Source organism: Cohnella cellulosilytica (genome assembly GCF_042431195.1).
GTDB classification, from domain to species: Bacteria; Bacillota; Bacilli; order Paenibacillales; family Paenibacillaceae; genus Cohnella; species Cohnella cellulosilytica.
In genome coordinates this window covers 1-109,451 of record NZ_JBHMDN010000031.1, presented here as the reverse complement: position 1 = coordinate 109,451, position 109,451 = coordinate 1, and the positions used below count along the sequence as shown (strand labels likewise).

Sequence of the window (109,451 nt, the reverse complement as noted above, 5' to 3'; positions counted from 1 at the left end):
CAGCAAGCACGTCAAAAAACGCCTCCTGTCCCACATGAACTCGCAAAATTACCGAGTGGGAGAGAAGGCGTTGTGTTTAGCCACAGTTAATCGACGGCTTCTGGCAGACCGCTACGCAAGCCAGTTCGGGCGGCCAACTGCCTTTAGCGGTCTCGCAGACCGCTACGCGAGCCGATTCGAGCGGCCGGCTGCTTTTAACGGTCTGGCAGACCGCTACGCAAGCCAGTTCGGGCGGCCGGCTGCCTTTAGTGGCCTCGCAGACCGTTACGCGAGCAATTCGAGCGGCCAACTGCCTTTAGCGGTCTGGCAGGCCGTTAATGGGCGGCTTAAAGCCAAACTTCCCGCAAGGAGGAGAATCGGTCCATCTCTGGACCGATGCCATCTCTATGCGGGAAGTCGATTCGTCCATCCTATCCTGCTCTGCTGCACGGAGCGCTAAATTTTCCGCGATTATCCCTTGACGCCCATGCTCGCAATGCCGCCGATCATGTTGCGCTGCGCGAAGTAGTAGATGACCAGCAGCGGAATAACGATGACGGTGGAAGCCGCCATTAATAGATTCCACTCGGAGCCGCGGCTGGAGAGAAAATTGGCCAAGCCGACGGCGATCGTAAACTTCTCCGCCGAATTCAAATAAATGAGCGGGCCCATAAAATCGTTGTACACGTTGGTGAACGTAAACACCACGATAATCGTCATCGACGGGCGCAGGATGGGAACCAGCACCTTCCACAAAATTTGCAATTCGTTCGCGCCGTCGATTTTGGCCGCCTCGTCCAAATCCTTCGGGATCGTCATGACATACTGCCTCATTAGAAATACGAAGAACGGACCGGCGAAATAGGCGGGCACGATCAACGGCAAATACGTGTCGATCCAATCGAGCTCGCTGTACAGCAGGAAAGTCGGAATCATCGTGACCTGCTCCGGAATGAGCATAGTCGCCAGCATCACCATGAACAGAACCTCCCTCCCGCGAAAGCGGAATCGCGAGAAGCCGTAGGCGACAAGCGTACAAGACACCACCTGGCCGACGATAACGAAGATCGCAATGGTCAGCGTATTCGTAATGTAGGTTCCGAACGGTGCGAAGGAAAAGGCGTCGATGTAGTTGCTCCATTTCGGCTGATCCGGAATCCATTGCGGCGGAATCTGGAAGGTGGTCGCCTTCGTCTTCAAGGAGGTAGAGATCATCCAGAAGAAGGGGATCAGGCATACGAACGCCAGCACGATCAGGAGAACGTACGTCATCGCCTTGGTCAGCGGGTTGTAATTCCTTGCGTTCATTTCTCCACCTTCTTCCTCTGCGCAGGCTGGTCCGCTTCGTAATAGACCCATCGGTTCTGCGTCGTATACACGATTAGTGCCAAGACGAGCGACAGCAGCCCGCCGATCCAGGCCATCGCCGAAGCATAGCCCATATCGAACTGCTTAAAAGCGTTCTGGTACAAATAAAGCATATAAAACAGTCCCGCATTGTCCGGTCCGCCCGCGCCTCTGCCGTTAATGACATAAGCCTGCGTAAATACCTGAAAAGAATCGATAATGCCCATCAGCAGCAGGAAAAACAACGTCGGCGTCAGCAGCGGCAGCGTAATTCTCCAGAAGCGGCGGAACGTCCCGGCTCCGTCGATCTTGGCCGCTTCGTAGAGATGCTCGGGAATGTTCTGCAGGCCGCCCAGAAACAGAATCGCGCTGCCTCCCACTCCCCACAGGCTCATCAGGACGTAGCTGGGAAGAATCCATTTCGGATCTTTAAGCCACTGCGGGCCTTCGATGCCGATCCAGCCCAGAAAGTTGTTGAGCAGCCCGTACTCCGAGTTCAGAATCCATAACCAGATCATGGACACGGCAACGCCCGTCAGCACGGACGGCAAATAGAAAAGCGTGCGAAAGAAGTTGATCCCTTTTAACTTAAGATTAAGCATCAGCGACAGCAATAGCCCCAGGATCAAGCTAAGCGGAATGGACATCGCGCTGTAGGTCAAGGTAACTTGCATCGATTTGTAAAACAATTTGTCCTGAAACAATCGGGTGAAGTTATCGAGTCCAACCCAGCTCGGCGGCTGATAAATATCCCAATGCATAAAGCTCAGAGCCAATGAGGCGATAATTGGGAATGCGGCGAAAGCCAGAAAGCCGACGATCCAGGGTGAAATGAAGACATATCCCAATCTCTGTTCTCGCCGGGCACTTTTCGAAAGATTCGCCATCGCTAGTCCGGCCTCCTAATTATTTGCGACCCTTGGTTTCGTCCAATATCTTCTGAATTTCATCGGCCGCCTTCGACAAAACTTCCTGCGGGTCCTTGAGCGGAGTGCCTTTAAGCGGAAGCAAGGTATCGGTTGAAATTCCCATTACGGAATTCTCGATCGCCTGCCAGCTGTTGCTCCTGACATAGGTCGGCGTCTTCGTCGGCCGCTTTCCTTGGTCGTAAAATACTTTAAGCACGTCGTCCTCGATCAGCTTCTGATCTACCCAGATGCTGGGAATCGGCGGCCCCCATGTCATCTCTTCTACGACTTCCTGCGCGATTTCCGTGCTGGACATAAACTTCATGAATTGCCAGGTTTCCAGTTGGTGTTTCGATTTGGCGTTCATAAACCAGCTGACCACGTCCGCCCAACCGTAATTTTCGCTTCCGGGAATTTGCGGGTACGACACGGCCCCGAATTCGAACGGCAAATCCTTAAGCGAGTTATACCCCCACATGGAGCCTATGGAGATGGCGACTTTACCGGAGCCGAAGGGGCCGTTATCCCCGGTCATCGTCTCGGCAATGGACGTGGGCAGGCTGCTGCCGTCATTGACAAGCTGCTGGCCGAGCTCGAACCACTTCACCGTCTGCGGCGAATCCAATATTCCCTTCACCGTCCAGCCGTCGTCGCTGATCATATCGCCGCCCAGACTCCACAGCAAGGGCGAATCGCCCCATCCGTCGCTGACGATATCCGTGCCGTACGTTTGGCTGTCCGCGTCGGTAAGCTGTTTCGCGATATTGCGGAACTCTTCGAAGGTCCAGTCGTCCGTCGGGTAAGGAATTTGGGCTTTATCGAACAGATCCTTGTTGTACAGGAAGACATAACTGGAATAGTCGCGCGGCAAGCCGTAGTGTTTGCCGTCCGCGCCCTTCAGCCTCAGATCGACGATTGGCTGGAAGTATTGGGACATGTCCCAATCGTCCGCTTCGATGAATTCGTCGATCGGAGCGATATAGCCGCGATCGAATTCATCGGTTGCGTACCAGCCCACCCAAATATCGGGACCCTTGCCGGCCGCGAACGCCGTATTCAGCTTTTCGAAATAACCGTCCTCCGGAATATTCGTCATTTTAACCTTGATCGTCGGATGGCTTTCCTCGAATTTCTTCACCAGTTTGTTATAGAGCGGCTGCCAGTTCGCCAAATCCGGCTGCCAGAATACGATTTCGGTTTGAGTGCCCGAATCGTTGGACGAACCGCTTGAATTCCCCTCGCTTTTCCCCTTCGTGCAGCCGGACAAGATTCCAAAAACCAACGTTAAAGCGACCAGCATTACAAGCCCCGTTCTCTTCTTCATGGCATGCATCCCCCTTATTTTACGAGATTAGATGATCGAAATCGCTTTCAATTGGAAACCGGGAGAAACTGTTCGGCCAGCTTCTCGGCCCAGCTATAGTTGGCCTCGATCGTCCGGCCGGCATTATGCGGCGTATGCACCACGTTGTGCCTTCCCAGCAGCGGATCGTCCAGCTCCAGCGGCTCCACATCGAATACGTCCGCCGCAAGGCTGATTTCATCGTTAAGCACCCTCCGACGAATGGCGTCCATATCGCAGATCCCCGCCCGGGTGACCAGCACGACCAGACAGCCTTTGGGCAGCGCGTTGATATGCTCCGCCGTTATGAGTCCTTCCGTCTTCTCGGTAAGCGGTACCATAGGAACGAAAATTTCCGCGTCCTTCATCAGTTGCTCGAGATAATGCTCTCTTCTGGTGCCGGCCCGATGGAAAGAAGGCTCGGTCGCATATGGGTCCCAGGCCGCCACGTCCGCTCCGAGCATGTTCACAAAGCTCGCGTATCGGGAGGCGATATTGCCGGCGCCGACAATGCGAATCCGTTTGCCCGCAACCGTCCCGTTCGTAAAATTCGCATCGTCCCCGAACTGCTCGCCCCTCGAATGGGGACGACCTACGCCGCCCTCCGGGTCGTAATCCCACGGCGCGAGGCTGCCGATCATCTCCCGATACGTCTGGGGAATTCTGCGCAAGCCGCACAGCGTTAACGCAAGGCCGAACTCGGAGACGGATTGCCCCCAGAAGCCTTCGCTAAGCTGGGTGTAGGCTTTCACTCCGGCTTCCTTCAATAATTGCGCCAATTCCTCGGGCATTCTCACCTGATAGGGCCCGGCAATAATAGCGGCCTCGCGCAGCTGGGCGAAGGATTGCAAGCATTCCGCCGTGACGGGTACGACCAGCGATACGAGCCGGGTAACCTCATCCGGCTTCGTCACGATTTCCCCCAGCGTTCTCTCGTCGCCGGGAGACAGTCTGATGAACTCTACCGGTCCTTGCGCTTGCCACAAAGCATGAAGATGGTCCGCGACCCATGGCCAAGTCGCTTCAAAATTCGGATGTACGACGATTACGCTGTTCATGTCGGATTCCCCCATTGGTGATTACTCTTGTTCATCGATGTTTACTCTTGCTCACTGCCGAAAGCTTGCCAGCTCTTATCTAACGCTTGCGGATCGGCGGCTCCGCAAAATACGACGATTCGATAACGATACGTCTCGGAATTGCCGCGCTTAAGCTCCCGCGGCCCTGCAATGCACGGGCTGGGCGCGATTCCCATCTGACCGTCAACGCGCCACGGTACGGGAAACTCGAGGTTGCCGGGGTGATCCAGGAAAGCAATGCCCGCCGGTCCGTCCCTGCCCTCGATCGGCATGCTGCAGGCCACCCAACGGGCGCGCTGCCCTTCGGCCTCGCCATTCTTCAGCCCTTCGCTGTTCAGCGCCTGCCCGCCCCATTCTTGCCGATAAGGCATGCGAAGGAACAATCCGCCATACTGATGTTGGCCAAAGACCAGATCGACCTCCGCCCGCAGCGTCCATTCAAGATCCAGCTCGCAGGTATCGCCGAGATCGTTCAGTCTCCAGCGCTGCAGCTCCGTCAGCATGGAGCCGCCTTGCGGATCCTGCCAATCCGTCTCGACCTCCCAGCTCGCCGTGCTGCCGTTCGCCGTCGCTTCCTTCAGAGCTTTCGGATGAAAGCTGCCGTCCGCCGGATTTCCTCGAAGTCCCTCCTCCCAGAAACCGACGCCGTTCACGTCGTTCAGTCCGACGTAAATGCCATGCTGCCACGGATGATGCGGCGGCGCGTTCTCGGTGAGCACCCCTTGCCCGTCCGGAGCGACTACCGGATGAATGTACGGGCGGCTGTGCGGCTGGGCCTGCTGGACAAGGAACGGCTCCTCCTGACCGGCGCGGTAAATCCGAATGCTGTTCTCCGAGCTTACGACTTGCAGTTCTGATTTGCTCATGCTTGTCACCTCCTTACTCGCGAATTATTGTTTGCTGTCCTGCCGAAAATCGGGAACCCTGATCTGCTTGCCTTCGTTCATCGCCGATTCATGCGCGCAGATGCCGGCGGAAGTCCAGTTGGCGGATGTATAGACATCCGGGAAGGGAGCCCTCCGCTCTATGATACTCATAACGAATTCATGAGCAAGATGCGGATGGGAACCGCCGTGTCCGCTTCCCTGAGCGAAGGAGAGATGCACATTTTCGGCGGCGTCGTAGACGCCTTCCGTCGTATACTTGCGGATGCCTTCCGGCAGCAAGCCCGCGTAATCGGGAACCTCGACCCGCTCGGCCTGCTCGCCGCGGAAGACGACGGGACGCTCGCCTTCCGTCTGCTGCCATTCGAAGCTCATCAGATCGCCGTATACGTCGAAGCTTTCCACATATTCCCGCGCCGTTTCGAACAAGGACCGGGAAACCTCCATCGCCAGGTTGGAGTCCCTCAGGCGGAAGGTGGCCGATTCTACCGCGAACGGAGAGCCGTACTTGGAGGCGAGCTGATCGGCAATCCGGCCCGAGCCCAGACACGATACGTATTCCGCTTCCTTGCCGGCGAGCGCAAGCAGCGGACTGACGGCATGCGTGGCGTAATGCATCGGCGGAAGCCCTTCCCAGTACCCCGGCCAGCCCTTCATTTCCTGATGGTGCGCGCCCCGCAGGAATTGAATTTTCCCCAGTTGACCGGAATCCCGCAGTTCCTTCACGAACAGGTACTCCCGGGTGTACACGCAGGTTTCCATCATCATATAGATTTTGCCGGACTCCCGCTGCGCTTCGACGATCCGCCAGCAATCCTCGATCGTAGTCGCCATTGGCACGGTGCAGGCGACGTGCTTGCCCGCCTTTAAGGCGGCGATGCTCTGTTCGGCATGGTTGGGAATCGGGGAATTAATATGGACGGCGTCCAGCTTGTCGTCCTTCAGCATCTCCTCGAAGCTGGTATATCTGGCCTGAATGCCGAAATGATCGCCGATTTGTTGTAATTTCTCCTCCGTCCTCTGACAGATGGCGTACATCTCGGTATGAGGATGATTTTGATAGATGGGGATAAATTCCGCTCCGAAGCCTAATCCGACGATGCCTACTCTTATTTTGGAACCCACGGTTGCTGCCTCCTCTTGTGATCGATAGGGTGAGAATAATTTGATTATATTTTCAGACCCGGCGATAGTCGATGCGAACTCTCGTCATTTAAATGAGAATTTTCACCGCGCCTTCCCACTCGAAAACAGGCATAAACCGTACTATAATGAGTGTAAAACGAAAAGCTGAGGGAGGGTACTATGGGATTATTTCCAGCGGAGTCGAGCAAGAGAAGAGCGAGGTCCAGCCTGCAGCGGAAGCAAGTCGCGCTGCTCATAGAAACCTCGAACGAGTACGCGCGGGGACTGCTTAACGGCATACGCGCCTTTACGCGCGAACGCCGCCTGTGGTCTATCTATCTTAACGAATACAGCAGGGACAATACGGATTTTACCTGGCTGAACGGCTGGCGGGGGGACGGAATTATCGCCCGGATCGAGAACGAACAGACCGCCAGGTATATTCTGGATGCCGGATTTCCGGCGGTCGATCTCAGCGCCTTCCGGATCATTCCGAGCTTGCCTTATGTGGAGACCGACGATCGGGCCATTGCGAGGCTGGCGGCCGAGCATTTCCTGGAGCGCGGATTTAAGAATTTCGGATTTTACGGGGATTCCCGGTTTCCGTGGTCCAAACAGCGGGGCGCCTATTTCGAGGATTACCTTGGCGCTCTTCCATATGACTGCCACACGTTCATCTCGCAGCAATCGCACGACCGGGCCTCGCGCGTGGCGGAACGCCATAAATTGATTCAGTGGCTGCACAGCCTGCCCAAGCCGATCGGCATTATGGCCTGCTACGACAGCCGCGGTCAGCAGCTGCTGGAGGCTTGCCGCTTTGCCGAAATCGCCGTGCCGGACGAAATCGCGGTCATCGGCGTCGATAACGACGAGGTGCTGTGCGAGCTCTCGGACCCCCCGCTCACCAGCATTCAGTCCAATGCCGTAAGAACGGGTTATCTCGCGGCGGAATTATTGGAGCGGATGATGGCCGGCGAGGACATCGGTGCGGAAGCCCATCTGATCGAGCCGCTTAGCATTCAAGTGCGGATGTCCACGGATGTCCTGGCCGTAGACGACAAGCTGGTGTCGGAGGCCGTGCGCTTTATTCGCGAGCACGCCCATGAAGACATCCAGGTTCAGGACATTTTGTCCGAATTATCCGTATCGCGCCGCATTTTGGACAGCCGGTTCAAAAAAGCGCTAGGCCGAACCCCGCACGAGGAGATTATTGCCGTTAAAGTGAAAGACATCAAAAAGCTGCTCGTGGAAACCAAGCTTCCGCTCTCGTCCATCGCCGAAATTACCGGCTTTAATCATACGGAATATATGAGCGTCGTCTTTACGAGAACGACCGGAATCAGACCCGGTCAGTACCGGGAGGAGAACCGGTTGTCTACTTGATCAGCTTGAGCGCTCGGGCGGCCAAAAACCTTTCCCCGCTTCTTTATGCTAGAATTGTACTAAACTCATGCTGCGCGGGGAATGCCAAATGTCAAAAACGATTCTGATTGTCGAAGATCAGCAGGTGCTGCGGGAAATCATGAAGGAATATTTGACGGACGAAGGCTATCGGGTGCTGGAAGCCGGCGACGGCCGTCAGGCTTTGAGCTTGTTCCGGGAGCATGAAGTCGGCCTGGTCATTCTGGACATTATGCTGCCGGAGCTGGACGGCTGGTCGGTCTGCCGCCGGATGCGCAAAACCTCCGACGTGCCGATTCTTATGCTTACCTCCCGTTCCGACGAGGACGATACTTTGCTCGGATTCGAACTGGGGGCGGACGATTACGTCGTTAAACCTTGCAGTCCTCCTATTCTGTTGGCGCGGGCGAAGCGGCTGCTGGAAGGCCGGCGGCCCCCTCGCTCGCGGGACACGCTGACCGGAGGCGCCATTGCGCTGCATCTGCCCTCGCGGAGCGTCACGGTGAACGACTCCGCTTGCAGCTTGACGCATACGGAGTTCGAGATTCTGGCCTGCCTGATGAACAACAAAGAGCAGGTTTTTACGCGGGAGCAGCTGATTATGAAAATTTGGGGCTACGACTACGCCGGCGACGAGCGCACGCTCAGCAGCCACATCCGCAACCTGCGAGCCAAGCTTGGAGCGCATGCGAATTACATCGTCACGGTCGTTCGTTCCGGCTATAAATTCGAGGAGAAGCCATGAGAAAAAGCATTGTCGCCAAGCTGTTCCTGATGACCGTCGGATTATGCTCGCTTGTCGTGGCCGTCCTCTATATCGGGCAAGTGCTGTTTTTCGAGCGGTTTTATGTCCAGCAGAAAGTCAGAAGCGTGCAGACCGCTCTGGAGACGTTCACTTCGGAGAGCCGGGAGGATGCCGCAGACGCTCGGAGCGCCTATCAGATCGAGCGGCAGTTTTATGACGACTACCATACCTGGATCGCTCGTCTGGACGCCTCCGGATATTTGAGCGATACGGACAATTTCGAAGCGGTGGTCCGGCTGGAGGACGTAACCGACGCCCCCGCTCTATCCGGCGCTTCGCTCACCGTTCCCTTGTACACGATCATGAATATAGAGGAGCTCGCGGAGGACAACCCGCTGCGGCCCGACTTCTTCGTTCGGCCCGGAGAATCCATCGCCATTGAAGGCCTTCTGATCGACGATCGGCTCGTTCCCCAGCGGGTCGGGCGAAGCCCCTCCAGCTTGCGGGACGAGAATCATCTGGAGAACAGTCCTCTTGTCCGTACGGAATACGAGATGGTCTCCCGATTCGACAACGCGGTTGAATATCGCGAGCATTATCCCAGTCTTCTCGTGAACGGCACCGTGACGCAAATCCGCATCCCCGAAGGAACGGAACAATCCCGTTATACCCATCATCTGTTTCTGGAGCGGATCAAATCTTTTCAAGCCAACCTGCTCTACGGTCAATTCGACGCCAAGGCTCATACCGTAATCGATTACGAGGAAAACAATATTCCCTACAAAATCTTCATCAAACGTCTGACGGACCGGTCCGAAGACGTCTCCTATCTGTTCGCGATGACTTCGCTGCAGCCCGTGAACGAAGCCGCGGGGGTCATGCGGCATTATTACGGCTATATCGCGCTGGGCGCGCTGCTGCTGGCGGCATGGATTTCCTTCTATTACGCGCGGCGGATTGCCCGCCCGCTGCTTCGCGTGAACGACGCCGCGCAGCGCATGGCCGAACTGGACTTCTCCGCCCGGATTCCGGCGGCGTCGGAAGACGAGATCGGCCAGCTCTCCCGCAGTATCAACGGGCTTGCGCACATGCTGCACGACCATATTCAACGGCTGGAGCGGGATATCGAACGGGAGCAGCGACTGGAGCGGACGAGGAAGGAATTCATCTCCGGCATTTCCCATGAATTGAAAACCCCGCTCAGCCTGATGGAAAGCTGTCTTTACATTATCGAGGACAAGCCGGACAGCCCGAAACGGGCGTATTACTTCGCCGCCATGAAAGACGAGGTTCAGAAAATGAGCCTGCTGATCGGCGATATGCTGGAGCTGGCGAAATACGAATCCGGCACCTATCGGATGGAGGTCTCCCCTTTCCGCATCGACGCTCTGCTGGAGCGCGTCTGTGCCAAGCACGCGGAGGAGCTTGCCGGCAAGCGGCTGCAGCTGCGCACGCGTTTCGTTCCCGTCGAGACGATCGGCAATCCGCGCCGCATCGAGCAGGTGGCCGTCAACCTGCTGACCAACGCCATCCGCTATACGCCGGAAGGCCAGGCTATTTGCGTCGAGACGGCCGAAGAAGCGGGGGCGGTCCGAATCGCGATCGAAAATCGCGGCGCCCATATCCCGGACGAGCAGTTGGACAAAATATGGGATCGCTTCTATCGGATCGAACCCTCGCGCCATCGCTCGACGGGAGGAACCGGACTGGGACTTGCGATCTGCAAACAAATTCTGGAGCTGCACGGGGCGAGTTACGGGGCGGTCAATACGGCCAACGGCGTGCAATTCTACTTTACGCTCACTCCAAAACAAGAAGCGTAGGACAGCTGTCCGCGCTTTTTTTATTGGATCTGCATCTCGTCTGCATACGATCTGCATTTTCGTCGCGTATGATTCGGTTTGAACCTACGGAGGGAGAATCTAGCGATGAAAAGTAAAAGATGGCTTGCAACGGGAATTGGACTCGCAGTGCTGCTCGGAATGCTGACGGGATGCGGAAACGAGAGACCGGCGGCTTCCCTGCCGGAAAAGACAGGAACGGACTCGATGCCGTCTTCCTCCTATATGGAGCAGTATGGGACAAGTCTCTTCCTTGGCGATTCGATTACGGAAGGGCTGATCTACCACGATGTCTTGAAGGAAGAGAACGTGCTGGCAGGCGCGGGAAAAACGGCCGAATTCGCCCTGATGACCGAAGACGTGCGGGAGCTGATCGACCGCAAGCCCGAACGTGTGTATATCCAACTGGGCTCCGACGATATTCTGTGGCCGACGGATCAACCGATCGCCTACTCGCTTGCCCATTACGGCGAATTGATCGACAAGATCCGCGACGGCCTTCCGAAAGCCCGGATTACGCTGTTATCGGTCGCCCCGGTGACGGACGAAGCGGAGAAGCAAGAGCCGTGCTATCGCACGATTGCGGCATACAATGCCGGACTGGAGGCGCTCGCCGACGAGAAACGGGTCGATTATCTCGACTTGACCCCTCTGGTTGCCGCGCATGAGGAGCTGTACGATACGGACGGCATTCATTTTCAGGCGGCGTTCTACCCGCTCCTGCTCGACTACTTGAGCCAAGCGCGGACGGACTAATCCTGCCTGGCGCTTAACCGGAGGGGATCGGCATTGGTATTCAGCAGTCTTGTTTTTCTTTTTCAATTTCTGCCCGCCGCGCTGGCCGTTTATTTTCTCTCGCCCAAGAAGCTGCGGAACGGCGTCCTGCTCGCCGCCAGCCTTGTCTTCTACGCTTGGGGCGAGCCGGTGTACATTTTGCTGATGATCTTCTCTACCGTGTTCGACTACGGCAACGGGCTTCTGATTGAGAGATTCCGGCACAGGAAAGCCGTTGCCCGAGCGGTCTTCATCGGCTCGCTCATCGGGAATTTGGCCGTTCTTTGCTTCTTCAAATACGCCGGTTTCGTTGCGGACAATCTGAACGCGCTGTTCGGGCTTGAACTGCGCGCGGCCGATCTTCCCCTGCCGATCGGGCTGTCCTTCTACACGTTCCAGACGATGTCCTATGCGGCGGATGTGTATTTCGGCAAGGTGAAGGCGCAAAGAAACCTCGTCGCCTTCGGCGCTTATGTGGCGATGTTCCCGCAGCTCGTAGCCGGCCCGATCGTCAAATACGGCGACATCGCCCGCCGGCTGGCCGCCCGCAATATGACGCCGGAGCGGTTCGGCAAAGGCGCGGAGCTGTTCATTCGGGGCTTGGGCAAAAAGGCGCTGCTCGCCAACCCTCTCGGCCTGCTGTGGACAAACGTCCAGGCGGCTCCCGCCGAAGAGACGACCGTACTGACCGCCTGGCTCGGCATCCTCGCGTTCACGCTCCAGATTTACTTCGATTTCAGCGGTTATTCGGACATGGCGCGCGGGCTGGCCAAGCTGCTCGGCTTCGACTTTAAAATCAATTTCAACTATCCGTACACCTCCCGCAGCGTAACGGAGTTCTGGCGCCGCTGGCATATTTCGTTGGGAAGCTGGTTCCGGGAGTACGTATATATTCCGCTTGGCGGCAACCGGGGAGGCCTCGCCAGGCAGCTGCGGAACGTGCTGATCGTATGGTTCCTGACCGGCTTGTGGCACGGGGCCAGCTGGAATTTTGTCGTCTGGGGGTTGTATTTCGGCCTGCTCGTAACGATCGAGAAGCTGTTTCTTCTGCAAGGGCTGCAGCGCCTGCCGCGTCCTCTCTCCCATCTCTACCTGCTGCTGGCGGTCGTTCTCGGCTGGGTATGGTTCGAGTTCGCCTCCATGCCCGCCGCCTGGCGGTTTGTCGGCCAGCTGTTCGGCTTCTCCGCGAGCGGGTGGGCGGACGGCCAGGCGCTGTACCATTTGTCGACGTACGGAATCGTGCTTGCAGCGGCAGCGCTCTGCGCTACGCCGTTTCCGCGGAAATGGCTTATCCGCCTGTCGCGCAAATGGCGCCCGGGAGGCGCGATTGCCGTCCCGCTCTTTTACTTGAGCCTGCTCGTGCTATCGACGGCTTATCTGGTCTCCGAGACGTACAATCCGTTCTTATATTTTCGTTTTTGAAGGGAGGGGAGCGCCGATGCGGCGCACTCTGGAACCGAGAATCCTTAACGGCCTGCTTCTGCTCCTGTATATGGGCGCAATCGCCGCCGCAAACCTTCTGACGCCCGACAAGCCCATCTCGGAGTCGGAGAACCGGGTTCTCGAGCAGCGGCCCCGTCTCTCGGGGCACGCCCTGCTGACAGGGCGGTTTATGTCCGATTACGAGCGCTACGCAACGGATCAATTCGCTTTCCGGGACGCCTGGGCGGGGCTGAAGACGGATGCGGAACGCGCACTGGGGAAAAAGGAAAGCAACGGCGTCTTCCTGGGCAAGGACGGTTATCTGCTGGAGCGGTATACGTCGCCGTCGGAGGCGGAGCTGTCGGCCAGAATCCGGGCTCTTCGGATGTGGGATCAGGCCGCCCCTCGCCTTAACAAGGTGGTCATGCTGGCGCCGACGGCCGCCTCGCTGATGGCGGATAAGCTGCCGGCGTTCGCTCCCGTCGACGACGAGCGGGCCGATCTGGAACGGATAAGGCGGCAGCTCCCGCGGGACATGCGGTTTGTCGACGTGTATGCCGCGCTGGACGCCAAGCGGGAGCAGTCCCTCTACTATAAAACCGATCATCACTGGACGACCCAAGGCGCTTATTACGCTTATCGGGCGCTTTGCGAGCAGTTGGAGCTCGTGCCGCTGGACGAGGCCGCTTACGATATCCGCCAGGCGACCGACGAATTTTACGGCTCGCTCTATTCCAAGAGCGGGTTTCGCCGCCTGCGGCCCGACAGGATCGACCTGTATTGGCCGAAGAAAAGCGGCAAGCTCCAAGTAACCTACGTTGACGAGGGCAGAATGACCGATTCGCTGTACGAGCCGGACCGGCTCGACGACAAGGACAAGTATGCGGTTTTCCTGAACGGCAATCATGCCTGGGTGCGGATTGCCGGGGACGGCCCCGCGGGGAAAAATCTGCTTGTGGTTAAAGATTCGTACGCCAACAGCCTGCTCCCCTTCTTGACGTCCCACTATGGCGAGATCGACGTCGTCGATCTTCGGTATTTCGATCAGTCCCTCCTGGAGCTTACCGAGAACCGAAACTTCCAGGACATGCTGATTCTGTACAATATCCGGACCTTTTTCGAAGATCCATCCATTCTGAACTTGGCGGAGGAATCGACATAATGCAGCGAATGCAACGAATCGTCGGATTGGCGCTTGTTCTGGTTATTGGAATTTTGGGCGGGTGCTCCGCTCGCTCCGGGGATCATGAAGATAGGACCGCCTCGGAGGTGGCCGCCCGCGTGGCGCAGGCGGTAAGTCTGAGCGGCATGCAGGCGAGAGATGCGGAGAAGCTGCGCAAGCTGTATGGCATTAAGGCGGACGATATTGCCGACTTCGCGCTATACACGGCCGAATCCAACGTTAAGGCGGACGAGCTGGCGATCGTCAAAGTCAAGGAGCCCGGCGAGGCGGATAACGTGATGAATCAAATCCGGCACAGAATCGAGGCGCAGACGGTCAAGTTCCGGGATTACCGTCCCGAGGAATTTTATTTGATCGACAAGCATGTCCTGAAATCGGCGGGAACGTTCGTTTTCTTCGCGGTTTCCAAGGAGGCGGACCGGATGGAGCAAGCGTTCGACGCGGCATTGAAGTAGAACACGCGTACAGGGATCCGATCCGCCGCCGTCTGGTTCCCTCCCCCCTTCCCTCTCCCAATGCCGCGTTCCAACATTTTTCAGAAATTAACCGCTGCTTGACAGGCAGTTGTTACTTTCGATCTATAATTTTCTAGGAGGAATGTTACAGGATTGAAACAGGAGGCCTAGACGCATGAAGAGAGCAAAAGCCCGGTTTTCCCTGAAAAGACTGCAAACGAAAATGATGGTGTTGGCTCTGCCGGTCCTGCTGCTCATTACCCTGTCCCTGTCGTGGATCAGCTACTCGTTCGCGCGTTCAATGCTTGTCGCTGAAATCGAAGGAAACCAGGATAGCCGCTTGATGGAAACGATGCAGGAAATTCGCAGCAAGCTCATTGCCCATATCCGCATTCCGCAGACGCTGGCCCGCATCGCCGAAGCGAACGGTGCAAACCTGACGGAGGCCGAGTATCGCGATATTTTGCTGAATCTGCCGAGTTTGAACGACGATACGCTCGGAGTCGGCGTCTGGTACGAGCCGTCCCGCTATCGGCCGGATCTGACCTATTTCGGCCCCTATGCTTACAAGGACGACGGCGGAATGGCCTATACGGAAGAATATATGAACGAGGAATACGATTATCCGAATTGGGATTGGTATAAAATCGGCGTCGACACGACGGAACCCGTCGTTTTTACAGACCCGTATTACGATGAGACGACCGACATTACAATGATTACCGCCACGGTTCCCTTCTATGACGAGGACGAGAATCTGACGGGCGTGACGACGGGCGATATTAACTTGAACAGCATGCAGGATTTGATCCGCGGCATTCGCGTAGGGAACAGCGGATGGGCCTTCCTGGTCGACAAGCAGGGACGGCTTATCGCGGGGCGCGAGCAGGACGCCCTGATGCAGTCCTCCATTGCCGACGATGCCAATCCTTCGTTGTCCGCGCTGGGACGGGAAATGATCGACCGGATGTCCGGCCAGGAGCTTGACGCGATATATCGCGGAACGTTCCGGGAGGACAAGGAAGCCGTTGTCGTCTCCTATGCGAAAGTGCCGGAGACGGGCTGGACGCTGGCTCTGGCGGCCCCCGAGCGAGAGATGTACGCGCCGCTGAACCGCTTGATGACCGGAATGCTGGCCGCAATCGTCGTCGCCATGCTGATCATGGCCGCTGCAGTCGCCTGGTTCAGCCGTTACCTGACGAAACAAATCGAACAAATGAACCTGCTGTCCGCCCGTCTGTCGGAAGGCGACTTTACTATGCAGCTGGATATTCGTACAGAGGACGAGTTGGGACAGATGGGACATCGCTTTAATCGGATGGCGGCGTCGCTCAAAGAGGCGATGCATCATATCGCGCGAAGCTCCGACGAAGTGGCCGTCCATGCCGAGCAATTAAGCGCGGGCGCGTCGGAGACGGTGAAGGCCACCTCCGAGATCTCCGGCTCGATTGTGAGCATTGCCGAAGGGACGGAAAAAGGCGCCGAAATTATATTCCAACTCAAGCGGTTATCCGATGAAATGGCGAATGGCATGAGAGGAATCTCCCAGAACGTAGAGCAGGTCCACACGTCGGCGGAAATCGCGCAGCAAGCGGCGGTCAAGGGGAACGACGAAGCCTTCGAGCTGATCCGGCACATGAAGAATATTCGCTCCTCGATTGACGTCTCGGCCGATAAGATGGCAGGACTGGAAAACAAATCGCGGCAAATCGAGGAGGTCGTTGCCGTGATTGCCTCCATCGCCTCCCAAACCAGCCTGCTGTCGCTGAATGCGGCGATCGAGGCGGCGCGGGCCGGCGAATCCGGACGAGGCTTCGCCGTAGTCGCGGGCGAGGTGCGCAAGCTGGCCGAGCAAGTCGTCATGGCCGCCGCCCGGATTGAAGCCGCCCTGGCGGAAATTCAATCCACCGTTGCCGAGACGACGGCCTCCATGCAGGAAAGCGTGAACGCGGTGAGCACGGGGCTGACCACCGCCGATTCCGCGGGGCAGTCGTTCACGCATATTACGGAAGCGGTAGAGGCCGTGAGCCGGCAAACGATAGAGGCCTTCTCCGCGGTCAAGCAGATCCACGCCTCGATGGATGGCATGGCCGCTTCGATGGACGAGATGAACGACAAGACCCAGGAGACCGCCGGCCAGTCCGGCAACGTCGCCGCGGCCGCGCAGCAGCAATTCGCCGCCATGGAGCAGGTGTCGGCGTCGGCCGACAGCATTTCGCTTCAGGCCCAGGAGCTCAAGGCGCTTGTCGCCCGATTCTCCTTCCGGTAAAATCCCGCGGCCCGGGTCGATCGGAGCCGAAACGCTTCCGCAAGCGGGAAACCCGGGCTTTCTCTTCCATCGATTCGCCGTACGACAAAAGGGACCGGTTCGCACCGGTCCCTTCTTGCGGTTTTTCTATGGCGGAGCGACACGGAAACTATTGTTCCGTCACCCGAAGCATCAGACTGCAGCTCGGCTCGGAATCGCCGCCGACCATCGCCTGGATCCGGCCGGGCTCCACGACGCGGGCCATTTCGACGTTCCAGACGCCAAGCTCCCTGGCCGTCAGCCGGAAGCTGAGCGTCCGCTTCTCGCCGGGCTCAAGCCAAATCTTCTCGAACCCTTTTAACTCCTTCACGCGCCGGGTCACACTCGCTTCCATATCCTTGATATACAGCTGCGCGACCTCTGCTCCGGCCATGGGCCCCGTGTTCTCCACATCGACCGCGATTTCGAAGCTCTCTCCGGCCGTCAGCTGCCCAAGCGTCCGTTCCGGCGCGGCAGCTCTGAGGTTGGAATACGCAAAGGACGTATAGCTGAGTCCGTATCCGAACGGATACAGAGCCAGCCGCGGACAATCCGCGTATCTCGGCTCGTAGCCCTGGTCCTTGCGATTGTAGTACGCCGGCAGACTCATGGAGGAATACGGAATCGTAACGGCCAGCTTCCCGCTCGGGTTCACGACGCCGAACAAAATTTCGCCGATCGCCCTGCCCCCCTCCGGACCGGGATACCAGCCCGTCAGGATCGCCCGGCAATGCGGGACAACGTCGGCAATGGCATGCGGTCTGCCCTGAATCAGAACGAGCACGACCGGCGTTCCGGTTGCGGCAATGGCGCGAATCAGCTCCGACTGCACGCCGCCCAGCCGCAAATCCGCCAGGTCGACGCCTTCGCCGCAGTCCATGTCGGAGGGCTTGCCATCCTCCACGATTGCCGCGCCGTTAATATCGAACTTCAGCTCGAAGTTGCGCGCGCTGCTGCCGCCCATCGCCAATACGGCCACCTCGGACTGCCGGGCCAGTTCTACCGCTTCGGCGAAGCCGTCGCGCGAATCGCCGCGAACGGAGCAGCCCTTGGCATAAACCACCTTCGCCCCCTCTGCCGCCTCCCGAATGCCTTGCAGCACCGTCGTGCCGGAGTTCGGACGCTGAATGGCGGTATAGTCGCCAAGCTGATGATACAGGGCATCCGCGTTCGGGCCGATCACGGCGATTTGCCGCAATCCGGCGCCAAGAGGGAGCAGCCGGTTATCGTTTTTCAGCAGTACGACGCTTTCTCTGGCCAGCTGCAAATTCAATTGACGCGCCGTCTCGCTGCCTACGATTTCCGCAGCCGTTCCTTCCTCCGCATACGGGTTCTCGAACAGGCCCAGTTGAAACTTCAACTGCAGCACACGCCTGACCGCCCGGTCGATGAAGGACATTTGCACCTTCCCCTGGAGCACGGCCTGCTCCAACGTGCTGAACGCCTTGTCCCACAGGCTGAGATCGACGCCGGCGGTTAATGCCAGCGAGGCCGCGGATTCATAGTCGCCCGTCAACGCCAGCAACCGATCGATCGCCGTGCCGTCGGCCATCACGATTCCGTCAAAGCCCCACTCGTCGCGCAAAATGCCGGTCAGCAGCTTGCCGTTCGCATGGCAAGGAATGCCGTCGATTTCGTTATAGGCCGCCATGCAGCCGAGCGCCCCCGCTTCCACGCCGGCTTCCATGCCCGGCAGATGGATTTCGCGCAGCTCGCGCTCGCCGATCGACGCCGGGTAAGCGTTCAGCCCGCCCTCGCCGGCTCCTTGCCCGCAGAAATGCTTCAGCACGGCAGCGACCTTGTTCGGCGCAAGCCGATCTTGCTCCTGTTTCGCTGCCTGCTCCCGCTGCTCGGCCTGCCCCTCCTGCTCTGACATTTCCCCGTCAGATCGCCGATACCCCTGCAGCCCATGAACGGCCGCTTGCGTAAACTGCGCCGCCAAGTGCGGGTCCTCGCTGAAGCATTCCTCGGAACGCCCCCAACGCGGATCGCGCAGCAGGTCAAGCGTGGACACCAGACCCAGATGAGCGCCTCTCGCCCGGATTTCGGCGGCAACCTGCGCATAGGCCTGCTCGGCCAGCTGCGGATTCCAAGTGGCTCCGATGCCGATATTGGTCGGCGTCAGCGTGCCGTCCAAAGCTTGATGCCCATGGGGACATTCCTCCGACAGCATCGCCGGAATGCCCAGCCGCGTCTGCTCGATGAGATACCGCTGAATCCGATTGGCAACCTTCGCGCTGTCCGCCGCCGTAATCCCGTTCTCATACGTCACCTTGGACCACGGGTCGGCGCGGAACAGACCGTACAGCGCCCCCATCCCGCCGCCCGCGGCGACTTCCTCCATGAACGCTTCAGTCAGCTCAAAGCCGTTCGCCGTTTTGCGATAGGCGTTCCAGCCGTACATCCGCTGATTCAGCTGGCCAACCTTCTCCTTCAGCGTCATTCTGCCCAGCAAATCCTCTACCCGCGCCTCAATGGGAGCCGCTTCGTCCCGATAAAGTTCCATCGCTATACTCCTCCGATTACTGCTTGGCCTGCAAGAAAGTCTGGAACTGCTCGTTATACTTCTCCACCACTTTATCCAGCCCGGCAGCCTTCATTTTCTTCAGTGCGGCAGGGAACGCCGTCTCGTAATCCAGCAAGCCCAACTTGATCGGCAAAATGCTGGTATTAAACTCCGCCAGCGTATTCGTATACTCCACGCTGACCTCGGACGCGTCGAAGTTAAAGCCGAGCGTTACGCTGTTGACGGCGTCCGTGCTCTGGCTCGCCCGATATTTCAGAATCGTCGGATGCGTATTGGCCGCCCAGCGGATCATTTCCACATGCCCGAGCATCCAGGAGGCGACTTGATAAGCGGGAGCGCCGTTGCTGTCCAGCTTCAAATCCTCTTTTAACCCGTCGCCGATATTTTTCCAATATACGCCTTCCGGTCCGTACAGAACCAGATCAAAGTTGTCCTGGCTGCTGAACACCCAATTCAGAAATTGAATCGCCGCTTCCGGATGCGGCGAAGTTGCGCTTACGCCGTTGGAATTGCGAACGCCGTACGATCTGAATTTGATCGACTCGTTCAAGAAATAGCCTTCCAGCTTCGCTCCCGGAACCTTCTCGCCCACCTTGTCCGTCACGCCGTCGCCTTCGCGGAACAGAAACCGTCCCATCTGCTCTTCGTTGTTCACAACCTCGGTCGGCGCCGTCAGCACGTCCGGGTTAACCAGACCTTTCTGGTACGCCTCGCGGAAGAAGGCAACGTCCTGCTTAAACTCCTCGCTCTCGATCCAGGAGGAAACCTGGCCCTGCTGATCGATCCGGATCAAGTTCTGAAATACGGTAAACGGATACGTCTCATACGTAGGGTGCAAGTAATAGGCCGGCTCGGTATTGAGCGTCCGAATGAACACATTTTTGTTCGCGTCCGGCCAGCTGCTCTTCAGCGTCTCCGCCAGCTTTAGCAGATCGTCGGCCGACTTCGGCGCCTGCAGCCCGTTCTGCTCCATTAAATCCTGGCGAACCGTAACCATGCCGTCGGCATAAGCGCTGTCCAGCCAGTAGTTCGGCACAGAGTAAATTTTACCCGATATTTTCACCGTATCCCATACCCAATCCGGCAGGCTCTTCTTTAATTCGGGGCCGTACTCGTCCAAATACTCGTCGATCGGAATGATGCCGCCGTTGCTGGCCAGCACGTTCGGCCCCTTGTTATCGTGCATAATGTGGATCAGCTCGAACTCTTCGCCCGTCGACATCATGAGGTTGGTCTTCTGATCCCATACGTCCCAAGGAATATAGATCGCCTCGTATTTGAGATTCAGCCCGTCCTCCTCCAGCTTCTTGTTAATCGCCGCTTCGCCAGCCGCCTGATCCTGCGGAGCCGTTCCCGGCATCACATATCGGACCAGCTTCTTCTCGGCGTTATTCTCTTTGGCCGCTCCCGCGCTTTCCGTGCTCCCGCCGGCGGCATTGCCGTCCTCCGACGTGCTGCAAGCGGAAGTTACGGCGGATAAAGCGATCAGCAAACCAACCAAAGGCAACCAGACTTTTTTCATTCGTATACGCTCCCTTTTTTATAATGATGGTCCTTCCGATGAAACCGTCCCCATCATAAGCAAGGCAGCAAGCGCGGGTAAACTTCAAAAATTGCGAATCCCTTTAATTCGACTGCAACCGCTGCTAGATTTAATTCGATTTCGTTCACTTTATGAGAATGGCTCCCTAATCCCCGGACTTCGGCTCCTGATTGCGCTGCAGGATGGCATCGCTGCGATACTGCACGGGCGACATGCCGTACTTCTTCCGGAACAGCGTAAAGAAATAAGTCGTGTTATGAATCCCCACCTTCTCGCTGATCGCCTGGACCGAGTCCGTCGATTCCAGCAGCAGCCGCTTTGCCAGCTCCAGCCGAACGTCCTTCAAATAATCGTTCACCGACTGCTGGTACTCCGCTTTGAACAGCTTGCCCAGATAACCCGGCGTCAGACCGACGTAATCGGCCAGAAAATCGACGGAGATGTCCGGCTTCCAATAATATTGATCGATATAATCTTTCAGTGCGCTCATCGTCTCCGCGTTGCGGTTTTTCGACTTGGCTTCCATCTGCTCGCAGATGGAACGGCACAAGGCGGTCAAATCCGCCGAGAACGCCTCGAGCGTCTCGTAGGATACGGCGTGAAACGCCATGCGCGCGAACAGCTCCCGCTGCTCGCCGACGGCCGAGCCCATCAGGTTGTACTGCTTGTTTAATGCCGTCAGCAGCTGCTGCAGCATATAGAGCACATGATGATAATCCGCTCCGCGCAGGGAGGCGACGAACTCGTCAATGGCGCGGACCGCAGCCTGCTCCTGATTCATCCGGACCGCTTCGATCAGCTTCTTCTCCAGATTTTCCGGATATTCCGTCTCCGTTGCTGCGGAGCCGTCCTCCGGCTCGTGCTTGTAAAGGTGTCCCGGTCCGTGGAAAAAACGCTGGTACGTCATTTCTCTCGCCTTCAGATATACGCTTCTGATCCGCTCCGGCCCATGCTGCGTCCGCCCGACCCCGATCGTCAGCGATATTTTGAAGTAGCTCTGGACCGTGCGCTGAATTTCCAGCAGCTTTAGCGTCATTTCGGGCGATTCGCCGGGCTGCTGCAACTGCAGCAAAATGCCGATTTCACGCTCGTCGATAATGACGACCTCGCACTCGCTGCACGCCTCGTCCCCGGCCAGCCATTCCTGGGCGATATTGCATATCCCGAAGCGGATCAGCGATTGCATATGCTCGGAATGCTCCTGCTTAAACTGCTGCAAGCGATCGATCACCAGTACGACGACGTTAAAATAAGGCCCGGCGAGCGGTTCGGAGAAGCGGTTGGTCAGATCGGTCTGGCCGCCGGTCAAATATTTGAACAGGCCGCTTTTGCGGGCGACCGCCACCGCCGGCTCCATCTCGCTCACCTTGCGGGCGATGCTGGAGTACGTCTCGTCGATCATGTAAAATTCGTTGATCCGCTTGCTTGCAGTCGCCGCCGATCGGCCGCCCGCCGCGGCTCCGGCAATTTTCTGATACAGCCGCTGAATCGGGTTGTACATCTGGTTGGTCAGCCAGATCGACAAGAAGATCCCGACTCCGAAAATAATAAAAGCGACCGTTAACGTAAGCACTTTCACATTGTTCAGATTAAAAAAAAGATCCTTAACCGGACTGACGCTGACGAAGTACCATTGAAGCTCGTCCGATTTGACGAAGCTGACCAGGCTTTTCTGCCCGTCGACCGCGGCGCTGAAGCTGCCCGAATCCGCATTCTCCCGCAAAATTCGTTTCACGTAATCTTGATCGCTGAAGTCTTCGAGAAAATACGCTTCGTTGGAATGGCTGAGCACAACGCCCTCCGTATTCATCGCGATCAGATTCCGGGAGCTTTTATTTTGCAGCCCGCCGATCAGCTGCCTCATGTAGTCCGCGTTGACGTTAATGACAATCGCGCCCTTCTTCGGCAAATACGAATTAAAGCCCGGCTTCAGCACAAACGTCAGCAGCCGCTTCTCTCCGCCGAGACCGGGGCCGCTCAGGAAACGGGGAAACAAAATTCCGTACTTCTTGTCCGCGGTTTCGAGCTGCTCCAGCAGCTCCCGCTCCGCTTGCGCCGTAATGCCTTTCGAATTGATATAGCGCTCGGTATAGCCGTTGTACAGGCCGATAAATTCGATAAACGGGTACGTCGCCTCGATGTTTTTCAGCTCGTTCACTGTATAAAACTCCTCGATATAATCGACCTCCTTCGAATAAATGGAGGTCACCATCGTCCGGTTGCTCAGCAGATGGTTGCCGATCTCGTACACCTGCTCTTCGATAATATTGGCGGCATAGCTTGTCTGACCCAGCATCGACTCCGATATTTTCCCGACATCGCGCGAGGAACTGTGGGCAAACAGCGTAAACAGCGCCGCACAGATCAGAGCAACCAAGAAGGAGGCCAGGAAAATAAAGCTTAAGAGCATGCTGCGATACGCCTGATACCGGAGCAGCTTCGATTTCATCTTCAATATCGTCGTCACCCGCCTAGAATGCTTGCTTGAATGGCTCGCCCGCCAAGTTCCTCCATTATATAAAAATTCTCTATTCCTGCATCCTCTTTCAATAAAATTGTAGGGATTTCAGAAATTCAAAGTCCGTTACTCGCGGAAAGTGGCGGCTTTGCAGGTAATCGAAGTTTACTTCCCCGGGCCCGCTCCTTAAAGTGTAAACAAACACCCCGACAGGAGATGATTACGTTTGAGAACAGGACGCAGCTTGCTTGCCGTTGTCCGGGAACTGGGCCGCAACCGTTCGGCTTACCTGCTTGCGCTGCCGGCGGCTTTGTACACGTTTATTTTCGGCTATCTGACGCTTCCTTATATGCTGATCGCCTTCCAGAAGTTTAATTACAAGCTGGGGATCTGGCGCTCGCAATGGGTAGGCTGGGAAAACTTCCACTTCTTCTTCGCTTCCGACCGCGCCTGGCAGGTTACCTTCAACACGGTGCGGCTCAACGTTCTATTTATCGTCTTCAGTACGCTGTGCGCGCTGGCGCTCGCGATTCTGTTCAACGAGCTGAAGAGCAGATGGTTTTCGAAAATCACGCAGTCGACGATTCTGTTTCCGAATTTTCTGTCCTGGGTCATCATCGGCTATGTGATCTACAGCTTGTTCGCCACCAACTTCGGATTGGTGAACCGGGCGCTGACCGTGCTCGGCATGGAGCCGGTAAATTGGTATTCTTCTCCGCAATATTGGGTGGCGATTCTGGTGGGGGCGAACATCTGGAAGGATGTCGGGATTTCGCTGGTCATTTATTTGGCGGCCATCACCGGCATCGACGGAACGCTGTACGAGGCTGCGCAAATCGACGGAGCCAACCGCTGGCAGCAAATCCGCCGCATTACGCTCCCGCTGCTTATGCCCACCGTATCGATTCTCTCCCTGCTGGCGCTGGGCAAGGTCATGTACGGCAGCTTCGATATGATCTACGCCATCATTAAAGACAACGGCCTGCTGTACCCGACCGTCGACGTCATCGACACGTATGTGTTCAGAGCCTTGCGCACGATCGGCAACCCGTCCCAGGCGATGGCCGTGGGGGTCTATCAATCCGTAGTCGGCTTCATTCTGGTCTTCGGCGTCAACTGGATCGTCCGCAAGAAAAATCCCGACAATTCCTTATTCTAGACAGGAGGAAAGCATCCGTATGCCAAAAAGATCGTGGTTCGATTATGTCAACGTCATCGTCATTTCGGGCGTTGCCCTCCTGTGCACGCTGCCGCTGCTGCTTGTGCTCGCCGTTTCCTTCACGGATGAAAGCGCCATTAGCGCCAACGGCTACAGCTTCTTCCCGGAGCAGTTCTCCACGGCGGCCTACAGGCTGCTCTTCTCGGGCAATTCGCCGCTGCTGCAGAGCTATACGGTGTCGATTGCCGTCACCGTCATCGGGACGCTGCTGGCCGTGCTGATCACTTCTCTGGCCGGATATACGTTGGCCGCCAAGCATGTCAAATATCGCAACCATCTGGCGATGTATTTCTTTATTACGATGGTATTCAACACCGGGCTTGTGCCGTGGTACATGATGAGCACGGGGCTGGGTTTGAAAAATACGCTGTGGGCGCTCATTATTCCTTCGCTCGTCTTCTCGCCCTTTAACCTGTTTCTGGTGCGCAATTATATGAAGCAAATTCCGGACGGGCTGATCGAGGCGGCCAAAATCGACGGAGCCGGCGACCTCTTCATCGCGTTCCGCATCTTCCTGCCGTTAAGCATGCCGGTCTTGGCGACCATCACGCTGTTTTACGGGATCAGTTACTGGAATAACTGGTTTAATGCCATCATGCTGGTCGACAAAACCGAGCTGTATCCTCTGCAGTATCTGCTGTTCAAGCTCAACTCCGAGATCAGCATGATCCAGCAAATGCAGGCCACGGTATCCGGCATGGGATCGGCGCAGCTGCCCAGCGAATCCGTCAAGATGGCGACGGCCATCATGACCATCGGCCCGATCGTGCTGTTCTACCCTTTCCTGCAGCGCTATTTTATTCGGGGACTGTTGATCGGATCGATCAAGGAATAGGAAGCAGGGGCTAACGTGGCTGAAGTGGCTAAAGTGGCTGAGGTGGCTGAATCATAAGGGCTTCGCTGCTGTGGGAGATAATCGATGATAAGGGGATGGTGAGTTCTGGGGGAGATCTAGAGAGGTTCCGGGATGATTTGGGATTTTGTAGGATTTTATTGTATTTTTTTGGGAGGTTTAAGGGTAAGGTGCTTGGAATCGACAGGGGTGCGAGTGTTAAGCTCGTCCGACGGGCTTATCGGCCCGGAATCGGCACGGGGAGGAGAGTTAAGCCCTCCCGGCGGGCTTATCGGCCCGGATCGGCACGGGGGCGAGTGTTAAGCTCGTCCGATGGGCTTATCGGCCACGAATCGGCGCAGGGACAAGTGTTAAGCTCGCGCGGCGGGCTTATCGGCCTCGAATCGGCACGGGGGCGAGTGTTAAGCCCTCCCGGCGGGCTTATCGGCCCGGAATCGGCACGGGTTCGAGAGTTAAGCTCGTCCGACGGGCTTATCGGCCCGGAATCGGCGCAGGGACAAGTGTTAAGCTCGTCCGACGGGCTTATAAGCCTGGAATCGGCACGGAGGCGAGTGTTAAGCCCTCCCGGCGGGCTTATCGGCCTCGAATCGGCACGCGGACCAGAGTTAAGCTCGTCCGGCGGGCTTTTACCTCTCTTCCCCGGCTCTCATGCCCCGCACAAAGCCAAAAGACTAAAAGAACTCATACAGCCCTTCTTCAAAATAGCCGTATTCTTCATCTGTTATTCTGAATCTGCCGTAAGACTCAAAAAAGATATCCCTGTCTCTTCTACTATCGAAGGCATTCGCATTCGGTCGGGTGGCCAGCGCTGCATCGTATCGCGGATCTCCATAGGCGGCTCCGGACCAGTCAATGATTCCCACGATGTTTCCGTTATTAATTAAGACGTTATCGATCGTGAAGTCTCCATGAATTAACGTATTTTCTATCGGCTCCGGTTTCTTTTTCTTTAAATGAACAAGCAGCTCTCGTGAACCGTCAACTTCAAAATGCGTTAGATTGTACTCGGCTTTCATAAGCATGGCATCCAACCACAAATGTTCGCTCTTGCGCAATTCGGCCGGACACGGGCATTCGTGGATCGTTTTCAAGCAAACTCCAAAGTGGGAGATCGCTTTTTCCTTAATCTTGAGTTCGGGACCTCCGGATAAAAATTCCCGCAGACTGATTCCGTTGATGTAGTCCATTAAAAGCCATCTGGACGTTCCAACGGTGCATAAAGCGTACACCTTGGGTACCGGCAGTCCGGTCTCGGACAGATATTGCAGCGCTTTATACTCTTCGGTCAACCATTCATTATATAAGCCATGCTCGGTTTTCTTGATCACATACCGATGATCTGCAGTTTCCAATACAGCCACCCGTGAAGTATGACCCTGACGGGGAAACGAAATGCCCTTAATCTTTCCAATTCGATCGATGATTTCAACAGGTATCTCTTGAATGTCCATGGTTACTCCTTTGCGCCGTTGTATCCCTTTAGACAGCGTACTTCGTTAGTCACCTGACGAGGAATCGCTCATCGTTTTTAATAGATTCGATAATCTCATTGATCTGTTCGGCTGTGTAAGAATCCGTTTCCTTAACCAACCAGTCCACTTCTTTGGGAAACGTCACATAGTCAACCCCATCATCGCCGGATATGTAGGCACTTCTCTTCAGCGATCGCACAAGTTCCTTAGAGGTTTTCCCGCGAATTCCGTTCTTCCACTCCACATGATCGTATCCAGCTCACCATAAATTAGACCGTATTCCCTTGATAACGCCTGCGCCAGACGAGTCTTCCCGCTTCCTGTTGATCCTATAATGTGAATGCGGTTAGGTATGGACATTGGATATCTCCTTACCCTCGACTTCCTGTTTGTCATTTTTATCGTTGGTTGCTCAGCAGCCTGCTTAATCGATCCGGTCTTACTTTGTTTTGGCGAAAATATGAGTATCTCTCAAACGGCTGCCGTCTGCAGAAAGATCATCGTTTCTTAAGGTGCCTTCCAATGTAAAGCCCAATCTTTCGGGGATTGCTTTGCTCTTGACGTTTAGGGTGTCGCACCGAATTTCAATCCTTCTTGCTTTCAGTTCAGAAAAGGCAAAGCGCGCTATTCCTTCCACCGCTTCTGTCATATAGCCTTTTCCGCTTAAACGCGTGTCTATCCAGTACCCGATTTCGAACTTTGGGATCTGCCAATTCGGATGATGCAGCCCCGACGATCCGATAAACCGGTTGGTTTCCTTATCGAAAATCAGGAGTCTAAGATCATCTCGCTGAATAAACTTGGAATGCGCCTCTCTTATATTGGCTTCCATACTCTGCTCCGTTTGCTCGTGCTGCGCGAATGGCAGCCATTGCTTCAACTCATTTATCGAAGCTGACACGCTCTCATAGACCATCTTGCCGTCGCCGGGAAAAGGCATTCTTATCCGTAATCTGTCGGTCGTAAACTCGTTTGGGAAATCGATCAGAATAGGGTTCATACGATGGCCTCCCTTCTTCGAGCTGCAAACGTGATCCAGTTGCTCTGGAACTCTATTTCTTTGCCATATTTCGTTTCCCTCATCGTTTGAGGCAAAGTTCTCTTATGCAGAATCTCCCAATCGCGATAAAGATCCTCGAGCAGCATAAACGTTTTTTCCGTCTCCAAATTGAGTTCTATTAGCCCCTCGGCCACTTGTTGCGTTTCAATATCCGTTTCCTTGATTTCGGTACTCATTAGAATTGTATTTATCCCGTTGTCTTTTGTGCCTGCAATCATCCGCTTGACTACCGTCTTGAATGCTTCCACGGATGATACATGCTCCAAACAGGAACAAGCCACTATGTAATCAAATTCGCAGGGAGGTATATTGTACCCCTCCGCATCCGCCACTTCCGCAACGATCTGATCCTGAACCTTAAACTTCTCGGCATTTGCGATCAATAAATCGATTGCGGTCGGAATTAAATCCACGCAAGTAATCGTTCCATGATGTTCCTTTATTTTCTGGGCCATTGGAATACTATTTCGCCCTACTCCGCAGCCGAGATCAAGTATTCGGAGATTCGGAGAGTTCAGTCTGTCCAGCATTTCCAATACGATCTTGACCGGCCTAGCTAACCACGTTCCGGGCTCAAAGAGCGTACTTTCCAGGTAAAAAGATTCGTGGTACTTGATCTCTTCTGCACGAGCGCGATTAAACTTATTCATAGATCATCAGGTTTTTCTATCTTCCCGAATTCAATTCTCTGCGGCAGATTCTCTACATCCAGGGTATGATAGATATCCAGAATATTGGGCACGTTAGTTAACGTCAGTCTAATTCCTTCTTGAATTCTTGGATCCAGCTCCTCTATTCCCGCCACCTTGCCAGCTTGAATAAGCTGGATTCCTTTATTTTTCTTTCTGAATTCTTTCAGTTCCTTGTGATCGATTTTTCCGTCTTTACTGGTGGAGATAATATCAAACTCGAATTCAATACTCCCGTTTCCATGCGTTCTCATCGAGAGCAGTTTACCGACAAACCATTCTTGCTCTCGGGTATTCACTTTTACGAACTGTCCCAAATATGGATCAAGATTCAAAATGTTCAGCTCCTTTACGAACAAACCCAGCCTGAGATAGCTCCTATCTTAAGCTGGGTCGTATGTTGTCTGTTCGGCTTCTTCCATGATTATACATCCGACAACCGAAGGGGGAAAGCCCCCAGCGCAACTATGGCGTTAGCCGATGCCCGCGATTGAACCCTCAACCCTGAACAGAAGTCCTTCCATTCCCCATACATGAAAATCCCCCCGACACCGAAGTGCCGGGGGCAGCCCGATCCCCTTTAATCCTTTAACGCTCCGATCATAACGCCTTGTACGAAATATTTTTGCAGGAACGGATAAATGAACAGAATCGGTAAAATGGTCACCATGATCGAGGAATATTTCAATTGCTCGACTTCCGCCGTCCGCACGATCCCCGCAGTCGTTGCGCCTGCAAATTGGTCCGACAGGGCGACGAGTATTTTCTGCAAATAGATCTGCAAAGGATGCAGCGAGGAGGATGACAGGTACAGCACGGCGTTAAAATAACTGTTCCAATGGCCTACCGCGTAGAACAGCGTCAATACCGCAATAATCGGCTTCGACAAGGGCAGAATGACGCGGGCCAATATGGTGAGATCGTTCGCGCCGTCGATCTTGGCCGCCTCGACGAGCTCTTCCGGGATCGACTGGAAGAACGTGCGCGCAATGATGATGTTGAACGCCCATACCGCACCCGGCAGCACCATGGCCCAGCGCGTATTGTATAACCCCAGATCGCTTACCACAATGAAGGTCGGAATCAGTCCGCCGCTGAAAAACATCGTAATCACAATAAACACCATAAGCGGATAGCGCAGCACGAACGTTCGTCTCGACAAGGGATAAGCGGCCAGAATGGTCATCACCACGTTAATCAGAGTTCCGACGCTCGTATACCAGATCGTGTTGGAATAGGCTTTCCAGACGAAAGGATTTTCCAGCACAAGCCGGTAGGCATCGAAGGTGAGCCCCTTGGGCAGCAGCCAGACGCTGCGGTCGATGACGTATTTCGGGTCGCTTAACGACATACTGAACACATACAGGAACGGATACAATGTGACTGCAATGCAAAGCGTTACCGCGATCGATATGAAAATTTGGGTCAGCCGACTGCCGTTTAACGAAGAGGACGATCGTCGACGCGTCGAGACGGCAGGCTGCGAATTTAAGCGATTCATCTTGTTCCTCCCGTCCGCGGTTACCATAGGCTGGCCTGGTTCATTTTGCGAGATGTTTGATTGACGGCGATTAACAAGATGAAATTAACCGCCGAGTTGAACAAGCCGACCGCGGCGCCATAGCTATAATCCGCAGCGAGTATGCCCCGCCGGTACACATAAGTCGAGATCACGTCGGAAACCTCATAGGTTCCCGGGTTGTACATGAGCAATATTTTCTCGAAGCCTACGTTCATCATATTGCCGACGCTCAGAATGAGCAGAATCATGATCGTCGGCCGGATCCCCGGCAAAGTAATATGCCATATCTGCCGCCAGCGATTGGCTCCGTCGCACTTGGCCGCCTCGTAGAGCTGGGTGTTGATGCCGGCAATGGCGGCCAAATAAATGATCGAATTCCAGCCGAACGACTGCCAAATATCCGAGCCGACATACAGCGTTCTAAACCAGGCCGAATCGTCGAAGAACGCAATGCTCGACAGGCCGAGACGGTTAAGCAGCAAATTCACGACTCCGTTCGTAGGAGACAGGAACATGACCATCATGCCGACTACCACGACAATCGAGACGAAATGCGGCAAGTAGCTGACCGTTTGAGCAAATCGCTTGAAATAACCGTTCTTCAGCTCGGACAGCAGCAGCGCGAAAGCGATCGGTACCCAGAAGCCGAATAGGAGTCCGTATACGCTGATAAGCAGCGTGTTGCGAAGCAGGCGCCAGAAGAAGATGGAATTGAAAAATTGCTCGAACCACTTAACCCCTACCCAGTCGCTGCCCCATATGCCCTTGGACACGGTAAAGTTCTTGAAAGCAATCACGATACCGGACATCGGCACGTAATGGAACACGATATAGTAAACGACGACAGGCAAGATCATAAGCAGTAAAAATTTATCCCGCGCCAAATTTTTAATCAACATGGGCATAGCTCCTTTCCGGAGAAGCGACGGGATGGCAGCGGCAGCTGCCTGCCTACCGCCATCCCCTCACCGGGTTTTATTTGCTGTATCGGTCGTACTGCGCTTGCACGACCTTGACTACGTTGTCGATCCCCATGCTTTCCACCTTCTGGACGAACTTGTCGAAGTTGTCGATCGGTTCTTTGCCGAAAATGAATTTGACGACCATTTCATCCACATAGGTATTGATATCCGGCATAATCTGGTTAATCACTTCGCTTTCCTCTTCCAGAGGAATCGGACTCGGGAACGGCTGCAGCAGGTCGTCGGCCAGGAACATGAACTGCTCGACCTTCGTACCGGCATATTTCTGCTTGAATACGTCCAGCGAATCTTTCACAAGGATGCTCGGAGCCGCTCCCAGGCTTCTGAGCGCGCTCATGGAATCCAGCTTTTCGGGATTGTTCGCGACCCAATCCGTATATTCCGGACCGTTCGCCCCCATCGTGAACGACTGGCCTTCAACGCCATAATCCTTGTACAGATTGCCTTCGTCGCTGATCCAGGCGTAATTGATCCATTGCATGGCGATTTCGGGATGTTTGCTCTTCGTCGGAATGCCGTAATGACTCCACAGCGGAGGCCGCATCATATAGTTGCCCGACTGCCCGCTCGCGCTTTGCGGCGCTTGGAGGGCGACGGTATTGGCGTCCGCCACGCCGGCGGATTTCAGAATGCTGTCCTGCTGCAGCAAGTAATCGAGCACCGTCGGGCTTGCGCCGACGACATTCGTGCTGACCAGCGCGTTAAAGTTCGATTCGTCCCGGTTCATCTCCTTGTCCAGCAGCCCCTTGGCGTAGAGGTCGTGCGTAAACGCGAGCAGCTCTTTGAATTTCGGGGACAAGAACTGATATTCCACCTTGCCGCTTTCGTCGGCCCAGAAAGGTTGAACCGGCGACTGCATGCCGAACGCGCTGCCGAAATACGTGTAGCCGCCAGGCCGGAGAACGAGCGGGATTTCATCCTGCTTGCCGTTATTGTTCGGGTCCTTGTCCTTAAACGCGGTCAGCACTTCGACCCATTGGTCGGGCGTGCTCGGCGCGCTTAAGCCCAGCTTGTCGAGCCAGTCCTGACGAATAAAGAACGGACTCGGAACCTGCTGCAGCGGCAGGTCGGCGATGGAATAAATTTTCCCGTCCGGAGCCGTAAGCAGCTTCTTGATATCCGGACGCGCTTCGAAGAACTGCTTGATGTCGGGCGCATATTGCTCGATCAGATCGTCGAGAGGCCGGATGACGTCTTGCTGCGCCAGACGGTACACGCCGGCGTTCGTCCAGGTCGGCGTCAGTTCCATAATGTCGGGCAGATCGCTGCCGGCCGCGATTTGCGTTTGCATTTTGGCATCGTACTGGTCCGCCGGCACGACCTGAAAATCAATTTTCACGCCGGTTTTCTTCTCTATTTCCTGCCACACCGGCAAATTCATCGTATAGCTTGCCGCCGGGTACCAGCTGTCGAACCCTCCCAACGTCAAGGTAACGCTTCCATCTCGAACGATCGGCAGCGAATAGCCCTGCTTCGTTCCGGCCGACGATGAACCGCTTGCCGCCTCGCCGCCTGGCTGGCCGCTCGACCCTGCGTTCTCCCCCGCTCCGTTCCCGCAGCCGGCGATCGCGATTAGCGCGACTAGACTGACAGCCGTAATGAATGCCCCCGTGCGATGTTTCATTTGACTTCATCTCCTTTGTTTAAGTACGCTGGCTGCCTGGCAGCCGCGCGTAAAAGCGCGTCATGTCGCTTTCAGGGCCATCATAGAGGATATCAGGTTGTTCAGACTAGCCGCTGTTTTTTGCAGCGGCAATCAATTTTTGATCTTGGGCGGGACGAAATTTTCGATCGGTGCGCTTGGGCGGCCGGTGTCAACAATTCTGTCCCGGTACAGACTTGGCGCGATGCCCGCATATTTCTTGAACAGTCTTCTGAAGGTGACCTCGCTGTCATATCCGACGATTCTGCAGATCGATTTGATGTCCTGTTTGTCGTCGGCCAGCAAAGCCTTCGCCAGCTCGTATCTTCTGTAGCTGACGTAATCGAGGAAGTTGCTGCCGATATGCTCTTTGAAATAACGGCTCAAATAAGAAGCCGATACCTGAAAGCGGTCGGCGACCCTCGTCAGCGACAATGACGGATCGGTGAGGCTGTCCTCGATGAACGCAAGGATGCGGTCCCTCTGCTCGCATCCTTTGCGCAGCAGGAGCGCCTCGTAATAATCGGATATTTGCTCGCAGAGCTCCCGAATATAGCTTTGGGATTCGCTTAGAGTCCGGAAATTCGTAACGGTCTGCAGCATGATCGGCACCGAGTCCGCAAGTCCCGCCTCCTGTGCCATACGATGCACCGTCCATTCCATATGAAGCAGCAGATTCCGGAATGCGGCGGGAGGAATGGCGTCCCGATCCATATTCCGGCTGAAGATTTCGTTCAATAAATCGGCGGCGCGGGCCCGGTCGCCCGCTCGGATCAGGTTCGAGAGGCGCTCCTCCGTCTCCCGAGGATAATAATAGGAGGCGGTCTCCGCGCCGAGCAGCTCGTACAGCAGCACATGCTGCTCCCGCTGCACGAACCGCATCCCCATCGTTTCCTTGGCCTGGGTATAGGAACGGGCCAGCGACGTCCAGCTATCGCCGCATCCGCCGGCGAAGAAGACCCGTTTGCCCGCGCGGTTTCCGTACACCTCCGGCGTGAGCAGCGCGAGATAAGCCACGAATGCTTCGGCCGAGAAATAGTTGCATAGCAGCACCGTGTTTCCGTCGTGGTCTACTTCATAAACGGTTATCCCAGCGTGCCGCCCCGCCTGAACGACACGCCGCCTCTCCGACGGAATAAGCGGCGATCCGTCCACAATGCAAACGGAGAACAGGGGACACGGGAATGCCAAACTCAGCATAGTAAGCGCTTTCTCGAATTCCGGGTTGGCCGCGAATCCCTCCTCCAGCATTCGTTTCAGATACGCGTCCCTGACAATGGGCTGCTGCTGGCGCAATTTTTCGGCAACCGCTTCCTCTTGCGCGAACAGATCGTGAAGGCTGCTCTGGAGCCAGTCGTACTCGTTCATCTTCGGCTTGCTCCCCGGCGCGCTGCTTAATCGATTCTGAATGAGCCCGATCAAGCGGTTTAACGGTTTGTAGCCTCTGTCGGTCAGACGCAGAGACACTGCCCACCCGATGAATCCTGACAAAACCGCCAGTCCCAACACCAATAGCCGCAGCTGCGTGATGGCCGCGCTGACGGACCGATGCGGCACGATGGCGGTATATTGCCATCCGTTCTGGGTCGAAACATATTCGTAGCGGTAAGAGGGCTGCTTCTCCCGCGAAGGTTCGTTGTTTTCGGTGTATTCGTTCATGAGCGGAACGCCTTGACTGTCGGCAACCAGAACGCTGCTATGCTCGCGCATCAACAGCGGGTTCAGCGCTTCCTGTATGGACTGCTTGCTGATAAAGCAGATCAGCAGGACCGGAGATCGGAGTCCGTAGATCGGCACGGTTTGAACGTACAGATACCCCGGGCGTTCGATGCCGTAGGTGTAAAGCCGAGCGGGCACGAACGTCTCGTTCGGATGTCCGCGGACCATCGTATCCAGATCCAGATCGTCGGTGTGGAGCATATGCCGTTTGAAATAAGCGATGTTCGTTTCACCCAACGAAGAGACCACCAGATCCTTCCCCTCGAAGTAAAGCGCGATATCGCCAATGATACGGTTAATGGCTTTATAGTTGATGAATTGTTGGGAATATTCCCTTAGCATGATCGGATCGACGCGCGTGTAATCGATAGTGGTTCCCTGCATGTGAGCGATTCGGGCCACCCAATCGGTGCTGGCCAGTTGCCTGTTGAACTGGTTCAGCTCTTCCAATTTACCGTCGATATCGTTGGCCACGTTGGACAGGAGACTGTTATACGTACGGTCCGCATCCGTGCGAATGCGGTCGTCCATAATCGAATAGAGCACGGTGCAGAAGACGAGCAGCGGGATGGTAAACAGCAGCATGTAAGACAGAAACATTTGCTTGCGGATCGATATTGCGCCGGCCGGAACAGCCATAGGATGCGCCTCCTCCTTTGCAAGGATAGTAAAGGGCGAAAGACAGGGCATTCGTCACCGAATCCCTGTCCAGCTTGCCGCCTTATTCAAAACCGAGGTCATAGCCTTGCTTAACCGCAAGCCCGATCTGCTCTACGGCAGCTCTTCTCCCGTTGTACCAGAGCAGCCATCGGTCGGAGCTTTCGTCGTAGAGGGCAAACGGCTTGTAATCGGCATCCTCGTCCCACATTCCCCGATCCGGCGAAAGGATCGGGTTGCCGGGATGACGCGTCCAATCGCCAATGCCGTCGCTGGACCAGGCCAGGCCGATCTGGGCGAAATGCTCGTCGTGAAACCCGACGTAAAACATCGCAAACCCGTCCTGGTAGGGCACAACCTGACAAGCCGTCGTTTTATGCTGCTCCCAGGGGTTGCCCGGATCGTTCGCGAATATCGGGTTATCCGGCCGCTTGTCCCAATGAATGCCGTCGGCGCTCGTGGCATACCCGATGGCATTCGGCTCGTACTGTTCCCCGCCGGAGTACCACATGCGGTAAAGGCGCAAGCTTTCATCCCACATGACATGCGGACACATCACGGCAACCTTCTCCCACGCAAGCTCAGGCGCCAATACGGGCCGGTCGCCGGATCTCGTCCAACGGACGCCGTCCTCGCTGGTCGCATATCCGATGCAGGAGCCCTCCGGGTCCTTGAACTGTCCGGTGTACCACATATGATAACCGTCGTCGCGCTTGACCACGACCGGTCGGTTCAGGTCGTCCTCCCAGCCGGTGTCGCCGTTTGGCTCAAGCACGATCACTGGCTCGCTCCAATGTACGCCGTCCTCGCTCTCGGTTAAGGCGATGCTTTTCTTCGGTCGCCAAGAAAACCACATCCTGATCTTGTCTCCGTCCTTCAACACGGCCAGATCGAAGCAAGTGCCATAGTCGCCGCCAATTAACGGATTGCGCGGGTGTTTCGTCCAGTCGGCAGTCGGTTTGATCGTCATTTTCTCGTCCTCCTCCTATTCAATACGCAAACTCGCGGATAATTTGCCGAGCCTCTCGGACCTTGCTTTACATCTGCCATCGACGAACAGCTGAAACCCCCGGCCTTCGCCGTACTTCTCGCCCGTCCGGTCGAAGCTGACGGTAATCAGATGCCCGCGATAAGGGACGTTCTCCAGTCGAAAATAATCCCACAAGTTGTCGGGCAGCAGCGGATCGACCACGCATACCGGCGCCGCTTGCGGGATAATCCCGCATAAGCCGCTAATGATCAAGTCGCAGAACGTGGAATGGTTGTAGTCGGCTCCGCGGTCTTTGTTCGGGTCGTTCCGTTCGTACAAGCGCTTGCGGGCAAGCCATTCTCCCGTGAACGGGTCCAGGTTCTCGTCGATCCAGAAGACGTCCCGGCCGTCGGCTTCCGTATGTCGGTGGGACCGGGCGTACTGCTGGAGCAGCAGCCAATAATCGTCCTTGGTGACGATTGTCTGCTTGTACTCCCGCAGCAAGTTGGCCATCGCGGTCAGCGTCTGCGACGTGGCGAAGGGCCAGACCGGACCGTTCCACAAGCATTCGTGCTTAAAGTCCATCATGAATTGGGGATGACGCCGCTCCGCTGTCGTCAGTCCATAGGGAGCGCGGAAAAAGGCCGGATCCATCAATTTCTCCCATGCCTTCTCATATCCGTCGCTTGGCAGATGAAAATACCAGGGAAGATACCCCTGCAGCTCGCACGCATTCACGAGTTCTCCCTCTGTAAGAAGCCCCCCGTCGAGCCTGTTCACCCACTCGCTCGGAAGTCTCTGCGTGTAGGCCAGGCCTTCAGCGTTGACCCGCGTCTTGAAGAACCGTTCCCGCTCGTCCCACAGGGTCGACAGAACCAGCCGCTTCAAGCGCAGCGCCTTGGCGCGAAACGCAGCGGCAATTTCCCGATTTCCGAGCGCTTCCGCCATATCGGCGATCGCTTGGGCGTCTCCGTACATGTAGCTGTTAATCGTCGGCCGCAGCCCCGACCCGCCAAGCGAATACTCCATGCCGTCCCGGTCGTCGAATTGCCAGAACAGGCCCGAAGGGTCCAGCCTGTCCGCTTCCCATTCCCCGTAATTGCGCACGAGCTCGGGCAGCAGATCCGCGATCAGCTTCAAGTCTCCATGAACCTTGTAGAACGCATAGATCGAATCGGCCGCCCAAAAGCTGTATTTCCGCGGTTCTCCCTCTCCCCCGAACCAGAATCTCGCGTAATCGTTCAAGTACGCGCTATCCCGAATCCATCTTCCTTCGTAAAAATGATGACCGGCCGGACAAGCGATCGTATTGCCGCTTCCTGCCCAGCTCACGGGCGGGAGAAACTCGGTGATAACGAAACCGGCCGCCGTCCGTTTAATATGTTTGCTGAAAGTTCGCCATCGGTTGTAATACGCGGCCAGCAGCATATCGTCCGGGCAATCCAGCAAGGGGACCCGGTCCATATACGCTGCTTGCTCCTCCGACAACGATAGCATGAAATGAGTTGACAGTCCGCTCCCTCCCCTTTGTTCAAGATACTTCTATTGTAGAGGTTGAAACCGGATCCCGTCAGAATCATAATGAACCTAGTTGGACACAAAATTGACTTCGAGCGAGGAGGAACGACATGGCCGACTTATGCTTCCGCTATCCCCCGATTCCTTGTTATATCGCGGGAGGAACGGATACGTATCATCCCGGGGACATCCATCCGTCCCGCTACCGCTTAGGCGTATTCGACCTTCTGCTGGTCACCAGAGGCGCGCTGTATATCGGCGAAAATGAAACTTCTTGGGAGGTAAGAGCCAATTGCGCGGTCATCCTGAAGCCGGATCGGCATCAATATCCGGTCCAAGGCTGCGAGGAGCAAACGGAGTTCTATTGGATACATTTCAACGTGTTCGGGGAATGGTCCGAATATGTGGAGGGAGAATGGATCGAGCATGCCGGAGAACAGGTGAAGCTGTTCGAAGATCCCGAGGACGACAGAAAAAACGTCAAATTCCATACGATTCGGCTTAATCAGTTTACGAGCCTGCCTCATCCTGAAGAGGTAATCCGCTGCTGCCGCGACCTGCTCGAGCTGGAGACGTCGCCTCGCGAGGAAGACCAGCTGCGCCAGCAATTAATTCTGCAGAGCATTCTGCTGGAGCTGCAAGCCGCCCAGTCCAACCGCCGCGATCCGTACAAGCAGCTGATTGCCGAGCGCGCGGCAACCTATATTCGCAAAAATTACCGAATGCCGATTACGCATTCGGTCATACGCAAGGAACTGAATTTTCATCCCTCTTATATCTCGCGCTGCATGAAGCAAATCTACGGCACGACCTTGAACGAATACGCGATTCGTTACCGAATCGAGCAGGCCTCGCGACTGCTGCTGACGACAAACGACAGCGTTAAGGAAATCGCCGATAAAGTCGGCTTCAACAACCTCTCTTACTTCGCCCGGGCGTTCGTGCGGCTTAAGAAACTATCGCCGGGCGCCTATCGCAAGCAGGTGGAGAAGCGCGAGGAATGATTCATCCTTGCGGATGGGTCGAAAATAGTTGTATCGGTCCATCCCAATCCGCCTGCCTCGTTTCTTGATAGTTCCCGTTCGTGTATTTGCCGATTGTTTTTCTCCAAAATTGTTGAGCAGGTTCATTCGTGTCGATCTGTCCGACTTGCCATACGCCGGGGAAGAGATTAAACAATTGATGGGATGCCGTCTGCCCTACCTTCAGGCGTCTGTATTTCTTCATGACGAAGAATTCGGCCATCCAGTATACGCTTCGATCCTGTTCATCGGTTCCGGTCTCCCTGACCAGGGCAAAACCGGCTAACCGGTCATCCACCCGTATGAAAAAGGGATGTCTGCCTTCTTCCGTCCAATAATGATCCAGATACCTGTATTCGTATAAGCCGTTTTCGTTAACGTCCTCCGGATCGAACTCGCTGAAATCGTACTTGTAGAGCTCAAGAAGATTGCGAAGCGCCGCTTTCTGTCCGTATTTGACTCTTTGTATCTCTACCATTTTGCGTTCACTCCCGACTGTTGCTCGCCTAAGCTCATGTGACGCGCTCCGGAGCCTTATATAATCCCCAACGCCGTGATCGTCGTCCAACCCCCGGATAGAACAATGAGCCATAAAGCGATTCTCTTGAACAGCTTATCGTTTAACCTTTTCACCGCGTATATGCCGACGAATACTCCGACGAACATGCCGGGTACAAACCACGAGGTGTATCGAATGACTTCGGACGTAATCAATCCGCCATAGAAATAAGTGCAAACCGTTATCAGATTCAGCAGGATGGCGTAGGCGGAGATGTTGGCCCTGAACGTTTCCTTGCCTACCCCTTGATTGGACAAAAATAAAGCTACCGGCGGGCCGCTCATCGATATGCTGCCATTTAAGATTCCGCTCGTTATTCCGACCGGAACGTAGGCGAGTCTCTCGTTTTGCACGGGAACAGACTTTCCTGACAGGAGGATAAATGCGAATAGAGTAATCAATACGCCTGTGCAAAGCTTGAGAAGACTGGAGTCCAGATAGAGCAATAAATAGGTTCCAAAGGGAGCCGCCGCCAAACTCGAAAAAATCAATATCCAGATTTTTCGAAGCTCTGCGTCTCGCCGGGAATGAATGAAGATAAAAATATTCGTGCACAAACTCAAAATCACGACAATCGGCACAACCTCCTGCAGCGGAATAAACTGGGTCAACAAGGGCAAGGACAGCAAAGCAAACCCAAAGCTGGTTAATCCCTGAATAAATCCCGCCGCCAAAACAACGATTAATCCTGATGCTACAAGTGTGTAAAATTCCATAGCTGCTCCTGTTCCAGTCGTTGTCGCTTCTCGGTCATTGAGTCGTTTCAGTCGAATCTTTTGGTACACTTAATGATAAACGTTGCAGGGAACAATTCGGCTTTAATACTCGAGTACCAGGAATTCTCGTTTTTAGTGTCTCTATCGATGCTTATTTCCTCGAAAACCTTATCAATCACAAAACCGGCTTCAATAAGTCCGTTAATATATGTGCTGAGCTTACGATGGAAGAAAACAGCTGGTAGAGGCTTCCATGCCTCGTGTAACGACGGCTTCTCTTCATGGTACGAAGCATGAAATTTTACGATCCCGTTATCCTGAATGACTCGACTATGTATAGGATGTTCCCAACTAAAAATGAACGTTCCTCCTGGTTTCAAATACGAATGGATATGGTAAAACGTCTTTTGAAGCTCCAATGTCCATCCCAAAGCATAGATGGAATAAACAACATCGAAATAATTGAGCGGGATTCCGGGATTCTGTTCCATTGCAGACTCTATCAGCTTCACTTTTTCGTTAAGCCCGCAAACTCTTTGCGCCGTCTGAATCTGTACGGACGACAGATCGATCCCCCAAATCTCCTCTATTCCGCGATTAAGCATATACAAAATAGAATGGCCGCTTCCGCAGCCCACTTCCAGAGCCTTCTTGCCAGCGATTTCTCCGAAAAGTTTTAATTGTTCTTCGGAAGGTGCGTGCGGGCCATAATCAGGCAAAGCCGTTCTGCCAAAAAAACGTTCAGCCGCAGCATCCCAGCTCCCCTTATTTATCGTTAAACCTTCCTCAAGCGCAATGTCCATTGTTTTCCTCCCCGCTCATCCCTTTAATTCCAAGCTGCAAAGTATGATGGCTTGATGAACATAAATCAAATTCTTCTTAATGTAACTCTCGTTCTGATGCTGGTTTCGGGGAAAAATAAAACAAATGTTTTCCCCTTGAGAAGCTCTCTGCAGGGCTTCGTTTTCAGTTGCTCCGCCCATTTAAATATTTCAAAGATATGCGATTCCGATAAAGCGCTTAGCTCCAAGAAATGCATTTTTCTCTTCCTTTTTCCTTTATTACTTGCGCCGATTCCCCGTATCGCTCTGGCCTTCGCGTCATCCAATCCCCCTGAATCCTGAGGCGGACGAGCAAGATCAGTCCAGCATCTCTTTCTTTAGATATATCTATCACCCTCTATAGTCCCTCTGCTTTAATTCGACTAATACATTTCTTTCCCTCTTTCTCTATCTTCATTTGACTGGTTTGCGCGAATGCCAACGCAAACTTGAGCAATAGAAAACAGACCAAGCATAGGAATTAACCTCTAATCTTGGTCTGTTTTGGTTTTGAATTTCTATTCACCCATTACCGGCTCCGGTGGACCGCCTAAGCCCGTCGCACATACTTATTCGCCCATTACCGGCTCCGGTGGGCCGCCTAAGCCCGTCGCACATACTTATTCATCCATTACCGGCTTCGGCAGATCGTTTAAGCCCGTCGCACGTACCTATTCGCGCATCATCGACCACGGAGAACCGGATAAGGTTGTCTCGAGCCCCGATTGAGCCACCGATTAACGGGGGGACGTGTGTCATTTTGGCTCCTGCAAAGCAACCGGAATAAACTTCGCAGCTTAACGTCACTTTGCGGAGGGGACTTGCAGCAGAAGGAAGTACCTCCCCTAGCCCCTTGTCAATCGGTTATCTTACAGAGAAGACTGATTAAAACGGCTCCAGCATGAAACGGCCAATGATGACAAAGAGAGCGATAATGAGCAGCACGACCGTCAAGACGACGCCTTGCGTTTCTTTGCGTCTTGAATGGAAGATCGCGGCGAACAGCATAATGAAGGCGATTCCGATTGCCGCAATTCCGGTAAGTATCGGCGCAATGTTGAGGGCGCCCGGCAAGATCAAGCCGACGGCTCCGAGCAGCTCCGCAAAGCCGATCAACCTCATTCCGGAGGAATTGGGCTCATCTTCCTTCGGCTTCTTGAAGACCTTCTGCCCTCCGGCCATCAGAAACATCGCAGCGAGCAAAATTTGCACGATCCACAAAAACACGTTCATTTCAACATCCCCCTTTCCCAGACTGATAGACGCATAACCGCTTCTTTGTTTTCCGTAATTTTGCAATTGTTCATGTATATCCCCTCCATCTCAATAACATTTAGTAAGTTACTTCAAATAGTAACTTTACTTGATTTACTTCCTCCTGAGTACCTATAATATACTCAAGGGACTGAGCTCGGAAGTAGGCACTTAAAATATACCTGGTATCAAATTCTATACCTTGGTGTCGCTCATAAAAGGAGGGGTTCTTGTGACAGATGAATGCAACCGGAGTACCGAGTCCGCGCTTGAAATATTAGTGGGAAAATGGAAACCCGTCATTTTATTTCAACTCTTCAATAACGGGACGATGCGTTTCAGCGAGCTGCAAAGAGCGATGCCGCAAATCACCAAAAAGATGCTGACCGCCCAATTGAGAGAGCTGGAGTACCACGATATTGTGCATCGGAAAATCTATATGGAGGTTCCGCCCAAAGTGGAGTATTCCATTACGGAATACGGTTTACAAATGGCGCCGGTCATGATGGCATTGGCGGATTGGGGAGATTCTCATATCAAGCACTTGGATGAAATTTACGGGGAAGAACGAACAGGGAAACTGAATTAGGGGTTGAATGGCGCCTTTAATCGCACCGAGAACCCGCCGATAAGCGGGTTCTCCAAGCGACGACGGTCCTGCCCTGCTTCGTCAAAATACCTTTCGGTCGGAATATTCGTTGCGAATTTGCACCATACCGTCCATGTCGGCGAGGAAAATATCGACGAGCACGGGATCGAAATGCTTGCCCCGTTCTTCCTTGAACAGGGCTATAATGTCCGGCAACTCCCACGCTTTCTTGTATACCCGTTCGCTGCAGAGCGCGTCGAACACGTCGGCCAACGCCGTAATCCGTCCGTAAATGTGGATGTCCTCTCCCCTTAGACCGTTCGGGTAGCCGGTCCCGTCATAACGTTCGTGGTGCTGGTGGGCGATAATCGCCGCTGCGTTCAGCAGCTTAATCTGCGAATGCTTCAGCATGCTGTGCCCAATGGTCGTGTGGGTCTTCATGATCTCGAACTCTTCGGCGGTCAGCTTGCCGGGCTTGTTCAGGATGCTGTCCGGAATGCCCACCTTCCCGACGTCATGCATCGGCGAAGCGAGCCGGAGCGTCTCCGTCTCCTCCTCGGACAAGCCGTACGACAGCGCGAGCAGCCTGGAATACTCCGCCACCCGTTTGACATGATAGCCGGTTTCCTTCGAACGCGTCTCCGTAATTTCTCCCAAGGTAAAAATGATTTCTTTCTGCGTATTCTCAATCTCCCGATTAAGGTAGATGTTCTCGAAAGCAATGGTTACGTTGGTGCAGTAAATTTCGATCAGATAGCGATCCCATTCGCTCAGCGACTGAAAACCGTTAAGATAGATGACGTTCTCGATGCCGGTCTTGCTTTTCACGTAAATGACCAGCCGGTCGTTATGGAAATGGCTCGTCTTCTCCGCAAACGAACGTTCGATGTCGTCGGCAATCGTATCGTTGGCCACATCGCGCAGCTTGTGACTCTCCGGCACGACGAAATCGCCGCTTGCCGCGAGAATGAAGATGTCGGAACCGTCCTTCGTGACGGCCAGCGAGCAGTGCAGCGCGTTTTTGTGCAGATGCGCAATCGAGACCAGCTGGGTTAAAACGCCGGAGGCGAATTTCTTCATCGATTGGAGCTCGAAGATCGTCGAGGACGCCTGGATGATTTCCTCCAATCCGGTCTTATTGCTCTCGATCACTTTGATATCGCGATAGGAGCGCAGAGACGCCACGATCGTAGTGAACAGCTTCTGGCTCGTCAGCTCGGTTTTTTCCTTGTAATCGTTGATATCGTATTCCATGATGACCAGCTTCTCCGGCGCCTGGCCCGGCTGACCGGTGCGCAGAATGATCCGGATCGCGCTGTTGCGAAGCTGCTCGCGTATGTATTTGACAAGCTTTAGCCCCGAATCCTCTTCCTCCATGACGACATCGAGCAGAATGAGCGCCGCATCGGGATGCTGCGCGAGCAGCTGTTCCGCTTCGTACGCCGAGGTCGCGCTGACGAACTGCAGCTTCTTGCCGTCGAATTCGAAGTCGCTTAACACCAGCTTGGTTACATAGTGTATTTCCGGCTCGTCGTCGGCGATAATGATTTTCCAGTAGTTCTCCGTATCCGTCTGCACGGCACCCGGCTGTTCATCCTCGTCGTCTAAAAACCAATTCTCCTCATCCAGCACCGGATCGGACAGTCTGTCGTCACTCATCGCGCAATTTCTCCTCTCTCAGTCTCGCCTGACGGATTATGACTTGCGGGCCAACGCGCTTGCTCTGGCGGTTGCCGCCACGGAAAATTCGATCGTCACTGTAATGCCGCGGCCCCGCTCGCTGTCGCAGCGAATCGTGCCGCCAAGCGTCTGGGTCGCCAAATTGTAAACGATGTGCATGCCCAGTCCCGTACCGCCGCCGCCGCGATTCGTCGTGAAGAACGGATCGAACATTTTGTCCGCCACATCGGGCTCCATCCCTTTCCCGTCATCCGAATAGCGCAGCGTCAGCTTGTCTCCGGACCGGGTCACGGAGAGCCGGATCGTTCCTTCGTCGTCCGGTTCGTAGGCGTGGATGAGCGAATTCATCAGCAGATTGGTTACAATTTGCGAGATCGCGCCGGGGTAGCTTGTGATCTCAAGCGATTCCTCGCAATCGACGACGACGCGATGATGCGTTTTTTTCAGCCTGGGGTGAAGGCTGAGCAGCACCTCTTCCAGGTAATCTTTCACCTGAAACGTGCGCTTGGCCTCGCTGGACTGATCGACGGACACCTGCTTAAAGCTGCGCACCAGATCGGAAGCGCGCTGCAGATTCGTGCCGATGATCGCGATGGAATCGCCGATCGTCCGCAGGTACGTCTCCACATCCGAGCGCTTCGCCTTGTTCTCGCGGAACAAGGCCGCAAACTCGTTCGTTTTCTGATCGAGGAAAGAGACGGCCGTCACGCCGATTCCGACCGGCGTATTGATTTCGTGGGAGATGCCGGCCACCAGGCTGCCGAGAGCGACCATCTTCTCCGACTGCACCAATTGCTTCTGCGCGTTCTGCAGCTCCTCGTAACGGTTCTCGAGATTAAGCACCATGTCGTTAAAGGCCCCGGACAGCTCGTTGATCTCGCGGCTCGCGCTGTTCAGCGATAGCTGAACGTGGCGTTCGCCCTGCTGCACGGCCATCGCCGACTTGCGCAGAATCAACAGCGGCGCGATCAGCAGCCTCTGAATAATCAGCGACAGGGAGCCGACGGCAAGCAGGATAATGAACCAGGCAACGATGAAGATCCACCGCTCGCGCTTGTCGATGATCGCTTCCTCCTGCGAAGAGTCGAACAGAACCTCCAGGACGCCGATCGTCGCCCCGTCTTCGAACATCGGCGCCAGCAGCATTACTTGCGGCATACCGCCGCTGTCCTTAATATGGGACACGACGCTTTGACCCCGTTCCAGCAGACCGGCCGTGTCGTTCGGCGATTGCCCGCCAATCGACGCGCTGTCGGTCGAAGCTAGCACCGTCCCGTCGGTATCCGTCAGGGTAAGCTGGAGAAAATTCGGATCCTTGCCATGAATATAAGACAGAAATTGCTGCACATCCTCGATCGAATGCGAGCCCTCGTAATGACCGTTGATGGCGGTAGCGACGCCTTCGAGCTGGGCTACGTACGTCTTCTCGACCGTCTTGCGCAGCGTGTAGAAGTCAAAGGCGACGAAGCTAAAGGACAATATAATGATGACTACTGCGAACAGGAAGACGATTTTCGAGCGCATGGATAGGTTGCGGCGCAGCTTGTCCATCCCCTTATCAAGATTTGGTTGTAACACAGCCGATACCTTCCTGTCGCGCTTCCGCACAGCAAAAAAACGAATCCGCCGGCCCCGCAATTCCCGTAACGTCTGCGTCTAAAGAATCACGTCCATCGTAACATAATTCGACATTTCCCCACAATAAGCCAATTATAGATCTTTAAACTCTCAAAAGTACAATTACAAAAATCAACTGTAGTTATAAGGATCTGCAACCCTCAAAGTGGGTAGACTAAAATTTAATTTTAAGGGGTTGGGAAACTTGAAAACGGCTACGCTTGCGGAGTTAGTCGGCGCAAAAATACGTTTGCATCGCTTGGCACGCAACATGACGCAGGAACAGCTTGCCGAATCGATCGGCATGGCCGGCACCTACCTCGCTCAGATCGAGCGCGGTGAGAAAAACGTCAAACTCAATACTATCGAGAAAATTACCGCCGGCTTACATATAACCGTTTACGATTTGTTCGATGAAAAAGAAGGAAACTTGCAGGAAAACAAGTGGGTATGGGCAAGCATTCTTATTCTGCTGCAGCAGGACGAGGGAAAGCAGCGCCAGGCTCACCGCTTGTTAAAGGCGTTATTCGAGAATGACGAAAATGAATAAGGAGCGGCTGTCCACGACTTCAAGAGGGCCGGTCCCTCTCCTTTAAGTTAAAAATGCGGCTTCATTTGAATATCGTTTATACAATATGGGTCACGTACTCCGCTTTGGCATCCAACTGGCTGGCAGCATCAGAAATACCGTCGAACTCGGCAAGGGCGGTTTGGATCTGTTTTTGGCTATCCTCCACCTGGCTCTGCACCTTGAGCATCCCTTGCGTCATGTAGGTGATCTCTTGGGTAATTCCATTCACGCTGTCGCGGATTTCAATGCTGGATTGCGCTACATTGTCGGACAACTTGCGCACTTCTTTGGCGACTACGTCGAAGCTGCGTCCGAAATCCCCGGCATGTGCCGCTTCTATGGCTGCATTCAGGGACAACAGTTGGGTCTGCGAAGCAATATCGCGAATGGTCTGAACGATCCCTTGAATAGCCTTGGCCTGCTCCTGCAGCTGAACGAGAATCTCCCGGTTCTGTTCGGATACGGCAGCAATGGACGAGATTCCTGACGACAGCTGCTTGCTCTGTTCGGTCCCTCGGGCCGTGCGATCGTTCAGATCCGTGGACATCATCCTTAGTTCCTTCACGACGGCCGTTATGTTGTTCTGACGATTGGTAATGTCGGTGGCAATTTTGGACACGCCGAGTATCTGCTCGGATTGTTCATCATAAACAGGCATATAGGTTGCTTCCAGCCAGACATGCTCGCCATTGGCATTTTTCCGGTCAATCTTATCCTGATAGCTGTTCCCGTTGAACAGATTGCTCCAAAATTCCTCGTAGTCCCGGCTTCGGATAAATTCGTCGAAACAAAGCTCCTGATGATGCATGCCGATCATTTGTTCCTTCGGATAGCCTAGCGTTGCCGCGAAAATGTCGTTGACATAGGTAACTCTGCGATTCAAATCAAAGCGAATAATGGCCAGATTTTGCTCCAATGCCTTGAAGACCAGTTCGTTGGTTACCGGATCGTGCGAATTTTCATGAAAGGTGTCCATTGCGCTTCCTCCATTATGTAAAGTCATATTTCTTCTTCTTGTGTAGGGGAAGAAGGATACCGAATCATGAAGCAAATGATTGAACATGACCCAGCTAATATTCGTTCTGCGCCTGCAAAGCTTGTCTATCCAGGGATTGTAGCCCAAAAGACATATTTCCATTTTATTTGTATTTTTGAATATTTACAATAGTGAATATTTGGACAAAATAAGTTTTTCGCCGGCTTCATTTCTGATCCAGTAGCGATCGCCTTCAACGTCAACATAACCGCATCCGGTCGGTCTAATCTTCTGATACAAAAGAAGAAGCATCTATCTCCAGGAGATAGATGCGATCAACATCATTCGATTATTGTTATGATTTGTCCAGCTCGCCATCCGCCAGCCCTGCGGGAAAAGGAGCCGGCTGACGGCAGCCGCTCTGCATCGCGTAGTGCGCGCTCCGCTCCGAGGCTTCGAGAATTCCGAACATGGCGTCCAGCACATGATTGGCCAGGTCGCCGCTGGCGCGATGGTCGCGGCCGCTCAGAATCGCCTGGGCCATATCGGCGGCGCCGATGCCGCGGGCATTTTCGGTTTTACCGTGCGTCAGCGGCACATCGGACCATTCTTCCTCTCCGGCGCGTCTAATCCGCACGGGGCCGCCGAAGGTGTTCGGGTCCGGAACCAGCAGCGTTCCATGGCTTCCGTACAGCTCGATTCGGGGAAGCACCGAGCCGCCGTTGATATCGAAGCTGGTCAGCAGCGTAGCCATCGGCCCGGAGGCAAAATCGAGCACGCCCGCAATATGCGTCGGCGTTTCGACTTTGATCTTCCTGCCGTTGAGCTGCTCGCTCGTCGCGGTCCGCTCCGGGAACGAAATTTGGGCCGAGCCCGTGACGCGCTTCAGAGGCCCCAGCATGGCAATCAGGGCGGTTAAATAATACGGCCCCATGTCGAACAGCGGTCCGCCTCCCGATTGATAGAAGAAATCGGGGTTCGGGTGCCACGCCTCCGGTCCGCTGCCCATCATGAAAGCGGTCGCGCCGATCGGCGTCCCGATGGCGCCGTCCTGAATCAGCTTGATGCAGGTCTGTATGCCGCCGCCCAGGAAGGTATCCGGGGCGCCGCCTACAAGCAGCCCTTTGCTGCGGGCCGTCTCCAGCACCCGCTTGCCTTCCTCGCGCGTCGCGGCCAGCGGCTTCTCCGTGTAGACGTGCTTGCCCGCCTCGAGCGCCTGCAGCGCAACCGGCGCATGGGCCTGGGGAATCGTCAGATTGATGACCAGTTGAATTTCCGGGTCGGCAAGCAGTTCTTCTACCGTATACCCGCGCACCCCGTACTCCTCCGCCTTGGCTCTTGCGCGGTCCGCATCCAGATCCGCGCACGCTACGACCTCCATCGACTCAAAGCGCTTGCCGTTTTGCAGATAAATCCCGCTAATGTTTCCTGTGCCGATAATGCCCACTTTTACTTTATCCACGTCAATTCCCCCTGCTCTATGCCAGCTTGTCCATCAGTCCAGCCAAATTAACATAACTCGTCTTGACGCATTCCATCGGGTCCGTCTTGCAGCTGTCCTGCTCCACGACGTACCACTCGACTCCGGAAGCCTCTCCCCAACGGAGGATCGCTTCGAAATCGATCGTGCCCGTACTGATTTCCGCAAACGCCTGCTCCTCGTCGTCCGTCATATCCTTCATGTGCAGAATCGGCGCCCGGTTGGCATAAGGCTTCAGGAACGTAACCGGGTCATGGCCTCCCTTTTTCAACCAATAGACGTCCGGTTCCGCCAGAATGATATTATCCGCGTCCGGCGCGATCAAGTACGACAATGCATCTTTTCCGTCTACTGTCGTCTCGAATTCGAAGGCATGGTTATGGTAACTGAGCCTCAGACCCTCGCTTTGCAAGCGTCCCGCAAGCTCGTTAAGCCTGCGCTTAAGCGCCCGATATCCCGCTTCGTTGCGTTGATCGGCCCCGATTGAGGAGCACACAATGTCCGGCGTTCCGAAAAACTTGGCTTCCTCGATCACGCGATCCGTCTCGTTCAGCAGATTGTCGCCGCCATAATGCAAGCCCGATACGCGAAGCCCCGTCTCTTCCAAGACGGATCTGAGCAAGGCGGGATCGTAACCGTGAAATCCGGCAAATTGAACGGCGCCGTACCCGATTTGCGCCAACTTCCGAAGCACCCCTGGAAAATCTGCCGCACACTCCTCGCGAAGAGTATACAGCTGTACGGAAATCTTCTGCTTCAAGCCCGTTGCCTCCTTGTAAACGTTATCGACTTTCACATCGACATCAGCATACTCCCATTCCCCCGAAGAAAGAATAGCTTATCTAATGACTCTTGACTTATCTGGCAAAAGATTATTACGCTGTAGAGAAAGCAAAGCTTCGACATCCATCGTCCAGGGGGCAGCCGAAATGACACCTTCTTCGATACAACTGCAGTCGGCCGGTTATTCCGTTCATCGCAAATTTATCCGCTTCAGGAAGGGGATCACATCGGCCCTGCTAATCCGCCTCCAGGTCAAAGGCAACGCCCAGGCGATCATCGATGACCGGCTGCTGGAGGTGGGCACCGGCGACTTGATCGTCTCGAGACCCGGACAAACCTACCAGTTGATCATCGATGCGATGCCGAATCGGGAAAGCGCCGATTTTTATTTGTTTTGCGAAGGCGATTGGACCGAGCGTTGGCTCGAACGCTGCAGAATAGCCGACGGCAAAGTGCGCATTGAAGCAAGGGAAGATATTCTGTTCCTGTGGAGAAGGCTGATCGAGGAGCAGCGAAATCTGCATGAGGATAACGAGGAATTGAAGGAGCATCTGCTCAAGGCGCTCTGTTTAACGCTGGAACGCGCGGCGAACGAGCGAACGACGGACGCTTCCCGCTCCGAAGTCTACTTGCCCTATCGGATCAAAAGGTACATTGAACAGCATGCGACGGAAGCGCTGACTCTAGGCCAAATCGCGGAGCATCACAGCGTCAGCGTCTCGAGCGCCGTGCACCTTTTCAAGCGTACATTCTCCAAATCGATCATTCGCTACGCCTTGGAGGTGCGGCTGTCCGTTGCGGCCGAACGAATTGTGCATACGGAGCTTCCCCTTGAAGAAATCTCGGATACTTGCGGCTTTCGCAGCTATCCTTATTTCTGCCGGGCGTTCCGTTCCCGGTACCAAATCCCGCCGAGCTCGTATCGGACGCGTTATCGAGCGACCTAAGCAACATCTCGCAATTCACAAGGAGGGGACTTAGTTCGCACTCACATACTTTTCTGAAATCAGCCATATATCTTCAAAATGCTTCTCATATATTTCGAAAATGCCTTTCTCGACTTCTTTTAAATTTATTAGTGGAGCTGAGGCCCCTCTTAACCCATATAAATGAGGCGTTACTAACATCTCTGAATCAAATCTATAAATTGAATTATAGAGAGGTAAATCGTGCAGCCTAATCTCTATTAATCCCTGCTCTAATAAAGGCTTTAATCTAGCCAAGGTTGTTTCAATTCTCTGAGAAATAGATCCTTCATTCTTCTCCTCAATGTTTCTTGCTTTAACGTAATCGCCATCAGGCTTCCCCAACAAAAACCTTATTTGGCAACCCTCTTCGCTTTTCTTTTCTATCAATTTATTAAACTCGTAATGTTCTGGCAAGAAATGTACCGCATAACCTAGAATGTCAATTCTCTTGCTTGAATCTTTAATCTTTTTTATCCAAATTTCATTATCTATTGATACTCTTCTGCTCCAAATTCCCACTAGCCCGACCTTGGAAGTTTGATTCAATAGTTCTATTGACTCTTTTAAACTCAAATCTAATTTTTGCAAGCTTGATATAATGGGCAGAATAGGATTTCCAACAAAATGATTTAATAAAAAATATATAATGGCAGAAGCAATTACAGATGTACCTACGCTAGTGAGTACACCATTCAGAGTATTCCCCAAAAATTGTCCGACTATAATAGCGATAACTCCCAATAATACAACAACAGTGTATACTAATGACTCACTTTTATTTTTTTTCATGCAAGTCTCCTACCTAATCACCGACTTTGTAGAATCTAAGAAAAAGTCATCCAATCTAATTCTTTGTGCGGGGTGCATTAATAAACTTGATAACTCTTCTTTATCAAAAAATTGAACCTCAAATGATTCCTTACTGACAGTAATCCCCCCAGACTCTACAATACAATGAAAACAAATAGAAAATTGTTGTCTAATCTCTCCATCTGAATATTCAATCACGTGATTAGGATCAGAATATACTCCAATAAGCTTTTCAATTCGGACGTCCAAACCAGATTCCTCTTTCACTTCTCTTATTATCGTTGCTCCAATATTTTCACCGCATTCCATGGCTCCACCGAGCAGGGACCAGGAGTTATTGTCTCTTCTCTTATGTAACAAGATTTGATTTTTGTCATTAGTAACCACGGCAGAAGCAGCAGCAACAATAACATTCGGCTTTGGCGCATCAATGTCGTAGTAATAATCTTTTCTATTCATACTAACTTCCTCCCTAGTGACTCCTGATCAATCCTATTTATTATACTTCAATATGTAAATAGGCTCCAGATTATAGTGATTGCTTCGGCAGCGCGTATCGCTGCGGAAGATCAATTTTTCTTCGCGCGGAACCACAGAACGACCGGAATCAAAAGCAGCGACAGGAAAGAGCCGCACAAGGAAAGCGCCGTATAGCTGGATTGCGCGACGACCATACCGGACAAGGCGCCGCCGGAAGCTCCTCCCAATGCGATCAGCACGTCCACCGTGCCTTGGGTTTTCGCGCGAATCTGCGGAGGCGTCGCATGAACGATCGCCGTCGTCCCGCTAATCATGCCGAAATTCCACCCCAGCCCCAGAAGCGCGAGCGCCAGAACGAGCACCCCCATGGAATCTCCGGGGCCGAACGCCGCCAGCAAACCCGACAGCAGCAGCGTAATCCCGGAAGCGTACGACATCGCGATGTGACCGAATTTATCGACGAACACGCCTGTGATCAGGGACGGCAAATACATCGCGGCGACGTGAATGCCGATGACAATCCCGACTTGACCCAGATCATGGCCGTGATGCTGCATATGAACGGGCGTCATCGTCATAATCGCCACCATCACAATCTGCGTGAGGACCATGACGGTCGCGCCGATGCCAATCCCCTTTTTATTGAGGGCATTTTCTTGGGTGCGGGATTTTTCCGCATTTTCGGGAAGGGATTCGAGCCGCTGCTTATCCGCCACGGCCTTCGCGACAAGGAACGGATCGGGCCGCAGGAAAATAAGCAGCACCAGTCCGGCGATCAGATACGCCGCCGCTGCCAGCATAAAAGGCCCGGACAACCGCGGAGCCCCTATGGAGGCGGCGAATTGTCCGGTCAATATAACCAGGTTCGGACCGGCAACCGCGCCGAACGTGGTGAAAACCATAGCCGTGCTGATCGCTTTCGCCCGATGCGCCGGCAGCGCCAAATCGGTGCCCGCATACCGCGCCTGCAAATTGGTGGCCGTGCCCGCCCCGTATAACAGCATCGAAAGAAAAAGTAAAGGAATGCTGTTAAACAGAGCGGAGAGCACAACGCCGATGGCGCCCATGCCGCCCGCAATGAACCCGATAGCCAGTCCGGGCCTACGGCCCCAACGCTGCGACAGACGGCCGATCCCGTAAGCGGCGCCGGCAGAGCCGAGCGTAAAAAGCGCGGAGGGAACTCCGGCGTAACGATCCGTCCCCAGCATATCCTGCGCAAGCAGTGCGCCTACGGTAATCCCTGCCGCCAAACCCGCTCCGGCAAGAATTTGCGATAAAATGACGATCTTCATCGTCCTGGCATGCAATTGACGCTGTTTTTCCGATGAGTTTACGTATTCCATAATGGCAGGGTTCGGACCTTGCGCCCGTTCCCCAAGAGCTACAGGATTCTCCGGCATTTCTATTCTCCCTATTCATATTCAATTATTCCATTGAATTATAGAGCCAAATCCGGATGTCGTCAATCGCTCTACTCAATTGAATAATTGAACTGCTTGATGTACACTAAATAAAAACTTCAGTTGATGACTTGACGATCAATCGGATCGCGAAAGGAGCCTTTCCTATGAATTGGACTGAAATTACGACGATTGAGGAATGGAATGAAGCGTTGAACAAGTCTTCCGAGCGCGGACAGGTGCTGCTTAAGCACAGTACGACTTGCCCGGTAAGCGCGAATGCGCTTCGAGAATACGAACAGTATCTGGAAGGTACGCCGAATGAAAATTTGGATTATGTGCTGGTCAAGGTGATCGAATCTCGTCCGGTATCCAACCAAATTGCAGAGGATTTGAACGTTAAGCACGAATCTCCGCAAATTATTTTCGTAAAGGACAAAGCCAAGTATTGGACGACCTCGCACTGGTCCGTCACCAAGGCGCATATCTCCGCGGTGTTGGATTAACTTTTTAAGAATCGAGGAAAATTCATTATGAAGGATCATCATCCAATGGATTCCGCGAATCTCTTAAAAGATGAGCTCTACAGGCAATTATCGAGAATCGGTAAATGCCTGTCGAGCGACAAGCGTCTGGAAATTCTGACTTTATTGTCCCAGGGCTCCAAAACCGTAGATAAGCTGGCTACTTCCTCGGGGATGAATTTCGCCAATGTATCCCGCCATCTGCAGATTTTATTGGAAGCCAAGCTTGTCAAATTCACTAAAAGAGGCACCCACGTCATCTATTCCCTGGCTTCCCCCGATATTGTCGATCTGTTAACCTCCCTGTGGCGAATTAGCGAGAAGCAGCTTCCGGATATCGCCAAGCTTAAAGACGACTTTATGAACAATCTGGATTCGATTCAGACGCTGACGATGGATCAAGTGATGGAAAAATTAAGTACGGAGTCGATTCTTCTGCTGGATTTGCGTCCCAAAGAAGAGTTCGAAATCGGCCATATCCGGGGCGCGATCTCCGTTCCGATGGAGGAACTGGAGCTTTTTATACGCGAACTGCCCCAGGACGCCGAAATTATCGCGTACTGCCGAGGTCCGCTCTGCGCTTATTCCGCAATCGCTGTCCAGAAATTGCAGGCTGAAGGCTATCGGGCTTTCCGGATGGATGAAGGAGTCATTGAATGGCAGGAGCATTTTGCTCACTGAAAGGGTTGGAATGGGATTGCTGGCCGCTCTGCTGCGCCGGTCGGAATTCCGAGTCACTTCCAAATCCGCTTGATGGACGGGGTCATCTCCTTATCGGATAGTGCAAGCTCGTATACGTCCGGATTCGTCAGGCTTCTCCATTCGTTAAACCCGAATCGATCGTTGTAATGCTTCAATATCAAGGATAAAAGATTGCCGTGCGTCACAACCGCAATGTTCCTCTCCTGCCGTTCGATCAGTTCCTTGATGACGGAAATCCCGCGATTCATGGCTTCCCGCGACGATTCGCCGCCGGGAAACTTCAAATCCAGATCAACGAACGATTCGCTGAGCTTCTCCATCCAATCCGGCAATTGCTCCGAAGATAATCCCCTCTCGCACAGCCGATCCTCGATATGGATCTCCAGGCTGCGTCTCTGAGCCAGCGGGCGAATGGTAGCGATTGCCCGGTCAAATGGGCTGGAAACCATATAATCGATGCGCCTCCCGGTCAGAAACTCGGCTAATTGTTCGGCTTGCAGCCGCCCCTCGTCCGTTAACGGAGCAGTCGGTTCTTGCCCGCCGGCCTTACAATGTCTGATCAGAATTATATGTTTCATTGGAATCTCCCTATGATTTACTCTTCGGCAATTGCACATTGCGTTATCCGATAATCTTTAAACAGATCGTTTCTATTCAAATATCTTGCTCTTTCCGTCTATCTCAATTTCATACCCTAGTCTATTTATATTTCCCTGAACGTCAGCGGCCTTCCTTTGAAATCCGTCAAGCTCTGTTCCAACACCGATTTTAGTATGTGGAATTATTGAGACTGTCCTCTCCTCAAAAACGATATCTGGAGAAGCATCCAATAAAATAGGTCTAATGGTTAGCTGCTCTTCATTTCCGTAATTAAAAATAGTTAAAGAGCAGTTGGCCCTAACCGTATCGTCTACAGTTCGAATGCTGCACCGACTCTCCTCAGTTAATATATCGATTGATCTAATACCACTGGAGTTATGCCTTAATAGAAACAACGCCTTCTCTGTCGCTACCGGGTAAAGGAGTATAAATGCGACACAGAAAATAAAGATTCGGCTTCGAATTTTGGGGTGTCTCGGACTGTAATATTTAACTGTTCCAATGATCCCGATAATAAGAAGGATTATCCCCAGAACAACCGGCAGGTGAACTCCGTTGTGGTTTTCTTTAGACCAAGGTGAGATTCCAAAAAACTCAAAAACTAAATCTCCAAAAGAAGAATGTAGATGATTGTTCGTTACAAAAAATAGAGCAAGCAGAATAGCGAAAACGAAAATCGATTCCTTCTTCACGGCGCGCCCCCATTGTGATCGTTAAAGTCCGTATTTATTATGCAGCCCTCTTTCGAGCTCCCAAACAGCAGGTTGCTTAATTGGTATTATAACCCACATTCTCGAGTTGAAGAAGAATAACCGATCACCCGCAACTTTTCCGCTTCCGTCCATTCCGCGAAGGCGACTGAATCGATCGCATATCCGAGCGCCCGCAGCTCGCGACGAAGCCACGCTTCGTCCCGTCCGATCGCGGCGAGACCGTCAGGCTGGATAGCTCCCTTTTCGACCAAGCTTCTCGGCAAGACGACCCTGGAGGACTCCAGCTCGAGATCGGCTCTTCGAACGACGTCGTAATCGGATTTTTTCAGCACGCTGAGAGAACCGTTCGTCTCGTAGATGGCGTAAGCAACCTCGCTAACCGAGAAAATTCCTTGCTGACGCAGCATCATGCACAGCTCCTCGAGCTCCATGTTGTTGCGCCTCATGACTACCCGATCGATTTTTCCGTCCGCGATAATCATCTCCGGCCTCCCCTCCAGATGTCTGCGAATCGGCTTGCCGAGGGCCATCAGCTTCTCGAACGAATAGGACAGAAACGCCCAGACGGCTAACGCGAAAAGGAGCTTCCAGAAGCTTACCTGCTTGTCGTAGATCGTATCGCCGACCAGATCGCCGAGCACCAACGAAGAGACAAAGTCGAATGGCGTCAGTTGAGCGATTTCCCTTTTGCCGAGCAGACGCGTCATCGCCCACAGCCCGGCAAAAGCTATCGCGAGCTTAACCGATATTTCTGCGTAATCCTGCATCGGAACGCCTCCCTTTACCGCGCTTTCTGATTTTTACCCGCTCGAAAGTCCTTTTCAATCGGGGGCGCTTGGAATTATTTCCGAGGAGTGTGAATCAAAAAAAAGACAGCCTCTTCGTCGCGAACGACGTAAGAGACTGCCCCCTTGCTTATTGCTCCATAAATTGCAGAACTCTCAGGATAACCGTAATCGCTTCCGCTCGGGTCGTCTCCGCTCCGGGAGCGAACCGATTGCCCGAACGTCCTTGCAGAATGCCTTTCTCCTTAAGAAACGCGACAGAGCTTTTGGCCCAGGCCGGAATATCGCTGTCGTCCGCGAAGTCGGTGGCTGCGGCTGTTTCTTCGCTTGCATTAAGCGCCCTGGCCAGCATCACCGCCAGCTGCGCCCTTGTGACGCCTGCTCCCGGACGGAAGCTGCCGTCCTCGTAACCCGACACAAGGCCGGCGGATACGGCTTGCGCGATGGCTTGACGCGCCCAGGCCCCGATCGCCGAGTCATCCGCAAAGCCCGGTTGCGCCTGCGCGCCGTCAAGCTTCAGAGCGCCGACCAGCATAACCGTGAACTCGGCCCGCGATACAGTCTTATCGGGACGGAACGTGCCATCCTCGTATCCTTGGACGATGCCGCGTTTGATCGCTTCCGCCAGACTCGCTTCCGCCCAGTGACCGGAGACGTCCTGGAACGTTGGCGTCTGCGTTCCATTATTCTCGCCTTCTCCTCCGTTGCCGCTGCTATTGTTGCTGCCGTTGTTTCCACCATTGTTACCGCCGTTATTACCACCGTTGTCGCTGCCGTTATTGCTGCCGTTATTTCCACCATTGTTACCACCGGTGTTACCACCGTTATTGCTACCGTTGTTGCCACCATTATTGCCGCCATTGTTACCGCCGTTGTTGCCGCCGTCATCTTCGTCCGGCTCTTTCGCGACGTAGACGCTGAGGTCGTACACGCTCGCGCCGTTGCCGCTAGAATCGGTGACGCTCAGGCGGACGTAGCGGGCTGCGACGGGTTCGGGCAGCCGGTCCTCGTTAACGCTTTGCGTCGTGGCCGCTCCCGTCTTATCGGCGTACGTCGTCCAGCCGATGCCGTCGGTCGAATATTCAAGCTTGTACTTGTAGCCGGATGGCAGCTCGAATACGGTACGGATCCCCGTAATGTCGAACACGTCGCTCAGATCGACTCGCAGCCATTGCGGAATGGTCAGCCCTTCCTGCTGCGCCCAACGGGTCGTCGGATCGCCGTCGAAGGCGAGCTGCGGACTTTTGCTTTGCGACGAGGCCGAAGCCGCTTTGCTTAATGCGATGTCGATCTCCGCGCCGCCAACGTCCCTTACGTTAACCGTCAGACGGTCGTTCGCGCCCGAGCTGAATTCGAACTCCAGATCGCTGGCGCCTTCCCCCAAGGTGGCGAGATACGAGCTATGAATGGTTACCGCGCTTCCCTCCAGGCTGTAATCCGTCTCGGGGTTCAGATAGAGCGAGCGGTTTTTGATGCCCGCGAGCGCATTGCCCTGCAGATCCAGCTCCACGACGATATCCGCTTGCTTGCCCGGACGTTTGTCGAAGGAGGCGGTCGCCGCGTCGATGGATGAATTCGGCGAAGTCGGCCGGCCAAATACGCTGAATTCGAAAATGCTCGGCCCCAGACTATACGTGGCCTTGATGCGCATAAATCTGGCGGCGACTCCGTCGTCAAGGCGATCCTCATACGTTTGCCGGGTCGTATCGCTGCCGGTGCGATCCGCGTAAGTCGCCCAGTTCTGTCCGTCCAGCGAAGATTCAATCTTGTAGCGGTAGCCGCTTGGCAGCTCGAACATGGTCGTAACGGACTGGATGTCGTAGACGCCTTGCAGATCGACCATCAGCCAGCCTTCGGTATTCCAAAGCCCTTCCTGCTGCGCCCAGCGCGTGCCCGTATTGCCGTCGACCGCCAGCCCCGGCTCGCGGCTCTGCGAGGAGGCTGTCGCCGGCTTGCCCAGCGCGACGTTGATCGAGCCGTCGTCCTCGACGACCGTCAGCGTTAGCTCCGGATCCTCGCCCGAGGCGAAGTCGAACGTCAGCGTGTGCGCGCCTCCGGCCAGTCCAAGCAAATACGACTTGTTCAGGAGCACCTGATCCCAGAACAGGACGTAATCCCGCCCCTCGACCAGCTCGATGCCCCCGTTGTACAAGCCTTCAAGCTTCCCGCCGTTTAGCGCCATCTTGACCTGGATGTCGGACTGGCGCAGCGGATTTTTGTCGAACGAGGCTTCCGTCTTCAAAATCAGCGAATTGGCCTGCGGAGGCGCGCCCCCGTCTCCCGGAAATACGCTGAATTCGTAGAGGCTTCCGCCCCAAGCATGCGTCATCGTGACGCGCAGGAACCGGGCCGAGACTTCGCCGGCATCGACGTTCGTCTGCGCTGTCGTCTCTGCGGCTGTCTTGTCCGCGTAGGTTTGCCAGGTTTCTCCGTCGGTCGAATATTCGATCTTGTATTTATAGCCGCTGTTCAATTCAAACATAATGCTCGTAGACGAGATGGCGTAAATACCGCCCAAATCCACCGTCAGCCACTGCGGATCGGTTCTGCCTTCCTCCTGCGCCCAGCGGGTGCTCGGATCGCCGTCGACCGCGAAGGCCGGGTCCTTGCTCTGCGTGAAAGCCGTAACCGGCTTCTTGAGCGCCAGGTTGACGGGTTCCGTCGGCGCCGGCAGCGGAGCCTTGCCGGGACCGGCCGCCGCGATGATGTCCAACGCTTCCTGCGGCCAGTTCGTGCCGGCTACCGCAATGTTGCCATATGCGGTACTGGACGCGTTAACGCCGCCGAAGTCGACGTTGTAGTAGTTGTAGCGGACAATGTTGTCGTGCGCCGAGCCCGAGAAGCCATGCTCCGTATTGTCGATGACGTTGCGCTCCACCATCCGGTAGCTCGTCATGCCGTCCAGATAGACGCCCATAATATGATTCCATGCGGCATAGGGCCCTTGGCGCATGTTTTTAATATAGTTGTAGTAAATATTGGACAGACCGTCCATCCGTCCGAGCGTATAGATGCCCCCGCCGTCCTGAATCAGACGCACGCCGTCGTGGATGTAATTGTTATGCACCTGGTTGTTCGTCATGCCGTGGTAGACGTCCGACCAGTTCCAGCCGAGACTGATGCCGGAGTACGGCATATTGTAGATTTCGTTGTTCGCGATGGTCATCTCTTGCGGCAGCATGGCGCCGATACCGACCATGTCCCCGTAATCGAGCGCCACATCGTGAATCGTGTTGTGCGTGATCGTATCGCGGCGGCTCTGGCCGTCGGGGATCGTATAATCGGGCTCCTGGCCCTCCTCGTCGTCCCACCGGTCGCCGACGATGCCCATCGCCACGCCGCCTCCGGCCATCTCGGCAAACGTGTTCCAGGTAATCAGAGTATTCGCCGTATCCTCATAGCTCATAATGCCCCAGCTGCCTCCGTGCCGGAACACATTGTCCCTGATTGTAATGCCTTCCGTATGCTTCAGCTCCAGAAGGGCGCGCGCCGCCGTGTAGCGGGCGGTATTGCGAATTTCCGCGTTGTTGCCTCCGGACTCGGACTGATAGCGGAAGCCCGCCTGCACGTCCACATAGCCGTAGCTCGAAGGCGCCAGCCAGTTGCTGTGCATAAACGTAATCCCGGAGAGCTCGATGTCGTGCGCCGCAGCTCCCGATTCGCCCTCGAACTTGACGACCGTCTCCAGCTTGGGCGCGACGATGCGGGTCGCGTTCATCGTTTCCCCGCTTCTCGGCTTGTAGTAGAGCGTATCCGCATCCGTGTCGAGGAACCATTCGCCTTCCGCGTCCAGCAGCGACAGGTCGTTCTCGAGAAAATACGGCGAGTTGCCTTGACTGTGGTGATTGTAGGAGAAACCGCTTTCAGGGAACTGGAATAAAACCTGGCCCGACTGCGGATTAACGCTGGCGATACGTCCGCGCACCTGGCTCCAGCTTTGCAGAATGACCATCTCCGCCTTGGAGCCGGTCAGGCCAAGCGCCCACGAGCGTTCCGCTTCTCCAATCTCGTACGGATACTCCCCGTTCTGCGCCCGGTAATACGGGCCCATGATCGTCTCGTCCGTCAGATTGGGCTGCCGGGCGCGGATGCCGCGATCGTCCCCGACATAGAGCTGCCGAAACTCCCAATCGACGCCCGTCCGTTTATAGATGTTGTCTTCCTCGTCGTAGAGCTCCCAGCCGCCGCTTAGATCGACACCACCGCTAATGACGGGATTCGCGCCAGCCTCGGCGGTGTAGACGACGTCGAATCCGTTATTGCCGGAATCCGCCGCGTCGAACGTCAGCGTATCGTCCAGCCGATATTCGCCGTCCTGCAAATAAACGAGAATGTCCCCGGTCATGCCGGCATTGACGGCGCGAACCGCCTGCTGCGCTCTTCCGAGCGTACGGAACGGCAGCTCCGCGGTGCCCGCGTTGCCGTCGTCGCCCGATGGGGATACATAAAAGCTTGTCTGTACGGCAGCCTGAACCTCCCCCTGACCGAGGGGGATGAACAAGCTTGCAGCCATGCTAATCGACAGGATGCCGGCCATCATTTTTTTCACAGTCATGCTCCTCCTTATATTCGTTCATGTCGATTTTTCGTTAACCTTTAAGCGAGCCTTCCGTCAGCCCCGCGATGAATTGCCGCTGCATGAACAGGTACAGCAGCAGAATCGGCGCCGAAGCGAGCACGACAAGCGCGAACACGTCTTCCCAGTTCGTGCTGTATTGTCCGACCGCCTGGAAAATGCCGGTCGTGACCGTGTAGCTTTTGGCGGAGCCGAGAATAATGACGGGGTTGATGAAGTCGTTCCAAATCCACAAGCACAGAAAGATGACCGCGGACGCCGTAGCCGGCCTCAGCAGCGGAAAGATGATTTGCCAGAAAATCCGAAGCGGTCCCGCTCCGTCGATCTTGGCCGATTCGTCCAGCTCTCTCGACAGCGCCCGGATGAAGCCGGCGAAGATAAAGACGGTGAACGGGACGTAAAAGCCGATGTTGTATAAAATGAGGCCCTGCGGCGTAAACATCAGCCCGAGCTTCGCCAGCACCTTGACCAGCGGAATCAGAATGACCTGCGGCGGAATCATGAGGCCCGACAGAAGCAGCAGGTAACAAGTCGACAGCAGCCGGCTGCTCGCCCGGGCGAATACGTAGGACATCATGGAACACAACGCGATCAGCAGGATTACGGACACCGACGTGATCAGGATGGACGTTCCGTACGCCTTGAAAATGTTAAAGGAAGGAGTCACCGCCGACCGGACGAAATTGTCCAGCGTCAGCTCGCCGACAGGCAGCGAAAACGGATTGCCCAGAATCGCCTCCCTCGTCTTGAAGGCGTTAACGATCGCGATATAGAACGGAACGAGCAGAAACAGAGACAGAGGAACAAGAAACGCGTGACGGAATATTCTGGCCAGCCGATCGCTCATAGCAGCCTCTCCTCCCTTCTGCGCAAGTACAGCGTCAACGAAACGGATAAAATCCCTACAATAACAAGCATGTATACCGCCAGGCTCGCCGAATAGCTGAGCCGGTTCGCGCTGAACCCGACCTTCACCACCTGATAAGCGATCGTCTCCGTCGCTCCCGCCGGTCCCCCATACGTCAATACGGCCACGCGGTCGTATTCGCGCATGGAGCCCGTGAACATGAAGATGATGCTCATCGTGAACGCAGGAGCCAGCATCGGGAACGTAATATGCCGGAATTGCTGCCACCGGTTCGCGCCGTCGATCTTCACCGCCTCGTAGAGGCTTCCCGGAATCGATTGCAATCCCGCCAGATAGATGACGATGATGAAGCCCGTGGATTGCCACACGGCGAGGAACGTAATCGTCGCGACGGCGAGCGTCGGATTGCCGAAAAATTCGATTCGCTCCGCTCCGAGCTTCTCCAGCAAATTATTCAACAAGCCGTTATAGCTCAGAATACTTTTCCAGATAAAACCGACCGATACCGTGCTCAGCAGCAGCGGGAAAAAGAAGACCGACCGATACACGTTCGTCATTCGGCTCTTGACGTTCAGCAGCACCGCGAAGCCGATGCCCAGCGCGTTCACGACCACGGTCGACACGACTGTAATGAACATCGTCACCTTAAGCGCCCGCAGGAACGCCTTGTCCTGCCAGGCTTCCGCGTAGTTGTCCAGTCCCGCGAACGAATACTTCGGACTGATGCCGTTCCAATCGTAGAACGAATAATACAAGAGCAGCGCTATAGGAATTAACAGAAAACAGAAATAGATAAGTATGCCGGGCGAAAACATCAACGCATATGCCCATCGATCCTTCTTGTTCAAATCCGATCACCGCCAAGCTTTCTTCGGGAATGCCGCCGGGAAACGGGACGGACCGCGAGGCCCGTCCCTTCCCCGGTCGTTTACTTGTTGTTCTTGTCCCAATAGTCGTCCAGCGACTGCAAGCCGTCAGCCACGTCAAGCTCGCCCAACAGCAGATTTTGCGCGACCTTGTTGTATTGATCCTGAATGCCGGCTACCGGCACGCGGCCGACCTTGTTGTTCATATGGCCGACCATCGGAGGGTTGTTCAGCAGCAGCTCGTATATTTCCGACTGCAGCGGCGACATGTCCCACTTGAGCGGTTCCTTCAGATTGGAGAACAGCGCGTCCGCTTGCAAATATCCTTTATGCGCCTCCGGGTCCAGCATCATAAACTTGGCGAATTGAATCGCGGCCTCCGGATGGTTGGACGTCTTGGATACCGCGTAGCCTCCGGCGTTCTCTCCGCCGAGCACATACTGCTCGCCATCCTTCGTCGGCGTCGCGAACACGCCGACCTCGAAGTCTTTGGCCGCCGTCGCTTCCGCGGCGCTGAACCACGATCCCATCGGATACATGGCGCCGTTGCCCTTCAGGAATTCCTGCTCGACCGCCGTATAATCGATGCTCAGCGCGCCTTTGTTAAAATAGCCCTTCTCGATGAGACCGGCATAATACGAGGCCGCTTCCATCCAGTCGGGGTCGGTGAACTTCACCTTGTTGTCGTAACGGTCCGCATACCATTCTTTGTTGGCCTTGTAGACCGTCGGAGACGTCATCACCGAGAACGTGAAGCCGGAAGTCCAGTCGCCTGCCGTCAAGAGCGGCGTAATGCCTTGCGCCTTCAGCTTCTCCGCGGCCGCTTCCAGCTCCGCCCACGTCTTCGGCGTAGCTTCGATCCCCGCCTCAGCGAACAGCTTCTTGTTGTAGAAGACCAGCGATTGCGGCTGCCGGATCGCGGAGATGTTGTACAGCTTGCCGTCAATCATCTCGGCTTCGTAGTTGTTGATTTGCTCGATGTCGGCGTCGATCGGAATTTCCAGCAGCGCGTCCGCGTCGACGAACATCTGGATCGTCGCGTTCTGGACGACGTCCGGGAAATCTCCGGAGGCCAGCAGCGTCTTCAGGTAGCTGTCCGGCGAGCCTTCGTTGGCCGGCGGCTGAATGCGCTTGACCTTGATGCCGGGATTGGCGCTCTCGAAGCGCTCGATCAGGCCGTCGTAATATTCCGCCGTCAGGTTCGGCGTAATCCAGGATTGAAAGACGATTTCCACGTTTTCGGCATTGCCGGCTTGTCCGCCGCCCTCCGAGTTTGTCGCCGGAGGGTTCGAAGCCGAGGCGTTCCCCGCGTTCCCACCATTGCCGTTATCTGTCCCGCAAGCCGCCAACGATGCCGCCAGCGACACTGTCATGCCAAGCGCCAACCATTTTCTCATTTTCATGACCACCTCTTCATCTCGATTAAGGATCCCGGAACCTATTATGAAATAGCGCAAGCTGGGCCGCCACAGCATAAATTCCACTTTCTCTGGAGCGATTATACTTCTCTTTCGACGCTTCATTGACGCGCGCCCGCGATGTCCATACAATGACGATAGAAACGATGAAGACGCTTTTATCGATCGATCGTAAGCCGGGGAGGACGTGCCGCTTGTTCGGAACATGGTATCGCAAATGGATAGGCCGCTTTATTTTCCGCAAGTTGAATATCGGCATCGGCGCGGCTCTGCTGCTGGTGTTTCTGCTGCTCGGCCTGGTTATCTACAATAACGTTTATACCCTTCTGGAGCAGAAGGAACGGGAGCTGCTGGAGTTCCGCACGGAGAAGCTGAAGCTTCAACTGACCGACATCCTGGAACGATTCAAATACGATACGGGAACCGTGTACCAGAACATGGGGGGCGGCGACGAGCGAAGCATGTACGAGCTCTTCCTGCCGGACAACGTCGCCGAAGGCCGGGACGGCAAGCAGGCGGTTTTCGAGCAAAATTACATGAAAAACGTACTGACCAACATGCTGACGCGCAATCCGTTCGCATCCGCAGTCATTATGTACCGGATCGAGGACGGCCGCTTGTTCGCGGAGTTCCAGCGGCAGGAGCATCGCCTCAATGAGAGCTACCCGTTCGACCGATTTTTCGACTCGTTCCCGAAGGGCTACCGCCACCCGTATCTCGGCAGCTCGGACGAGCTTCTGACGCCGGCGGATCGCCAGATCTACATTGTGAATCCGATCTATAATCCGCTTACCATCCATCCGGATCAAGTGTACGGCTACCATCTGACGGCGCTGAATGCGAAAGCCATCGCCAACGAATTCGATTCCCGGAGCTCGGCCTACCGTCTCATCATCAAGCAGGACGACGCCGTTCTGCTCGACAGCAGGCCGGACGAGACGTCCGACTGGCAGGCGTCCGACGATCTTGTCGCCCGCGCGTCCATGGATCGTTACCGAATCGAGATCGTCGGCATCAGCTACAAGTCCAATCTCCAGAGCAAGCTGGCAGATATTACGCTGCGGATTTCGCTTATCCTTGGAGCCTGCTGGATCATCTGCGTCGCCGTCGTTCATCTCATCCAGCGCTTCGTCGTCGGACGGTTCAACCAGATGAGCGCCCACTTCAAAAAAGTGCAGCGCAATCCCTTCACTCCCCTTATGCCCGTGCGGGGCGAGGATGAGATCGGCGATTTGATGGCGAGATTCAATCGGATGGCGCAGGAGCTGCAAAATCATATCAACCAGGTGTACGTATCCGAGATTCGGAAGCGCAACGCGGAGTTCATCGCCCTCAAAACCCAGATCCACCCGCATTTTCTGTACAACACGCTGGAATCGCTGCGCATGCAGGCCGTCATCTCCGAGCAGCCGTATATTGCCGAGAAGCTGCACTTGCTGGGAAGATTGTACCGCTGGATGCTGCAGCCGACGGACGAGCTGATCTCCGTTCAGGAAGAGCTGGCGAACACCCGCGACTATTTGGAGCTGCTCATGCTGGGCAAGTCCAACCGGATCGAGCTTCGGGTCGATGCCGAGGTGAATTTGGAGAATTGTTTTATGCTCAAGTTCACCTTGCAACCGATCGTCGAAAATGCGATTCAGCACGGACGGCTGGAGGAATACGAGGACCCCGTCATTCGGGTCGATATCCGGAAGGAAGACGGTTTGCTGCTGATTCAAATTCAGAACAACGGACGGACGATGACGGAAGACGAACGCGAACGGCTGCTCTCGCAGCTTCAAGATTCCAACGCGTTTCCCGGTCAGCATCTGGGCCTGAAAAATATTCACGAGCGCATCAAACACTTTTACGGCGTTCAATACGGATTGTCGCTCCCCGCTTCGCCAAGCGATTCGGAGCCCTTCCGGTTGTTCATGACGTTTCCGTACAAGCGCTGACGCGGATTGCCGACGAGGAGGACATTATGGCGGAACTGTTGATTGTCGATGACGATCAGTATATCAGAGAAGGCTTGAAGCGGCTGATCGATTGGGAAGAATTGAATATTACACGGCTGTACGAGGCTCAGGGTGGACATGAAGCGCTGGAAATTATCGAAGCGAACAGGCCGCTTATCGTGCTTACGGACATTCGCATGCCCAAGGGGGACGGGCTTTATCTGATCGAGCAGATCCGGCTCCGGGACTGGAAAACCTTCATCGTCGTGCTGAGCGGCTACAACGACTACTCCTATGTCCGGAAGGCGATGAAGTACCAGGTGGAGGATTATTTGCTGAAACCGATTGACGCTTCCGAGCTGGCCGAAATTATCTCCTCCTGCGCGGAGCGGCATCAGGGGCAATACATTGCCGAACAAATGCAGCGCGAGTCCTTCCAGCTGCTGCGAAACAACGTGCTGCTGCGCTGGGCGCAGAACCGCATTCAGCCCGAACAGCTGCGGGAGAAGCTGAAATTTTTGCAGCTTTCGCTGCTTATGCAGGAACAATATCAGGTTTGCGTCATCGATTGGCGCGATCCGCAGGACGGAGAGCTTGCGCGTACGGAGGAGCAATTCCGTTCGTTCGCCATCCTCAACAGCATAGAGGAAGCGTTGGCCGAATCCGGGCGCGGCGCAGCCTTCCTGAACGAACAGCGGCAGATCGTCGTCTTGTTCGCGGATGAAGACATGAACGCCGATACCTTCCGCGAGAGCAACGAAGCGTGGATCGTTCCCTTGTCCAAGCAGTACGGAGAAATTTTGAAGACGCCATGGTTCAACTATTTCGGGGAAGTGAAGCAGCTGCCCCATCATGTGCACGAATCTTATAACGAAGCGATGGCGCTGTACCATCGGGAGAATGACAAAGCCGACCCTTCCCCGCATCTCAACCTGATCTCCCACAATCCGGTCGTCAGGCAGGTGGAGCGTTACGTCCAGACGAGCTACAGAGAGGAATTGTCTTTGGCACTGTTGTCCCGCCGCTTCAACGCGAACAGCGCTTATTTGGGCCGCTTGTTCAAGAATGAAACCGGGGAGTTTTTCAACGACTATCTGAACCGCGTCAGGCTCGAGCATGCCCAGCGGCTGCTCTCCGACACGACGCTCAAAATATCGGATATCGCAACAGAGGTCGGTTTTCTCGATCCGAACTACTTCTTCCGCAAATTCAAGCAGGTGCACGGCGTCTCGCCTTCCGACTACCGCGTGGCCGTCAACGGGTACCTGGAGCCCTGACAGACCCACTCGTTAAGAGAAAGACCGATCGGCTCCGGGCTCCCCCGGGTCCGATCGGCCTTTCGCGAGTATACCTTAAAATAGTTTAAGCGGCGTGCCTGGGCAGGAAGCTCCATACTTCGACACGGACCTGAATACGGTCGCTTTGAGTGACGCCTGCAGCATTGATCCACTCGGCATAATATTCGTAAGTACCCGGCGCCCGATCATGGATTTCCGTGACTGCCCGCTGCATGCCAGGCGAAGCGTTGGTCAAAGCTTGGGTGTCGATCAGGACGCCGTTCTCATAGAGACGGTATTCGGTTGCATTCGTCCCCCACCACAGGTTCGCGCTAATCAGGTAGCTGCCATCCCCGTCCCAATTATCGTGCGACAATACCGGCTTGCCCGGCGAAGCATCCGTCACCGTTACGCGAAGCGGTTGAGACTGCGTTGCGCCCCATGCATTGACCAATTCGCCGACATACGTATATACGCCGTTGGCCTTTCCCGTAATATCGACGGAAGCCGTCTGCATCGAAGGAGTAGCCTCCTTCAAGGGGATCGTTTGAATCAGGATGCCGTCTTCATACAGCTTGAACTCCGAGCCGTTATTGCCCCACCACAAATTCATCGTCACCTTGTAGTCTCCGTCTCGAAGGCCTGTATCATGACCATTATCGTCTGACAGATCAGGTACGCCCGGCGCTGCAGCGGCATGCGGCTGCTTCACCTGGAAGACGGCCCGACCCGAGGCCGCGTTGCCTGCGGCGTCCTCCACACGGTATTCAATGACATGCTCTCCTGCTCCCAGCTCCTTGGCGCTGATCGTCTGACCCGCTTCAATCGGCTGTCCGTCCAGCAAAAGCTGACGGGTAATGACACCGGAAACTTCGTCCGTGCTATGAAGCTCGAACTTTAAGGTATCCTGCTCCCAGACGTCTCCGATCTGATTCCCCGATTGAGTCAACGTCACGGCGGGAGCGGTCTTATCCAGTTTGATCTGCATCGTCTTCCTCTCTTCGACCGCACCGCCGGCAGAAGAGGAGTATTGAATGACGTTGATGCCCTCTCTGTCGATGACCACAGGACCCGAGTATACGGACTCCGCTTCGTCATTCAACCGATAGGTCGTCAAGGTCGGCTCCGCACCCTCAGCCGTCAAAGTAAGGGTCACATTCCGGTTCAACCAGCCGTTCGAGTTCGGCTGCTCCGATAGCGCGGCAGAGGTGGTCGGAGGAACGGTCGCCTGCGCAAGCGAAATATCGTTTATTCCCCGAACCTTCAGTTGATAGATATCTCTAAAGATCGAGGATACGCCTTGAAGATTGACCACTTGTCCTTCTTCATAAGGAAAATCGCTCAAGCTCAGCCCTGTTCTGACATCTACGCGAACATGGTTGCTGACTCCGCTTGCGCTGATCGCATCAAATTCGAAGGAGCCCGTTGGGGATGCCGTAATGATATTCGCGATTTGCACCTGCTGAAGCGCAAGCAGTTGGCCTTGATTGGCGGCATTTACCGCGTCCGTCACAACGGCCTCCGGCAGTTCCGCCGTACCCACCTTTTCGATGACGACCGGGCTCGCCAATTCCAGCTCCGTGTTGAAAAGGGCCGTCGACGCTGTAAGCTTCACCACATCGCCCTGATGAAATCCCGCGCTGCTCTGATACACATAAACTCCGCCGGTCGCATCCTGCAAATAGAAGGTTTGTCCGCCGTAGATGCCCGGTTCGGTCGTTACAGTGCCTTGAACCGTGATCAGGCTTCCTTCCGGCTTGCTTCTTCCTTCCGCGATCGTAATTAATTCCGGAATCTGGCTGCCTGCATCCGGCAGCGGCTCGGCAGGCACGTTATCCAGCGTCACGGATTGGGTCAACAGATTATTGCCGTTCTGCCGCAGACGAAGATTGGCTGCTCCGGAAGTGCCCGGCTTAATGCGCAGCGTCAAATCCTTATAGGCCCGCCCTTGACTGTCGGCGGTCAAGCTGAAGGTGTCCCCGTATCCATAAGCGGTTGGCCAGGTCCCGTCCGCTCTCTGTGTCATCGCGACCTGGGTTCCGCCCGTCAAATAGATCCCTGCGCTAAATCCGGTCACCGTTGCATGGGCAGGCAGGTTCTCGATCAGAACGCGGATTTGAAACTCTGCCGTATTCGGTAACACGGCTTGGTGAACAAAGCTGTAGACCGGCGATCCGTTCACCGTTGCCCCGCCGTAAGAACCCGGCTTGAAGGTCGAACTGTCCCACCATTTATAGCCGGCGGCCGGCGCGGACCAAGGTTCGGGCTGAGGCTCCGTCGAAGCCTCGGGCGCTTCGAAGGCGTGCAGCTCCGTTACCTCGTCCAATTGAAGGTCGTCGACTTGCGCCAGACTTGTATAGCTCTCCTGATCCGCCAGCCAATTGATCAAATTGACCAACAAAACGGCATCGTCCTGCTCCTTAAAGCCGTCATAGGTTGTCTTCTTAGCTCCTGTTTCTTCGCGTAAATATTTGGGCGTGGCGTCTTCGACCGGCGAGGAATCGCCGATGAAGGCCGCTTTGCCCAATCCGACCTTGGCTACGGCAACATAGGGTCCCTCCGCAACGCTGCCGCCGTTATATACGCCCTGATCGACCGCGCTTCCCCATGCCTCATTCGTCTGCGGGAGATACACAATGCCCTTGGCCTTGGCCGGATCGGTGATCGCCAGCGTGGAACCGGCATGCATCGCAACTCCGTCCACTCCCTCGGTAATTCCGAAGGCCTGATCCGGTTCTACGATATGATTGGCCGTAATATCGCCCAATGCGTTGTACCGGAAGCGAACGCCGAAATTGTCCGCGAGCCAATCCGAGCTGACGACGCCTTGCATCGCCTCCGAATTTCTCTCCTCCGAGCTCATGCCCTTAGCCGGATCCTCCCAAGCCCCTCTGCGATACCCGTTGATCGCCTCGGAGCCATCCCAGCGGTTCTTGTTGCGATCGGCATTGTAGTGGTCGCCAATGAAGAAAATACTTCCTCCGTTGTGTACATACAGCTCCATCGCCGCCTGCTCGCTCTGCTTGAAGGGAACGTTCGGCTCGGCAATAACAAATACGGAATAGCCGCTTAGATCGCTGTAGGTAATCGGTGTCGACTTGCGCAGCTCGGCGACATCAAATCCGTCAGCTGCCAGCGCTTGTCCAAAATCGGAAAAGCCGCCGTCTATCACCCAATCTGCGGCGCCTGCGGTCTGGGCATGCGTGTTGTCAAAAAGAATTTTCTTGCCGGCATTCTCGTTTGCCACTTTGGCGGCAATGTAGGGTGCGGGATCGTTCGGTCCCTCGGCATGCACGGGTGCGAGAATCGCGCCCAGTCCCAGTTGAATCGTAAATGCCAAGGATACGGCAAGTCCGATCCGCAACCCCTTCGTCCCGACTTTCTTCCCAAGTCCAACCCACTTCCTGCTCATAATTTCCCTCCCATAAGATTAAGAGTCGTCTATCCCCTTTATTCTGGCATGGAATTATTAGCTAAAAATCCGGGTTATGTAAATATGCTGCAAAAAATAACACGGCGTTTACCATGCCGCGGACGCAGTTGTTTATACTAGCTGTATTCCATGCAGGCTTTACTATTGTCTGTTCGATATAAGGAGGCCGTCTATTTCATGACATCCATGAATTCTATCAATCTGACAATTTTGCATACAAGCGATATTCACGGTCACCTGTATCCGACCGATTACCGCGGCCCTGGCGACAAGCCGCTTGGCCTCGCCAAGCTGTCGCGTCTGATTCGGAAGGAAAGAAGCCGGAACGCCCATCTGCTCCTGATGGATAACGGAGACCTGCTTCAAGGAACGCCGCTGATGTATCACTATGCCAAGTTAAACCGCCACGGACTGCATCCTGCAGCCCGAGCGCTGAATGCGCTTGGCTATGACGCGGTCGTGCTTGGAAATCATGAGTTCAATTACGGGCAGGAGCTGCTTAGACAGGCGATCCGCGATTCCGATTGCCCCTGGCTATCCGCTAACATCCTGAACCAGGCTGACGGGAAGCCTGCATTCGGTAAGCCTTATCGGATCTTTGAGCTTCCGCAAGGCATTCGCATCGCCCTGCTGGGGCTTACCACGCCTTTCATTCCGAATTGGGAGGAGCCGAGCCATATCGAGGGCTTATCCTTTATGAATACGCTGGATGCGGCCAAAGAATGGGTAGACAAGATCCGTTCGACGGAGCGGCCGGATGCGGTAATTTTGAGTTATCACGGGGGCTTCGAACGCGATCCCGTGACTGGCGAAGCAACCGAACCCTTAACCGGTGAAAATGAAGGTTATGCCATATGCGAAACGATCGAGGGGGTCGACGTCCTGCTCACCGGCCATCAACACCGCCTGCTGAACGGGCAGATTAACGGCGTGATCATTACGCAGCCCGGCAACGCCGGCCAAGCGGTGGCCAAGGTGGAGCTTGAATTTCAGGCGGCTCCGGAGGGAGGATGGCGGCTATCGGGCAAATCCTCTTCTTTGCTTCTTGTAGATGAAGGGGTGCAGGCGGATGAGGACTTTCTGGCTCTATTTGCCGAAGATGAACGGCAAACGCAGCAATGGCTCGATCAACCTATCGGCCGTACTGAGGGGGATCTGTCGATTCCCGATCCGTTCACCGCTCGTCAAGGAGATCATGCTTTTACGGAAATGATCAATCGGATTCAGATGGAGGTAACCGGGGCGGAGATCTCTCTGGCCGCCATCTTTACCGATGAAGCCAGAGGCTTCGGAGAATTCATTACCATGCGGGATGTGGTGTCCAACTACATTTATCCGAATACGTTAAAGGTTGTCCGCATGCGGGGCAGCGACATCCGGGCCATGCTGGAGCAGAATGCCCGATACTTCGAGGTGAATGAGAGCGGCGACGGCCTGCGCGTTGCCCCGTCTTATCTGGAGCCCAAGCCGCAGCATTTCAATTATGATATGTGGGAAGGCATCGACTATACGCTCGATATCTCAAAGCCTGTCGGGCAGCGAGTGGTCAGATTGGAGCGCCACGGAGCGCCGCTTGAGCCGGAGGCCAGCTGCGAGGTCGTCATGAACAGCTACCGCGCCGGCGGCGGAGGCAATTTCGACATGCTGAAGGACGCGCCCGTCGTTCGTGAAATTCCGACCGATATGACAGAGATTCTTGCGGATTACATTTCCCGGGCGGGCGTGATCCAGGCGACCTGCAATCAGAATTGGAAGGTTGTCTACTGAAAAAAGGGCGACGCCAGAGGTAAATCCTCTGACGTCGCCCTTTTGGGGTTAAAGCTGTCTGTCTCCCGCTTATCCTTTTACCAGCCTGGTCCGAAGCTTGTTGGATATCCACTCGATGATCAGAATCAGAATGACCAACCCGATCAGAATCGCCCCGACCTGATTCCACTTGTACCCGTTCATGGCAAAGATCAGCGGCGCGCCGATCCCCCCTGCACCGACCAAGCCCAGGATGGACGCTTCGCGCATATTCATATCGAACCGGTAAATGGTTACGGAGAGGAACAACGACATCAATTGCGGCAAAATGCCGTAGCGTACCTTCTCAAAGGTTGTGCAGCCGATGGAGGTCATGGATTCGAGCACCTTGGTATCCAGCTCTTCAATCGCGTCCACATACAGCTTGGCCAGCATGCCGACCGACGTAATCCCTATCGTCATCACGCCCGAGAACGGTCCGGGACCGGAGACGCGGATGAACATCAAGCCATACACGAGGGCCGGAATCGTCCGGATGAAGATCAGCAGCAGGCGGGTAAGCCAAGCTACCGGCTTGGGTACGATATTCGAAGCAGCCAGAAAGGCAAGCGGAATGGAGAAAATCGCCCCTACAATCGTTCCCAGAAACGCGATAGCCACCGTCTCCACCAGCAAATACAGCACGCTCTGTTTGGAGACGCTGAGCAGCAGGTTCAAGTCGGGACTCAAAATGCCCGTTATAATATTCTGAGCGATGTTGAGACCGCTCTGATGGATGTCGTTCAGATTAACCGCGGCAAGCGACCAAATAAACAGCGCAATAATAATCACCGTTAGCGTCAGCACATACCGCAGATTACGAGGGTGGGCTTGAAGCTGCTTCTCAATCGTCGTCACTCGCTAACCTCCTCTCTTTCAAATCAGTTTTTTACGGAAGTGCTCGCTGACGGTCTCAATCAGATAAACCGTGATTACGAGAGCGAGAATGATCATCCCTACGTTCTGATAATCGCGCCAGCCCAAATCTTCCTTAATTAACAGACCGACTCCGCCTGCGCCCACATATCCCAGAATCGCCGCATAACGTACGTTTCCCTCGAAGCAGAACAGCGAATTGGACAAATAGCTGGGCAGCACCTGTGGAAACAAGGCATAGCGGAAGGCCTGAATTCTTGTCATGCCGAGGGATTCCATCGCTTCGAATGGCCCCATATCCACATTTTCAATCTGCTCGTACAGCAGCTTGCCTACATAAGACAGCGTGAACAGCAGAATCGCGACTACGCCCGCGGTTGGTCCCAAGCCAAAGATAAAGGTGGCAATCAAGGCGGTGACCAGCGTCGGCAAGGTGCGCAGCAGACTCAGAACAATTTTAAAACAGGCGGTCACCAGCCGATTGGGAATGACATTGGAGGAGGACAAAATCGCGATCGGCAGCGCAAGCAGCGCGCCGATCATGGAGCCGATAAGCGACATCTGCAAGGTGTCTACAAGCGCTCCCCACAATTTGGGAAAATACGCCCAATCCGGCGGAAACATTTCGCCGATCATCCCGAACAGTTTGCCGATTCGCAAAAACAGCACTTTCAGATTAAAATTCGTAAATTCCACGGACAGGGCAACCGCCGCAAGGATAAGCAATAGAATCAGCGGCGTGCGGGAGCGTTTCTCCAGAACGATCTTGCCGTTTGGCAGAGCCACCTTTTTAGGCGGAAACAGTTTGTCATACATAAGCGATCCCGGCCTCCGTTAGGACTGACATTTCCTCCTCGAAACGGCCGCCGTAAATTTCGCCCAGCACTGCCGTAGTGACTCCGGAAGATTTCCCGTCAAAGACAACCTCGCCCTGGCGAATGCCGATAATGCGGTCGGCATATTCCAGCGCTACCTCGACATGGTGAATATTCATAATGACCGAGATGTTCATCTCCCGGTTAATGCGTTTGAAATCATCCATAACCATCCGGGAGGTCACCGGATCAAGCGAAGCGATCGGCTCATCCGCCAAAATAATATCCGGATTCTGAGCAAGCGTCCGCGCCAGCGCTACCCGCTGCTGCTGACCGCCCGACAACTGATCCACGCGCACATAGGCCTTATCGAGAATCCCGACCTTATCCAATGCCTCCAGTGCCTTGATCTTATGATCCTTCCTGAAGATTCCGGTCAGCTTGCGCCACAACGGCAGATCAGGGACAAAGGAAACCAGTACATTCTTGATCACGGAAGTTCTTGTCACCAGATTGAAGGATTGAAAAATCATGCCGATTCTCCGGCGGAACCGGCGAACCTGGCTGCCCTTCAGCTTCCCTACGTCTACGCCGTCCACATGAAGCTGGCCTCCGGTAATCTCATGCATTCGATTAATGCAGCGGATCAGCGTAGACTTCCCCGCACCGGAGAGACCGATGATGGCGACGAATTCGCCCTGCTCGATGGACAGATTAATATTTTTCAAGGCGGTTGTTCCGTTGGCGTATTTCTTCTCCACCTGTTTGAATTCAATCATGGCATAAGCTCCGATCCTTTAGTCTGCGTAAAAACGTGAAAAAATGAGGGCATCACGTTGCCATGATGCACTCATTTCATTCCCACGCTTCCTTCCAGCTTCCTCGCCTTAATTCTCGTTTACTGCTTTTGACTCTTGATCAGCTCTTGAGCCTTGCGCTCATTATCGTAATCCGAGGATTGTGCTTCCTGGTAGCCTTCATGACTGTACACGGCGATAACTTCTTTTCCTTTGTCGGTTTGGGCAATGGCGATAAAGGCCTTTTGCAAGGCGGACTTGAACGAATCGTCCATCAGCGAAGAGTTTTTGCTTACGCTGATCGTATCGTTATAGATCCCTTGCGTAACCCCGATCACGTTCGTCTCGTCCCAGATTGAAGCGGAACGGCTGTACTCGGTTGTCCAATTTCCCTCATAATCCCTTCTTGCGTCGGCAAAAACAACAATAATATCCACTTGACCGGCTGCCAGACGGGCGAACGAGCTTCCGTAAGAGTCCGAAGTCACCACATGCTTCAGGTCAGTGATGCTCTTGTTGTAGTTTTTCTGAAGCCACAGTGTCGGATAAATGTAGCCCGCGGAAGACGAAGTGGACATTACGGCCCAGTTCGCGCTGTCCAGGTCTTCCCACGTCAAGGATTCGCCTGCGTTCACCTTGTCTGCCAGTTCTTTCCCTTTATCCGTTGGGCCGGCAATAACAAGCGAACGGTAGTAGGTGGCTTGCTTGTCTGTAGGCCCCGTCGGTTTGTTGTCGTTCCAATCCTTCGGATTGTCGGAATCGTTGGATAGACCCGCGCGGGTAGCGGTCAGAATAACGTCTGCGCCGTCATCGTACAGGGCATACGTTCCGCCCGGGATGAAACCGATGTCCGTCGTCCCTGCCGTTAAAGCCTCGCCAACCGCCTCATAGGTCGTACCTACATCGATCGTAACCTTTTCCACATTGTAGCCTTCAGCAGCCAATTGCTCTTTCAGCAGGTCCTTCAATGGATCTGTTGCCGTAATGATTTGATCAGGGTCTTTGGAGGGAACGAAGCTGACTTTAAGCTCCTTGATCTCTGTTGCGGACGGGGTTGATTCTTGCGCCGTATTCGTCTGAGATGCAGGAGTCGTACTCTCCTCTGCCGCTCCGTTATTTGCCGTGTTTCCGTTAGAACCGCACCCTGCAAGAAGGCCTACGCCCAATGCAAATACTGCAGTTAACATCCATCTGTTCTTCACGATCCAATACCCCCACTCTTATAATTCGGATTCGCCCGGTGCCTTGCCTCATCTTGCGCAAACCCAAATTCATCATACAAGCCCTTTGTTATCGAATGATTATCTACCTGTAAAAAAATTGAAGCGCTCATTTACAAAGAGTTAATCTTACGAAGATAAATCTCCGGGAATGGGGCAAAATAACACAGTGAATATCATTCAGGCTGCCGAATCCTTGCATAAAAAAAAGAGCAAACGGGGGAAACCGTTCACTCCTTGTTCTGCTGCCATCACGATTTTAGTCCGGTCCTATTGTCTCCCCCATCACAAGGTAGCGTTGATTCTTCAAGGTATCATTCTCGACAATCGCTTGAGTGTTCGTGTACCTGTACTCGTCGTCATTATGAACGGTTTTCCAGCCAAATGAAAACGAGAAGATGAAATGAACAAGAATCATGACTCCTACCGCTAAAATAAGCACCCCTGCTTTGTTTTTTCTCCGGGGACTCAAAAAAACCATATTATAAACGATAAGAATAATTCCATTCACGATTAAGCTTAATACGAGAGCAAGAATTTGTCCCACTACTACGCCCAAACTAAAGGGCTTCGCGTGAAACAAATACATCATTGTCCAGAAATAAGCCGCAATGATTAGTATCGTCAAAACTTCCACAAATGCGATTAGGAGCTTATATATCGTTTTTGTCTCCAGTTTTGCAAGTGAAAACAAAAGAGGAAGATACAAAAAAACAATTAAACCCATCACGATTTGCACAATGGTATCGATTTTAGCTGCTCCTTCACATCAATTTTACCTTTTCTTGGACCTATGCTTATCTTGATAACGAGTATAGCCATTCCCCATGACAATGGCTGAATTCCTCAGGCAGACCCTCGATCACCCGTTCAAAATGAAACCCCAGCTTCTCAATAATCTTCTTTGAGGCTATGTTCTCCGGATCTACTTTTGCGACGACCCTCTGCTGCCCCAGATTCTCCAAACAGTATTTCACAAACGATTGCATGGCTTCGAAAGCATATCCTCTTCCCCAATGCTCTTTTCCAATGAGATAATAAACTTCCTTGTCCGGCTTGCTGAACTCCAGTATTCCAATCCCGCACCATCCGATGACCTGCCCCGTCTCCTTCAAAATAACCGCAAACGAATACTTAAACTCCTCTTCATAACTTACCTCATAGCTTTCCAATAACCATCTAAAAAGTCCCTGATATTCCTCATAGGACAGAACATCAAATTCAAGGAATCTATATAATTCTTTGTCCTGCATCAAGCGATAGGAAGGCTCTAAATCGCTTAGATTATACGGTCGGATAATCAATCGTTTTGTCTCTATAAAAAGGTTTTTAACCATTCGGATTTATCCTCCAAATTTGAACGAATCTGCTTCGGTCTCTGCTGGCCGTGAATGTCGGGGGAATAGATGTCTTCGACTTTACCTAAAATTCCCCTTTAATCTTTATTCGATTTATGAATTCATTTACCTGTTTTCTTGTCCTTAAAATGATCACCTGTTTGCTATCTTTCACGGCCTCTAATTTGCCGATGATCCTCGATCCGCTTCTCTTCTTGTAGTTCCAAACCCATACAAAAAACGCCCAGTCCAGTTTTTCCGGGCATTCTTCATTCAAATCAGGTCTGGTTTTTCCATGATATTGTATCCTTCGCTTGATAATTCGATAGATACACAATATCCTTGGCAGATCTAGAAAAATGACTGCATCTGCCTTCTTTAATCTTAAGTCTAATGTTCTTGAGTAATTACCGTCCATTATCCATCGTTCTTGCTTTGCAATTTCTTCTACAAAATGATCCCATTCCTCGTTAGGAGTCGGCACCCAATGCGGTTTCCAATAATATCTGTCCAAATGAATGATGGGCAGATCCGTTGCCCTGCTTAATTCTTGAGAAAGGGTCGACTTACCCGAACCGGCTGATCCAATGACTATTATTCGGTCCATATTATCTCTCCTGAATTAGGAATGTATCCTCCTGATTATTCTACCCTTCGAATTTCAAAACTATCTACTATAAATTATTTTTCAATGAAGGTGCTTCTACGCACCTTCAGAAATCAGACCTGCCGTGTGACGACTATTCGTTATCTTGATTTTCCAGCATTCTAAGAAGCAGGACCACAGCTTCCGCACGGGTCGCCGCATCGTGCGGCACGAAGCGGTTGACGCCGCGGCCATCCACAAGGCCATGCTCGCGCATAGCTTCAACTGCCCCTTTCGCCCAACGCGGAATATCCGCATCATCGGCGAAGTCGGTGGATACTCCGCCGGCAGTCGGCAGTCCCAGCGCTCGCGCGATCATGGTCGCCATCTCCGCGCGAGTAAGCGATGCGGCCGGACGGAAGCTGCCGTCGTCATATCCCGCGATGATGCCCGACTGCACGGCTTGGGCAACGGCTTGTCGCGCCCAGGCTCCAATCTGCGCGGCATCGGTAAAGCGCGGCGCAGCCCCGGCTTCGTCCGGCTGCCATGCCCCGATCAGCATCACGGTAAATTCGGCGCGCGTAATGAAAGCATTCGGTCTAAAGGTACCGTCCGGGTAGCCGTGAACAAAACCCTTCATTACGGCTTCCCGAATAGACCGTTCCGCCCAATGACCGGCAATATCGGCAAATGACGGTTGAGGCGGTTCCGGTTCCGTCTTCTCGCGCTCAATCGTTAGCGTATAGGTCCTGTGCGTACCATCTTCTGCCATGACCAAGATTTCAATCAGGTTCGTGCCTTCCATGAGAGGAATACGTACATTGGCGTTATCGATCGTTAGCACTTCACCATTAACCTTGATTGTGGCAAGACGATGTGCCGCCTGGACGGTTAAGATTACGTTTGCTGCACTATGCGCAACTTGCGCCTCGTACTCGGTGACATCCTCGGAAAACGCGGGCGTTAACCGTCCCTCCGACAAGATCAGTTCGCTTAATTTCGCATTGTTGGAGCCGATATAAGCCCCTCCGCTGCCGCTCTGGTCATCCGCTCGAATCCGGAATCGTTCGGAAACCGCGTAACCTTCGTTCCCCGCTTGATCCTCGGCTCGAATGTGCAAATACCAATTGCCATTGGGGCCATGACGATTCAACGTATTCCCGTTAATAAACCCTTGCCAATCGGCTTGTTCATCCGGCAAATCCGGACTTGTCGACCAGACATAACGGAGGGTGGCTGCATTGACACCGCTACTATCATCAAGCACAGTAACCTTGCTGGCAATGCTCCGTAATGCGCCCACGCTTCCATCCGGCGTAAACCCGATCACAGGCGCCGTCCTGTCGATACGGATACGAAATTGATCCGTTAATGCATTGCCCGCTTCATCGCTGGCCTTCAACCCTAACGAATGATCCCCTTCTTCCGAGAAAATAAGCGGTCCGCTGTAATCGACCCATGTCTCTCCTTCATCCAACGAATAAACGACGGAAGTGACAGTTAGCCCTTGCGCATGCCCGGCATAGACGTCGGCGGTGACACTGCGATTCGTCCATGCCCCGCTAATATATTCTTCTTGATCATCGTCTGCATATACCAGCCTGGGTTCCACCATTAATCCGCTTCTGCTGATCTTCACCGTCTGCTCGGCGATTTCGCTCGCGTCCCCCAATTCATCGATCGCCTGCGCTTGAATAAGGGTCGTTCCTTCTGCTGCGACTTTCAAAACAATGGGTAGATCGCCATAGGGATAATCTTGCCATCCTGCATCGCCGACTTTAACACGAATCGTCTGCACTTCGTTTAACCTCTCGTCTGCAGATTCTTGCTCAATGGTTACGTTCACTTCAGTTGCATTCGTCCATCCCCCTGGATCAAGCGTGATGGTCGGTGCTGTCGGTTTGCCGCCATCGACGGTTAAATCGATTGTCCGCGATTCGCCGAACAAAGAAACGGTAATAACCGCTTTACCCCCTTTTAGGGCGGTAACGGTTCCCTGATCCACGCTGGCGATCTCTGGATTCACCGAATAGGCGGCAATAGCCGTACCGGCATACGATTCATGATTCTCATGCGTCACGTTCACCGTGATCTCTGTCGATTCGTCGAGGTCCAATACGTTCTTGGCGATGTCGGCATCCCATGATAGAATCGGGTTTTGCCATTGCAGGAATGGCATTGTTTGTTCATTGTATTGGTACCACGCATTCGTGAAATCCCAATCTGCAAACGTGCTCCGCGTCATTAATTCATCCGCTGTCCTAGGCATGCCGATCCCGTTATCCGGCAGCGTCCCCGCATATGCGCTCTCGTTCCAGTAGGAGCTGTCTATATTAATTGCAGCCCCTGTAGAAGCAGCATTTTCGCCTACCAATCCGCCAACGTCCGCCGCACCTGTCACTTCACCAATCGCATAAGAATGGATGACTTCAATCGTACTGCTGGGCAAAGCATTGGCTCGGTTATACCCGATCAAACCACCCACATATTGTTCTTCTCCATAGACTTCCCCTGTCGCATAGGAATCCTCAATCCTGATCGTGCCGCCCGGCAAGGAGAAGTTCCTCCCTACCAAACCACCCGTTTGTTTTTGACCTGTGACTTTGCCTGTCGCATAAGAACCGATAATTTCATTCGTACTGCCGGCATTAGCCGTCTCGTTATTTCCGATCAAGCCCCCCACCTGCGCATTGCCTGTGACCTCGCCCGACGCATATGAGTAACGAATCGTTTTTGTCGCGCCATGACTGCCTTCATTGTCTCCTACCAAGCCGCCTACATAGTCAGCACCTGATACGTTAACAGCAGCGAATGATGAGGTGATCGCGGCGCCATAATTCCATCCCGTCAAACCGCCGACTCTATTCTCTCCCCCCACAGTACCGCTGTTGATCGAGTCGTTCTCAATAACTCCGAAATTGGCCCCTGCCAGACCGCCGACGTAGTTCCCTCCGCTGATGGAAACATGATCCAGCCGGACGTTGCGGACTATGCCGGTCTCCCCCACAGCTGAGAATAATCCTTGATAATTGCTGGACCGATTAATCGTCAATCCCGTAATGGCGTGCCCGTCTCCGTCGAAACTGCCGTTAAAAGGAACATTATGATTCGACGGGTCATACCCTTCTGCGATCGGCGCCCAGCCTTCTCCTGATTGATAATCCGATAAATCAATATCGGCTCCAAGCTTGTAGTGGGCTTGAAGATCATGGCGCACGTCATCCAGTTGTTCGGGTGTTATAATGATGTATGGATCTTCCCCTATTCCCGAGCCGCCTGCATAAGTATTTAATGGTTCGAAGGCATGATGATTCGCTTCGGCATACGCCCTGACCGACGTTCCGGTATATCCCCGCAACACAAATTCCGCTGCATTGCCCTTAAAAACATCTTCCCCAAATTCAGGATCACCCAGAATGACGGCCTCTGTCAGCTCATTTCCGGCAAATGCCTCCCTCGCAATTTCCCCTACATGTTCAGGCACAACAATTTTGTTCAGTTTATTCCCGGCAAATGCAAACATAGATAGGGTCTGCAAGCTATCCGGCAATGATAATCGTTCCATATCATTGTCCTGAAACGCTTGGGGCCCAATCCTTCTCACGCCATTCGGAATGTCCGCTTCCGTTAGTCCGATGCCCATAAAGGCGCTGTTTCCGATTTCCTCCGTGTCCGAATGAATATCGCCGCTGATCGTCCCCTGAACCAACGTCTTTCCATCCTTCGTATATAGCCCCTTCTGGTCGATATCTTTGTACACTGCATTATCCTCATCAACGGTAATTTTTACTAACGGATTATAGATGAAGGCAAGTTCAGTTTGCGTGACATTTCTCGGAATATGAATCTCCGTCAGCTTATTTTTGCCAAAGGCATTTGACGAAATCTGTGCCACATGATCGGGTATGGTAATTTCTATAAGATAATTCTCATAAAACGCGCCTGAGTATATGATTTCCAGACCACTGGAAAGTTGAACCTTCGTTAGTCCATTACTCCGAAACGCATAAGCATCGATTGTAGTTACACTTCCTGGAATCTCAATTTCATTCAAACTGTTGTAAGCAAAAGCATTCAGTCCGATAAAGGTAACGCCGTAAGGGATTTCAACTTTCACTAACTCCTTTTCCCTGAATGCTCCAGCCCCTATCTTTCTCACGGATAGCCCCTCTAATTGGTTGGGGATATTGATTTCCGTCTCGCTTCCTGTATAACCCGTAATTGTCGCTGTGCCATCTCCATTATCCGTATATTCAAAACCATCCTCAATTAACGGTGCAGCAACAACTGTTACCGGCATTTCTATCCCTATCAGCAGGGTAGCAAGAATAAGCATCCCGATTGTTTTCCAACGAAATCTGCCCATTTTCCCCATCCTTTCCATAAATGAAGCCCTGCCTTGTATGATACAAGGCAGGGCTTCGTTATAAAATCGGCCTCTCCATTAAAATGGCTAAAAGGATGAAAGGGGTGGATGAGAAGTTTGTCGAGTCAACACCCATTATCGGATTCCATTCGAACCCTCATCTTGCTGCGGCAGAAGTCCTCGTTGCTTGGCGCGCTCCAAGGCGGCCATCCTGTTGTGAACCCTGAGCTTGTCGTACAGATTCGCAATGTGGGTTTTCACCGTTGAGATCGAGACGCCCTGCCTGCTTGCGATCTGTTGGTTGGTCAGGTCTGTCGTTAACAGTTGCAAGATGGCTTCTTCCTTGGCGGTTAGATGAATGTCCAAGCTGAGGCCAACCTCAGTTTCCCCGCCGCCGTAGACAAACGGTTCATATTTTAATAACCGTTTCACGTAGGCCAGGCTGACTTTATGCTTTTGCTGACGGTGCTGCTTCTGTCGGATTTTGAAATATTGACGCAATAACGCCATCAGCGGGCTTCCCGCGTCGATGAACGTACGCAAGTAACCTTCCGGTTCCGCCCATGACAATACCTCCTCCAATCGGTCCATACTCAGCATCGTGTTCCCCTGCCGTTCGGCAAGCAGACTGTGCTGAATGAGCAGACGCAGTCGATCGCGTTTCCTTCCCGAGCGCTCGGCTGCATGAATCAGCCGCCCCAACAGAAATTCCGCTTCGTTAAGCTTGCCTTGTTCCATTAACAGGCAGGCAAGCGTTCCGTATTCCAGCAGCATCGTGCTTGGAATTTCGTCCTTCCAGCGCAGATTCGTACGCTGCAGCCAGCGCATCGCCTTCGGTACGTCGCCGGCCATCCAGCGAATGTAAGCCTGATAGACATCGATATAGGCGTTGAGGTTCGGATACAATCGGGGCTCGATCTTCTCCTCGACATCGTTCAGCAATTGATTCATCCTGTCGAATTGCCCGCGAGCACAAGCAAGCTTGGCAAGAAGAATATGACCGAAGGCGATAGCAATCGGATTATGGTAGGCCTCGCCCAATTGTTTCGTCCGCTCCCAATGTCGCTCTGCTTCCTCCAGCCGATTCCATTCATACATGTACTCCCCGTACCCCATATTCACATCCGCTTCGGCGAAATAATGCCGGATTCCCGTCCAGACCGCCAAATAACGACGATAGACGCTTACCTGTTCCTTCATATTGCCAAGGGTGTCCACAAGCGCCCACACCGGAATTTGCAAATCTCCTTCGCATCCAAGATTCGTAAGATGCACGCCATCGGGAAATTCGCTGACAACCCGTTCGGCCAGGTAAATCTCGGTGTCGAAGTCCTTATCAAAATAGGCGCATTGCATCTGTGCGACCAGTAGCCCGCTTCGAAATTGCTGCAGTGCCGATTCCGGCAATTCCGATTGCATGCGAGCGAGTTGCTCGGATGCCCGCCTTATTTTCTCTTTCGCCGCATCGATCTTGCCAGTCAACAGCATCGCCGTCAGGACGCTGGTGAGCACGGACAGCTTGTCGTACAGCAGATCGTCCGGAATCCGGTTTGCCCAGCGCAAAAAAGCGTCCAGATCGCTTTGCATCAGACCGGGCATCAACCGCTCAAGCAAATTCAATGCTTGTCGGTTATGCTCGCCCGCCAGATAATGCTCCATCGCTTCGGCCGAATGGTCGTGGGCTGCCAGCCAGTCCCCGGAAGCCAGGTGAAGGTCCTGCTGCAGCATCTGACCCTGATCGTATAATTTCAATCTTAGGAAGTCCTGGAACAAATGATGATAGCGGTACCACTCCCGCTTCTTGTCCAAGGGGATAAGAAACAAACTCATCTGATCCAACTGCTGCAATATCTCATGGCAGCGGTCGATCTCTGTCACAGCTTGACACAGCTCCGCATTCATCCGTTCGAGTATGGAGGTGCGCAGCAGAAATTGTTGGACGTCGCGGGATTGCAGATGGAATACTTCTTCGAAAAAATAATCCGCAATGTTGCGATGTTCGCCGATCAACCCTTGAATAATCATCGCCCGCCCGGTCTGATCGTGAGAAGAAAGCGCAATTAAGCGCATTCCTGCCGCCCAGCCCTCGGTCTGCCGCAGGACGACTTCCATCTCTTGTTCCGTCAGGCTCATTTTCTGATTCTCGTTAAAGAAAACGAAGGATTCTTGCGCAGTGAAGGCGAGCTCGCTTAAATCCAGTTCATTCAAGGTTCCTGCAGCGCGCATCTTGGCAAGCGGCAGCGCAGGGCATATGCGACTGGCCATATACAGATGCAGGTGATCCGGCAAGCATTCGAGCAAATATCCGATCCCCCGCAGCAATAACGGATCGTCTGCGTAGTGGAAATCGTCCCATACGATTACCGTTGACTCGGCCACGCGATTCAAGCTGTTCAGGAGCGCGGCAACAAACGTTTCGCCGGACGGATCCGCCGTTGCGCAGCGAACAACGGATTCGTCATCGAACGAAGGAAGGGCCCGCTTTAACGCAGCAATCGTATGATGCCAGAAGCGCAGTCCTTGACGATCCTGGCGATCCAATGAGATCCACGCGACAGGGCCTTCCAACTGCGCTGCCCACTCGGCCATCAGGGTCGTCTTTCCATAACCTGCCGGCGCTGTAATCAGCGTAAGTTTAACCCCCAGCCCCCGCTCCAGCCTCCCGTGCAGACGAGGACGCGCGACAAGCGCGGTCCTCGCTTTCGGGATATTCAGCTTAGTTTCAATAACCATTTGAACCTTCCCCTTACGTGTAGTCGGAACGAAATATTGCCAGGATAGGCTTCAGATCCCTCTCTGGAACAATTCTCCCTCTATGCGGGAAGTCGATAAATGCCTGAGCCTTATTCCTCATTTGTTTGACATCGTCTCTTAATATATCGGTATCATTCGGGCATTCGTATACAACTGATCCCAATCGGCAAGCCGATTGCCCCCAACAGCACGACAGCGGCCGCGCCGATCAAAGCGCTGCTGTAGCTTCCGTAGGCCGAAATCAGGCTGCCGGCCACAAGCGGACCGATAATCTGTCCCGTTCCGAAGAAGGTCGTAAGCAGTCCGATGATTTGCCGGTTATTTTGCGGATATATATCCTTTGCATAGGCAACAAATAACATCGTAATGCCCATAAACGTTCCGCCGAACAAAAGCGCGCTGACAATCAAGCTGACGGATGACGGAAAAAGAACCGGCAGCGCGATTCCCGCAGCCTGAAGCGCCATGGAGATGGCGAGTGTCCACTTTTTCCCCCAACGAGAAGCAAGCACGGACCAAACGAGACATGAAATCACTCCCGCTACGCCAACCAACGTCCAGCTAATGGCTCCGATATTCGAAATGCCGGAGATCGTCTTGGCATAGGCGACAAGATAGGTACCCGTTACGATGTAGCCCAACCCTTCAAGCCCATAAGCAATCATTAACCAGACCAGAATGTGTCTGACGGACGCGGTTTGCTCCCGGGAGGAAACGGAGATTGAAGCAGGAGAATCCGACCGTTCTTTCATCATCAGCCAAGCCGCCGCTCCCAAGATCAAGCTGATTGCGCCAAGTCCCTTCCAGGCCATCGCCCAATCTCCACCATCCGCCAAAATCGGAACCGCCAGTCCCGTCAGTAAAATCCCCGCTCCAACCCCGCCATAAAACAATCCGGCTTGAAATCCGGAAAGCCGATCCATCACGATACTGGAAGCGATCACGAACACAACCGCGCTGGCGATACCGGATAAAAATCGCAGCAGCAGCCATCCGTCGAAATCGATCAACTCCCCCATTCCCCATGTTGTTAACAGGCTGGCCGCCAAGCCTCCCAGCAAAAACACAGTCCGGCTCCTCACTTGAATAAACGACAGGACCAAGGCGCCGATCAAATACCCCAAGTAGTTGCTTGAGGCCAAATAACCCGCACCGGCCGGAGACAATAAATGATGCTCGAGCATCAGCGGCAGAATCGGCGTAAAGGCGAAGCGCCCTATGCCCATCGCTGCCATCAAGGCGGCAATGCCGCCAATTAAAAGAATAACGGTTTGCTTCTTCATCTATCCTTCCCCGTTCCGCTCCAGAATCCGTATCGCCAGATGGAATTGCCGCCGAACTCCCAAATGCGAACATCAAACGTCATCGGAAGGTCTCCTTTTCATCCTTTCCAGGAGATCCCACGCTCCGTTTACGGCCATGTCCATCTGCTGCGGATTCTGTCTGGCTCGGGACAACACATAACCTCCCTGAACGACGGAAGCGATCATGGCCACCAAAGCTTCAACCGCAATATCTTGCTCAAGCTCGCCTTCCTGCTTCGCTTGTTCGAGCGTGCGGACCAATATTTCCTCCAAATAAGAAAAATACTCGGCTATCGGATGGATCAGCGAATTTCCAACCACGGCTTCTTCCTGCGCAAGCTTGCCAAGACGACAGCCTCGCAATCCCGCTCTGCTGTTTAATAGGTAATCTCTGATTCGATCCATGGGCTTCTTATCGGTCGCAAAAAGCGATTGAAGCGCCTCGCGCATCTCCTTCGACACTTCATTCACGGCATGGCGAGCGAGATCTTCCTTGCCCCGAAAATGGTGATAAAAGCTCCCTTGTCCTGTGCCGCTCTCTGCTTGAATCGTTCGTGGGCTCAAAGCGTCATAGCCTCGATCCCACAATAGCTCTTTAGTCGTCTTCAACAAACTATCCCGCGAAGACATATACTCCCTCCTCAAGCTTAGATTTAATTGCATTATACATACTAGTAGGTACAGAAATCAAATTGCGTGTACGAAAAAAAGGGGTGTTCATCCTGAGCCAAAAACAACCAAACAAGCGAGCCCTGTCTGTTCGTTCGGGTTCGCTTGTTTTCGTTTTTTTCGAGATCGTCTGCCGAAATAGAAGGGTTGATCAGGGGTTTGGCAGCGCCGGCAGCGGCCCATTGGCAGCAAAATCGATCCAGTCGCTTATAGCCGACCATCGTTCTGCCTCGGCCATTCTTACCGCTTCGATCTGACGAATCGTCTTGACGGAATCGCCGCCGAGCAGAAGGTGAGCGGGCAATGTCTCGGCGTCGGCAAGGCATAGAACGACCTCGGCGACCTTCGCGGGATCTCCCGGTTCGTTGCCCCAGTAACCTGCAAGCTCCTCCATAACCTTGCCGACCGATGGTTGATATTCGGGCAGCAAGGAGGGACGATTGTCGAAGGCGCGTTTGCCCCAGTTGGTGCGCATGCCCCCCGGTTCCAGAGCGGTCATCTTGACCCCGAACGAAGCGATCTCTGCTGCGACTGCCTCGGTAAAGCCGCCGACGGCCCATTTAGACGCGTGGTAAGCTGCATTACCTGCGGTGGCGAAGCGACCGCCAGCCGAAGACACGTGGAAGATATGACCGCTGCGCTGTCGGCGCATGATCGGGATTGCCGCACGACTAAGATTCACAACCCCGAAGAAGCAGGTGTCGACCAGCCGACGGAAATCCTCGGACGGTACCTGCTCGAAAGGACGAGTATCTCCATAGCCGGCATTGTTTACCAGGACATCAAGCCGGCCAAAGGCATCCAGCGCGAGTTGGACCGCGGCCTGTGACGCTTCCTCATCGGTCACATCCAAGGTGGCGACTCGAATCCGAGCGTCGCCATATTGCTGAATGAAATCACTCAGCTGTTCGACATTGCGAGCTGTTGCGACTACGTTATCACCCTTGGCAAGCGCTGCTTCCGTAATATTTCGTCCCAATCCGTTTCCGCTTCCCGAAATGAGCCACACTTTTGACATGCAATTCGCTCCTCTGATTTAAGATTGTGTTGCTTAGCAGGCCTCTCCGGTGGCCTTGTGTCTATTATTGTAAGGCGATCATAGTGAAGGAGATAGTCGGATTCTGCCTGATTCTTGCCTAAAACTACGATGATAGATATACGAATATACGAAAAAATCACCTTCAATTTTGCTTTCGAAGGCGATCTTATATGCCGATTTATTGCTGATTCCCATGTCTTCCTATTTGAGGAGTATATCCTTCAATCTCAGAAATATTACCTGAATCCTCATTTACTCCTCCTACATTTTAAAGCTTTCTATTCCTCCGGATTTTTGAAATCGCCTTCCCTCCTTAACCTCCCCGATATATCCGATGATGTCCAAAATAAAGTTTTCTGTATCCAACTTTCGGTTGTCTTCCCATTCCTCAGCCGGCGCAAAAGCGTTCAAAATAATCTCTTCACCGGACTTGATATGTAATCTATTATTTTTAGCCTCAATTTTAAATTCATTGCCTCTCGAACCATTTGATGTTTTTATTGGGTAACTTAGGTATACATTGTTTTGAGCGATCGTGAATCTGGACAAGTTCTTTAGTTTGAAGGTATAGGCTGTTCCATTCGGCATTTCGGATTTTTCAATAAGTTCGATTTTTATTTGATCGATGTCCGTGGTTTTGACCTGCGGCTCCGAATTACATCCTGTTAGTACAATGAATATAAAAGAAATCATGATTATACTTGGGACCAATCGGCCCATTTGTATTGACCTCCTTTCAGAATGGTTTAGCTATCCTTTGGTCTCTCCTGTCCCTCAAGCCCAAAAAATATCGTTTTTATCGATTTCCTTTAATTGTTTTTCGAAATCTTGATCAGGATTTATGTCATCAACAAAATGCCACTTATTTCTGCTATCCTGCCAATAGACCTTCCATAATGCTTCTTCATATCTGAACTGGGCAATCGGGTACTCAAACCGTCCTCCCCTATATCCTGGTTTTTCTTGACTTAAAGTGACTGTTTTACCCCTAAATTTATAATGAATTTGAATTTCATTTTTGAGATGTTTCGGTATTTTTTTATCGATATAGCTTTGAAGAATTTTTTCAATTCTCTTTTTCGTAAAAGCATCAAACATCTTCATCGCTCCCTGGTTGATATCCTGTTCTGGAGGAACTGACTCCCTCGAGTCTGCCCTCAATATAGTACTTTTCTGTTTTTTTCAATTCTACATCGTTATTCTTGTCCCAAATCGTTGATTGTTCAAATACTCCCGGTTGAAAAAATAAAGGAATTCTTTTCCGAAACCACTCTTGCATCGGGAGATCGTCCGTTTGGTCCTTATCGACCCACAACAATTCTCCTTCCGGAGGATTCTCCAACAGTTCGCCTTCGAAAGAGGTAACCAGATAATTAAACACCATATATCTAAGGCCGGCATTTATCTCACAAAATTCATTCAGACCTTTATAGATGATCTCTTTGACGATTAATCCCGTTTCTTCTCTCACCTCCCGAATGGCGCCATCTACAATACTCTCTGGAAAATCTACTTTCCCGCCAGGTGAGATGTAGCCTGGAAACCCCAATTTTTCAGGCCGATTCATAAGCAATATTCGATTACCGTCTTGAATCATGCATAAGGTTAAGAGCTTATACTGCACTTCTGAATTCATCCTGGCTCCTCGTTTCCTGATCTTTGGGCATGTCTATGAAATCCTCTCAAATACGGTTCCTTCGTCCTTCCTGTTAGCAAATAAATCCTTTTCCGTTATCCATAAGCCCGTAACCTTCGATTTATCCGAAATAAAACTTACAAGCACGCTTATATCATCCAGATAGAATTGGGTAGTACTTTTCGGATTCATTCTTTTATTTCCGAAAATCCACAAACTGTCATCCTTCAATTCCACTGAAATTCTCAGATCCATATCCTGATTATAATATTGACCTGAATATTTTTTCAGTAATGAGGTTCCAAGATCAGGGTCCGGAAAATACTTTAAATTGAGTTTTTCGAGAATCTGTTTCTGGTATAACCCGTAGTCTCCAGAAGAGTTTTCAATTATCTCGGCCGAAACGTTGATCTCATGAATAATCTCGGCAGCAATACGGGAATATTCAAGGAAAAATGCGATGTGAGATTCAGGTCCCTGTTCCTTGCGATTTATAAAGTAAGGCTCATTCCCGTATTCATTATGCTTGCGTACCAAATATTCTCTTCCGCCCCGGATCTCAATCATCTTATGAATAGCGGTTGGTGCATCCTGTTGGTAAAAATAGATCAACCTACACTCTTCCTGGTTCAACCGATTGCCGACTTTACTAATCAATGTTTTAATAATTTCTCTATCGACATCTTTGTGCAGTAAATGAACGATAGGACTCTGAAAAAAGGCAGATTCCATCAATACAATTTCTTCATCCGGAAAATTGTTAAGAAACTTAGCCCATCTCTCATAATAAGCTTCAAGGAATAAAGAATGATCGGTATACCCTGTCGATTCAATAATCGGATGATCATACGTCGTTTCAAGAAATAATCTACAGGTAAATCCATTCCGTTCGAACTGATTCGATAAAAATCGTGCAAATGTAGATTTGCCCGAACCAGGTATACCTTCAACTAGTATAATTTTCTTCTTCATGGGATCATCCTTAAATCAGTTGGTTTTAGTCACGCCGGTAAAAATATATTTATCAGCTTATTTAGGGCTACCGCAACCAAAGTCTGTCCCCTCCTCAACTGGTATACTGCAACATAGCAATTCAAAAGAAACTGCTACATTCATCATTATGTTATCATAAGCATCAAACATCAATGATTGCGGTTAGAAAGGAGTAAGGCATGGCAAATATCGAACACTTGCAAACCGTAAATGCTCCGGCGTCTAAGGTGTATGAAACTTTAACCACCGCTGAAGGACTGTCGGAAATATAGACCAATGAACTCATTGTTAATAATCAGATTGGCTTTATTAATGAATTTCGATTCGGCAGCGATGACGTAACTAAGATGAAAATTGAGGAATTGATTGCCAATGAAAAAGTCGTTTGGCAGTGTATAGACTCAGATGCAGAATGGATTGGTACGATTATTTCCTTTGATATTCAAGAGAAGAACGGAAAATCTTTTATTACTTTGCGTCATATGAACTGGAAAGAAGTAACGCCATTCTATCGCTCCTGTAACTACAACTGGGCTTTTTTCCTTTACAGTCTCAAATGCTATTGTGAAGATGGCGAAGGCATCCCCTATCATAAACGTAAATTTTAATCCTTCCAAGTTATATTGCTCATTCCACTAATGGGGAACGACAGCTTAAAAACCGCCCTTTTTACCAAGGCGGTTTTCTTATGATCACATCTTAACATAATATTATTTCATCAATTTTGCTTGCAATCATTCCGGCTCCTTTATTAATATTACCAATAATATGGGCATGTATTTTACTTTTTGCATATACGGATGATTGCATGATTACACCTGGATCGCTTCCCATAACATAGTACTTAAAAATGCTGTTTCCGATCATCATAATCCATACTCCATATCCATAATATATATGTTCATTTTCTTGTATATGAGGAGTTAATAAAATATTTGTGTATTCAGGTGAAAGCAATTGATTGTTAAGTAATGCATCCCAAAATTTATGCAAATCATAAACTGTAGCAAATGAACCGCCATCAGGCCCGCCTATAATTGGAACGGAATATATATTGCTCCTCCAGGATTGCTCACTATCTATATATCCGATTGCTGTTCGCTCCGGCAGTTGATCCATTCTAAAGTACCCAGAATCCAACATTCCGCATTTACGAAAAATATTCTTTTCAACATAGGCTGTAAAATTTAACCCGGTCAAGTGCTCAACCACTAGACCCAAAAGTATAAATCCTGCATTATTGTACGAGAATCTTTCTCCCGGAGAAAACTTCATTTGTTTATTCTGAAACATAGGCAAAAAGTCTTTAGGTGATTGAACGGAATACATAGGCAATGCCTTCCACAATCCTTCAAAATCATCCATGAACTCTTCATCAAAGTAATCCGGTATTCCAGAACTATGAGTTAATAAATGATGTATTGTTACTCCGGCATCGAAATTAGGAAATGAAAAATCTACACAATCCTTCAAATAGGTATCAAATGTCAACATATTATTCTGAACAAGTTGGCAAATTGCAACGGCAGTGAAAATTTTACATCCAGATGCCATTCCAAATCGTGTATTTAAAGTATTTTCTATTCGTTCGGATCGATTAGCGAACCCGAATCCTTGTCCGAAGATCACATCTTTATCTTTAATTAATATTGCCCCCGAAAAAGGGAGTGTTTCATTGTGTTTCTTAATGATATCTTCAATTGATAAAGAGAGATTCATTGTATTGGGAGCCTTTCCGCATAGGATATAATTATCCGTTTTATTATGATGCCAAACAAGGTCTGCTATCTCCGAATGTTCTTCTTCCTCAATATGCCTACAAAAAAATCTGCAATAATCATTGCAGATGCTTCAAAGTAAATGCTTTAAACATCATCTCAAATCGACTTGAAATTATTGTACCATTTCTTTGTAGAAAAGCCTAAGATTGAATTCCCAACCTTCAAGTAACAGAACTCTACACTTTATATACGTAGCAAAAAAGGCTGCTTCCAAACAAGCAGCCTTTCCGCGCTTAACTCACAGGTTATGCCAACACCCTATGGCTGCTGCTTTCCTGTTACCGCGGCCACCACATCGTCAACTCCCATACTGGCAGCGATAGGACCAACAGACATCCAATGTCTAGCCGATACATTAAATACGTGATTTTGTTTCGCAGCGGGAATCGACATCCACAATTGCGATTCTTCCAATTTTATCACATTATCTAACGCTTCTTGATAGTCTTTGACCGTAGAAATGCTGCCTCCCACAACGACGAACAGATAATCGGAGTCAAAATCCGGAAGCTGCTCCAGCGACAACGAAGCGCCAACATCCCCATCCTCCGTTTTGAGCGTATCCTCTACCATTTTAGCCGGAAGCAGACCCAGATCATTATACAGCACTCTGCCGAATGTAAAATTGGTGAACAAATATACATCTTTTTCGCTTGGGCGCATGAATGATACTGTTTTATCAATTCCAACCGCCTGTACGATGGTCTCTTTAGCTTGTTTTATTTTATCATCATAAGCTTGAATCACCGCTTGTGCTTGGTCCTCCAAACCCAACATCCTGCCGATGTCCACAATGTTTGTTTTCCAATCAGACGGATCAAAGGCCACCGTTGGAGCTATTTTGCTAAGCTGATCGTATGCGTCCTGATCGATTGCATTTTTGCTGATTAGAATTAAATCAGGCTGCTCTGCCAGAATGGCTTCCAAATTCGGCGCCCAGGTATTGAATGTCGGAACCTTTAATTCCTTTAACTGGTCATCCAGATAATAACCGTCCATACTGAACGCATACACCATCGGAGCGTTTAAAGACAGCATAATATCTTCAAATCCATGAACGGCGATCCGTTCTGGATGCGCTGGAACTTCTGTCTCTCCATATACATGATTTACCTTTTGAGTTTGGGATTCCTTCGTTTGTACGGCTGGCTGAGGGCTATTCGTCTGAGCGGATTGTTCGGCGCCATTCGCATCGGTATTTGTCTTATCCCCGCAAGCGCTGATGCATACCGCAAGCATGAACGCCATGAACACCGTGAGTAACCTTGAAAATCTTCTTACTGCCTGCTGAACTATCATATTTCTCCCCCTGATTGATATTGATTATCATTTTCGACTTGATAAGTATATCTCACGATTCAGGGGATAGAAATAGGAATAAGTGCAGGTTACAACACATTATAGCTCACGAAATAACATATCCAACTCATGCAGCAACAGATTTTGTTGATAAGCTGTATAATCCACAATCGGATCCCCCGTCCGCACGTTTCTCGAGATGCAATACACCCTGTGATTCTGCACCGCCTTCAATCCCTGCCAGGCCTGCGACTGCTGAAGCCGCTCCCAGCCCATTTGCGATTGTCGATCCTTCATCACATTAACCAGCAGCATATCCGCTTCAAATGCCGTCAACGGCTCCGCATCAAAGCTTTCCATGTACTGGGTGTACTTGATCTGCTCTACCCCTTTGGCGCAGTTGAACTGTAAATCATCATATAAGACCGTCCCTGCTCTTTCCCCCCAAATTCTGATCCCCTTGGGAGACACATTCAGAATAAGCAACGTGCCCCGTCTGAAGAAATCGGGTACTTTTTCCCGAACGGCCTGCACTTTGTCGTCATACTGAGCGAGCCAGTTCTCCCCTTCCCGTTCTCTGTTCAGAAACTGGGCAGTCAGCCGTAAGTGGTCCCTCCAGTTTTCCTCAAACCATGGCAGAAATAATACAGGCGCGATTTGCAGCAATTTCTCCTTTTCCTCGTCAGGAACCAGCTCCGCCAAAGCGACAATTCGATCCGGACGGGCACGCATTAAAGCTTCTCTATTAAAATCATAATCGTGACTCAGAACCACTTTGACATCAAATCGGTATTTGTTGCGATAATGCTGGGTCCAGAAATGATCGATCGGGGCAGCAAACGGGATGATTTGCAAAGCAAGCAAATGATCGATATTGGGCCAACTGTAAGCGGCGACTTTGCTTTGCCGGTTCGCTTGGTAGATTTTCGGCGAAAAGCCGACATGTTTTTTAAATTGACTGCTGAAATACAAGGCGTCCTTGTAGCCTGTCTCATCCGCTACATGCTGCAGGGAATAGCCTTCCTCCATCAACCGTTTGGCTTGGTTCGTACGAACCTCCGCGAGATAACCCATCACGCTTTGACCGAATCTTTCTTTGAACGCCCTCATGAATGAATATCGATTCATACCCGCCGATTCGGCTAGCTGTTCGATCGTTATTTCATTGCGATAATGATGCTTTATATACTCGTGCGCTTGGTCCAGCATGGCCTCGCTTGGGCTGCTTTTCCTAAAGATCAGATGCAGAATATCCTGAAACCCGGCCTGACTGGCAAACCGATCTGCGGGATCGCCGGTGCCCCAGTGATCGGCGACTTTCTTGCAAAGGGTCATCAATTGGACGATGGATGAGGATACACTCGCCACTTCCGGACCCAATATCGCAAAATTTGAAGCCGGAGCGTGCTCCCCCCTGATCCATATTTCGAAATGAAACAAATATAAGAACTGCTTTCCTCCCGGCGGTGCATTCAACTCCACCCGCTGTCCAGAACGAATGATATGCACCGTGTCCGGATGCAGCGGGTAGAGCAAGCCGTCAATCACAATATTGCCATATCGGTGGACAGGCACAATGCAGATGTGCGAGGGAGCGGCCGCATACAGCAATTGATCGCTGGCGATTCCATATAATAAAGGATAAACGGAGAAGTCCTTCTCTATGGAAACCTCCACCAGTCTGATCCATGCGTTTTGAAGCAGCTCTATGTTCAGTGGTTTGATCGAGAGCGGGTCATGGGGATCCATCGTCATGGTGTGTCATTCCTTCAACAAAAAAGTAAAGATATTGTTTATTTTATTGATAACAATTCTCATTGTCAAAATCTCTGGCCTTATCCTATTGCAGGTTTTCCAATCACGCCCAAGGAATTACTTGAAGCTTTGTCCATATTCTTGTCCAACTTTCTATCTTTTTCTCATAGATTTGTTGAGTGATTTGAATCTTATTGGCTCGTACGATCATCCCAAACAAATCATTCAAACCATACGGAGCGTAAACATGCCATTGATCATCTTGTTTCCTTATCCCGATAGCGGTGGAAGTTGTCGGCCAGGTATTAATCGCGTCTTCCAGAGATGGATAGGGCTTAATCTCATATCCAAAATGATCTTTATACCACAGATGCACTCTTGCCTGATTCTTAATATCCAGCTTAATCGGTAAATTGCAAAAATGATTGTTAATGAGTTCAATATTCTTGTCCTCAGCTTCTTCACTAACATCACTATCATTAAAGTAAGCAAAATCAATATCTTTAATGCCATAGTCAAGCGGGAACTCGCACAAGTAATTCCATACGGTTTGGGCAATACATCCCGCGCCGATATAATAATTGTCAATCTTGAAATCCTGTGCTCTCAAAATCACATCATGCACGACCTTGTTCCGCGCGATAATCGTAGTTAAGACGTGTACTTGATCAGATAGATTCCGGTTATACGCATTTAGTAAAGGCATCTTGTGGCTCCCTCTATGCATATCAGATTTTCAACTCTTCGTATAAACGACAATGTCCTTATAGTTTTTTCACCAGTATCACTTCCAACGGCTCGTCCTCCAGTAGTAAACACCCTGAATCACGATATCCAAGCTTTCTATAAAAATGTTGCGCGTCTTCGTTGGACAAGGTGGAAGTCATGACTAATTTGAATCCTCTCTGTCTCATCAATTCTTCCCAATGGAGAACAACTTCTTTGCCGAATCCCCGTCCCCGGTAATCTTCATCAATCCATATCATATTCATAAAAGGGATGTTATCCCAAAAATGACCATACCTCATCCATCCGATTTCTTGATTTTGGTCCCTAAGAATAAAAATTTCATGTTCTCTAATCTTCGATCGTATTAGCAATCCATTGATATGTTTGTCCCTTTCAATTATGAATTGATAATCTTCCTGTGTTGCATATTCGATTTTCATGATATGACCTCTGTATTTTCTTTTTAATCATGCTAATTTCCGATCATTTATCATCGATTTACGCTCAAATACTTTGCAATTCGATTGATTATTTCTCTCTTATTTTTTATGATGATGGGCTCTTTGCCGCACTTCTTAACAAGCTCTATTACAGTTTTAACCTCATATTGATGGTTCCACTTCATTATCATCTTACCTAGATTTCTTAATGACTGCTTATAATTCCAAGGACGTACCCCAAGCCGGGACAAAATAAATCTCTTTATAATCCGATAATCTCTTACAAATACATTCGGATTAAGCAAAAAAACCATATCGGCTTTTCCAATTGAATCCAATGTCCAGTCTTTATACTGAACTCCCTCTACGATCCAAGCATCCGAGTTTATGACTACGCTAAAAGTCAAATCCCTTACTTCTTCTGGAAATCTCAAATTATCTGAACTTCTGTCCCAAATCATATTATCAATCTCATAGTAAGGTATTTCGTACTTTTCAGATAATTCCTTTGCAATTGTTGATTTCCCGCTCCCGCAAGATCCAATTATTCGGATTTTCATTGAGGCACTCCCGAACTCTAATGGATTTTTTGGTATTCCAATGATTTCTCATCCCGTTCTTGTGTTCGCGAAGTCCATGACCGCAGCGATTAGGGTGTCAGTTGATGCCACTTCTCTTATCTTATTGCATCAATAATTCCCTGTTCGGATAACTCTCTAGTTCTTTCTTTACCCTCCACATTAACAGACTCGCATGTCTGATAAAATACACTATAGTTTCCATAGCTGCAGCATCCCCCCCTTTCGTCAAAAGTACCACGTTGAATTCTGCTAAAATAGTTAATGTATAATGCGTATATCCCTCATGAACAAAGGAGAACTCAAAATGAGAAAACTCGTTCTATTTCTGCACGCATCGCTTGATGGTTTTGTAGAAGGACCGAATGGTCAAATGGATATTGGCTGGGTTTCCTACGATGCCGATTTGGAGAACCACGCGAAAGAAATTCTGAGTACTGCCGACACGGTCATTTGGGGACGTGGGACTTATCAGATGATGCACAGTTACTGGCCATCTGTGCCTTCGAACCCATCAGCTTCGCAGTATGAACGAAATCATGCCGAGTGGATCGAAAAGACAGCCAAAATCGTCTTTTCCACGACGCTAGAGAAAGTCGAATGGAATAATTCCAGACTCGTGAAAGAAAATGTCGAGGAAGAGATCAATAACCTTAAACAGCAGCCAGGCAAGGATATGGTCATCCTTGGCAGTCCCAGGTTCGCACATCACCTTATGCAGCTTGATTTAATTGATGAGTATAAAATTACGGTTTCTCCCGTCCTGATCGGCAAGGGATTGCCGTTATTCCAAGGTCTAAAGGAGAAGATCAATCTTAAGCTAATCGAAAACAAGACCTTTGATTCCGGAGCCCTAGGTCTCTTTTACCGGACGGTAAGATGACCTTGTCACATAAGCTAAGGGAAGACAATAGCTCAATTACCGCCTTTTCATACAAAGGCGGTTTATTTCTATACTACTATAATAACGGTCTTTAATTTCCCTTACCTCTTGGAAACGCCGCTAAACGAACACAGCCTTACTGCCCTCTGTTTGCCCTATTCGAAATGTTATTGGTTCTTTATGTCCTCAAATTCCATCATACAAATATGTCCTTTAAAATCTATTTCATCTATAAATAATTGTTGGTATTTAAACGTAGGTTTAATAGACCAATGAGACAGATCAGCATATTTACGCTTCATTCTTCACCCCGTCCATAGATTTGTCTGATCCTGCTGGCATACGGCTTCTTAAGATACTTTCAAATATTCATCTTATCATTAAACTCAATACAAAAAGGTTGTGTTTCAGGTCTTAAACAATACTCTATTCTTTGTCTGAAATCTTTCCATTTCACCTTTTCGAGTGCTTCTTTGATCGGGAAAAATCCAGACTCCAAGCTTTCGGATGTTTGAATTAACTCCCCACCAATAGGTTTTGCCAAGAAAAGTGTGTTGCAAATCGAATTTCCAACATTCTGAAATATCCCGCAGAACTTGATAATTTCGATGTCAATTCCTGATTCTTCTTTTGTCTCTCTTACCGCAGCATCGGTTAATGATTCCCCTTCTTCAACTTGGCCTCCGGGCATTTCCCAACCTCTTCTGGGTCCTTTGATAAGTAATATTTCGTTTTTATCATTTATTACTATCGCAGCTGCCGAAACGATATGCTTTGGTGGATTCATTTGCTTCACTCCTTTGCAACAAAATCAAGTATACTCCCTTAGCACCTTGGCACATGCTAATTGGCTCGTTTTTTAATCTCTTCAACAATCATATCCACTATTGCTTCAACTGAGGATGAACCGTCAATGGTAAAATCAGAATTTGGTTTTATGGTGCTTAATGCATTTATATAAGCGTTCCTACTTCGTATTAGGTAATGAATTAATTCGGCTTTGACTTCTTCTATAGATGCTTGAGCAAAATCCCTCAGAATCCTCCTTGCCATGGCGATATCTAATGGAGTATCAACAAAAACAGTAAAATTGATTAAATCATTCATTCCAAAATGAGCATATGCAAATGGATAGTCGACAAATATATAACTAAGAGGTTTTGCAGGAACGGTTAATAGTCTTTTCAGATCATTGATTAATGGCGTCAAATCCCATTCATTGGGATTCGCCCCTTTCTCCACCCATTCACAAATATCATCAGGTTGATTAGTAAATTCATAATTGTCAAAATATAGAGCTTCCGAATTATTCAATGTTTCAGCTAATTTCTTTGTTATAGTGGTTTTTCCACCACCCGATACTGCGGCAAGTGCAACTACAAACGGTTTAGGATTTTTCATTGTAATCCCTCATGTATTAAGAAATAGAGAAACATGTGAATATGGTGCTTGATGAAGTAACCCCCTCTTGAAAAGCTTACGATAGGTAAATATAAGCGGAGATAGACTCATTATACAGCTTTTCGAAGGAGATAATAGCCGTCCGACGTAGCGATTACCGAACGGTTATACGAAAAATGCTACAGATTCGGAGAGAGATATCCTCTTCGTTTGGCTCGTTCCGCCGCGTCTCTTCGCATGTCATCGTCGGATACAAACAAGACGTGTATGCGATCAATCATCCTGTTCTCCTTAACATCGTGCCGCATAAATAGAAATCGGACACCACCTTATTGGCAGTGTCCGTCGGCAAAGTCCATGGAAGCGACGTTAAGCAACTTAGAGTAACATCCGCCGCTTCCGCAATGTTCTCCAAATACGATGCGAATACGTTTGTTACTTGCGAAGCTTCTTTTTTTCTTGTAACGCTCTGACGCTGTCGATGCCGAGACCCGAGCGGACTCAACTTGTCTCCTTAGAATCCATGAAAGTCCGAACCGCCCGTCATGACCAACTCGTACTGGTGCGCCAACAGTCCTGCGGGAACGCCGCCAATAATCGTCAGATCGTATAGCACCTCATCTATCATTCCCGCCTTTCTCAATCCTCAAGCTCCTCAAGAGACCTGCGTTGCATATAAACGCGCATAAATGCCGCAGCGACCAAGCAATTCTTCGTGAGTTCCCATCTCGGCAATGCCTGTGCCTTCCAAGACGATAATCCGATCGGCATGGCGAATCGTGGATAACCGATGTGCAATAACCAACGTTGTACGATCTTTCGAGATCTCTTCAAGCGCCGCCTGAATATCCTGCTCCGTCTTCGTGTCGAGCGCCGATGTCGCCTCATCAAGAATCAGGATCGGCGCATTGCGCAGAATAGCCCGCGCAATCGATAGTCGCTGCTTCTGTCCGCCCGACAAACGCACTCCGCGTTCGCCAATCACCGTATCATACCCTTGTTCCATGTGCGTAATAAAATCATGCGCTTTGGCGGCTTGCGCTGCGGAGACTATCTCTTCCTGCGTCGCTCCTTTCCAACCATAAGCGATATTGTCATATACCGTCCCGTCAAACAAAAACGTATCTTGCAGGACCATCGAAATATTATCCCGTAAGCTGGCTAACGTCACATCACGAATATCAATGCCGTCTACTTGAATCGAGCCTGCTTGCGGGTCATAGAAACGATTAATCAGACTGGCTAATGACGTCTTCCCCACTCCGGTTGTTCCCACCAGAGCAACCGTCTGTCCCGGTTCAATGGACAGATTGAGCTGTTCCAATACGGGTATCCCATCCTGGTAAGCAAACGTTACATTCTGGAAGGAAACCCTTCCCTTTACACGCGGCAGAGTAACGGCATGACGCTTCTCTTGCACGTCTTCCTCCTCCTTCAACACATCAAATACACGTTTCAGACCGGCCTCAGCTCGACCTGCCAGTTCCACTAAATGTGAAAAAGACTTCACGGGATGATAAAACATCCCCAGATAGGCAACGAAACCGACAATGTCTGCTATATTCGCTTCACCTGTTGCGATCAACCGACCGCCAACAATAACAACGAGCACTGTTCCAAGCGCAGTCACAAACGTAAGCAGCGGCGCAGATGTTTCATTGAACAGGCTGGCGCGCAAATACGTTTTCGTATGCTTGAGCGCAAGACGGTTCACGTTGCCTTGCTCTTCCTCTTGACGATTAAAGATTTGGATTTCCTTGATTCCCGACAAATTTTCCTGTACCTTGCCTGCGATTTCACCTCGAACCTTGGAATTTTCACTCCACAAGGGCGACATTCGCTTACTCTGCCAAGCCGTAATCGCCAGCAATAAAGGAACGGTGATCAGACAGATTAACGCCAGTTTGACATTGATCGCAAGCAGCAAAATTCCTACTCCAGCGAACGTCAAGACATGGATAACAAAATCGGGAATCACATGCGCGATAAAAACTTCAGCCTCCATCGCATCATTCACAACACGCCCCGTCAAATCGCCTGTTCGATTTCGATTGAAATAACGCAGACTCATTTGCTGATATTTGCCATATAATCGTGTCCGCAAATCCGCCACATAGTGAAGTGCGGCGTAATGATTCATATAGCCTGCCAGTGAAGTGCCAATGGCTTGCAACAAAGTCGCTCCCAGCAGCAACAGACCGATCGTCAGCGCCTCTGCGGCAAAACGGGTACTGCCTTCCGTGGCCAACTGCGTCAGAGTGCGAAGCGCCCAGGGCAGATAAAATCCCGCAATCGTGGCGACTACGACACCCGCGAATCCAATTCCCAACTGCATCCAGTATTTTTTTGCGCCGATTAAAACACGCCACGCCGTCTTCATGTTGCCATCACCATCTTCTTCGCCTGCTGTTGCGTTTTGGATTCGCGCAGTAGCTGATAGGTCACGTACACGGGACGGCCCGTCCGGGGCTCCAGCATAATATCCGCATCGATGGCAAACACCTCACGCAATGTCTGTGCGGTCATCACCCGTTCAGGCGTTCCGCGCTCCACCACCTGCCCCTCGCGAATCGCGACCATGTAGTCAGAGAAACGCGCAGCCAGATTCAAATCATGCAGCACCATGACAATCGTCACCTGCTGACTGCGATTGAGCTCGTATAGCAGCTCCAGCACTTCCAGTTGGTGCGCCAAATCCAAGTATGTCGTGGGTTCGTCCAGTAAGATCAAATCCGTCTGCTGCGCCAGTGCCATCGCGATCCACACACGCTGTCGTTGCCCGCCCGATAACGTATCGACTTCGCGATGCTCAAACTCGGTTAACTTCGTTACCGTTAAAGCCCAGGCAACAATCTGATTGTCCTCTTTTGTCAGCTTGCCAAATCCTCTCTGGTGCGGGAAGCGTCCATACGCGACCAATTGCCCTACCGTCAGTCCGCTTGGCGCCGTTGGCGTTTGCGGCAAGATCGCCATCTGCTTCGCGACCTCTTTGGTCGGCAATGCACGAATATCTGCGCCGTTGAGATAGACCGTGCCATTCTTCGTCTTGAGCAGCCGCCCCAATGCTTTGAGCACCGTCGATTTCCCGCATCCATTCGGCCCGATAATCGACGTAATCTGTCCCCGAGGGATGTTCAGATCCAGTTTCTTGACAATGAGTGTTGCCTCATACGCAATATCGATTTGTTCCGCTGCAATACATTGCATGACGTCCTCCTAATTCGCTTTGGCTAATAGATAGAGAAAGTAGGGGACACTGATCACCGTTATGACAATCCCCGTCGGTACATCGCCACCCAGACTAATGGTACGCGTAATGGTATCGGCCAGCACTACGATCAATCCCCCCGCCAAGCTGGCAGCCGGAACGAGCAGCTTATGATCGGGCCCGACCAGTTTTCGCGCCATATGGGGAGCGATCAGTCCGACAAAAAAGAAACTGCCTCCTACAGCCACGCTGCCGGAGGATAGAGCCACAGCCGCAATCGATAAGCCTAAAAACTCCGGCTTTACCGCAAGCCCCAAACCCTCCGCTGTCTGATTGCCCAGATGGAGGGTGTTGAGTATTCGCGCTTTATAGAAGATATACACCAACAGCACCACAATCCATGGAGCGAGCAGGCTAATATATCGCCAATCATCCCCCCATAGGCTTCCCGCTGCCCAGCGCAGCATAAAGTCCATTTGGGTGTCATTCAGCTTCAGCGTCAAAAAAGTTGTCAGCCCGCCATACCCGCTGCCCAGCGCCACTCCGGTCAAAATGAGACCGATCGGCGAGATATCCCGCCCTCGGCGATACGACAGCAAGAAAATCAAACCTGCGGCCAAAAGTCCTCCGAGAAAAGCGAGCAAGGGCAAGACGATAAAGGAGTTGCTCCCCATCGACGCCACATACACAACAAAAATCAGCACAAACAAGCCCGATCCCGAACTGATTCCCAGCGTTCCCGGACTGGCCATGTCATTTCGCAGCAAGCTTTGCATCACTACACCCGCCGCTCCCATGCCAAGACCGACCAGAATGGACAATACAATCCGGGGAAGACGAAAGTCAAACACGATCAAGTTCTGCTTTTCGGTTCCTTTTCCGAGAAGCACATTCAGCACTTCCAACGGAGAAAGATTCATTTTGCCTGAGTTCACACTCACGACAGAAAAAATGACCATAAGCGCGAATAAAATGGCAATGACCACGATTCCCCGTTGAACCGTATAACGTTGCTTTGTCATTCAAACTCCCTCCTTTGCCTGCGGGCCAGGAAGAGAAAGAAAGGTACGCCGATGATGGAGAAAATAATACCGAGCGGTGTCTCAAACGGCTTGTTGATCAGTCGCCCGATCAGATCTGCCGAAACGGTAAGCAGCGCGCCATAAACAGCGGCGGCGGGAATAATATAGCGATAATCCACCCAGACCATATATCGGACAATATGCGGGGTAATCAGCCCGACAAAGCCGATTGGTCCTACCACAACAACGGAAATTCCCGTCAATACCAGGACAATCACTGTGGACAAGCCCTTAACCCATCGACTGCGGATGCCAAGCCCGCTAGCCGCATCCTCGCCCAAGCTTAATAATGTCACTGAGGGCGACAATGCAATCGCCAGCAGTACGCCGCCAAAGAACAAAGGAGAGATGATCAGCAGTTCCCCCCATTTCGCTCCTGCCGTGCTGCCGGCTGTCCAGAAGGCGAGCGCTCGTCCAAGGTTATAATTGATCGCCAGATACTGACTGAGCGCGCCAAACAACATCGAGATCGACAACCCTGCCAATACAAGCCGCTGCGGTGTCATCCCCCGTTTGCCCAGCGAGGCGATGAAGTAGGTCATGCCCGTCGCGAGCGCCGCGCCCAGGCAAGCGAATATCATCATTTGTCCATAGGTATGACCCGGCACAAACGCCAGACCAAGCGCAATCGCAAACGCTGCGCCGGAACTGATGCCCATTAGTCCCGAATCCGCCAGCGGATTCCGTGTTGTACCTTGCATAATTGCTCCGCACACCGCAAGGCTGCAGCCGACAACCAGATCGGCGACTGTACGCGGAAAGCGGAGCGTGAGAATAATTTGATGGTCGGTGAGCGTTGGATCAAATCGAAACAGAGCTTCCCATGCGGTCATTAAGCGCATATCGGCTGCGCCGAAGCTAATCGACGCCGCACACATGAGCACCATTAACCCAAGCCCAACCGCCATATAGAGCGTAAAATATGCCGCTCCACGGCGCTTTTGTTCAGGCCCGTTTTTCATTTCATATGCTTTCCTCTCAGCCTTGTGCGGATTCAATTAATCCATCCACAATTCTATCTATTTGCGCCATTGTCGAGTACACATCCCAATACCATGCAAGCGTATATGGAAGATAACTGATATTCCCTCTTATAACAGCTGGAACAGCCTCCCAAATTTCGTTGCTTCCAAAATCATCAATACCATGGATGGTATCTCCACCATCACCGATATAAATAATATATTCGCCGCAATAGTCAGGCAAAACTTCTATAGAAGGAAATCCCCACTGTTCCCCAAGCGTAAATACATCTTTTTCAATTGCAGGTGGAGGCGTAAGCCCTAAAGTATCGTATACTAACTTGCCGATTCCATATACATTCCCGCCGACCCAAGGATTCTGTATTGTCCCGCCCAGCACGGTAACGGTTGAATCGTATAGTCCGGCTTCTTCCAACCGTGTTTTCGCCTCTGCTATTTTATTGTGGTATTTTTCAATCGCTTGCCCTGCCTCTTTTTGTTTATTAAAGATTTCACCAAGCAGTTTAACTCGATCTTCTTTGGTCAACACGGTTTCATCCCATGTAAGGAAAATAGTCGGAGCTATTTTTGACATACTATCAAGTTTCTTTTCATTATCGACAATGATCAAGTCAGGATCGAACGTCATAATTTCTTCAGGTTCAAAGCTGTTTATAACCGTTATCCCTGTTGCCCTATCGGCATAGGCGGTATCCTTAAGCGAACCATTCACTTGCACACCTACCGGCGTTATACCTAATTCAAGCAAGTCTCCTGCTATAGAGGCCACGACCACCCGTTTCGGATTCATCGGCACCTCTACCTCTCCTTGCGGCGTTTGAACCACTCTTGTTTGCGCCCCCTGCTCGGCTCCATTGGTCTCGACATCAACGGTCATTTGAGCTTGCGTACTTGCCGGTGCCGGACTTGACGAACCTGTACTGGTCGGCGCTGCTGTTGAGCATGCCGATAACAACAACATTAGACTCATTGCTGCGGCTACGATCATTTCCTTGCTTCTTGCTTGTCCAAACATGCTTAACTCCCCGTCTCTTCGAGATTTGACCAGGTGATCCAGTCCTTTCTTATTGTAGAGACGTTGAGAATGATTATCAATTGTATAACCCTGCATCATCACCCCTAATTTTTTCCGATAGTCGCCCGGCGAAATGTTATAGTACCTCTTGAACATTCGAAACAGCGTATTTTCATCTACAAAACCACATCCGTCGGCTATCTCCCTCATTGTTGCATTTGTATTGATCAATTGATATCGAGCGGCCCCCAGTCTCTTCATCGTTAAATATTCCTGCGGGCTCTTGCCTTCCCTTTTCTTGAATAGCCTTGTCAGTTGCCCTCCACTAATTGCAAACATATCCGCAATGTCCTGAAACAAGATCGGCTGCATATAATGCTCATCCAAATACCGTTTAGCCGATAGGACAGGATCCGGTTGAAGAAACGATGGCTGCTCTTGCTCCAAATCCTTATATATTTCATGCATGGATTGAAAAAACAAATTTTTAGTATGAAAATGATTCATCGCCGTTGTACGACTCCAGTTGTCTATCATCTGCTCAAATAAATAAACCAGCCACACCGGATTGCTCGGCGCATAACCAAACTGCAACACAAATGGATTCACCTGCTCCAGCAAGCGCTGCAAGTCCTTCTTAAAGAAGGGCGGCGTCTCCGCCTTAAACAACACCATGTAACTTCTAAGTGCCGCCTCTTCAGGAGTGATGCTTAGCAAAGTTCCCTTTCCACCATGAAAAAGACCAAACCTTTCCATTGCGAAAGCCGTGTCGTTCAGTTGAACATGAGCAGTTCCACCATAAGCATAGACCAGCGTGCTGCTGGGCATTTTATATTGCCGCAGCGGTTGTTCAGGATAAATCGATTGGTGACGCACATCTATCAATGAAACGGAGGAACGTGTCCATATATATGCCATCGTTTCGAGCATTTCCGGTGTAAAGATTTGCATCGCTCCAGTTTCTTCTCGCATCTGTCCGCACTCCCTCGTCAAGCTTCTTACTCTGTATGGTAGTCCAAATGAATTTGATTATCAATATCATTTAGGAGGTGTTGATGTTCCCCAAAAAAGCTTGTCCGTAAAGGGAATGTGAGAGCTGCCGATCTCTCCAAGCTGATATCCGCCGATCAACTGCTCGGACAGCGACAGAACGAATTCCTATTTAAGAATGATTGGTTCGGCGAAGTTGCCGAGATATGAACCGTCTCGTCGCACAGTGCGCTTACCAAAGCAGAATCCTCCCGCTCCGATGGGCACTTCGGGCAAACCATTAGCAGACGTAAAACGGAACGGCGTATCAGTGGGAACGGCATTGTCGCTTTCATAAGATTGATGTCATTTCGTCTCTGTATTCCGACCAAATCAAAGTACTGCGTGGCGCACGCGAAAAAAACGAAGTGAGAGAACAAAGAAAACCCTTGTGGCACAAGGGCTGGAGGCATTTTGTGGGGTTCAAAAAACACTACGCATAATGCGATGTTATGCGCTGCTGTTGACACCTAAAAAAACTTATAATGCTTTAGTTACGCCAAGATTCAATTAATCTATTATCTCTATCAAAAGCTTTCACATTTTTGAAGGTAGTCATCAAATTTACTTCCTGTACGTCTTCATATGTCTTGGGCATTTTCATAATAAAAGTATTATTTACAGACTCCACCTCCTGATTTTCACCGTTTTCATATTCTATTAGAAATTTTTCAATGGGAAGCTCCGTATACAATACTCCCCAGATAAAGTTCCCTCTATCCTTCTTGGATTCTGCTCTTACCAGAAATGCAAGACCATTATCTGAACTTGCCGTCCATCCGGAACTTTGACTATCATTTTTGTAATAATATCTCCCATTCGTAAATCGATATACACCAAAAACATACTGAGTTTGATCAAGGTATAAAACTAATTTGTTAGCTTCGTCGTTATTGACTACTTCTATTGGCGTTTTCCATTGAGATTGAACAGCCTTATCCAAAGTGCTATATCCACGAATATCATTCCAAAAAAATAGAAGCACTATCGCAAGCGCGATACCACTAACAAATAGAATTTTCTTCATGTTTCACCTAAATTCTTTGATTTTCAGCTGTTTACTGGCAGAGGACGAGTGACAAATCCTGTCTCCTGCGATGTCCGAATACGAAATTCTATAACGACCTCGCTTCTTCGGACGACATCCTTAAATCATTGATTCCGCTATTGTAAAAATAAATTCTTGAGAAATATCTCTCCCCATAATTTCATATTGCAATGCCTTCCCATTGACATCTTCCTCGATCCAAATTAGTTGATTATATTCGATATTTGAGATATAGAATGCTTCATTTCCGCGTACATTTAATTGTTCGATTTTAGATTGTTTGCTGTTCGGTACTTGAATTCGACTTTTTGTTGTTCCGAATATTCGGAACGCATATGTTCCACAATCTGATGTTTGGTACGAAATATTGACGCCTACGAGCGTATTGTTAGGCCTGAGGTCTCGTACAACGACATTACTTCCAGTCCTCTCACTTTCTTCAATCATTCCATCGATTTCATGTGGTAATAAATTGTCAAATCCATAATATACTTGAATTTTATGCATTTCAGAGTAAATCGGAAACCGTGGTTGCCAAGGGGTTATTTTTTCTTTTAAACTTTCTAACCCTTCCCCCCAATCTCTTGCAACATAATTTGTTTGTTGAGTAAATTTGTTATCTACAGCGTCTGCGATATAGATAGCCTTCCCCTCGCCTGGATTTAATCCCCTAATAATTTTGTTAATAATATTTTCATCTTGAAGTGATTGAAATTGAATCTTTCCAATCATATCTCCTTTTTTGTTTCTTATCTCCACTACCTTCTCTCCTCCTCTTCTCAACAAAGCGTAAAATGATGCTATCAGATCCGCTGACTTTTTGATTAAACCTCACTTTTATTCATCATTATTATGTTCGACATAAATCTCTCCTACATATTCTGAAAGTTTCGTAAGTTTAACTCCTTAACTTGAGTGTTGCGAAAAATATGTTGTCGACGAAAGCCGGTTAAAGCCAGGATATTAGAAGGTTCGTCGAAAGAACGAATAGAAGAAGGACATCAACCTTGG

Annotated in this window: 94 protein-coding genes; 23 read left to right on the top strand and 71 right to left on the bottom strand. The window is 52.0% G+C overall.

Annotation, left to right across the window (positions count from 1 at the left end; translation table 11 throughout):
- The coding region (locus ACFFT4_RS22165) for a hypothetical protein (protein WP_378051011.1) at nt 1-439 on the top strand (439 nt) is incomplete at its 5' end.
- 11 nt (nt 440-450) lie between these two features.
- On the opposite strand, the gene ACFFT4_RS22160 is transcribed toward ACFFT4_RS22165, so the two are convergent.
- Genes ACFFT4_RS22160 through ACFFT4_RS22135 form a run of 6 tightly spaced genes read right to left on the bottom strand, consistent with a single transcriptional unit; the run spans nt 451 to nt 6,664 of the window.
- The gene (locus ACFFT4_RS22160; protein WP_378051010.1) at nt 451-1,287 is read right to left on the bottom strand and encodes a carbohydrate ABC transporter permease; all 837 of its coding nucleotides are present in this window, start codon (nt 1,285-1,287) and stop codon (nt 451-453) included.
- Nucleotides 1,284-2,213: a carbohydrate ABC transporter permease gene (locus ACFFT4_RS22155; protein ID WP_378051009.1), complete on the bottom strand. Its 930-nt coding sequence runs from the start codon at nt 2,211-2,213 to the stop codon at nt 1,284-1,286. The genes ACFFT4_RS22160 and ACFFT4_RS22155 overlap by 4 nt, the downstream gene beginning before the upstream one ends.
- Nucleotides 2,214-2,232: 19 nt before the next feature.
- Entirely contained in the window at nt 2,233-3,558 is a 1,326-nt protein-coding gene (locus tag ACFFT4_RS22150; protein ID WP_378051008.1) for an ABC transporter substrate-binding protein, read from the bottom strand.
- 47 nt (nt 3,559-3,605) lie between these two features.
- On the bottom strand, nt 3,606-4,634 hold the full coding sequence (locus ACFFT4_RS22145) for an NAD(P)-dependent oxidoreductase (protein ID WP_378051007.1): 1,029 nt from the start codon (nt 4,632-4,634) through the stop codon (nt 3,606-3,608).
- Between the two features lie 41 nt (nt 4,635-4,675).
- Complete coding sequence (locus tag ACFFT4_RS22140; RefSeq protein ID WP_378051005.1) at nt 4,676-5,521, bottom strand: DUF6807 domain-containing protein; 846 nt, start codon at nt 5,519-5,521, stop codon at nt 4,676-4,678.
- Nucleotides 5,522-5,545: 24 nt separating this feature from the next.
- Nucleotides 5,546-6,664, bottom strand: coding sequence for a Gfo/Idh/MocA family protein (locus tag ACFFT4_RS22135; RefSeq protein ID WP_378051004.1), 1,119 nt, complete (start codon nt 6,662-6,664; stop codon nt 5,546-5,548).
- 180 nt (nt 6,665-6,844) lie between these two features.
- Here ACFFT4_RS22135 and ACFFT4_RS22130 point away from each other — a divergent pair, with 180 nt between their 5' ends.
- The 8 genes from ACFFT4_RS22130 (at nt 6,845) to ACFFT4_RS22095 (ending at nt 16,754) form a co-directional block, all read left to right on the top strand.
- Nucleotides 6,845-8,047 carry an AraC family transcriptional regulator gene (locus tag ACFFT4_RS22130; protein WP_378051003.1) on the top strand — a complete coding sequence of 401 codons (1,203 nt, stop codon included), beginning with the start codon at nt 6,845-6,847 and terminating at the stop codon, nt 8,045-8,047.
- An 88-nt stretch (nt 8,048-8,135) separates the two neighbouring features.
- Nucleotides 8,136-8,810, top strand: a complete 675-nt coding sequence (locus ACFFT4_RS22125; RefSeq protein WP_378051002.1) for a response regulator transcription factor — start codon at nt 8,136-8,138, stop codon at nt 8,808-8,810.
- Nucleotides 8,807-10,633 carry a sensor histidine kinase gene (locus tag ACFFT4_RS22120; protein ID WP_378051001.1) on the top strand — a complete coding sequence of 609 codons (1,827 nt, stop codon included), beginning with the start codon at nt 8,807-8,809 and terminating at the stop codon, nt 10,631-10,633. Before ACFFT4_RS22125 ends, ACFFT4_RS22120 begins: the two co-directional genes overlap by 4 nt.
- Before the next feature lie 105 nt (nt 10,634-10,738).
- Nucleotides 10,739-11,407 carry a GDSL-type esterase/lipase family protein gene (locus ACFFT4_RS22115; protein ID WP_378051000.1) on the top strand — a complete coding sequence of 223 codons (669 nt, stop codon included), beginning with the start codon at nt 10,739-10,741 and terminating at the stop codon, nt 11,405-11,407.
- 33 nt (nt 11,408-11,440) lie between these two features.
- Nucleotides 11,441-12,847 (top strand): MBOAT family O-acyltransferase, encoded by a 1,407-nt coding sequence (locus ACFFT4_RS22110; RefSeq protein WP_378050999.1) that lies wholly within the window; start codon nt 11,441-11,443, stop codon nt 12,845-12,847.
- 16 nt (nt 12,848-12,863) lie between these two features.
- A complete protein-coding gene (locus tag ACFFT4_RS22105) occupies nt 12,864-14,009 on the top strand; it encodes a DHHW family protein (protein ID WP_378050998.1) in 1,146 nt (381 codons plus the stop codon).
- Nucleotides 14,009-14,485 (top strand): DUF4358 domain-containing protein, encoded by a 477-nt coding sequence (locus tag ACFFT4_RS22100; protein ID WP_378050997.1) that lies wholly within the window; start codon nt 14,009-14,011, stop codon nt 14,483-14,485. The genes ACFFT4_RS22105 and ACFFT4_RS22100 overlap by 1 nt, the downstream gene beginning before the upstream one ends.
- Before the next feature lie 175 nt (nt 14,486-14,660).
- Nucleotides 14,661-16,754: a methyl-accepting chemotaxis protein gene (locus ACFFT4_RS22095; protein WP_378050995.1), complete on the top strand. Its 2,094-nt coding sequence runs from the start codon at nt 14,661-14,663 to the stop codon at nt 16,752-16,754.
- A gap of 148 nt (nt 16,755-16,902) precedes the next feature.
- Here the strand turns inward: ACFFT4_RS22095 and ACFFT4_RS22090 are convergent, their stop codons facing one another.
- The 3 genes from ACFFT4_RS22090 to ACFFT4_RS22080 form a co-directional block, all read right to left on the bottom strand.
- A complete protein-coding gene (locus ACFFT4_RS22090) occupies nt 16,903-19,278 on the bottom strand; it encodes a glycoside hydrolase family 3 N-terminal domain-containing protein (protein WP_378050993.1) in 2,376 nt (791 codons plus the stop codon).
- 16 nt (nt 19,279-19,294) lie between these two features.
- Complete coding sequence (locus tag ACFFT4_RS22085) at nt 19,295-20,821, bottom strand: ABC transporter substrate-binding protein (protein WP_378050992.1); 1,527 nt, start codon at nt 20,819-20,821, stop codon at nt 19,295-19,297.
- Nucleotides 20,822-20,987: 166 nt separating this feature from the next.
- Entirely contained in the window at nt 20,988-23,291 is a 2,304-nt protein-coding gene (locus ACFFT4_RS22080) for a helix-turn-helix domain-containing protein (protein WP_378051015.1), read from the bottom strand.
- Nucleotides 23,292-23,526: 235 nt separating this feature from the next.
- On the opposite strand from ACFFT4_RS22080, the gene ACFFT4_RS22075 reads away from it, so the two are divergent.
- Both ACFFT4_RS22075 and ACFFT4_RS22070 read left to right on the top strand, forming a co-directional pair.
- The gene (locus tag ACFFT4_RS22075; RefSeq protein ID WP_378050991.1) at nt 23,527-24,459 is read left to right on the top strand and encodes an ABC transporter permease; all 933 of its coding nucleotides are present in this window, start codon (nt 23,527-23,529) and stop codon (nt 24,457-24,459) included.
- 19 nt (nt 24,460-24,478) lie between these two features.
- Nucleotides 24,479-25,354 carry a carbohydrate ABC transporter permease gene (locus tag ACFFT4_RS22070; protein WP_378050989.1) on the top strand — a complete coding sequence of 292 codons (876 nt, stop codon included), beginning with the start codon at nt 24,479-24,481 and terminating at the stop codon, nt 25,352-25,354.
- 689 nt (nt 25,355-26,043) lie between these two features.
- Here ACFFT4_RS22070 and ACFFT4_RS22065 read toward each other — a convergent pair.
- From ACFFT4_RS22065 to ACFFT4_RS22020, 10 genes are all read right to left on the bottom strand, one after another.
- On the bottom strand, nt 26,044-26,823 hold the full coding sequence (locus ACFFT4_RS22065; RefSeq protein WP_378050988.1) for a phosphotransferase family protein: 780 nt from the start codon (nt 26,821-26,823) through the stop codon (nt 26,044-26,046).
- Nucleotides 26,824-27,283: 460 nt separating this feature from the next.
- A complete protein-coding gene (locus ACFFT4_RS22060; RefSeq protein WP_378050986.1) occupies nt 27,284-27,844 on the bottom strand; it encodes a GNAT family N-acetyltransferase in 561 nt (186 codons plus the stop codon).
- A complete protein-coding gene (locus ACFFT4_RS22055; protein ID WP_378050984.1) occupies nt 27,841-28,554 on the bottom strand; it encodes a class I SAM-dependent methyltransferase in 714 nt (237 codons plus the stop codon). Before ACFFT4_RS22055 ends, ACFFT4_RS22060 begins: the two co-directional genes overlap by 4 nt.
- Nucleotides 28,551-28,928 (bottom strand): hypothetical protein, encoded by a 378-nt coding sequence (locus tag ACFFT4_RS22050; protein ID WP_378050983.1) that lies wholly within the window; start codon nt 28,926-28,928, stop codon nt 28,551-28,553. The genes ACFFT4_RS22055 and ACFFT4_RS22050 overlap by 4 nt, the downstream gene beginning before the upstream one ends.
- Nucleotides 28,929-29,173: 245 nt before the next feature.
- Nucleotides 29,174-30,094, bottom strand: a complete 921-nt coding sequence (locus ACFFT4_RS22045; protein WP_378050982.1) for a carbohydrate ABC transporter permease — start codon at nt 30,092-30,094, stop codon at nt 29,174-29,176.
- Nucleotides 30,095-30,114: 20 nt separating this feature from the next.
- Nucleotides 30,115-31,014, bottom strand: a complete 900-nt coding sequence (locus tag ACFFT4_RS22040; protein WP_378050981.1) for an ABC transporter permease — start codon at nt 31,012-31,014, stop codon at nt 30,115-30,117.
- 76 nt (nt 31,015-31,090) lie between these two features.
- Complete coding sequence (locus tag ACFFT4_RS22035) at nt 31,091-32,722, bottom strand: extracellular solute-binding protein (protein ID WP_378050980.1); 1,632 nt, start codon at nt 32,720-32,722, stop codon at nt 31,091-31,093.
- Between the two features lie 132 nt (nt 32,723-32,854).
- Nucleotides 32,855-35,098 carry an AraC family transcriptional regulator gene (locus ACFFT4_RS22030; protein ID WP_378050979.1) on the bottom strand — a complete coding sequence of 748 codons (2,244 nt, stop codon included), beginning with the start codon at nt 35,096-35,098 and terminating at the stop codon, nt 32,855-32,857.
- 82 nt (nt 35,099-35,180) lie between these two features.
- Nucleotides 35,181-36,086, bottom strand: a complete 906-nt coding sequence (locus ACFFT4_RS22025; protein ID WP_378050978.1) for a glycoside hydrolase family 130 protein — start codon at nt 36,084-36,086, stop codon at nt 35,181-35,183.
- Between the two features lie 15 nt (nt 36,087-36,101).
- Complete coding sequence (locus ACFFT4_RS22020; RefSeq protein WP_378050977.1) at nt 36,102-37,550, bottom strand: MGH1-like glycoside hydrolase domain-containing protein; 1,449 nt, start codon at nt 37,548-37,550, stop codon at nt 36,102-36,104.
- Nucleotides 37,551-37,714: 164 nt separating this feature from the next.
- On the opposite strand from ACFFT4_RS22020, the gene ACFFT4_RS22015 reads away from it, so the two are divergent.
- A complete protein-coding gene (locus ACFFT4_RS22015) occupies nt 37,715-38,608 on the top strand; it encodes a helix-turn-helix domain-containing protein (protein ID WP_378050976.1) in 894 nt (297 codons plus the stop codon).
- A 1-nt stretch (nt 38,609) separates the two neighbouring features.
- Here the strand turns inward: ACFFT4_RS22015 and ACFFT4_RS22010 are convergent, their stop codons facing one another.
- From ACFFT4_RS22010 to ACFFT4_RS21990, 5 genes are all read right to left on the bottom strand, one after another.
- Nucleotides 38,610-39,104: a GNAT family N-acetyltransferase gene (locus ACFFT4_RS22010; protein ID WP_378050975.1), complete on the bottom strand. Its 495-nt coding sequence runs from the start codon at nt 39,102-39,104 to the stop codon at nt 38,610-38,612.
- Between the two features lie 56 nt (nt 39,105-39,160).
- Complete coding sequence (locus ACFFT4_RS22005) at nt 39,161-39,901, bottom strand: sulfite exporter TauE/SafE family protein (protein ID WP_378050974.1); 741 nt, start codon at nt 39,899-39,901, stop codon at nt 39,161-39,163.
- A gap of 47 nt (nt 39,902-39,948) precedes the next feature.
- Nucleotides 39,949-40,704 (bottom strand): class I SAM-dependent methyltransferase, encoded by a 756-nt coding sequence (locus tag ACFFT4_RS22000; RefSeq protein ID WP_378050973.1) that lies wholly within the window; start codon nt 40,702-40,704, stop codon nt 39,949-39,951.
- 65 nt (nt 40,705-40,769) lie between these two features.
- Nucleotides 40,770-40,940, bottom strand: coding sequence for a hypothetical protein (locus ACFFT4_RS21995; RefSeq protein ID WP_378051014.1), 171 nt, complete (start codon nt 40,938-40,940; stop codon nt 40,770-40,772).
- Between the two features lie 667 nt (nt 40,941-41,607).
- Nucleotides 41,608-41,955 (bottom strand): DoxX family protein, encoded by a 348-nt coding sequence (locus ACFFT4_RS21990; RefSeq protein ID WP_378050972.1) that lies wholly within the window; start codon nt 41,953-41,955, stop codon nt 41,608-41,610.
- A 253-nt stretch (nt 41,956-42,208) separates the two neighbouring features.
- Between ACFFT4_RS21990 and ACFFT4_RS21985 the strand changes: the two genes are divergently transcribed.
- Nucleotides 42,209-42,565 (top strand): winged helix-turn-helix transcriptional regulator, encoded by a 357-nt coding sequence (locus ACFFT4_RS21985; RefSeq protein WP_378050971.1) that lies wholly within the window; start codon nt 42,209-42,211, stop codon nt 42,563-42,565.
- Nucleotides 42,566-42,646: 81 nt separating this feature from the next.
- Here ACFFT4_RS21985 and ACFFT4_RS21980 read toward each other — a convergent pair whose 3' ends face one another.
- Together ACFFT4_RS21980 and ACFFT4_RS21975 are read right to left on the bottom strand one after the other, a co-directional pair.
- Nucleotides 42,647-44,224, bottom strand: coding sequence for a DUF3369 domain-containing protein (locus tag ACFFT4_RS21980; RefSeq protein ID WP_378050970.1), 1,578 nt, complete (start codon nt 44,222-44,224; stop codon nt 42,647-42,649).
- Nucleotides 44,225-44,260: 36 nt separating this feature from the next.
- Nucleotides 44,261-45,823 carry a sensor histidine kinase gene (locus ACFFT4_RS21975; RefSeq protein ID WP_378050969.1) on the bottom strand — a complete coding sequence of 521 codons (1,563 nt, stop codon included), beginning with the start codon at nt 45,821-45,823 and terminating at the stop codon, nt 44,261-44,263.
- A 244-nt stretch (nt 45,824-46,067) separates the two neighbouring features.
- Between ACFFT4_RS21975 and ACFFT4_RS21970 the strand changes: the two genes are divergently transcribed.
- On the top strand, nt 46,068-46,412 hold the full coding sequence (locus ACFFT4_RS21970; RefSeq protein ID WP_378050968.1) for a helix-turn-helix domain-containing protein: 345 nt from the start codon (nt 46,068-46,070) through the stop codon (nt 46,410-46,412).
- Nucleotides 46,413-46,488: 76 nt separating this feature from the next.
- Here ACFFT4_RS21970 and ACFFT4_RS21965 read toward each other — a convergent pair whose 3' ends face one another.
- Nucleotides 46,489-47,409: a methyl-accepting chemotaxis protein gene (locus tag ACFFT4_RS21965; protein WP_378050967.1), complete on the bottom strand. Its 921-nt coding sequence runs from the start codon at nt 47,407-47,409 to the stop codon at nt 46,489-46,491.
- A 66-nt stretch (nt 47,410-47,475) separates the two neighbouring features.
- On the opposite strand from ACFFT4_RS21965, the gene ACFFT4_RS21960 reads away from it, so the two are divergent.
- The gene (locus ACFFT4_RS21960) at nt 47,476-47,601 is read left to right on the top strand and encodes a hypothetical protein (RefSeq protein WP_378050966.1); all 126 of its coding nucleotides are present in this window, start codon (nt 47,476-47,478) and stop codon (nt 47,599-47,601) included.
- A gap of 163 nt (nt 47,602-47,764) precedes the next feature.
- Here the strand turns inward: ACFFT4_RS21960 and ACFFT4_RS21955 are convergent, their stop codons facing one another.
- Nucleotides 47,765-48,871, bottom strand: a complete 1,107-nt coding sequence (locus tag ACFFT4_RS21955) for a Gfo/Idh/MocA family protein (protein ID WP_378050965.1) — start codon at nt 48,869-48,871, stop codon at nt 47,765-47,767.
- Between the two features lie 16 nt (nt 48,872-48,887).
- A complete protein-coding gene (locus ACFFT4_RS21950) occupies nt 48,888-49,649 on the bottom strand; it encodes a sugar phosphate isomerase/epimerase family protein (RefSeq protein WP_378050964.1) in 762 nt (253 codons plus the stop codon).
- Between the two features lie 169 nt (nt 49,650-49,818).
- Between ACFFT4_RS21950 and ACFFT4_RS21945 the strand changes: the two genes are divergently transcribed.
- Nucleotides 49,819-50,619, top strand: coding sequence for an AraC family transcriptional regulator (locus tag ACFFT4_RS21945; protein ID WP_378050963.1), 801 nt, complete (start codon nt 49,819-49,821; stop codon nt 50,617-50,619).
- A gap of 30 nt (nt 50,620-50,649) precedes the next feature.
- Here the strand turns inward: ACFFT4_RS21945 and ACFFT4_RS21940 are convergent, their stop codons facing one another.
- From ACFFT4_RS21940 to ACFFT4_RS21930, 3 genes are all read right to left on the bottom strand, one after another.
- Nucleotides 50,650-51,429: a DUF5919 domain-containing protein gene (locus ACFFT4_RS21940; RefSeq protein WP_378050962.1), complete on the bottom strand. Its 780-nt coding sequence runs from the start codon at nt 51,427-51,429 to the stop codon at nt 50,650-50,652.
- A 9-nt stretch (nt 51,430-51,438) separates the two neighbouring features.
- The gene (locus ACFFT4_RS21935; RefSeq protein ID WP_378050961.1) at nt 51,439-51,909 is read right to left on the bottom strand and encodes an NUDIX domain-containing protein; all 471 of its coding nucleotides are present in this window, start codon (nt 51,907-51,909) and stop codon (nt 51,439-51,441) included.
- 110 nt (nt 51,910-52,019) lie between these two features.
- The gene (locus tag ACFFT4_RS21930) at nt 52,020-53,273 is read right to left on the bottom strand and encodes an MFS transporter (RefSeq protein ID WP_378051013.1); all 1,254 of its coding nucleotides are present in this window, start codon (nt 53,271-53,273) and stop codon (nt 52,020-52,022) included.
- A gap of 224 nt (nt 53,274-53,497) precedes the next feature.
- Between ACFFT4_RS21930 and ytxJ the strand changes: the two genes are divergently transcribed.
- Nucleotides 53,498-53,836, top strand: coding sequence for a bacillithiol system redox-active protein YtxJ (gene ytxJ / locus ACFFT4_RS21925; RefSeq protein WP_378050960.1), 339 nt, complete (start codon nt 53,498-53,500; stop codon nt 53,834-53,836).
- A gap of 27 nt (nt 53,837-53,863) precedes the next feature.
- The gene (locus ACFFT4_RS21920) at nt 53,864-54,535 is read left to right on the top strand and encodes an ArsR/SmtB family transcription factor (RefSeq protein WP_378050959.1); all 672 of its coding nucleotides are present in this window, start codon (nt 53,864-53,866) and stop codon (nt 54,533-54,535) included.
- A gap of 53 nt (nt 54,536-54,588) precedes the next feature.
- Here ACFFT4_RS21920 and ACFFT4_RS21915 read toward each other — a convergent pair whose 3' ends face one another.
- The 7 genes from ACFFT4_RS21915 to ACFFT4_RS21885 all read right to left on the bottom strand — a co-directional run bounded on the left by ACFFT4_RS21915 (nt 54,589) and on the right by ACFFT4_RS21885 (nt 64,361).
- On the bottom strand, nt 54,589-55,134 hold the full coding sequence (locus tag ACFFT4_RS21915) for a histidine phosphatase family protein (protein ID WP_378050958.1): 546 nt from the start codon (nt 55,132-55,134) through the stop codon (nt 54,589-54,591).
- A gap of 72 nt (nt 55,135-55,206) precedes the next feature.
- Nucleotides 55,207-55,848, bottom strand: a complete 642-nt coding sequence (locus tag ACFFT4_RS21910) for a hypothetical protein (RefSeq protein ID WP_378050957.1) — start codon at nt 55,846-55,848, stop codon at nt 55,207-55,209.
- 86 nt (nt 55,849-55,934) lie between these two features.
- Entirely contained in the window at nt 55,935-56,636 is a 702-nt protein-coding gene (locus tag ACFFT4_RS21905; RefSeq protein WP_378050956.1) for a DUF421 domain-containing protein, read from the bottom strand.
- A 148-nt stretch (nt 56,637-56,784) separates the two neighbouring features.
- Entirely contained in the window at nt 56,785-61,194 is a 4,410-nt protein-coding gene (locus tag ACFFT4_RS21900) for a discoidin domain-containing protein (RefSeq protein ID WP_378051012.1), read from the bottom strand.
- A 49-nt stretch (nt 61,195-61,243) separates the two neighbouring features.
- Nucleotides 61,244-62,077, bottom strand: a complete 834-nt coding sequence (locus ACFFT4_RS21895) for a carbohydrate ABC transporter permease (RefSeq protein ID WP_378050955.1) — start codon at nt 62,075-62,077, stop codon at nt 61,244-61,246.
- A complete protein-coding gene (locus tag ACFFT4_RS21890; protein ID WP_378050954.1) occupies nt 62,074-62,946 on the bottom strand; it encodes a carbohydrate ABC transporter permease in 873 nt (290 codons plus the stop codon). Before ACFFT4_RS21890 ends, ACFFT4_RS21895 begins: the two co-directional genes overlap by 4 nt.
- An 80-nt stretch (nt 62,947-63,026) precedes the next feature.
- Nucleotides 63,027-64,361, bottom strand: coding sequence for an ABC transporter substrate-binding protein (locus ACFFT4_RS21885; RefSeq protein WP_378050953.1), 1,335 nt, complete (start codon nt 64,359-64,361; stop codon nt 63,027-63,029).
- A 215-nt stretch (nt 64,362-64,576) separates the two neighbouring features.
- Here ACFFT4_RS21885 and ACFFT4_RS21880 point away from each other — a divergent pair, with 215 nt between their 5' ends.
- The gene (locus ACFFT4_RS21880; protein ID WP_378050952.1) at nt 64,577-66,322 is read left to right on the top strand and encodes a sensor histidine kinase; all 1,746 of its coding nucleotides are present in this window, start codon (nt 64,577-64,579) and stop codon (nt 66,320-66,322) included.
- A gap of 26 nt (nt 66,323-66,348) precedes the next feature.
- Nucleotides 66,349-67,599, top strand: coding sequence for a response regulator transcription factor (locus tag ACFFT4_RS21875; protein WP_378050951.1), 1,251 nt, complete (start codon nt 66,349-66,351; stop codon nt 67,597-67,599).
- Between the two features lie 85 nt (nt 67,600-67,684).
- Here ACFFT4_RS21875 and ACFFT4_RS21870 read toward each other — a convergent pair whose 3' ends face one another.
- Nucleotides 67,685-71,011 carry an endonuclease gene (locus tag ACFFT4_RS21870; protein WP_378050950.1) on the bottom strand — a complete coding sequence of 1,109 codons (3,327 nt, stop codon included), beginning with the start codon at nt 71,009-71,011 and terminating at the stop codon, nt 67,685-67,687.
- A 198-nt stretch (nt 71,012-71,209) separates the two neighbouring features.
- Here ACFFT4_RS21870 and ACFFT4_RS21865 point away from each other — a divergent pair, with 198 nt between their 5' ends.
- Nucleotides 71,210-72,799, top strand: a complete 1,590-nt coding sequence (locus tag ACFFT4_RS21865; protein WP_378050949.1) for a bifunctional metallophosphatase/5'-nucleotidase — start codon at nt 71,210-71,212, stop codon at nt 72,797-72,799.
- A gap of 69 nt (nt 72,800-72,868) precedes the next feature.
- Here ACFFT4_RS21865 and phnE (ACFFT4_RS21860) read toward each other — a convergent pair whose 3' ends face one another.
- The 15 genes from phnE (ACFFT4_RS21860) to ACFFT4_RS21790 all read right to left on the bottom strand — a co-directional run bounded on the left by phnE (ACFFT4_RS21860) (nt 72,869) and on the right by ACFFT4_RS21790 (nt 91,188).
- The gene (gene phnE / locus ACFFT4_RS21860; RefSeq protein ID WP_378050948.1) at nt 72,869-73,675 is read right to left on the bottom strand and encodes a phosphonate ABC transporter, permease protein PhnE; all 807 of its coding nucleotides are present in this window, start codon (nt 73,673-73,675) and stop codon (nt 72,869-72,871) included.
- 18 nt (nt 73,676-73,693) lie between these two features.
- Nucleotides 73,694-74,509: a phosphonate ABC transporter, permease protein PhnE gene (gene phnE, locus ACFFT4_RS21855; protein ID WP_378050947.1), complete on the bottom strand. Its 816-nt coding sequence runs from the start codon at nt 74,507-74,509 to the stop codon at nt 73,694-73,696.
- The gene (gene phnC / locus ACFFT4_RS21850) at nt 74,502-75,287 is read right to left on the bottom strand and encodes a phosphonate ABC transporter ATP-binding protein (RefSeq protein ID WP_378050946.1); all 786 of its coding nucleotides are present in this window, start codon (nt 75,285-75,287) and stop codon (nt 74,502-74,504) included. Before phnC ends, phnE (ACFFT4_RS21855) begins: the two co-directional genes overlap by 8 nt.
- Nucleotides 75,288-75,406: 119 nt before the next feature.
- Nucleotides 75,407-76,507 carry a phosphate/phosphite/phosphonate ABC transporter substrate-binding protein gene (locus ACFFT4_RS21845; protein ID WP_378050945.1) on the bottom strand — a complete coding sequence of 367 codons (1,101 nt, stop codon included), beginning with the start codon at nt 76,505-76,507 and terminating at the stop codon, nt 75,407-75,409.
- Between the two features lie 815 nt (nt 76,508-77,322).
- The gene (locus tag ACFFT4_RS21840; RefSeq protein WP_378050944.1) at nt 77,323-77,862 is read right to left on the bottom strand and encodes a GNAT family N-acetyltransferase; all 540 of its coding nucleotides are present in this window, start codon (nt 77,860-77,862) and stop codon (nt 77,323-77,325) included.
- 85 nt (nt 77,863-77,947) lie between these two features.
- A complete protein-coding gene (locus ACFFT4_RS21835) occupies nt 77,948-78,469 on the bottom strand; it encodes a DNA topology modulation protein (protein WP_378050943.1) in 522 nt (173 codons plus the stop codon).
- Between the two features lie 133 nt (nt 78,470-78,602).
- Complete coding sequence (locus ACFFT4_RS21830; RefSeq protein ID WP_378050942.1) at nt 78,603-82,814, bottom strand: leucine-rich repeat protein; 4,212 nt, start codon at nt 82,812-82,814, stop codon at nt 78,603-78,605.
- 135 nt (nt 82,815-82,949) lie between these two features.
- Nucleotides 82,950-85,547 carry a winged helix-turn-helix domain-containing protein gene (locus ACFFT4_RS21825; RefSeq protein WP_378050941.1) on the bottom strand — a complete coding sequence of 866 codons (2,598 nt, stop codon included), beginning with the start codon at nt 85,545-85,547 and terminating at the stop codon, nt 82,950-82,952.
- 152 nt (nt 85,548-85,699) lie between these two features.
- Nucleotides 85,700-86,851: a YbfB/YjiJ family MFS transporter gene (locus ACFFT4_RS21820; protein WP_378050940.1), complete on the bottom strand. Its 1,152-nt coding sequence runs from the start codon at nt 86,849-86,851 to the stop codon at nt 85,700-85,702.
- A 72-nt stretch (nt 86,852-86,923) separates the two neighbouring features.
- Entirely contained in the window at nt 86,924-87,502 is a 579-nt protein-coding gene (locus ACFFT4_RS21815) for a TetR/AcrR family transcriptional regulator (protein ID WP_378050939.1), read from the bottom strand.
- A gap of 190 nt (nt 87,503-87,692) precedes the next feature.
- A complete protein-coding gene (locus tag ACFFT4_RS21810; protein WP_378050938.1) occupies nt 87,693-88,559 on the bottom strand; it encodes an SDR family NAD(P)-dependent oxidoreductase in 867 nt (288 codons plus the stop codon).
- 282 nt (nt 88,560-88,841) lie between these two features.
- On the bottom strand, nt 88,842-89,300 hold the full coding sequence (locus tag ACFFT4_RS21805; RefSeq protein ID WP_378050937.1) for a hypothetical protein: 459 nt from the start codon (nt 89,298-89,300) through the stop codon (nt 88,842-88,844).
- 54 nt (nt 89,301-89,354) lie between these two features.
- Nucleotides 89,355-89,678 (bottom strand): DUF3024 domain-containing protein, encoded by a 324-nt coding sequence (locus ACFFT4_RS21800; RefSeq protein WP_378050936.1) that lies wholly within the window; start codon nt 89,676-89,678, stop codon nt 89,355-89,357.
- A complete protein-coding gene (locus tag ACFFT4_RS21795) occupies nt 89,671-90,216 on the bottom strand; it encodes an 8-oxo-dGTP diphosphatase (protein WP_378050935.1) in 546 nt (181 codons plus the stop codon). The genes ACFFT4_RS21800 and ACFFT4_RS21795 overlap by 8 nt, the downstream gene beginning before the upstream one ends.
- Nucleotides 90,217-90,249: 33 nt before the next feature.
- Nucleotides 90,250-91,188 (bottom strand): P-loop NTPase family protein, encoded by a 939-nt coding sequence (locus tag ACFFT4_RS21790; RefSeq protein ID WP_378050934.1) that lies wholly within the window; start codon nt 91,186-91,188, stop codon nt 90,250-90,252.
- A gap of 368 nt (nt 91,189-91,556) precedes the next feature.
- Between ACFFT4_RS21790 and ACFFT4_RS21785 the strand changes: the two genes are divergently transcribed.
- The gene (locus ACFFT4_RS21785; protein ID WP_378050933.1) at nt 91,557-91,817 is read left to right on the top strand and encodes a hypothetical protein; all 261 of its coding nucleotides are present in this window, start codon (nt 91,557-91,559) and stop codon (nt 91,815-91,817) included.
- A 91-nt stretch (nt 91,818-91,908) separates the two neighbouring features.
- Here the strand turns inward: ACFFT4_RS21785 and ACFFT4_RS21780 are convergent, their stop codons facing one another.
- The 6 genes from ACFFT4_RS21780 to ACFFT4_RS21755 all read right to left on the bottom strand — a co-directional run bounded on the left by ACFFT4_RS21780 (nt 91,909) and on the right by ACFFT4_RS21755 (nt 97,773).
- On the bottom strand, nt 91,909-92,928 hold the full coding sequence (locus ACFFT4_RS21780) for a serine hydrolase domain-containing protein (RefSeq protein WP_378050932.1): 1,020 nt from the start codon (nt 92,926-92,928) through the stop codon (nt 91,909-91,911).
- A 320-nt stretch (nt 92,929-93,248) separates the two neighbouring features.
- Complete coding sequence (locus tag ACFFT4_RS21775) at nt 93,249-94,289, bottom strand: ABC transporter substrate-binding protein (protein WP_378050931.1); 1,041 nt, start codon at nt 94,287-94,289, stop codon at nt 93,249-93,251.
- A 99-nt stretch (nt 94,290-94,388) separates the two neighbouring features.
- A complete protein-coding gene (locus ACFFT4_RS21770; protein ID WP_378050930.1) occupies nt 94,389-96,044 on the bottom strand; it encodes an ABC transporter substrate-binding protein in 1,656 nt (551 codons plus the stop codon).
- A gap of 103 nt (nt 96,045-96,147) precedes the next feature.
- Nucleotides 96,148-96,669, bottom strand: coding sequence for a nucleotidyltransferase family protein (locus ACFFT4_RS21765; RefSeq protein WP_378050929.1), 522 nt, complete (start codon nt 96,667-96,669; stop codon nt 96,148-96,150).
- A gap of 139 nt (nt 96,670-96,808) precedes the next feature.
- Complete coding sequence (locus tag ACFFT4_RS21760; RefSeq protein ID WP_378050928.1) at nt 96,809-97,213, bottom strand: GNAT family N-acetyltransferase; 405 nt, start codon at nt 97,211-97,213, stop codon at nt 96,809-96,811.
- 50 nt (nt 97,214-97,263) lie between these two features.
- A complete protein-coding gene (locus ACFFT4_RS21755; RefSeq protein ID WP_378050927.1) occupies nt 97,264-97,773 on the bottom strand; it encodes a P-loop NTPase family protein in 510 nt (169 codons plus the stop codon).
- A 325-nt stretch (nt 97,774-98,098) separates the two neighbouring features.
- Here ACFFT4_RS21755 and ACFFT4_RS21750 point away from each other — a divergent pair, with 325 nt between their 5' ends.
- Nucleotides 98,099-98,674: a dihydrofolate reductase family protein gene (locus ACFFT4_RS21750; protein WP_378050926.1), complete on the top strand. Its 576-nt coding sequence runs from the start codon at nt 98,099-98,101 to the stop codon at nt 98,672-98,674.
- A gap of 361 nt (nt 98,675-99,035) precedes the next feature.
- On the opposite strand, the gene ACFFT4_RS21745 is transcribed toward ACFFT4_RS21750, so the two are convergent.
- The 10 genes from ACFFT4_RS21745 to ACFFT4_RS21700 form a co-directional block, all read right to left on the bottom strand.
- Complete coding sequence (locus ACFFT4_RS21745; RefSeq protein ID WP_378050925.1) at nt 99,036-99,461, bottom strand: NUDIX hydrolase; 426 nt, start codon at nt 99,459-99,461, stop codon at nt 99,036-99,038.
- 56 nt (nt 99,462-99,517) lie between these two features.
- Complete coding sequence (locus tag ACFFT4_RS21740) at nt 99,518-100,075, bottom strand: nucleoside/nucleotide kinase family protein (protein ID WP_378050924.1); 558 nt, start codon at nt 100,073-100,075, stop codon at nt 99,518-99,520.
- Between the two features lie 514 nt (nt 100,076-100,589).
- On the bottom strand, nt 100,590-100,718 hold the full coding sequence (locus ACFFT4_RS21735) for a hypothetical protein (RefSeq protein WP_378050923.1): 129 nt from the start codon (nt 100,716-100,718) through the stop codon (nt 100,590-100,592).
- Nucleotides 100,719-100,730: 12 nt separating this feature from the next.
- Entirely contained in the window at nt 100,731-102,455 is a 1,725-nt protein-coding gene (locus tag ACFFT4_RS21730; protein ID WP_378050922.1) for an ABC transporter ATP-binding protein, read from the bottom strand.
- On the bottom strand, nt 102,452-103,282 hold the full coding sequence (locus ACFFT4_RS21725; RefSeq protein ID WP_378050921.1) for an ABC transporter ATP-binding protein: 831 nt from the start codon (nt 103,280-103,282) through the stop codon (nt 102,452-102,454). The genes ACFFT4_RS21730 and ACFFT4_RS21725 overlap by 4 nt, the downstream gene beginning before the upstream one ends.
- A 9-nt stretch (nt 103,283-103,291) precedes the next feature.
- Entirely contained in the window at nt 103,292-104,305 is a 1,014-nt protein-coding gene (locus tag ACFFT4_RS21720; protein WP_378050920.1) for a FecCD family ABC transporter permease, read from the bottom strand.
- Nucleotides 104,302-105,327 carry a FecCD family ABC transporter permease gene (locus tag ACFFT4_RS21715; protein ID WP_378050919.1) on the bottom strand — a complete coding sequence of 342 codons (1,026 nt, stop codon included), beginning with the start codon at nt 105,325-105,327 and terminating at the stop codon, nt 104,302-104,304. Before ACFFT4_RS21715 ends, ACFFT4_RS21720 begins: the two co-directional genes overlap by 4 nt.
- Nucleotides 105,328-105,343: 16 nt before the next feature.
- Nucleotides 105,344-107,335, bottom strand: coding sequence for a helix-turn-helix domain-containing protein (locus ACFFT4_RS21710; RefSeq protein ID WP_378050918.1), 1,992 nt, complete (start codon nt 107,333-107,335; stop codon nt 105,344-105,346).
- Nucleotides 107,336-107,882: 547 nt separating this feature from the next.
- A complete protein-coding gene (locus tag ACFFT4_RS21705) occupies nt 107,883-108,419 on the bottom strand; it encodes a hypothetical protein (protein WP_378050917.1) in 537 nt (178 codons plus the stop codon).
- A 120-nt stretch (nt 108,420-108,539) separates the two neighbouring features.
- On the bottom strand, nt 108,540-109,199 hold the full coding sequence (locus tag ACFFT4_RS21700; protein WP_378050916.1) for a hypothetical protein: 660 nt from the start codon (nt 109,197-109,199) through the stop codon (nt 108,540-108,542).
- Nucleotides 109,200-109,451: the final 252 nt, after the last annotated feature.

Excerpts from the sequence above, each read along its gene's own strand:
- ACFFT4_RS22160 (WP_378051010.1), bottom strand. The coding sequence starts at position 1,287 with ATGAACGCAAGGAATTACAACCCGCTGACCAAGGCGATGACGTACGTT.
- ACFFT4_RS22155 (WP_378051009.1), bottom strand. The coding sequence starts at position 2,213 with ATGGCGAATCTTTCGAAAAGTGCCCGGCGAGAACAGAGATTGGGATAT.
- ACFFT4_RS22150 (WP_378051008.1), bottom strand. The coding sequence starts at position 3,558 with ATGAAGAAGAGAACGGGGCTTGTAATGCTGGTCGCTTTAACGTTGGTT.
- ACFFT4_RS22145 (WP_378051007.1), bottom strand. The coding sequence starts at position 4,634 with ATGAACAGCGTAATCGTCGTACATCCGAATTTTGAAGCGACTTGGCCA.
- ACFFT4_RS22140 (WP_378051005.1), bottom strand. The coding sequence starts at position 5,521 with ATGAGCAAATCAGAACTGCAAGTCGTAAGCTCGGAGAACAGCATTCGG.
- ACFFT4_RS22130 (WP_378051003.1), top strand. The coding sequence starts at position 6,845 with ATGGGATTATTTCCAGCGGAGTCGAGCAAGAGAAGAGCGAGGTCCAGC.
- ACFFT4_RS22125 (WP_378051002.1), top strand. The coding sequence starts at position 8,136 with ATGTCAAAAACGATTCTGATTGTCGAAGATCAGCAGGTGCTGCGGGAA.
- ACFFT4_RS22120 (WP_378051001.1), top strand. The coding sequence starts at position 8,807 with ATGAGAAAAAGCATTGTCGCCAAGCTGTTCCTGATGACCGTCGGATTA.
- ACFFT4_RS22115 (WP_378051000.1), top strand. The coding sequence starts at position 10,739 with ATGAAAAGTAAAAGATGGCTTGCAACGGGAATTGGACTCGCAGTGCTG.
- ACFFT4_RS22105 (WP_378050998.1), top strand. The coding sequence starts at position 12,864 with ATGCGGCGCACTCTGGAACCGAGAATCCTTAACGGCCTGCTTCTGCTC.
- ACFFT4_RS22100 (WP_378050997.1), top strand. The coding sequence starts at position 14,009 with ATGCAGCGAATGCAACGAATCGTCGGATTGGCGCTTGTTCTGGTTATT.
- ACFFT4_RS22095 (WP_378050995.1), top strand. The coding sequence starts at position 14,661 with ATGAAGAGAGCAAAAGCCCGGTTTTCCCTGAAAAGACTGCAAACGAAA.
- ACFFT4_RS22090 (WP_378050993.1), bottom strand. The coding sequence starts at position 19,278 with ATGGAACTTTATCGGGACGAAGCGGCTCCCATTGAGGCGCGGGTAGAG.
- ACFFT4_RS22085 (WP_378050992.1), bottom strand. The coding sequence starts at position 20,821 with ATGAAAAAAGTCTGGTTGCCTTTGGTTGGTTTGCTGATCGCTTTATCC.
- ACFFT4_RS22080 (WP_378051015.1), bottom strand. The coding sequence starts at position 23,291 with ATGAAATCGAAGCTGCTCCGGTATCAGGCGTATCGCAGCATGCTCTTA.
- ACFFT4_RS22070 (WP_378050989.1), top strand. The coding sequence starts at position 24,479 with ATGCCAAAAAGATCGTGGTTCGATTATGTCAACGTCATCGTCATTTCG.
- ACFFT4_RS22065 (WP_378050988.1), bottom strand. The coding sequence starts at position 26,823 with ATGGACATTCAAGAGATACCTGTTGAAATCATCGATCGAATTGGAAAG.
- ACFFT4_RS22060 (WP_378050986.1), bottom strand. The coding sequence starts at position 27,844 with ATGAACCCTATTCTGATCGATTTCCCAAACGAGTTTACGACCGACAGA.
- ACFFT4_RS22055 (WP_378050984.1), bottom strand. The coding sequence starts at position 28,554 with ATGAATAAGTTTAATCGCGCTCGTGCAGAAGAGATCAAGTACCACGAA.
- ACFFT4_RS22045 (WP_378050982.1), bottom strand. The coding sequence starts at position 30,094 with ATGAATCGCTTAAATTCGCAGCCTGCCGTCTCGACGCGTCGACGATCG.
- ACFFT4_RS22040 (WP_378050981.1), bottom strand. The coding sequence starts at position 31,014 with ATGTTGATTAAAAATTTGGCGCGGGATAAATTTTTACTGCTTATGATC.
- ACFFT4_RS22035 (WP_378050980.1), bottom strand. The coding sequence starts at position 32,722 with ATGAAACATCGCACGGGGGCATTCATTACGGCTGTCAGTCTAGTCGCG.
- ACFFT4_RS22030 (WP_378050979.1), bottom strand. The coding sequence starts at position 35,098 with ATGGCTGTTCCGGCCGGCGCAATATCGATCCGCAAGCAAATGTTTCTG.
- ACFFT4_RS22025 (WP_378050978.1), bottom strand. The coding sequence starts at position 36,086 with ATGACGATCAAACCGACTGCCGACTGGACGAAACACCCGCGCAATCCG.
- ACFFT4_RS22020 (WP_378050977.1), bottom strand. The coding sequence starts at position 37,550 with ATGGACCGGGTCCCCTTGCTGGATTGCCCGGACGATATGCTGCTGGCC.
- ACFFT4_RS22015 (WP_378050976.1), top strand. The coding sequence starts at position 37,715 with ATGGCCGACTTATGCTTCCGCTATCCCCCGATTCCTTGTTATATCGCG.
- ACFFT4_RS22010 (WP_378050975.1), bottom strand. The coding sequence starts at position 39,104 with ATGGTAGAGATACAAAGAGTCAAATACGGACAGAAAGCGGCGCTTCGC.
- ACFFT4_RS22005 (WP_378050974.1), bottom strand. The coding sequence starts at position 39,901 with ATGGAATTTTACACACTTGTAGCATCAGGATTAATCGTTGTTTTGGCG.
- ACFFT4_RS22000 (WP_378050973.1), bottom strand. The coding sequence starts at position 40,704 with ATGGACATTGCGCTTGAGGAAGGTTTAACGATAAATAAGGGGAGCTGG.
- ACFFT4_RS21995 (WP_378051014.1), bottom strand. The coding sequence starts at position 40,940 with ATGCATTTCTTGGAGCTAAGCGCTTTATCGGAATCGCATATCTTTGAA.
- ACFFT4_RS21990 (WP_378050972.1), bottom strand. The coding sequence starts at position 41,955 with ATGAACGTGTTTTTGTGGATCGTGCAAATTTTGCTCGCTGCGATGTTT.
- ACFFT4_RS21980 (WP_378050970.1), bottom strand. The coding sequence starts at position 44,224 with ATGAGTGACGACAGACTGTCCGATCCGGTGCTGGATGAGGAGAATTGG.
- ACFFT4_RS21965 (WP_378050967.1), bottom strand. The coding sequence starts at position 47,409 with ATGGACACCTTTCATGAAAATTCGCACGATCCGGTAACCAACGAACTG.
- ACFFT4_RS21960 (WP_378050966.1), top strand. The coding sequence starts at position 47,476 with ATGAAGCAAATGATTGAACATGACCCAGCTAATATTCGTTCTGCGCCT.
- ACFFT4_RS21945 (WP_378050963.1), top strand. The coding sequence starts at position 49,819 with ATGACACCTTCTTCGATACAACTGCAGTCGGCCGGTTATTCCGTTCAT.
- ACFFT4_RS21940 (WP_378050962.1), bottom strand. The coding sequence starts at position 51,429 with ATGAAAAAAAATAAAAGTGAGTCATTAGTATACACTGTTGTTGTATTA.
- ACFFT4_RS21935 (WP_378050961.1), bottom strand. The coding sequence starts at position 51,909 with ATGAATAGAAAAGATTATTACTACGACATTGATGCGCCAAAGCCGAAT.
- ACFFT4_RS21930 (WP_378051013.1), bottom strand. The coding sequence starts at position 53,273 with ATGGAATACGTAAACTCATCGGAAAAACAGCGTCAATTGCATGCCAGG.
- ytxJ (WP_378050960.1), top strand. The coding sequence starts at position 53,498 with ATGAATTGGACTGAAATTACGACGATTGAGGAATGGAATGAAGCGTTG.
- ACFFT4_RS21920 (WP_378050959.1), top strand. The coding sequence starts at position 53,864 with ATGAAGGATCATCATCCAATGGATTCCGCGAATCTCTTAAAAGATGAG.
- ACFFT4_RS21915 (WP_378050958.1), bottom strand. The coding sequence starts at position 55,134 with ATGAAACATATAATTCTGATCAGACATTGTAAGGCCGGCGGGCAAGAA.
- ACFFT4_RS21905 (WP_378050956.1), bottom strand. The coding sequence starts at position 56,636 with ATGCAGGATTACGCAGAAATATCGGTTAAGCTCGCGATAGCTTTTGCC.
- ACFFT4_RS21900 (WP_378051012.1), bottom strand. The coding sequence starts at position 61,194 with ATGATGGCCGGCATCCTGTCGATTAGCATGGCTGCAAGCTTGTTCATC.
- ACFFT4_RS21895 (WP_378050955.1), bottom strand. The coding sequence starts at position 62,077 with ATGAGCGATCGGCTGGCCAGAATATTCCGTCACGCGTTTCTTGTTCCT.
- ACFFT4_RS21885 (WP_378050953.1), bottom strand. The coding sequence starts at position 64,361 with ATGAGAAAATGGTTGGCGCTTGGCATGACAGTGTCGCTGGCGGCATCG.
- ACFFT4_RS21875 (WP_378050951.1), top strand. The coding sequence starts at position 66,349 with ATGGCGGAACTGTTGATTGTCGATGACGATCAGTATATCAGAGAAGGC.
- ACFFT4_RS21870 (WP_378050950.1), bottom strand. The coding sequence starts at position 71,011 with ATGAGCAGGAAGTGGGTTGGACTTGGGAAGAAAGTCGGGACGAAGGGG.
- ACFFT4_RS21865 (WP_378050949.1), top strand. The coding sequence starts at position 71,210 with ATGACATCCATGAATTCTATCAATCTGACAATTTTGCATACAAGCGAT.
- phnE (WP_378050947.1), bottom strand. The coding sequence starts at position 74,509 with ATGTATGACAAACTGTTTCCGCCTAAAAAGGTGGCTCTGCCAAACGGC.
- phnC (WP_378050946.1), bottom strand. The coding sequence starts at position 75,287 with ATGATTGAATTCAAACAGGTGGAGAAGAAATACGCCAACGGAACAACC.
- ACFFT4_RS21840 (WP_378050944.1), bottom strand. The coding sequence starts at position 77,862 with ATGGTTAAAAACCTTTTTATAGAGACAAAACGATTGATTATCCGACCG.
- ACFFT4_RS21835 (WP_378050943.1), bottom strand. The coding sequence starts at position 78,469 with ATGGACCGAATAATAGTCATTGGATCAGCCGGTTCGGGTAAGTCGACC.
- ACFFT4_RS21830 (WP_378050942.1), bottom strand. The coding sequence starts at position 82,814 with ATGGGCAGATTTCGTTGGAAAACAATCGGGATGCTTATTCTTGCTACC.
- ACFFT4_RS21825 (WP_378050941.1), bottom strand. The coding sequence starts at position 85,547 with ATGGTTATTGAAACTAAGCTGAATATCCCGAAAGCGAGGACCGCGCTT.
- ACFFT4_RS21820 (WP_378050940.1), bottom strand. The coding sequence starts at position 86,851 with ATGAAGAAGCAAACCGTTATTCTTTTAATTGGCGGCATTGCCGCCTTG.
- ACFFT4_RS21815 (WP_378050939.1), bottom strand. The coding sequence starts at position 87,502 with ATGTCTTCGCGGGATAGTTTGTTGAAGACGACTAAAGAGCTATTGTGG.
- ACFFT4_RS21810 (WP_378050938.1), bottom strand. The coding sequence starts at position 88,559 with ATGTCAAAAGTGTGGCTCATTTCGGGAAGCGGAAACGGATTGGGACGA.
- ACFFT4_RS21805 (WP_378050937.1), bottom strand. The coding sequence starts at position 89,300 with ATGGGCCGATTGGTCCCAAGTATAATCATGATTTCTTTTATATTCATT.
- ACFFT4_RS21800 (WP_378050936.1), bottom strand. The coding sequence starts at position 89,678 with ATGTTTGATGCTTTTACGAAAAAGAGAATTGAAAAAATTCTTCAAAGC.
- ACFFT4_RS21795 (WP_378050935.1), bottom strand. The coding sequence starts at position 90,216 with ATGAATTCAGAAGTGCAGTATAAGCTCTTAACCTTATGCATGATTCAA.
- ACFFT4_RS21790 (WP_378050934.1), bottom strand. The coding sequence starts at position 91,188 with ATGAAGAAGAAAATTATACTAGTTGAAGGTATACCTGGTTCGGGCAAA.
- ACFFT4_RS21785 (WP_378050933.1), top strand. The coding sequence starts at position 91,557 with ATGAAAATTGAGGAATTGATTGCCAATGAAAAAGTCGTTTGGCAGTGT.
- ACFFT4_RS21780 (WP_378050932.1), bottom strand. The coding sequence starts at position 92,928 with ATGAATCTCTCTTTATCAATTGAAGATATCATTAAGAAACACAATGAA.
- ACFFT4_RS21775 (WP_378050931.1), bottom strand. The coding sequence starts at position 94,289 with ATGATAGTTCAGCAGGCAGTAAGAAGATTTTCAAGGTTACTCACGGTG.
- ACFFT4_RS21770 (WP_378050930.1), bottom strand. The coding sequence starts at position 96,044 with ATGACGATGGATCCCCATGACCCGCTCTCGATCAAACCACTGAACATA.
- ACFFT4_RS21760 (WP_378050928.1), bottom strand. The coding sequence starts at position 97,213 with ATGAAAATCGAATATGCAACACAGGAAGATTATCAATTCATAATTGAA.
- ACFFT4_RS21755 (WP_378050927.1), bottom strand. The coding sequence starts at position 97,773 with ATGAAAATCCGAATAATTGGATCTTGCGGGAGCGGGAAATCAACAATT.
- ACFFT4_RS21750 (WP_378050926.1), top strand. The coding sequence starts at position 98,099 with ATGAGAAAACTCGTTCTATTTCTGCACGCATCGCTTGATGGTTTTGTA.
- ACFFT4_RS21745 (WP_378050925.1), bottom strand. The coding sequence starts at position 99,461 with ATGAATCCACCAAAGCATATCGTTTCGGCAGCTGCGATAGTAATAAAT.
- ACFFT4_RS21740 (WP_378050924.1), bottom strand. The coding sequence starts at position 100,075 with ATGAAAAATCCTAAACCGTTTGTAGTTGCACTTGCCGCAGTATCGGGT.
- ACFFT4_RS21730 (WP_378050922.1), bottom strand. The coding sequence starts at position 102,455 with ATGAAGACGGCGTGGCGTGTTTTAATCGGCGCAAAAAAATACTGGATG.
- ACFFT4_RS21725 (WP_378050921.1), bottom strand. The coding sequence starts at position 103,282 with ATGCAATGTATTGCAGCGGAACAAATCGATATTGCGTATGAGGCAACA.
- ACFFT4_RS21720 (WP_378050920.1), bottom strand. The coding sequence starts at position 104,305 with ATGACAAAGCAACGTTATACGGTTCAACGGGGAATCGTGGTCATTGCC.
- ACFFT4_RS21715 (WP_378050919.1), bottom strand. The coding sequence starts at position 105,327 with ATGAAAAACGGGCCTGAACAAAAGCGCCGTGGAGCGGCATATTTTACG.
- ACFFT4_RS21710 (WP_378050918.1), bottom strand. The coding sequence starts at position 107,335 with ATGCGAGAAGAAACTGGAGCGATGCAAATCTTTACACCGGAAATGCTC.
- ACFFT4_RS21705 (WP_378050917.1), bottom strand. The coding sequence starts at position 108,419 with ATGAAGAAAATTCTATTTGTTAGTGGTATCGCGCTTGCGATAGTGCTT.